Annotated in this window: 104 protein-coding genes and 2 pseudogenes (1 of these 106 cut by a window edge); 58 read left to right on the forward strand and 48 right to left on the reverse strand. The window is 65.0% G+C overall.

Annotation, left to right across the window (positions count from 1 at the left end; all coding sequences use genetic code 11):
* Both AC6CHP_RS04465 and AC6CHP_RS04470 read left to right on the forward strand, forming a co-directional pair.
* Positions 1 to 1,292: DUF3732 domain-containing protein (locus AC6CHP_RS04465; protein ID WP_498228300.1), on the forward strand; the 1,292-nt coding region annotated here is incomplete at its 5' end.
* A gap of 59 nt (positions 1,293 to 1,351) precedes the next feature.
* Positions 1,352 to 3,037, forward strand: coding sequence for a hypothetical protein (locus tag AC6CHP_RS04470; RefSeq protein WP_498228301.1), 1,686 nt, complete (start codon positions 1,352 to 1,354; stop codon positions 3,035 to 3,037).
* Positions 3,038 to 4,726: 1,689 nt separating this feature from the next.
* Here AC6CHP_RS04470 and AC6CHP_RS04475 read toward each other — a convergent pair.
* The 4 genes from AC6CHP_RS04475 to AC6CHP_RS04490 all read right to left on the reverse strand — a co-directional run bounded on the left by AC6CHP_RS04475 (position 4,727) and on the right by AC6CHP_RS04490 (position 6,748).
* Complete coding sequence (locus tag AC6CHP_RS04475; protein ID WP_498228302.1) at positions 4,727 to 4,984, reverse strand: hypothetical protein; 258 nt, start codon at positions 4,982 to 4,984, stop codon at positions 4,727 to 4,729.
* A gap of 153 nt (positions 4,985 to 5,137) precedes the next feature.
* Positions 5,138 to 5,584, reverse strand: a complete 447-nt coding sequence (locus AC6CHP_RS04480) for a hypothetical protein (RefSeq protein WP_498228303.1) — start codon at positions 5,582 to 5,584, stop codon at positions 5,138 to 5,140.
* 195 nt (positions 5,585 to 5,779) lie between these two features.
* Complete coding sequence (locus AC6CHP_RS04485) at positions 5,780 to 6,202, reverse strand: hypothetical protein (protein WP_498228304.1); 423 nt, start codon at positions 6,200 to 6,202, stop codon at positions 5,780 to 5,782.
* Positions 6,203 to 6,325: 123 nt separating this feature from the next.
* A complete protein-coding gene (locus AC6CHP_RS04490) occupies positions 6,326 to 6,748 on the reverse strand; it encodes a PRC-barrel domain-containing protein (RefSeq protein WP_498228305.1) in 423 nt (140 codons plus the stop codon).
* A 569-nt stretch (positions 6,749 to 7,317) separates the two neighbouring features.
* Between AC6CHP_RS04490 and AC6CHP_RS04495 the strand changes: the two genes are divergently transcribed.
* The 7 genes from AC6CHP_RS04495 (at position 7,318) to AC6CHP_RS04525 (ending at position 12,920) form a co-directional block, all read left to right on the forward strand.
* Positions 7,318 to 8,229 carry a DUF2254 domain-containing protein gene (locus AC6CHP_RS04495; protein ID WP_498228819.1) on the forward strand — a complete coding sequence of 304 codons (912 nt, stop codon included), beginning with the start codon at positions 7,318 to 7,320 and terminating at the stop codon, positions 8,227 to 8,229.
* 688 nt (positions 8,230 to 8,917) lie between these two features.
* Positions 8,918 to 9,304 (forward strand): four-helix bundle copper-binding protein, encoded by a 387-nt coding sequence (locus AC6CHP_RS04500; RefSeq protein WP_498228306.1) that lies wholly within the window; start codon positions 8,918 to 8,920, stop codon positions 9,302 to 9,304.
* A 414-nt stretch (positions 9,305 to 9,718) separates the two neighbouring features.
* A complete protein-coding gene (locus tag AC6CHP_RS04505; RefSeq protein WP_498228307.1) occupies positions 9,719 to 10,024 on the forward strand; it encodes a DUF3040 domain-containing protein in 306 nt (101 codons plus the stop codon).
* Positions 10,025 to 10,040: 16 nt separating this feature from the next.
* Positions 10,041 to 10,460 carry a LapA family protein gene (locus AC6CHP_RS04510; protein WP_498228308.1) on the forward strand — a complete coding sequence of 140 codons (420 nt, stop codon included), beginning with the start codon at positions 10,041 to 10,043 and terminating at the stop codon, positions 10,458 to 10,460.
* A 116-nt stretch (positions 10,461 to 10,576) separates the two neighbouring features.
* Complete coding sequence (locus tag AC6CHP_RS04515) at positions 10,577 to 11,500, forward strand: GAF and ANTAR domain-containing protein (RefSeq protein ID WP_498228309.1); 924 nt, start codon at positions 10,577 to 10,579, stop codon at positions 11,498 to 11,500.
* A 139-nt stretch (positions 11,501 to 11,639) separates the two neighbouring features.
* Entirely contained in the window at positions 11,640 to 12,188 is a 549-nt protein-coding gene (locus AC6CHP_RS04520; RefSeq protein WP_498228310.1) for an SSI family serine proteinase inhibitor, read from the forward strand.
* A gap of 132 nt (positions 12,189 to 12,320) precedes the next feature.
* Entirely contained in the window at positions 12,321 to 12,920 is a 600-nt protein-coding gene (locus AC6CHP_RS04525) for a DUF305 domain-containing protein (protein ID WP_498228311.1), read from the forward strand.
* 240 nt (positions 12,921 to 13,160) lie between these two features.
* On the opposite strand, the gene AC6CHP_RS04530 is transcribed toward AC6CHP_RS04525, so the two are convergent.
* Positions 13,161 to 13,685, reverse strand: a complete 525-nt coding sequence (locus AC6CHP_RS04530) for a TetR/AcrR family transcriptional regulator (RefSeq protein ID WP_498228312.1) — start codon at positions 13,683 to 13,685, stop codon at positions 13,161 to 13,163.
* A 152-nt stretch (positions 13,686 to 13,837) separates the two neighbouring features.
* Here AC6CHP_RS04530 and AC6CHP_RS04535 point away from each other — a divergent pair, with 152 nt between their 5' ends.
* From AC6CHP_RS04535 to AC6CHP_RS04545, 3 genes are all read left to right on the forward strand, one after another.
* Positions 13,838 to 14,986, forward strand: a complete 1,149-nt coding sequence (locus AC6CHP_RS04535; RefSeq protein ID WP_498228821.1) for an MFS transporter — start codon at positions 13,838 to 13,840, stop codon at positions 14,984 to 14,986.
* A gap of 646 nt (positions 14,987 to 15,632) precedes the next feature.
* Positions 15,633 to 15,773, forward strand: a complete 141-nt coding sequence (locus AC6CHP_RS04540) for a hypothetical protein (protein WP_174174747.1) — start codon at positions 15,633 to 15,635, stop codon at positions 15,771 to 15,773.
* 24 nt (positions 15,774 to 15,797) lie between these two features.
* Positions 15,798 to 16,004, forward strand: coding sequence for a hypothetical protein (locus AC6CHP_RS04545; RefSeq protein ID WP_498228313.1), 207 nt, complete (start codon positions 15,798 to 15,800; stop codon positions 16,002 to 16,004).
* Between the two features lie 120 nt (positions 16,005 to 16,124).
* On the opposite strand, the gene AC6CHP_RS04550 is transcribed toward AC6CHP_RS04545, so the two are convergent.
* From AC6CHP_RS04550 to AC6CHP_RS04570, 5 genes are read right to left on the reverse strand one after another with little or no spacing between them, the layout of a single operon-like run.
* The gene (locus AC6CHP_RS04550; protein ID WP_498228314.1) at positions 16,125 to 16,559 is read right to left on the reverse strand and encodes a hypothetical protein; all 435 of its coding nucleotides are present in this window, start codon (positions 16,557 to 16,559) and stop codon (positions 16,125 to 16,127) included.
* A gap of 14 nt (positions 16,560 to 16,573) precedes the next feature.
* Positions 16,574 to 16,759: a hypothetical protein gene (locus AC6CHP_RS04555; RefSeq protein ID WP_498228315.1), complete on the reverse strand. Its 186-nt coding sequence runs from the start codon at positions 16,757 to 16,759 to the stop codon at positions 16,574 to 16,576.
* Positions 16,756 to 16,920 carry a hypothetical protein gene (locus tag AC6CHP_RS04560; RefSeq protein WP_174174739.1) on the reverse strand — a complete coding sequence of 55 codons (165 nt, stop codon included), beginning with the start codon at positions 16,918 to 16,920 and terminating at the stop codon, positions 16,756 to 16,758. The genes AC6CHP_RS04555 and AC6CHP_RS04560 overlap by 4 nt, the downstream gene beginning before the upstream one ends.
* Positions 16,917 to 17,096, reverse strand: coding sequence for a hypothetical protein (locus AC6CHP_RS04565; RefSeq protein ID WP_498228316.1), 180 nt, complete (start codon positions 17,094 to 17,096; stop codon positions 16,917 to 16,919). Before AC6CHP_RS04565 ends, AC6CHP_RS04560 begins: the two co-directional genes overlap by 4 nt.
* A 1-nt stretch (position 17,097) precedes the next feature.
* Positions 17,098 to 17,562: a hypothetical protein gene (locus AC6CHP_RS04570; protein ID WP_498228317.1), complete on the reverse strand. Its 465-nt coding sequence runs from the start codon at positions 17,560 to 17,562 to the stop codon at positions 17,098 to 17,100.
* 169 nt (positions 17,563 to 17,731) lie between these two features.
* Here AC6CHP_RS04570 and AC6CHP_RS04575 point away from each other — a divergent pair, with 169 nt between their 5' ends.
* Positions 17,732 to 18,016, forward strand: a complete 285-nt coding sequence (locus AC6CHP_RS04575) for a hypothetical protein (RefSeq protein WP_498228318.1) — start codon at positions 17,732 to 17,734, stop codon at positions 18,014 to 18,016.
* 625 nt (positions 18,017 to 18,641) lie between these two features.
* Here AC6CHP_RS04575 and AC6CHP_RS04580 read toward each other — a convergent pair.
* The 4 genes and pseudogenes from AC6CHP_RS04580 to AC6CHP_RS04595 all read right to left on the reverse strand — a co-directional run bounded on the left by AC6CHP_RS04580 (position 18,642) and on the right by AC6CHP_RS04595 (position 21,460).
* Positions 18,642 to 19,817 carry a serine hydrolase domain-containing protein gene (locus AC6CHP_RS04580; protein ID WP_498228319.1) on the reverse strand — a complete coding sequence of 392 codons (1,176 nt, stop codon included), beginning with the start codon at positions 19,815 to 19,817 and terminating at the stop codon, positions 18,642 to 18,644.
* Between the two features lie 162 nt (positions 19,818 to 19,979).
* Positions 19,980 to 20,099 (reverse strand): annotated as a pseudogene (locus AC6CHP_RS04585) (AMIN-like domain-containing (lipo)protein); the annotation flags it as partial.
* 89 nt (positions 20,100 to 20,188) lie between these two features.
* Complete coding sequence (locus AC6CHP_RS04590; protein WP_498228320.1) at positions 20,189 to 20,359, reverse strand: hypothetical protein; 171 nt, start codon at positions 20,357 to 20,359, stop codon at positions 20,189 to 20,191.
* A 651-nt stretch (positions 20,360 to 21,010) separates the two neighbouring features.
* Positions 21,011 to 21,460: a peptidase inhibitor family I36 protein gene (locus AC6CHP_RS04595; protein ID WP_498228321.1), complete on the reverse strand. Its 450-nt coding sequence runs from the start codon at positions 21,458 to 21,460 to the stop codon at positions 21,011 to 21,013.
* A 390-nt stretch (positions 21,461 to 21,850) separates the two neighbouring features.
* On the opposite strand from AC6CHP_RS04595, the gene AC6CHP_RS04600 reads away from it, so the two are divergent.
* A complete protein-coding gene (locus tag AC6CHP_RS04600; protein ID WP_377090138.1) occupies positions 21,851 to 22,282 on the forward strand; it encodes a DUF6308 family protein in 432 nt (143 codons plus the stop codon).
* 301 nt (positions 22,283 to 22,583) lie between these two features.
* Positions 22,584 to 22,886: a hypothetical protein gene (locus AC6CHP_RS04605; protein WP_188729965.1), complete on the forward strand. Its 303-nt coding sequence runs from the start codon at positions 22,584 to 22,586 to the stop codon at positions 22,884 to 22,886.
* A gap of 562 nt (positions 22,887 to 23,448) precedes the next feature.
* Here AC6CHP_RS04605 and AC6CHP_RS04610 read toward each other — a convergent pair.
* Together AC6CHP_RS04610 and AC6CHP_RS04615 are read right to left on the reverse strand one after the other, a co-directional pair.
* A complete protein-coding gene (locus AC6CHP_RS04610; protein WP_498228322.1) occupies positions 23,449 to 24,720 on the reverse strand; it encodes an SLC13 family permease in 1,272 nt (423 codons plus the stop codon).
* Positions 24,721 to 24,723: 3 nt separating this feature from the next.
* Entirely contained in the window at positions 24,724 to 25,470 is a 747-nt protein-coding gene (locus AC6CHP_RS04615) for a GntR family transcriptional regulator (RefSeq protein ID WP_498228323.1), read from the reverse strand.
* Between the two features lie 75 nt (positions 25,471 to 25,545).
* Here AC6CHP_RS04615 and AC6CHP_RS04620 point away from each other — a divergent pair, with 75 nt between their 5' ends.
* The 12 genes and pseudogenes from AC6CHP_RS04620 (at position 25,546) to AC6CHP_RS04675 (ending at position 35,446) form a co-directional block, all read left to right on the forward strand.
* Positions 25,546 to 26,394, forward strand: coding sequence for an amidohydrolase family protein (locus AC6CHP_RS04620; RefSeq protein ID WP_498228324.1), 849 nt, complete (start codon positions 25,546 to 25,548; stop codon positions 26,392 to 26,394).
* Positions 26,395 to 26,756: 362 nt separating this feature from the next.
* Positions 26,757 to 27,644 (forward strand): aldo/keto reductase, encoded by an 888-nt coding sequence (locus AC6CHP_RS04625; RefSeq protein ID WP_188729956.1) that lies wholly within the window; start codon positions 26,757 to 26,759, stop codon positions 27,642 to 27,644.
* 1 nt (position 27,645) lies between these two features.
* Entirely contained in the window at positions 27,646 to 28,587 is a 942-nt protein-coding gene (locus AC6CHP_RS04630; RefSeq protein WP_188729955.1) for a helix-turn-helix transcriptional regulator, read from the forward strand.
* Positions 28,584 to 29,489: an aldo/keto reductase gene (locus AC6CHP_RS04635; protein ID WP_188729953.1), complete on the forward strand. Its 906-nt coding sequence runs from the start codon at positions 28,584 to 28,586 to the stop codon at positions 29,487 to 29,489. Before AC6CHP_RS04630 ends, AC6CHP_RS04635 begins: the two co-directional genes overlap by 4 nt.
* 32 nt (positions 29,490 to 29,521) lie before the next feature.
* A complete protein-coding gene (locus tag AC6CHP_RS04640) occupies positions 29,522 to 30,508 on the forward strand; it encodes an aldo/keto reductase (protein WP_498228325.1) in 987 nt (328 codons plus the stop codon).
* A gap of 196 nt (positions 30,509 to 30,704) precedes the next feature.
* Positions 30,705 to 31,601, forward strand: coding sequence for a helix-turn-helix transcriptional regulator (locus AC6CHP_RS04645; RefSeq protein WP_498228326.1), 897 nt, complete (start codon positions 30,705 to 30,707; stop codon positions 31,599 to 31,601).
* A 55-nt stretch (positions 31,602 to 31,656) separates the two neighbouring features.
* On the forward strand, positions 31,657 to 32,322 hold the full coding sequence (locus AC6CHP_RS04650) for an SDR family NAD(P)-dependent oxidoreductase (protein WP_498228327.1): 666 nt from the start codon (positions 31,657 to 31,659) through the stop codon (positions 32,320 to 32,322).
* Positions 32,323 to 32,375: 53 nt separating this feature from the next.
* A complete protein-coding gene (locus AC6CHP_RS04655; protein WP_498228328.1) occupies positions 32,376 to 33,143 on the forward strand; it encodes a glucose 1-dehydrogenase in 768 nt (255 codons plus the stop codon).
* 617 nt (positions 33,144 to 33,760) lie between these two features.
* Positions 33,761 to 33,883 (forward strand): hypothetical protein, encoded by a 123-nt coding sequence (locus AC6CHP_RS04660; RefSeq protein WP_498228329.1) that lies wholly within the window; start codon positions 33,761 to 33,763, stop codon positions 33,881 to 33,883.
* 56 nt (positions 33,884 to 33,939) lie between these two features.
* Positions 33,940 to 34,140: pseudogene (locus tag AC6CHP_RS04665) on the forward strand (cyclophilin-like fold protein); the annotation flags it as partial.
* Complete coding sequence (locus AC6CHP_RS04670) at positions 34,137 to 34,313, forward strand: alpha/beta hydrolase family protein (RefSeq protein ID WP_229675325.1); 177 nt, start codon at positions 34,137 to 34,139, stop codon at positions 34,311 to 34,313. The pseudogene AC6CHP_RS04665 and the gene AC6CHP_RS04670, both read left to right, overlap by 4 nt.
* Positions 34,314 to 34,495: 182 nt before the next feature.
* Complete coding sequence (locus AC6CHP_RS04675) at positions 34,496 to 35,446, forward strand: aldo/keto reductase (RefSeq protein ID WP_498228330.1); 951 nt, start codon at positions 34,496 to 34,498, stop codon at positions 35,444 to 35,446.
* A 161-nt stretch (positions 35,447 to 35,607) separates the two neighbouring features.
* Here the strand turns inward: AC6CHP_RS04675 and AC6CHP_RS04680 are convergent, their stop codons facing one another.
* The 3 genes from AC6CHP_RS04680 to AC6CHP_RS04690 all read right to left on the reverse strand — a co-directional run bounded on the left by AC6CHP_RS04680 (position 35,608) and on the right by AC6CHP_RS04690 (position 37,928).
* Positions 35,608 to 36,102: a DUF6644 family protein gene (locus AC6CHP_RS04680; protein ID WP_188729941.1), complete on the reverse strand. Its 495-nt coding sequence runs from the start codon at positions 36,100 to 36,102 to the stop codon at positions 35,608 to 35,610.
* Complete coding sequence (locus AC6CHP_RS04685; RefSeq protein ID WP_229675324.1) at positions 36,095 to 36,859, reverse strand: hypothetical protein; 765 nt, start codon at positions 36,857 to 36,859, stop codon at positions 36,095 to 36,097. The genes AC6CHP_RS04680 and AC6CHP_RS04685 overlap by 8 nt, the downstream gene beginning before the upstream one ends.
* A 61-nt stretch (positions 36,860 to 36,920) precedes the next feature.
* Positions 36,921 to 37,928, reverse strand: a complete 1,008-nt coding sequence (locus tag AC6CHP_RS04690; RefSeq protein ID WP_498228331.1) for an SDR family NAD(P)-dependent oxidoreductase — start codon at positions 37,926 to 37,928, stop codon at positions 36,921 to 36,923.
* 667 nt (positions 37,929 to 38,595) lie between these two features.
* On the opposite strand from AC6CHP_RS04690, the gene AC6CHP_RS04695 reads away from it, so the two are divergent.
* Entirely contained in the window at positions 38,596 to 45,315 is a 6,720-nt protein-coding gene (locus tag AC6CHP_RS04695; RefSeq protein WP_498228332.1) for a DUF6603 domain-containing protein, read from the forward strand.
* Positions 45,315 to 48,965: a hypothetical protein gene (locus AC6CHP_RS04700; protein WP_498228333.1), complete on the forward strand. Its 3,651-nt coding sequence runs from the start codon at positions 45,315 to 45,317 to the stop codon at positions 48,963 to 48,965. The genes AC6CHP_RS04695 and AC6CHP_RS04700 overlap by 1 nt, the downstream gene beginning before the upstream one ends.
* Before the next feature lie 220 nt (positions 48,966 to 49,185).
* Here the strand turns inward: AC6CHP_RS04700 and AC6CHP_RS04705 are convergent, their stop codons facing one another.
* The gene (locus AC6CHP_RS04705) at positions 49,186 to 50,112 is read right to left on the reverse strand and encodes an AraC family transcriptional regulator (protein WP_188729936.1); all 927 of its coding nucleotides are present in this window, start codon (positions 50,110 to 50,112) and stop codon (positions 49,186 to 49,188) included.
* Between the two features lie 277 nt (positions 50,113 to 50,389).
* Here AC6CHP_RS04705 and AC6CHP_RS04710 point away from each other — a divergent pair, with 277 nt between their 5' ends.
* The 6 genes from AC6CHP_RS04710 to AC6CHP_RS04735 are packed head-to-tail and all read left to right on the forward strand — an operon-like array spanning position 50,390 to position 57,312.
* Positions 50,390 to 51,742, forward strand: coding sequence for an ABC transporter substrate-binding protein (locus AC6CHP_RS04710; RefSeq protein WP_377191875.1), 1,353 nt, complete (start codon positions 50,390 to 50,392; stop codon positions 51,740 to 51,742).
* A gap of 20 nt (positions 51,743 to 51,762) precedes the next feature.
* Entirely contained in the window at positions 51,763 to 52,731 is a 969-nt protein-coding gene (locus AC6CHP_RS04715) for a carbohydrate ABC transporter permease (RefSeq protein WP_377191877.1), read from the forward strand.
* Positions 52,728 to 53,660: a carbohydrate ABC transporter permease gene (locus tag AC6CHP_RS04720; RefSeq protein ID WP_498228334.1), complete on the forward strand. Its 933-nt coding sequence runs from the start codon at positions 52,728 to 52,730 to the stop codon at positions 53,658 to 53,660. Before AC6CHP_RS04715 ends, AC6CHP_RS04720 begins: the two co-directional genes overlap by 4 nt.
* A gap of 42 nt (positions 53,661 to 53,702) precedes the next feature.
* On the forward strand, positions 53,703 to 54,761 hold the full coding sequence (locus tag AC6CHP_RS04725; RefSeq protein ID WP_498228335.1) for an NAD(P)-dependent alcohol dehydrogenase: 1,059 nt from the start codon (positions 53,703 to 53,705) through the stop codon (positions 54,759 to 54,761).
* Positions 54,762 to 54,820: 59 nt separating this feature from the next.
* Entirely contained in the window at positions 54,821 to 55,846 is a 1,026-nt protein-coding gene (locus AC6CHP_RS04730; RefSeq protein ID WP_498228336.1) for a carbohydrate kinase family protein, read from the forward strand.
* Complete coding sequence (locus AC6CHP_RS04735; protein ID WP_498228337.1) at positions 55,834 to 57,312, forward strand: mannitol dehydrogenase family protein; 1,479 nt, start codon at positions 55,834 to 55,836, stop codon at positions 57,310 to 57,312. The genes AC6CHP_RS04730 and AC6CHP_RS04735 overlap by 13 nt, the downstream gene beginning before the upstream one ends.
* Positions 57,313 to 57,446: 134 nt before the next feature.
* Here the strand turns inward: AC6CHP_RS04735 and AC6CHP_RS04740 are convergent, their stop codons facing one another.
* The 3 genes from AC6CHP_RS04740 to AC6CHP_RS04750 all read right to left on the reverse strand — a co-directional run bounded on the left by AC6CHP_RS04740 (position 57,447) and on the right by AC6CHP_RS04750 (position 59,631).
* On the reverse strand, positions 57,447 to 57,893 hold the full coding sequence (locus tag AC6CHP_RS04740; RefSeq protein WP_498228338.1) for a hypothetical protein: 447 nt from the start codon (positions 57,891 to 57,893) through the stop codon (positions 57,447 to 57,449).
* A 527-nt stretch (positions 57,894 to 58,420) separates the two neighbouring features.
* Positions 58,421 to 59,008, reverse strand: a complete 588-nt coding sequence (locus tag AC6CHP_RS04745; protein ID WP_498228339.1) for a hypothetical protein — start codon at positions 59,006 to 59,008, stop codon at positions 58,421 to 58,423.
* A gap of 95 nt (positions 59,009 to 59,103) precedes the next feature.
* Positions 59,104 to 59,631, reverse strand: coding sequence for a DUF421 domain-containing protein (locus AC6CHP_RS04750; protein ID WP_498228340.1), 528 nt, complete (start codon positions 59,629 to 59,631; stop codon positions 59,104 to 59,106).
* Positions 59,632 to 59,916: 285 nt separating this feature from the next.
* Here AC6CHP_RS04750 and AC6CHP_RS04755 point away from each other — a divergent pair, with 285 nt between their 5' ends.
* The 4 genes from AC6CHP_RS04755 to AC6CHP_RS04770 all read left to right on the forward strand — a co-directional run bounded on the left by AC6CHP_RS04755 (position 59,917) and on the right by AC6CHP_RS04770 (position 61,745).
* Complete coding sequence (locus AC6CHP_RS04755) at positions 59,917 to 60,087, forward strand: hypothetical protein (protein ID WP_498228341.1); 171 nt, start codon at positions 59,917 to 59,919, stop codon at positions 60,085 to 60,087.
* Positions 60,088 to 60,095: 8 nt separating this feature from the next.
* Positions 60,096 to 60,545 (forward strand): hypothetical protein, encoded by a 450-nt coding sequence (locus tag AC6CHP_RS04760; RefSeq protein WP_498228342.1) that lies wholly within the window; start codon positions 60,096 to 60,098, stop codon positions 60,543 to 60,545.
* A 112-nt stretch (positions 60,546 to 60,657) separates the two neighbouring features.
* Entirely contained in the window at positions 60,658 to 60,900 is a 243-nt protein-coding gene (locus tag AC6CHP_RS04765) for a hypothetical protein (RefSeq protein WP_188729916.1), read from the forward strand.
* A 116-nt stretch (positions 60,901 to 61,016) separates the two neighbouring features.
* A complete protein-coding gene (locus AC6CHP_RS04770) occupies positions 61,017 to 61,745 on the forward strand; it encodes a PspA/IM30 family protein (RefSeq protein WP_190611916.1) in 729 nt (242 codons plus the stop codon).
* 297 nt (positions 61,746 to 62,042) lie between these two features.
* On the opposite strand, the gene AC6CHP_RS04775 is transcribed toward AC6CHP_RS04770, so the two are convergent.
* Both AC6CHP_RS04775 and AC6CHP_RS04780 read right to left on the reverse strand, forming a co-directional pair.
* Positions 62,043 to 62,213: a hypothetical protein gene (locus AC6CHP_RS04775; RefSeq protein ID WP_498228343.1), complete on the reverse strand. Its 171-nt coding sequence runs from the start codon at positions 62,211 to 62,213 to the stop codon at positions 62,043 to 62,045.
* 281 nt (positions 62,214 to 62,494) lie between these two features.
* Positions 62,495 to 62,983 carry a DUF6326 family protein gene (locus AC6CHP_RS04780; protein ID WP_498228344.1) on the reverse strand — a complete coding sequence of 163 codons (489 nt, stop codon included), beginning with the start codon at positions 62,981 to 62,983 and terminating at the stop codon, positions 62,495 to 62,497.
* Between the two features lie 163 nt (positions 62,984 to 63,146).
* On the opposite strand from AC6CHP_RS04780, the gene AC6CHP_RS04785 reads away from it, so the two are divergent.
* From AC6CHP_RS04785 to AC6CHP_RS04795, 3 genes are all read left to right on the forward strand, one after another.
* Complete coding sequence (locus AC6CHP_RS04785; protein ID WP_427117220.1) at positions 63,147 to 64,295, forward strand: sensor histidine kinase; 1,149 nt, start codon at positions 63,147 to 63,149, stop codon at positions 64,293 to 64,295.
* On the forward strand, positions 64,292 to 64,939 hold the full coding sequence (locus AC6CHP_RS04790) for a response regulator (protein ID WP_498228824.1): 648 nt from the start codon (positions 64,292 to 64,294) through the stop codon (positions 64,937 to 64,939). The genes AC6CHP_RS04785 and AC6CHP_RS04790 overlap by 4 nt, the downstream gene beginning before the upstream one ends.
* Positions 64,940 to 65,559: 620 nt before the next feature.
* Positions 65,560 to 65,907, forward strand: a complete 348-nt coding sequence (locus AC6CHP_RS04795) for a lytic transglycosylase domain-containing protein (RefSeq protein ID WP_498228345.1) — start codon at positions 65,560 to 65,562, stop codon at positions 65,905 to 65,907.
* A gap of 17 nt (positions 65,908 to 65,924) precedes the next feature.
* On the opposite strand, the gene AC6CHP_RS04800 is transcribed toward AC6CHP_RS04795, so the two are convergent.
* The 15 genes from AC6CHP_RS04800 to catA form a co-directional block, all read right to left on the reverse strand.
* Positions 65,925 to 67,481 carry a glycoside hydrolase family 32 protein gene (locus AC6CHP_RS04800; protein WP_498228346.1) on the reverse strand — a complete coding sequence of 519 codons (1,557 nt, stop codon included), beginning with the start codon at positions 67,479 to 67,481 and terminating at the stop codon, positions 65,925 to 65,927.
* Positions 67,478 to 68,572 (reverse strand): ATP-binding cassette domain-containing protein, encoded by a 1,095-nt coding sequence (locus tag AC6CHP_RS04805; RefSeq protein ID WP_498228347.1) that lies wholly within the window; start codon positions 68,570 to 68,572, stop codon positions 67,478 to 67,480. Before AC6CHP_RS04805 ends, AC6CHP_RS04800 begins: the two co-directional genes overlap by 4 nt.
* Entirely contained in the window at positions 68,569 to 69,531 is a 963-nt protein-coding gene (locus tag AC6CHP_RS04810) for an ABC transporter ATP-binding protein (protein WP_498228348.1), read from the reverse strand. The genes AC6CHP_RS04805 and AC6CHP_RS04810 overlap by 4 nt, the downstream gene beginning before the upstream one ends.
* Entirely contained in the window at positions 69,528 to 70,466 is a 939-nt protein-coding gene (locus tag AC6CHP_RS04815) for an ABC transporter permease (protein ID WP_188729899.1), read from the reverse strand. Before AC6CHP_RS04815 ends, AC6CHP_RS04810 begins: the two co-directional genes overlap by 4 nt.
* A gap of 11 nt (positions 70,467 to 70,477) precedes the next feature.
* The gene (locus AC6CHP_RS04820; protein ID WP_377191908.1) at positions 70,478 to 71,455 is read right to left on the reverse strand and encodes an ABC transporter permease; all 978 of its coding nucleotides are present in this window, start codon (positions 71,453 to 71,455) and stop codon (positions 70,478 to 70,480) included.
* Positions 71,456 to 71,596: 141 nt separating this feature from the next.
* Positions 71,597 to 73,273, reverse strand: coding sequence for an ABC transporter substrate-binding protein (locus AC6CHP_RS04825; RefSeq protein WP_498228349.1), 1,677 nt, complete (start codon positions 73,271 to 73,273; stop codon positions 71,597 to 71,599).
* Positions 73,274 to 73,351: 78 nt separating this feature from the next.
* Positions 73,352 to 74,422 carry a LacI family DNA-binding transcriptional regulator gene (locus tag AC6CHP_RS04830; protein WP_498228350.1) on the reverse strand — a complete coding sequence of 357 codons (1,071 nt, stop codon included), beginning with the start codon at positions 74,420 to 74,422 and terminating at the stop codon, positions 73,352 to 73,354.
* Positions 74,423 to 74,575: 153 nt separating this feature from the next.
* Complete coding sequence (locus tag AC6CHP_RS04835) at positions 74,576 to 75,532, reverse strand: carbohydrate kinase family protein (RefSeq protein WP_498228351.1); 957 nt, start codon at positions 75,530 to 75,532, stop codon at positions 74,576 to 74,578.
* A 29-nt stretch (positions 75,533 to 75,561) separates the two neighbouring features.
* Positions 75,562 to 77,079 carry a glycoside hydrolase family 32 protein gene (locus tag AC6CHP_RS04840; protein ID WP_498228352.1) on the reverse strand — a complete coding sequence of 506 codons (1,518 nt, stop codon included), beginning with the start codon at positions 77,077 to 77,079 and terminating at the stop codon, positions 75,562 to 75,564.
* 23 nt (positions 77,080 to 77,102) lie between these two features.
* Positions 77,103 to 78,014 (reverse strand): carbohydrate ABC transporter permease, encoded by a 912-nt coding sequence (locus AC6CHP_RS04845; RefSeq protein WP_104187425.1) that lies wholly within the window; start codon positions 78,012 to 78,014, stop codon positions 77,103 to 77,105.
* Positions 78,015 to 78,022: 8 nt separating this feature from the next.
* The gene (locus tag AC6CHP_RS04850) at positions 78,023 to 78,952 is read right to left on the reverse strand and encodes a carbohydrate ABC transporter permease (RefSeq protein WP_377191920.1); all 930 of its coding nucleotides are present in this window, start codon (positions 78,950 to 78,952) and stop codon (positions 78,023 to 78,025) included.
* Positions 78,949 to 80,346, reverse strand: coding sequence for an extracellular solute-binding protein (locus AC6CHP_RS04855; RefSeq protein ID WP_498228353.1), 1,398 nt, complete (start codon positions 80,344 to 80,346; stop codon positions 78,949 to 78,951). Before AC6CHP_RS04855 ends, AC6CHP_RS04850 begins: the two co-directional genes overlap by 4 nt.
* A 263-nt stretch (positions 80,347 to 80,609) precedes the next feature.
* A complete protein-coding gene (locus AC6CHP_RS04860; protein ID WP_498228354.1) occupies positions 80,610 to 81,653 on the reverse strand; it encodes a LacI family DNA-binding transcriptional regulator in 1,044 nt (347 codons plus the stop codon).
* Positions 81,654 to 81,960: 307 nt separating this feature from the next.
* On the reverse strand, positions 81,961 to 83,241 hold the full coding sequence (locus tag AC6CHP_RS04865; protein ID WP_498228355.1) for a benzoate/H(+) symporter BenE family transporter: 1,281 nt from the start codon (positions 83,239 to 83,241) through the stop codon (positions 81,961 to 81,963).
* 120 nt (positions 83,242 to 83,361) lie between these two features.
* Entirely contained in the window at positions 83,362 to 84,246 is an 885-nt protein-coding gene (gene catA, locus AC6CHP_RS04870; protein WP_498228356.1) for a catechol 1,2-dioxygenase, read from the reverse strand.
* Positions 84,247 to 84,573: 327 nt separating this feature from the next.
* On the opposite strand from catA, the gene benA reads away from it, so the two are divergent.
* The 5 genes from benA to AC6CHP_RS04895 all read left to right on the forward strand — a co-directional run bounded on the left by benA (position 84,574) and on the right by AC6CHP_RS04895 (position 91,884).
* Entirely contained in the window at positions 84,574 to 85,959 is a 1,386-nt protein-coding gene (gene benA, locus AC6CHP_RS04875) for a benzoate 1,2-dioxygenase large subunit (protein WP_498228357.1), read from the forward strand.
* 33 nt (positions 85,960 to 85,992) lie between these two features.
* The gene (gene benB / locus AC6CHP_RS04880) at positions 85,993 to 86,529 is read left to right on the forward strand and encodes a benzoate 1,2-dioxygenase small subunit (RefSeq protein WP_498228358.1); all 537 of its coding nucleotides are present in this window, start codon (positions 85,993 to 85,995) and stop codon (positions 86,527 to 86,529) included.
* 70 nt (positions 86,530 to 86,599) lie between these two features.
* Complete coding sequence (benC, locus tag AC6CHP_RS04885) at positions 86,600 to 88,171, forward strand: benzoate 1,2-dioxygenase electron transfer component BenC (protein WP_498228359.1); 1,572 nt, start codon at positions 86,600 to 86,602, stop codon at positions 88,169 to 88,171.
* Complete coding sequence (locus AC6CHP_RS04890; protein ID WP_498228360.1) at positions 88,171 to 88,998, forward strand: 1,6-dihydroxycyclohexa-2,4-diene-1-carboxylate dehydrogenase; 828 nt, start codon at positions 88,171 to 88,173, stop codon at positions 88,996 to 88,998. The genes benC and AC6CHP_RS04890 overlap by 1 nt, the downstream gene beginning before the upstream one ends.
* Before the next feature lie 54 nt (positions 88,999 to 89,052).
* Positions 89,053 to 91,884 (forward strand): AAA family ATPase, encoded by a 2,832-nt coding sequence (locus AC6CHP_RS04895; RefSeq protein ID WP_498228361.1) that lies wholly within the window; start codon positions 89,053 to 89,055, stop codon positions 91,882 to 91,884.
* A gap of 24 nt (positions 91,885 to 91,908) precedes the next feature.
* On the opposite strand, the gene catC is transcribed toward AC6CHP_RS04895, so the two are convergent.
* The 4 genes from catC to AC6CHP_RS04915 form a co-directional block, all read right to left on the reverse strand.
* The gene (catC, locus tag AC6CHP_RS04900; protein WP_498228362.1) at positions 91,909 to 92,187 is read right to left on the reverse strand and encodes a muconolactone Delta-isomerase; all 279 of its coding nucleotides are present in this window, start codon (positions 92,185 to 92,187) and stop codon (positions 91,909 to 91,911) included.
* Positions 92,188 to 92,213: 26 nt separating this feature from the next.
* Entirely contained in the window at positions 92,214 to 93,317 is a 1,104-nt protein-coding gene (locus AC6CHP_RS04905; RefSeq protein ID WP_363935754.1) for a mandelate racemase/muconate lactonizing enzyme family protein, read from the reverse strand.
* A complete protein-coding gene (locus AC6CHP_RS04910; RefSeq protein WP_310110462.1) occupies positions 93,314 to 94,234 on the reverse strand; it encodes a LysR substrate-binding domain-containing protein in 921 nt (306 codons plus the stop codon). Before AC6CHP_RS04910 ends, AC6CHP_RS04905 begins: the two co-directional genes overlap by 4 nt.
* A 128-nt stretch (positions 94,235 to 94,362) precedes the next feature.
* Positions 94,363 to 95,748, reverse strand: coding sequence for an MFS transporter (locus tag AC6CHP_RS04915; RefSeq protein ID WP_498228363.1), 1,386 nt, complete (start codon positions 95,746 to 95,748; stop codon positions 94,363 to 94,365).
* Between the two features lie 224 nt (positions 95,749 to 95,972).
* Here AC6CHP_RS04915 and AC6CHP_RS04920 point away from each other — a divergent pair, with 224 nt between their 5' ends.
* Both AC6CHP_RS04920 and AC6CHP_RS04925 read left to right on the forward strand, forming a co-directional pair.
* The gene (locus AC6CHP_RS04920; RefSeq protein WP_363935762.1) at positions 95,973 to 96,671 is read left to right on the forward strand and encodes a maleylpyruvate isomerase family mycothiol-dependent enzyme; all 699 of its coding nucleotides are present in this window, start codon (positions 95,973 to 95,975) and stop codon (positions 96,669 to 96,671) included.
* Between the two features lie 386 nt (positions 96,672 to 97,057).
* Positions 97,058 to 97,579 carry an HNH endonuclease family protein gene (locus AC6CHP_RS04925; RefSeq protein WP_498228365.1) on the forward strand — a complete coding sequence of 174 codons (522 nt, stop codon included), beginning with the start codon at positions 97,058 to 97,060 and terminating at the stop codon, positions 97,577 to 97,579.
* A gap of 61 nt (positions 97,580 to 97,640) precedes the next feature.
* Here AC6CHP_RS04925 and AC6CHP_RS04930 read toward each other — a convergent pair whose 3' ends face one another.
* The 3 genes from AC6CHP_RS04930 to AC6CHP_RS04940 form a co-directional block, all read right to left on the reverse strand.
* Positions 97,641 to 98,822, reverse strand: a complete 1,182-nt coding sequence (locus AC6CHP_RS04930) for an FAD-dependent monooxygenase (RefSeq protein WP_498228366.1) — start codon at positions 98,820 to 98,822, stop codon at positions 97,641 to 97,643.
* Positions 98,823 to 98,868: 46 nt separating this feature from the next.
* Complete coding sequence (locus AC6CHP_RS04935) at positions 98,869 to 101,091, reverse strand: DNA/RNA non-specific endonuclease (protein ID WP_498228368.1); 2,223 nt, start codon at positions 101,089 to 101,091, stop codon at positions 98,869 to 98,871.
* Positions 101,092 to 101,156: 65 nt separating this feature from the next.
* Positions 101,157 to 102,386: a S8 family peptidase gene (locus AC6CHP_RS04940; protein WP_498228370.1), complete on the reverse strand. Its 1,230-nt coding sequence runs from the start codon at positions 102,384 to 102,386 to the stop codon at positions 101,157 to 101,159.
* A 255-nt stretch (positions 102,387 to 102,641) separates the two neighbouring features.
* On the opposite strand from AC6CHP_RS04940, the gene AC6CHP_RS04945 reads away from it, so the two are divergent.
* The 5 genes from AC6CHP_RS04945 (at position 102,642) to AC6CHP_RS04965 (ending at position 107,082) form a co-directional block, all read left to right on the forward strand.
* A complete protein-coding gene (locus AC6CHP_RS04945; RefSeq protein WP_427117193.1) occupies positions 102,642 to 103,532 on the forward strand; it encodes an SMP-30/gluconolactonase/LRE family protein in 891 nt (296 codons plus the stop codon).
* Positions 103,533 to 103,548: 16 nt separating this feature from the next.
* Entirely contained in the window at positions 103,549 to 104,580 is a 1,032-nt protein-coding gene (locus AC6CHP_RS04950) for an aldo/keto reductase (protein ID WP_498228372.1), read from the forward strand.
* 108 nt (positions 104,581 to 104,688) lie between these two features.
* A complete protein-coding gene (locus tag AC6CHP_RS04955) occupies positions 104,689 to 105,330 on the forward strand; it encodes a dihydrofolate reductase family protein (RefSeq protein ID WP_498228374.1) in 642 nt (213 codons plus the stop codon).
* 77 nt (positions 105,331 to 105,407) lie between these two features.
* Positions 105,408 to 106,067, forward strand: coding sequence for a cyclodeaminase/cyclohydrolase family protein (locus AC6CHP_RS04960; protein WP_498228376.1), 660 nt, complete (start codon positions 105,408 to 105,410; stop codon positions 106,065 to 106,067).
* A complete protein-coding gene (locus AC6CHP_RS04965; RefSeq protein WP_498228378.1) occupies positions 106,036 to 107,082 on the forward strand; it encodes an alpha/beta hydrolase in 1,047 nt (348 codons plus the stop codon). The genes AC6CHP_RS04960 and AC6CHP_RS04965 overlap by 32 nt, the downstream gene beginning before the upstream one ends.
* Positions 107,083 to 107,239: 157 nt before the next feature.
* On the opposite strand, the gene AC6CHP_RS04970 is transcribed toward AC6CHP_RS04965, so the two are convergent.
* Entirely contained in the window at positions 107,240 to 108,061 is an 822-nt protein-coding gene (locus tag AC6CHP_RS04970; RefSeq protein ID WP_498228379.1) for a glycosyltransferase family 2 protein, read from the reverse strand.
* Between the two features lie 87 nt (positions 108,062 to 108,148).
* On the opposite strand from AC6CHP_RS04970, the gene AC6CHP_RS04975 reads away from it, so the two are divergent.
* The 4 genes from AC6CHP_RS04975 to AC6CHP_RS04990 all read left to right on the forward strand — a co-directional run.
* Complete coding sequence (locus tag AC6CHP_RS04975) at positions 108,149 to 109,537, forward strand: sigma 54-interacting transcriptional regulator (RefSeq protein ID WP_498228380.1); 1,389 nt, start codon at positions 108,149 to 108,151, stop codon at positions 109,535 to 109,537.
* Between the two features lie 53 nt (positions 109,538 to 109,590).
* Entirely contained in the window at positions 109,591 to 111,597 is a 2,007-nt protein-coding gene (locus AC6CHP_RS04980; protein WP_498228381.1) for a vWA domain-containing protein, read from the forward strand.
* Positions 111,598 to 111,665: 68 nt separating this feature from the next.
* Entirely contained in the window at positions 111,666 to 112,604 is a 939-nt protein-coding gene (locus tag AC6CHP_RS04985) for a 5'-3' exonuclease (protein WP_498228382.1), read from the forward strand.
* A gap of 118 nt (positions 112,605 to 112,722) precedes the next feature.
* Positions 112,723 to 112,927, forward strand: the 5' portion of a protein-coding gene (locus AC6CHP_RS04990) for a hypothetical protein (protein WP_188729867.1). Its footprint extends 149 nt past the window's final position; 205 of the gene's 354 nt are visible here — the first part of the coding sequence; its start codon is at positions 112,723 to 112,725; its stop codon lies beyond the right edge, outside the window.

Below are 112,927 nucleotides of genomic sequence, written 5' to 3' on the forward strand. Positions count from 1 at the left end.
ACGAAGCCCGGGAAGCGAGAGAACTCGGTGTGGGCCGCGCAGCTGGGCTCATTGCCGATGCACGAGCTAGTGGTCTCCTCTCCTCAGATGTCGTCCCTAGTGATGCAGGGGAGGCCCTTGAGCTCTTATCGCGAGTTCTCTATCCGGCTTCGTCTATAGCGGATGCCGAGTACGTTGATGATCAGGCGGAAACAGAACGCCTGCTGGCGCGTCGTGTTGCGCTCAGAGATTCTCTGCGCGAGATAAACGACAAGATTCGAGGCTTGGAGGAGTTTGCTCGCGTTGATACTGAATATGGAGCCGAACTAAACGAACACCGCGTTCGGCTTGCTTCGATTGGCCTTATCCCTGACTCAAACGACCCCGACGCGGCGTGCCCCGTATGCCAGCGCACTCTTGTTGAGGACGCTGACGCTCACGGCGCCATCAGAAATAGCCTTGGTCGTGTTGCCCGACGAATTGAGCTCGCCCAGAGGGATCAGCCCAGGATCAGCGAAGCCCGCACGGAGCTGGTCCAGGACCGGAATCGGACGAGGGCGGAGCTCGCAGACGTTGACGGAGCGCTAGATGAACTTGCGCTCACAGATGACGCTCGAGCAGGAGCAGGGAAGTTTTGGGATCAGCAGAGCTTCGTTCGAGGTCGCATTGCCCAGCATCTTGAAACTACCTCACTCGAACGCGACGACACGATGTCGGCGTTACTAGAGCAGGTCGCGACTCTCCACGACCAGGCCGAGCTGCTCACTGAGGAGCTGGATCCTGATGCGCTTCGTTCAGCGGTCGATTCCGTTCTGAACATAGTCAGTCGCAGAATGACGCGACTTGCACAGGCCTTTCCACTTGAGCACTCTGAGCACGGTGTCCGTATCGACCCCTACCGTCTAACGGTGGTTGCCGACACTCTACGCGGGCCGGCGTACATGGACGCCGGAGCCATTGGCATCGGAATGAGCTGGGTCGGGTACCACCTAACGGCCTATCTGGCCCTGCACGGCTACTTCATCGAAGCCACCAGACCGGTTCCACGATTCATCGTGCTGGACCAGCCCAGCCAGGCCTTCTTCCCACGAGACCGCAAGCCTGGAGGTGACTTAGATGAACTGTCAGATAACGACCGTGACAACACCCGCAATCTCTACAAGATGATGTACGACGTCACATCTGAGCTCAATGGAGAGCTGCAGATCATCGCCTTCGACCATGCTGACTTCAGCGACCCATGGTTCCAACGTTCAATCATCGAGACTTGGCGAGATGGAACCGCGTTGATCCCTCGGGAGTGGATTGAATAGCAGGCACCGCTGGGTGTCGCGCCTGCATATCCGGATGAGCTCTGTGAGGCACTTAGGATTTGGAAAGGAACCACGAAGAAGAGAGACAGATGGGGCAGAGGCAGTCGGGACCAGAATGGGCGGCAGAAGAGGAACGGCGACGCTACTGTGAGGAAGAGCGGCGGGCTCTCCCGTCCGCTGTCACCGAGGGAATTGTTGATGTGCTTGCAGGCAAAGCCAGCCCGAAGGAGCGCGAAGCCGTATTAGCCCGAGTGGGCGATTACAGGGACAGGTCACGCCGAAGGGCCGAGTTCCTCCTTGGAATCTTGGACAGTGCCACCGCTTTGGACATGAAGGCTCTTGAGCGAGCGATGGCGAATTCATCTGCAGCAAGGTATGCCAGCAGCGCCGGATTCAACCGGTTTCACTGGATTCTCGCGGTTTCAGGGCGAGGCGCCGATAGGAACCCGGAGAACGTTCAGAGGTTCGCTGCTGCTTGCGGCGCATGGTTGGCCACTTCACGAATAATCTGGCAGGTCGCTGACATCGACAAGGGCCTTGCGCGTGGAGTTCAGGTGAACCCGTGGCAGGAGACACAGAGGCGCATGTGGTCGGTTGATGTGCACTTCCGTTGGGTTTCAGAACTTTTCTGTAGCTCCATGGCTCGTGAGATTGAGAGCAATCGAACCAAGTACGGCGGCTTGGAATTGGTTAGTCAGCGGGCCGTCACGGATCTCTTCAAGTGGGTTGAGGCGTACGTAAATAGGGTGGATCGGCAGGCGGCCGGGGAAGCAGTCGGGGCAGTGCCATCGCCTTCCCCGTTCGCTCGCCCACTGGTGGAGGCCTTGGCGGTGAAGGGCGACGAGTACCGATCCAAATCCTTCGAGGAGATGGTGGATACGCTCGAAATTGAGGCCTATCCGTTCGTCAAGGTCGGAGGCATCCTCGCGCCGGTGGCAGTGCGAGAGGCGACATACAGGGTTGAATTGGCGCTCCTCAATCTGGCCCGCAGTTTCCTCGCCGACAACAAGGACCGCTCCGACCTTTTTGAGAATGCAGTGATACGGTCCCTCCGTCAGGTCCTACCCCCAGGAATCGACCTTCCGCTTGCCCCTGTCTTTATCCCAATCCCCGAGACAAAGAACAAAGGTGAAACGGACTTTATCTTCCGGGACTCGTCAGTTCATACGTTCATCGGTGAATGCAAAGCCATGGCTGCCGTTCAGACGCCTGGTACCGTCATTCACACTTTCACGGACCATGTGAGCAAGGCAGCGACACAGCTCAAGCTACGAATGGATGCGGTCAGACGTGGCGGCGGGGTGACAGTCGACGGGTTGACCTGGGCTGCCCCGACCAGCAATGTGTACGGAATAGCTGTGCCCCTCCATTCCTATGGAGGCGCTGTTTGGAACCACGAATGTCTTCCTCACGGCGATGTAGATCATCCGGATCTTGCAGTTATTCCAGTCCATCAGCTCCTTGTGGTCGGACGAGCGATGGAAGGCGCCGATGATTTCGGTGAGTACATCCGATTTCGGAGCGCGCTGTTCGACCTCAAGCTGGAACTTCGGGATGAGCTCGATATTCTCGCCGCCTATATTTTCAGCGACGCCGCCACGATCAGGGCCATGATAGAAGACGCTCCAGAGCACGGGATGCGGGTCATTCGTGCCTATGGGGTGGAACTTGAGACGGCTGTCAGTGACGTCATGCCGAGTTCCGCTCAGGCATGGCGACGTCGGCTGACACGAACGTTAATCTAATGTCCGCAGCATGTCACTGTCCTTCTAGGCGGCGTCAGATGGCGACTTCCCCCGATGGATTGCGACAGTTGCGGAAGCTCCCCGGTACGTCGTACTCTCGTTGCCCCGCTGACGGTCTTGCTGCTGTGGATCAACGGATATCGCCACGACTTCACCACAGATGAGGGCTTTGACCTCGTGGTCGGCGTCGCTGCCGGCAACACTGAACTGCAGGAATCCGCAGGCCTGATTTCGGGGCATGTAATCCCACGCTAGGCCAGCCTGAACCGTCAGGAAAGGGTGTGGAAGTGTCCACACCCTAGGCTTCGGATTCGATTGTACCGGCGTTGGACTGGGCTGGAGCGGCGAGGTTCGGGGGGAGTGGCGGATGTTAGACCGTCGGGAGAAGACGTTTCAGGCGGTGAAAACGGTCTGTTGACAATGTCAACACCCTTCGCCTCTGACTGCGTCGAACAGCCCTCGGACTGCTTCGGATTCCGCATATTGTCTAGAGTTCTCAGCGTCCGCAAGGCCCAGAATGTAGTTCGAGTCCCACCTCGGGCACAACATCTCCCCTCGTCAGAGGGGTTTTTGCTTTAACGTGTTGACATGGCTTGTGGTGGCGTCCCTCTGACGCTAGGTTTGCGGGCTGTAGCCTGGCTGCCGCGGAGCCTATTCAGGTGTGTGGGGCGGCGGGGTCGTGACCCTGGCTAGTGGTCTTCCGCCTGCTGAGGCTGGGTTATGCGGGTCCTCGTTCCGGTTCTGTCAGGTTGGTCGGGAGTGGCCAACACCAGTTCATGGTCCGGGGGAGCGGGGACGACATGACGTCGCATCATTTGGGCCGGAACTGTTCTTGCGGGGCTCCTCTTCTACGTCATTGGGACCTTAGGAGTTCGATTTGTCCTGCCAAAGGGGGTGTGGACAGTGTCCACACTTACGTCTGCTTTGTTTGATCGTCGGGTGGAAGACTGACGTAGCGAATTTAGGCGTTGCTGGCGGTACCTGGTGTCCTGACAGCGCAGGAAAGCCGCCTAGCAGCCGGCAGAAGGACAGCAGCGAAGCCGGCTTTTGGGATTTAAGAGCGAGGGGGAGGAGCGCTCCATGACGGACGGACAGGAGTGGACCGATAACTTGTCACCCGGGGTGTTTGGACGGAGGGCAGTTACTCTCGGTGCTGCCGTCCTCTAACCTGGCACTTGGCCGTGCCATGCCATGCCGCCGAATGGTCCGCTCTGATACTCGACGACCTGATGTGGATCACATGAAGAAGAGGCTCAACCAGGTGTGTTCCAGTTCTAACGTTCTGGAACATCCCATAAATGGGTCGCAAGCTTGTCTACCTCTGCGGTATCGCGAGCAGGCCGGCCGTGTCGTTGTTCCTAACCGGGCCGTGCAGGGCGACGTATCAGGGTGCGCTGGGGGCATCAAAGGTCACTTTCCCTTTAGTTGAGACAGTACCGAGTGAGCCACGTTATTGAGACGCCATCGTTCTCTGAAACCGCTGCTAAGCAACGGGCCTTCAAACGGCTGTGTGACCTACGGAACTAAATAGCGGTCTTTTCGCGGTGCTATTTGTCACCTGGGCGGCGTTGCCCCGTGCTCTTAGGGGATAGACCGTAGTACGAGCGATGTCAATGGTTCGGCAATCTCGGTGGTGTCCCCGAGAGTGGCCGACTCCATTGGCAAGAGGTGATGCTTTATTCGATTTCTCTAGGCTGGGTTGCATCCGAAGAACCTCAGGTCGTCACTGATGTGCGCCGCGCCTACGCCAGTACCTTTTTCGCGGATGAAATCGAGATCTTCACGGGAGAGGATCATCTGACCGTGCTCATCGACTTCGATCTGGCTATCGGAATTGTCCTGGATCCGGGCAGTGATCGTGTTCGGCACGAGCGCGCATCCTGGGTTGTCGAGAAGCCAGTGGCGTGTTTCTGAATCAAGTCTGTCCCACTCTTCCTTGAGGGTCATCTCCGTCAGCCCATCCTCACTATTGCCGTTGAACCGGAAGCCCTAAGTCGAGGGATTCCGTTTACAGTACGTCCGGCGCCTAAGAAACAACAGTGCTCCCGCGCGGACTGAAAGTCCAAGATTTGCGGGCATGGTGGAGAAAGCACGAGTAACTCACTTGGGAACGTAGGGGGCGTATTGTTCCAATGTCCCGTCGAGCACGGCGACGTCAAAACTTGTGGTGTTGCCCTGAGCTTCGATTGTCAGGTCGGTCCGTGCGCCTGGCCTTGCTTCTGTGCTGTTAAGGACGGTCGGGGAATCCTGAAATTCCACCTTTCCCCCGGCTGGAATGCTCAAGGGCAGCTCGTCGTCGCGGTCCCCTATGACAAGATCGATGTTCTCGTCAGTCTTATTGAAGATCGTGCCCAAGATGCGACCCGGCTCGTTCTCGCCGGAAGTGACAATGAAAATGCTGCGCAGTTCAAGACCGGCAAAGTCCTTGTTTGACCCGACAGCGATCGCGTAGTGGTCCTCGTCGGGCGGCGGTGTGCAGCCCATGAGCAGCATCGTGGCAACACACGGGGCCAGCATTGCCGCCAGAGGGCTTCTTGCGTTGTCCATAAGGGATGTCCTTTCGGAGGAATCTTCTCCGGAGCATGGGGTCTCAAAAAACGTGGAGAAGGAACGGGTGGAGGGCTTTTGGGCTGCCTGTTGTCCGCCTTCGCCGCGTAACCGGCCATTGAGAGGCAGCCAAAGGAGTGAGGATCCTCTGGCTGCCTTTCTTTGGGCGGGTGGCGAATGGTTCCGGAGGTTTGCTTATTCGGGAAGTTCCTGGACCTGGTCGGCTACGACGGCGAGGTCCTGTTCGTATTCGACGACGAAGGAGTCCTCATCGTCATTGAAATCGATTTCATAGTCCCTTTCAACGTCGGCTTTGATGAAGCTGCGGACAGTGCCGGTGACTTGTACTTTGTCACCCTCTTCCAGACCTTCGCTGATTCCTTTGCCCGTGACCAGAGTGCCTTCCTCCAACCCGTCACCGACTGTGAAGGAGTTGGGGCCGACTACGTCCTGGATTTCTGATTGGACGGTAACGGTCTCGCCCAGAATGGCCGCCTCCGCGGTTGGTCCCGCTTCCTGGGCTTCTTCGACCACTGTTTCTTCTCCGCAACCTGTAAGCAGGCCTGCCATCACGGCAGCTCCTGCGATCAGTACGCCTGCTTTGGTTTTCCATGCCATCACAATCACTTCCTTTACCTGGATCCGGCAGGACCTCCCTGCCGGCATCGGATTTCCTGCCTTGTCATTGCTATTGGGCGACCTGGCGGAGGGCAGGTCCTGTCACCGCCGCAGCCCTTGGTTCTAACGGGGCAGGAAAGGGTAGGCCGGGTAGACGTAGCCTGGCGTCCAGTAAGGCGCGTAGCCGTAGTAGCTGTACACGTTCTGGTAAAAATCGCGTTCCTCTACGAGGTCGGGGTCATAAACAGGCGCTTCTGCTAAGTGGTCCCGTTTTTTACCCAGACGGACCTCGTCAGGGGTGATTCGCGATATCGCGTCGACCGGGATGAAGGAGTTCTTCTCCCCGATTCCCAGGAAACCCCCCGAGGCGAGGACAAGGAACCGCACCTTGTTTTCTTGCGGGTCGATGAGGAGGTCATCGACTTTCCCAAGGTCGTTCCCGTCTTGGTCTTTCACATCACGGCCACGGATGTCATCGTCTCTTCCCGATACTTTTTCCGCAGTGTCGCCGAGCCTTCTGAGTTCTGTCATTTTTTCATCGGACATGGTGTTGTTCCTCCCCTGCGGGCGCGTGAGAGCGCACACGCGTATTGGTTGGGCCGTCAACTGCTGCGGCCACTGCCATTGAAGGCAGATGGTTATACGGCTACGGAGCCAGCGGAGGCTGGCCGTCTCGTGGTTGTGTCCCGGATCTCAGGGGTTCCGGTTGGCAGGTTCTGCATGCTGCCGGCATTCGGTTCGGGTGTCGGTTCCGCAATGCCCTTCACTGTTCAGGCTACGTGCCTGATCTCTCACGACAACCCTCCGTTATTTACTCGTGATGGCTTGAGGTGATTCTTGACGCGGCTGTAACGGCCCCACTTTCGGCCCTTAGCACACCACGGCGCAAGGGATTTCCCGGGTCGGGGCTTCAGCGTACGCTGGGTGCCGAGGCGGGTTCGTGAACTCAGAACAGGCCGCGCCGCTCTCCATGCCGGTCACGCCACAAAGAATCGTCAGCGGCTGCCAGAGCTGGCGGACCGCTTCGTCCATGGCACGCTCGCTCTCTTTCTTGCTGCCTTGCGTTCGCGCTCACCGTCCTTCGAAGTGTTCGCGGCGAAGGCAGCGGAAGCAGCCTGTTCGTTCCTGAAATATCCGTCACCGTCGCATTCGCGCTTGCCATAGCCAGTGTCATCGGACTGGTGCTATTCCTGGCACATCTGACCCGTGAAATCCGGGTGGAAACCATGATGCGCCGGGTCAATCTGGAAACCCAGGAAACCATCGACAGGGTCTTTCCGGATCGCAGGCCTGCGCGGTTACCCGGTCCCGTTCCCGTCTCACGTGGCGTTCCCATCAATTCCTCGTCCTCAGGGTTCTTGACCTCAATTGATAAAGACGCCCTCCTCCGCGCCGTGAAGAAATCCGGCGCCGTCGTGCGGCTAGACGTGCCACCGGGCAGTTCCCTGGTGGCCGGAGTCCCCTTCGCCACCGCCTGGGCGGTGGAAAAGGAAGCAATACTTGGAACGGAAACCCGGGAAAACCTAACCCACGAGGTAAATGCGGCCCTGGCAACAGGGTTCGAACGAACCAACGTCCAAGACGTCGGCTTCGGTTTCCGACAGCTCGTGGACGTCGCGGTGCGGGCGCTCTCGCCGGGCATCAACGACCCCACCACCGCAGTCCACGTCATCGGCCACCTCTCTGACCTTCTGTGCCGGCTGACGGGAAGGGACCCCGGGCCGGAGCACGTCGCCGACGATGACGGGCGGATCAGGGTGGTGCTGCCCCTCCCCACGCTGCGGGACTTGCTCGACATGGCCATGGATCAGCCCAGGAAGTACGGAGCCGCAGACCCGGCCGTCGCCGACCGTCTACTGGGGCTCCTCCACGAGCTCGCCTGGTGCGACCGTGAGCGCCAGTACCGTGAGGAGATCCTGGACCATCTGGAGCAGATGCGGATTGCCATCCTCGCTGCCGATTACTCCGACGCGCAGCTGCGTAGCCTGCTGAAAAAAGCGGATACGCAAGGACTCCCGCAGGCATGAACGGCCACTTGTGGATGGGCCTCCTTTAGCCAGCCCGCTACTCAAGTTGAAGCTCAAAAGTGATACACGCGTGACCATCCGAGGAGCGCATCTGGCTAGGCTGTTTAGATGGCACCTACCGGGATCTGGAGATGGCCGCACTGAGATGGTCCTCAGTGGGGATGCTTCGCAGCCGCGTTTCGCTGCGGACCGCATTCGTGTGGCTCCTTCTGACCCTTCTCCTCGCGGGAGCCGCTTCCTATACCCATGGCAGCAGGTACGCCATCGTCCCCGGGCACGGCCCGGTTCAGACACCAGACCATCAGGGTCGCCAGGAAGTGCCATCGCAAGCGGAACCCGCAGCAAGCCCCGCTCATACTTTGCTGTCGACCCCGCAGTCCACGGGCGCCGTACACGGCGCCGGGCCATCACAGGGGACTGAAGACGTCGAAAGGGACTGCTGTCAGCCCCGCCACGCGCCCCGCGGCGAACCAGCCCCGATAAGGACTGGCGACCTGGATCCGCCAACCGTCGCTTACCCGCAGCCCGGCGACGCGCTGCTCAGCGGCGCAGAGCCTCCGGAGTCTGACCTGCCAGCGCTTACCGTGGTCGAGCTTTCCATCAGCAGGACGTAGAACGGTTCGCCCTTCCCCGGCCCCCTGCTGTTTTCACCTGGAAAGACATTGCAGTGACACACGTACAGTCCGCAATGGACACATACCCGAAAGACCTCGGAAGCATCGACAGGACAAAGCTCGCTGAATGTACCCAGGCGTGCTTTGACTGCGCACGAACGTGTGCTGGCTGCGCCGACGTCTGCCTGAGCGAAGAGACGGCCGCCGAACTGACCAACTGCATCCACGCCAACCTCGATTGCTTCGACATCTGCGCGGCCACCGGAAAGATTCTCTCCCGCAATGTGAGCCACAACGGTGACATCACCCGTGCCGTGCTGCAGGCGTGCCGCACCGCGTGCAAGACCTGCGCGGAAGAATGTGGACAACATGCCTCCATGCGCCGCCACTGCGAGCTGTGCGCCGAAGCCTGCCGACGGTGTGAGCACGCGTGCACTGAACTTCTCGCCGCGCTGAGCTAAGCAAGGGGAGTCAAAGATGGACAATCCACAGCTTTCCCGACCAGCCCGTCGTGCACGCGGAAGGAACGACTAAACAGCGCCGGACACGGGAGACCATCCGAGGATCCGCAACTGCGCCGCATGCTGACCTCTCACGTCCACTGTGGTCAGGACATGGAACTGATTATGGTTCATCCGGCCCTGCCGGGTCACCGTAGCACAGCAAAGAACGGCGGCAGCCTGCACACCTACCGGTGCGCATGTGGATTCAGCTTCGATCAACGGGAGCGCCTGGCCGCACGACACACCTAGCGCGTTGTTGCCGGACACCGGAAGAAGCCATGCATCGTGCACTCAAAGAGACCACAGTCCATTCGAGTGCCCGGTGCCCATTTTCCCGCCCAGCCCGACCGTAGAAAAAAGCGAGGATTCCCCGTGGCACTGTCAGAGGAAGAACGCAAACGGCTTCAAATGCTCGAACAGGAGCTGGCGTCCACCGACCCCGATCTGGACCGGACACTGCAGACCGGTACGCCGGGCCAGCACCCTAGGGAAGCCTCCACGATGATCCGTGGAATCCTCACGCTGATAGGTGCCTTCACCCTTGTCATCGTAGGCATCGCAACAGAACTCATCATCATCGGCGCCGTCGGTTTCCTGCTGATGACGGCCGGCGCCCACTGGTTCATCAAGGGCCTCGGACTTCAGGCAGGGCCAGAGGAGGCACGCCATGAAACCTGAAAGGAAAGGTGGCATCATGCCAACGAATCCGCTGAATTCTCGAACTTCCATTCCTCCACGGCCTGCACGGCAACCGGCGATCGGCGGGCACACGTCCTTCAACGGGCACACCGGAGACCCAGCGCACCCCACCCGGGCTGCTCTTCTGTGGTCGGCGACCGTCGCTGTACTTGTGCTTCTGGGACTCCTGATTGTCTTCATCCTCCAGAACCAGGAACAGGTATCCGTACAGTACTTCGGACTCGCGGGTACGGTGCCCGTTGGCATCGCCCTTACCATCGCCGCGGTCGTCGGGGGGCTCCTCGTGGCAGTCACCGGCGCAGCCCGCATCGTACAGCTGCGAACGTCCACCGCTCGCCTACGTCACAAAGCCCCGAGGAGGCTCCCAACAAAGCCGCGGCATCCATTGTTCAGGCACGGACATCCCGCCAGGTGATGGAGACACGGAGGTACCGGGGCGTGAGGCACGTGTAGCCCCGCGCTTACGACATCATAATTTCTACTGCCGGCAGCCCAGGACCCGATCCTGGCCGGCCAAGGAGGATGGCTATCATGGCTGGACATTTCGAACTGTTCACCGATCATCAGGCCCACCTACGTTTCCAACTCCTGACACCGGACGGCAGCGTCTTAGCCGTTTCAGGACCGTTCGACGACAAACGCGCTGCCGCTGCTGCAATCACCGAAGTCCGCGATTGCGCCGGTACCGGCCTGATCAAAGACCGCTCCCAGAAGACCACGACCATGGCCGTACCGAAACCGGACCTGGCTCTGGAACTGGAGGACCTCATGCTGAACACCAAAAAAATAGAGGACTTCGTGGAAAGCCTCACCATCCTGGCGGTAAACACGGTGAACTGCACCAGTCCCGACGCCGCCTGCTGCATAACAGTCAACCGCCCGAAAAAGCTACCAATCAAGTCCTGGAGTGCACCCCTGGCCGAGTCACTGGACCAATTGGAGGACAACGTAAAACAAGGCCCGAACCTGACGGCCATGACCGAACAACGCACGGTCCATTCCTCCGACTTGGCCGGCGATGATCGCTGGCGCCGTCTCGGCAGATCCGCCACGGAACGAGGCATCGGATCCTGCCTGAGCATCCCCCTGGACGTGGAAGGTCCCAGCCGGGCAGTCATGAGCCTAACCGCGGTCACATCAGATGCTTTCTCGTCCGACGACATTACTGCCGCTGAAGTATTCGCCGAGCAGGCCTCGAAGATGCTCCGTTCTGCCCTGCGAATCACCGATCTGACGGAAACCGTCCAGAACCTGCACGCAGCACTTGAGCACAGAACGGTCATTGATACAGCACTGGGAGTGGTGATGGGGCAGAACCACTGCGACCACGACACCGCTTTCAATATCCTCCGCCGTGGTGCCAGTTCCAGAAACATGAAACTACGAGACCTGGCCGCCTCCGTCGTCCAATCGGCTTCCGGCGACACCGACATCGTCGTCCACTTTGACCCATGACACTTCCGTGATGATGAAAAAGTCACAAGCCGCAGCACGAACGCCGCCACACGCGAAAGGTGCGGCAGTTCCTCCGGGCTGCCCGCCCTGCCCGCGGAAACAAACGCAAAAATTCAAGAACCCTCCAAGGAGGCACGTCATGACGCAGACGATGATCCGCTCGTTCGTCGTGGTTCTCATTTTCAGCCTTTGTGCATGCACGCCAGGCGGGGGACCACCACAGCCCACTGCATCCGAGATGCCCTCGGCCAGCCCTGCCCCAACAACGCAGAAGCCGAGGACCGACCCGAAAACAACTGCTCCCGGGCCTTCACCTTCGCAGTCTTCACTTCCGTCGGGGGCCGGGCGCGGCGACGCCGAACTCACCATCACGGTCAAAACATCCGATTCCGGACCTACGATCCAATACACCCTGATGTGCAGGAATGGGGTTCCAACAGATAAAAGCCAGCACCCCTCTGCGGCGAAGGCCTGTGAGGTACTAAAGACCAATCCTGAAGTGCTCACATCGCAACCTCGGGCCAAAGACGTGGTGTGCACCCAGCAATACGGCGGACCGCAAACGGCCACCGTGACGGGTGTCGTAGAAGGCGTGCCAGTGGATATTTCATTCGCCCGCCGCGACGGCTGCGAGATCAGTCGGTGGAATGCTGCCGAAAGCATTCTCGGGCCCGCTACCGACCTCTAGCCGCACAAGCCAACCGACGGCCTAAACGGCCGAGCAGGAGGGAATCCGACAGCCTTCTGTTGATCACATTTCCATATCTGAGAGCCCTCTGCGCCAGCGCGGAACCGGCTTGCTTAACAAAGGAGAAGTCCCATGTCAAGTACGCAAAATAAACAGTCCAACGAGCACGGTGAAGACGAGCGCGAGTCTCACCAGATGAGGAATATGTACCTGCGTTTCGGGGCGATGATCCTGACGGGGATGGTAGTGATGTACTTCGTCATGTTCATCGGCTCCTGGGAATGGAGCCACGTGCGGTGGAGCGAGAGCCGGATGTTCATGGCGCTCACCATGGGCGGCACCAAGGGTCTGATCATGCTCGCCTGGATGCTGAAAATGTATCGGAACACTAAGGCGAACGCGGCCATCGTAGTGATTAGCCTCCTGCTTCTCGGCGGGGGCGCCTTCCTCGACCGAACACAAACCACGGTGCAGGACAGTGCGTTCATGAGCGGGATGATCCCGCACCATTCTCTGGCCATCACCCGGTCCGAGCGCGCCGAACTCGCTGACGTCCGGGTGTGTGAACTCGCCGTTGAAATCAGTGAGGCGCAGCGCCGGGAGATATTCGAGATGGAGTGGTTGATTGAAGATATTGACCGGAACGGGGTAGCAGCAACACCTCAGGAGGCTGAGAACCGGCCGGTCCCCAACTTCGAGGAGTCTGCGGAACGTAGGTGCCCCGGGGAATGAGTTAGATTCTTCACCCGACGCCAATCGGAAAGAGCCGCTGAAGCGGCAGGAGAAGATTCCCTGAAAATCAAACGGTTTTCCAGAAGACAGAACGTCAGCAGGGCTGGCAGTCTTCTTTCACCTCCCGGCGAGTGTCGGAGATCGGGCTTCTCGTGGAGGCTGGACGGTGCAGGCCTGGTCTCTTTGCCTCGCCACGGCCGGGTTGGCAGGAGGTTGGTGTTTGTCCTCGGCTGACGGGCGTCAGTTGGGGCTGTGGGCTTTGGCCGCTGAATGGGCCAATCGGCGGCCGACGTCGATTGGTGAGCGGGGGGAGCCGCGCAGGAACGCGCTGAGCGTGCCGCTGTAGGCCAGGAGTACCTCGTCGGCCAGGTCTTGAGCGCGCGGGCCGGCGAGGGGGCGTGAGAAGTGCAGGAGCCGGGTAACGAGCAGCTCAGTATCGGCGGTGAGGACTGCGCTGATTTCGTCCGCGGCTGCGGGAAGCTCGGTGGCGGCAGCGAGAAAGGCGCACCAGCGTGAGGGATGGTTCTGCTCGCGCCGGTAGGACGCGAGGGCGTCAAATACTGCCAGTAACCGGGCCATATCGTTGCTGGCCGCGACGATGTGTTGGTCCCAGACTCCCTGCCAGTCCGCCAGCCTAACCCTCAACGCTTCAGCGACCAGCGCGTCCTTGCTGCCGAAATGTGTGTACAGAGTGGCGGCAGAGACCTCCGCCTGCTGCAGCAGCGTATCGACGGACGTGGTCCGGATGCCCTGGTCAAACAACACTTGGTCGGCCGCCTTAAGCAAGCGTGCGCGCGCGGGAAGTTGCTGGCCGGTGGTCACCATTCCACTGTAACCGCTCCTATTGCAGAACGATAGTTCTGCTGTACTGTAACGAGCGTTCTGGTTTGGCGATGGAGGAGGATCCAGTGCGGTCGATGGTGGTCAGCGGAATGGCATTGATCGCGGCGACCTATGGTTTGGCGCGCTTCGGTTACGGGCTTTTCCTGCCCCGGTTCACCGAGACCTTCCAGATGGGTTCCGCTGTTGCAGGGTTTATCCAGGCCGGGAGCTTCCTCTCATTCTGTTTCGCGGCAGTTTTCGCTTTAGGCCTTGCTGCCCGTCCGAGGCTCGTCGTGGTGTGCGCAGGAGCGACGGCGGCCCTGGGATCAATGGGTGTGGCGGTTGCGCCCAATGTCGACGTCCTCGCGATGAGTGTCATCCTTGCCGGTGCCGGCGCTGGCTTCGCCACCCCGGGCCTGGTCACGTTCATCGAGCGCAACATCGCCCCGGCACGCCAGGAAAGCGCGCAGACGATTGTCAATGCCGGCACCGGGGCGGGCATCGTCGTCGCGGGCATCCTCATGCTTCTCACCACTGACCAATGGCGTCTGGGCTGGGTGGCAATCGCAGCCTTGGTCGCAGCAGCATCCGTTGCCACCCTCCTTGCTGACCGGCCTGCCGGCCGGAATCGGGCAGGCGGCCGGCCATCTCAGGTGCGGGCCCGCGACCTGGCGCCCCTGGTCTGGCCCATCGCCGCGGCAGTCCTGGCCGGGGCGTCCAGTGCAGCGATCTGGACTTTCGGCCGCACCCTCATGGCCGCTTCCCGCGCCAGTGAAGAGACTTACTCCATCCTTGCGTGGATGGTCCTGGGCGCCTTTGGGGTACTCGGCGCGACCGCCGGAAAGATCGTGCAGGTCTGGAGCCTTCGGACGGCCTGGAACCTGACATCGCTGGCCATGGCAGGGGCGACCATCCTCCTGGGCGCGGCACCGGGCATTGCCCTCACGGCGTATTCCTCTGTGGTGCTGTTCGGCGCCAGCTACACCGCCTTGTGCGGGGTACTTATCATCTGGGCCGTCCGCACTGTTCCCCACCGTGGCGCCGAGGGAACTGCCGTACTGTTTATTGCCCTCGCCATCGGCCAGGCCCTGGGCTCGGCAACACTTGGAGTCCTGTTCGACCACGTCTCACCGGTCGTGGCGTTCACCGTGGCCGGAATCCTCGGAATCCTCGCAGTACTGCCCGCGGTGAAGCGCCAACCCGGCGCGTCCTCCCGCACCACACTAGGACAGCGGACCGCATGAGATTCAGGGGATCCTGTACGCAAATCCTTCCCGGTGAACTGTCAAAGGTCAGTAGCAGCCGTCCCTTCTGGGATACCTCACCGCAAATCGCCAAATGAGACCAACCCGACCGTTGCTCACTTTGTAGCGGAAGGGCATCTCATCGAAGATTCGTGTCAACGGTGGAGGGGCTATCAGGCGAAGATGCCACCAGCACGTGACGTGCTGGTGGTGCAAGAGGAAGAACTGAAGACGTCAACGACGTGAGTGGCCAGGCCTGCTGTTGCCGTCCAACAGTGTCTGCCAAGGGTCGAAATACGGGTGTGGACATTGTCCACACTTTCAGCTTCAGACTGTGCCGTACCGCCCTCGGACTGCTTCGAATTCCGCATGTTTTCGCGGGTTCACAGTGTTTGCAAGGCCCAGAATGTAGTTCGAGTCCCACCTCGGGCACCGTGTTTCCCAGATCAGACGCATTCGAAAGCGCATCAAAACGGACGGGTCGTCGTCCTACATGGTGTTGCGGCGAGACCCGAAGAGCCGCGAGGCCTGACAGCCGCCACGTTTCGTCGAAGCTGAAACTCTGAAGAGGCTTCTGTGCGCGAATGGTCAGTCGTTCGAGATCGCGCAGCATGCCATCCTGTCCAACGAGAAGCTCACGCCAACTGTGGCTGAGGTCATTCAGGAACACATCGACCTGCTGATCCGTCCATCCAGCGGAACCACGAAGACGTACCGGACCATGCTGGACCTGCATATCGGAAACGTCATCGGCTATTTACCGTGGACAAGCTGGATTACCGACTGATGGCGCACTGGGTGAAGTCCAACCATGAATACCGCGAAGATGCTGGGGTACATTCCGTGGAACCTTAGCCGCGGCGTGCAGCTGCCTCGTATCGAAAAGGCGGAGGACGAGGCCATCTTCCTCACCCATGCGGAGTTCAGTCTCGTCGTGGAGGGTATGGGGGAGCGGTTCAAGGCCTTCACGAACTTCCTGGTGATGACAGGCACCGCTTCGGAGAAGCAAGGGCTCTGACCGTGGCTGATGTGGACCTGCTCTCCAAGCCACCCACCGCTCGGATCAACAAGGCATGGAAGCGGGACAGGCAGAACCAGTTCTGTGTTGGCGCGACGAAGACAGGTGCCGGTAGGCGCACTATAGGGTGCGGGCCCTGATGTTTAGGCCGACTTTCTGAGGTTCCCCCGGGCCGGGGCTGGCGACAGAGAGCCAGTAGTTGAATTCGCCGTCCTTTCCCTTAAAAAGGCAGATGGTGCTGTTCCCGATGACGTTGGGCTGTCGCTTGCACGGTCCGTCGGCAGTCATCTCGACACCGACCCCCGAGACTACTGCCGCGACGTCGTTATCAGTGAGCTCTTTTCCGGTCTCCCACCGACGCGACATACTCGGGCACGGGTTCGTGCTGATGCACATGAACCGCTCGGGCCGGACAATCTCGTCGATCAGCTTCCAGTCGACCGGGATGGCGAAACGGTCTGCCTGTGACAGCATTCGGTCGGTCACCTTATCCTCGGCGGAGCGGACCATGAAATGGGCCGTGGCAGCAAGAACCAGGATCACGGCGAAGGTCAACCAGAGTTTGTGCTTCACTGATCGGTACTTTTCGGGGCTCGCCGGCGGGCAAAGACCCAGCTGCCGGGCCACAGTAGGACGACGAGAAGCAGGGTTTCTATGCCGTTGGGGGCCAGGTTGAACACCGCCAGAACGTACGGGAGCACAAAGACAAGGAAGACCGTCCCGACGACGGCTACGAGCCAGCCGCGGGCAGTCACACTCCCTCGCTGCTGCTGTTGATCCCATCCCGCGCCTTCTGCCGCCGCTCATCGGCTTGGATGATGCCGTCACGGACGGCTGCGCGGATGACGCCGTAGAGGACGTAAAAGAAGATCGCCGCAAAGACGACTGCCAGGACCGGGTTTTCGAGTGCGGTCATTCCGGCCCGACCTCCTCCGGCCAGTACTGCTGAACCGCTGCTGCGGCCGCTCGGAGCCGGCTGCCGTCCAGGATGATGGAGGATTCGGGCATGCCCATGCTTGTCCATTGGGCAAGCAGGCGGAGATCCCCGGCTGGCGGCAGCGGCCACAGCCAGAGGGTTCCCATTGCCGACATGTCATCCTCCCCGCCGTTGCCCCCCTCTGGGGGGGAACTCGAACACCGGCCCGCCAGGTTCCTGGTCCCGGGGCACAGATTGCTCATACATCGCGAGGGATGATGTGCTGGCCTTGGTGCCGTCCGGGAACTGCATTCCGAACAGGAGGACGGAAGCGACTGAAATGGCCCCGTCACGCAAGTGCGGCGCAGGCCGGTGGAAGACACCGTTCATCTCGGACCATCGCCGGTCATCCTGGTCAGTGCGGCGCAGCATCCAGGACATTTCAAAGACGCAGCCGGTCGAGTACACCTTGGCGGCTTCAATGGCCACCACAAAGGTGGGGGATTTGTGGATGAACTGGCCCACGGGAACGACGGCGGGCAGTTCGTATCGCGGGGCAGCAAGCCAAGGAGGCGGAGTGAACTGCGGCGTCCTTGGACGGGAAGGCGGTGTAGGGATCGGATAGTCCTGGAAGAATGTCACGGTCATCCTTGATTTGCTGGCGGCGACCGACCAGCGGAGCAGCGGTACGAGCCGCCGTGGATCCCCCAATCCGTCCTTACTCGGCTCAGTCTAACTCCGGCTGGCACCAGCTTGAGGACACGCCCGCGAGCTCCGCGAGACTATCCGTGCCCGGGAGCACCGTGGTCCTATGACGGCTCCAACTGTTGAGGCGGCGATGCACGAACTGATGGATCTTGCCTGGCATGTTGTTTATGACCTGCTCGAGCAACGGGGCCTGCTCGGGGACGGGTTGTTCGTCGAGGAATACACCGGGATCCATTCCTGGGTGGAGGACCTCGCCCGGTACACGGTGGTCCACTCCCGGACGGTTGCGGTCCTGTTCGTGGACACCCGGCCCGTGGACGCCATCGCCTTCCACCACGACCTCTTGGGCGCCGACGACCTGAAGAGCGTCTTCCGGGTTCCGGGGTAGGCGCAGGCTGCTCTAGCCATACTGACTGCCTCTTCTCCGGGTGGTTCCCGAGGGCCATGATTAGCCTTACGGGCACATTGCATGGTCTGCCAAAAGACAGCTGAGTAAGCCCCAGAAGAGACATCGCCATGATCCGAAAACTGCTTTGCAGATGGGGCATCGGCCATCACTGGCTTGCCCAAATGAACGACGGATAGCTTCGTCGCCACTGCATCCACTGTGGGAAGGAAGATCCCCACAGTGCCCGATGGTCGGGGAGGCTCGCTAGCGGTGATCACCCCGAATACCCCACACCCGCGACTACTACTAGGAGCTGGATTGTCATGCTCACGCAAATGCTGTGCAAGCTCAATCTCCATCATCATTGGCACGTCGATCACAACGATGACGGTGGCCTATACAAACGCTGCCTGCATTGCGGCAAGGACAGCGCCGACGGGGACGGGGCCGCCAACGACTGGGCGCTAAGGCGGTGGTGGTAGGTGACCACCATGGGCGGTACATAGCATCGTGATTTGAACCGGACACACCAGTGGTGGGGGCAACTTTGGGGCTTGGGCATGCGGTTGAAACGCGGCAGCGCTTGTTCAAGTCAGAGGCTGCGTCAGCGGGCCGTTGACCACCTTTAGTTGGCCGGCTTGCAGATGCGGTCCAATGTTTCGTTGAGTGTGGACTCGATCCGGTCGTTCAGGTAGTCACGCTTGTCTTGGGTGGAGGGGTCCTCGAGTTCCGTGGGCATTGGTGGTGTTGTGACTGTCATCGCGGCCTGATACCGCCCGTCCGCGCTGCTGACCGCCACGGTCTGGTAGTCCCAGAACCCGCCACGGCCCTCCTGCCGCGAGTCTTCCGAGCAACCGTCCGCATGCTCCCACACGCCCAGCCCGTACGGGTGAAAGCCTGGGCTGGTCTTCATTTCCCGCAGGGACGACGCTGAAACCGCCCGCCCCTGGAAGATTCCAGCCATGAGGAGGTTCAGGTCCGCCATCGTCGATATAGCGCCCCCGGCCGGGTTGCCGACCATGAAGGTGTTGTCGGTGGTGTCTACTAGTTCACCGCGCAGGGTCACGTAGCCGTGCAGAATACCGGTTTCGTGCGGGTCAATACGGTCCAGGCTGGTGTTCTTCAAACCGAGAGGGCCTAAGACCTCCTCCTGCAGAACGTGGACGATGGGCTTGTCCCGCAGCGTCTGGATGAGGAGGCCGAGCGCGAGATAGTTGGTGTTCGAGTACTTGAATGCCCCGACATCATCAGAGCTCCAGGGAAGGGTCCCTGCCAGTTGCAGGCCCCGCTCCATCGTCAACGTTTGGGCGAGCACAGGGCGGAAGTCAACATCCTTCGGCAGGGCATCGGTGACTTCGGGCATTCCGGAGGTATGGCTGAGCAGCTGCCTCACAGTGATTGGGGCTGGTGGCGTGAGTGACGTCGTGAATCCGGGAATGACGTCGTTGACGGGATCGTCGAGGCCGATGAGGTTGTCGTCCACGAGCTTCAGCACGGCCACGGCCGTCACCGTCTTGGTGACGCTGGCGACAGCAGCACGGTCCGTGGGCTGCGCCGGGGTCCTGGTCTCAAGGTCACGCACACCGTAGGCCCTGGACCACTCGCCCTCGGGCCAGCGAATCTGGACGACAGCGGCCACCGCGCCCTCGTCCAGAAACAGCTGGACCTGATGCTCCAAGGAAGCGAAGGGATTCGGCGAGCTTGATGACGGTGCGGGCTCATCGGTGGACGAGGTACAGCCAGATACAAGGAGGACGACTGCGAGGGCCGCCCGCCTCCACACGCGGTTTTTCGTGCTCATTGCCGCATCCACTCGGGACGTCGTTACAGGTTCGGGGCCGCCCGCGGCACCGGATCCGGGCAGACCTGCGGCGGCACCGTCGCCCCAGCCCCTCAATCTTATGACTGGGCTTCGTCGTGGGGAACCCTTTGCCCAGTAGCTGTCTTCCTGGGTGCCAGCCGTACGGGCGCGGACGCCCAGGCCGATGCTGGTGGAGCCTTCGAAGCTTCCGGCGTAAACCACTTGCCGGAAGGTCTGGTAGCCGGCCACGTTGGACAGCTCAGCCTTGGCGGCCGGGTTGTAGTTGACGTTGCAGTTCTGTTTGGTGACGATGCCGTCCAGGATGCGGCTGCACTCATCAGGCGCGTCATCAGCAAGGCACTCAGGCGCGACTAAGCGGCCCTTTCACCGGAGCCCGGCATTTCCGCCTTCTGGGCCGTGCGTCTGACCTGGGATGGTGGCCGGCGCCTGGCTCTGACCACCATAATCAGCATCGTCAGGACGGTGACCGTCCAGGCGATCGCGGCGAGGAACACCAAGACGATCGCCACTAAGGGGTGCATGAAGAAAGTCTAGGACCGTGCCGCCTCGATTCCCGGACGCAACTCCGCAGGATGGGAGCACGAAAAAGGTGCGCCCCTTTAGCTGAGCGCACCCTTCTCGATTCCCCTTCACACCACCGGATCCCCATCCGATTGGATCCATCATAAGCATGCTTAGCAATAGGTGTGCAAGCCCGCGGTCTACACCGCGACAGGTGTTCCAGCCGGCACATGCTCGTGGCTGTCTGTTGGATAGCGTCCTCCATCTCGGGGACGAGCGGAGGCGCGTCTGAGAACGTGGCGGCCGACGGCGTGAGCGACGCAACAGCGAGCTCCTCGGCGGCGTCGGCCTGATCTTGACCGCGGTCTTCACAACGCTTGGCCTCATCCTCATCGTTTCCGGACTGAGGGGGAGACGACGGGACAGAGTCCGCAGTTCGAACGTGGACAGTGGTGCGGCAGAGTCCGGACGGACGAACGTGGAGGTTCCAGCGCACACAGCCATCCGGTTTGTCAGGCCCGCACCATTCGTTCCGGACGTGGCCGACACCCAGCAACGGGTGCCGGCCTTTCTCTGTCCAGCTGACTCGCGTCCTATGAAGTCACTCCGCAGCGCCAGCGTCCCTGGCGCTGCGGAGAAGGCCCGGCGTTACAGCCTCGGCCAGTCAAAGGCTAGGCCCAGGACTGGTCCCGGTCGAGGCAGGCACCGCCGTTGTAAGCTACGTGGATTGAGCTGACCCTGTTTTTCATCGCGCCCAGGTTGAGACGTTCCCCCGGTTGGATGTACCAGGCGTAGCCTTCGCATCCGGGGTTGTCGTAGATGGTGATGTACGCGTACGTGTTGTTGATCAGGGATGCTGCGTTGTTGTTGACCTGGACGCCCCATCCGTTCCGTCCGACGGGGCCGTCGGTGAATAGCTCGTTGCCCATGGTGGCGTCGCTGTTGGCGTAGTCGGCGCGTGCGCCCTGAAGATCGGAGTTGAAGTAGAAGCACACGCGGGCTGACGGACACGCGGTTCCTGTGCCCGACGCATTGGCAGCAGGCGCGCCCGCCAGGAATGTGCTGGCTCCGAGCGCCAGTACAGCCGCAGCAGTAGCCGCTTTATGCGTTGCAAGTTTCATGAAGTTCCCCAGTCATTTTTGTAGTCGGACGAACCAATATCGTCCGGGTCACCCAGCGGAGGCGCCGTCATCATTCTCTGGCATTGACCTCTTGCGGGCCATCGGGACACCTCCCCAAATCCCAGGGGAAGGGACAAGCCCTCCATCCGTCGTCGGCCCCTTAATCCTGTGGCGGCACGGGACTAAGTGTCACAGTCCCGGCAAAAGACTTAGTAGGCCTGGCTGAGCCGGAAACGGCAGCGCGGACCACAGGGCTACCTGAGCAGATCCCCGCCGACGTGCCACTGAGCAGCCTCAGCAGCACCGAAGCAACAGCCCTGCGCACGGACCAAGGTCCCGCCGCCCTGCTCTCTAGAGTCCACCGCAGCACGCAAGACAAACCGCTGGGGCATCGGCGCGACGACCGCGAGCACGATCATGGCCATGAAGCGGCCACATCTGATTCCCATCTGGGATGAAAGGATCGGTGATGTCATTGGAGCGGGCAGTTCTAAAGACCAGCGGATGAACTGGCACCGTCTCCTCACCGACGCAACCGGCCTGCCTGAGCGCCTGGCGGAGATCAACCGGCTCTCGGACGTGGAACAGTCACTCTCCGAGCTGCGCGTCATGGACGTGATCCTGTGGTGCTACGGGAAAGGCCATGGACGCGGTGTCAGCCGCGGGGCTGGCCGAAAGCGAACAAGAGTCCATCCCGGGAAGCTTGGTACAAGGTTTTTCTACCCTGGTCTCATCGCAGTGATGGTAGCGGTGTTTTTGTGGCTTGCCCGCAACGTACTCCTTGAGGCGCTGCCGTTCTTTGGTGCACGCCATAGACACTGATTTCACTGCCGCCCAAAGCCGGAGAAAACCGCCGCGTTATACGAGCTACTGGCACACCGAGCGCACGTCAGCGTGCGGCGACCCCGCCTACGACCTCTGAAGGAAGCGGAGCATTGGGGACCGACGACGAAGCCGGGGTCCGCTGGCATGGGGGGGGCACCAGATGGCTGTCCGACGCCGGCCGCCCCAAGTTTACTCTGCGGTCTCGCGTCACTCGCTGACCCGATCCAAGTATCATCCCGGACGGCATGTGCGAAAGTAAGTGGGCAACCTACCTCGGGGAGACACGAAGAAGTCAGCTGTGCCCGATGACCTGCAAAGAAGGTTCAAGAAATGGGACGCGAACGGTCGACCGTTGACCTTTCGTCAGCTACGCCCCATGAAGGCGCTAGTAGAGCAGCGTTCATTCCAGCTTCGCGTGGCGGAGGCACTGGTAGACGGTCTCTCTGCTGATCTCAAAGTTACGGGCAAGGAGCGCTTGATCAGCTCGGCGGCCCTATCCGGCATCAGCGCGTTTTCCGCCCGTTGTCGGGCTGCGCTGCTTGGCGAGGGCGATGCCTTCCCGCTGGCGTTCTCTATTGAGAATACGGCGAAGGCGCTATGACGGAGAGCAAGAGCTCGGCATGGGGGAATGACCGCGAGTAAAGACCAGGCGCTCTTTGACGAACTCCACACGCACACCCTTGTGTGAGGCGTTGGACCAGGGCGCCCGCAGATCGTCCACGTTGAAGCCGAGTAGTCCATGCTGTGCACAACCACAGTGTCCCCATCCCGGTTTAATCGTAGAAGTTCAGTGAGTTGCGGGCGGGTGTGTTGGATTAGGCTGCATCACTGGCGTACGCGTTTTTGGACGTGGAGTTTGTCGGCGTGGAGGAACAGTCTGCGGGTGTCTGCGCCGTTTGGGGTGACCCAGAATACGCTGCCGTCCAAGGCGAGCATGTCTATGATTCCTGACGTCACGAGTTTGCCGTTCTCGTAGACATCTATCTGGTCGCCACGGTGTAGTCGCGTCCAGTTGGGGATCGGTTCTGTGTGGTGGGCTGGCATGGCCATCCTTCAAGGTGCTGACCGGCGGAGCAGCGAGACTGATGCTCACGTCGTTGGTCAGATTGGGGACAAGTGAGAAGGCGGGCTGAGAGTTCAACCCGCCTTCTCTTGGCAGTGGGTTAGATCACGACGAACAGGAGCCAGGCCAGCAGGGGTGCTGCGACGATCATGGACATTCCCCAGATCATCATGCCGCGGAAGGTCTTTTCTCGTTTTTCTTCTTCAGTGTTGGCGACGACGAGTGCGCCGCCGGTGGAGAAGGGGCTGGAATCGACGGCCGAGGCGGCGATGCAGAGGGCGATCACGAAGCCCAGAACGCCGATGGAGCCGGTAGTGAGCAGCGGTGCTGCCAGTGGGACGAGCACGACGAACATGGCGTTGGTGGAGGCGAAGGCTGATACCACGCCTGCCACGACCAGCATCATGAGTGCGGCGAGGAGGGGTGTGCCGATGCCGGCGACGGAGTTGGCGAGTTCTTTGATGACGCCGGCGGTTTCGAGCATGCTGATGTAGGTGACGATTCCGCCGATGAGGAGGATGACGTTCCAGCCGATGTGGCCGAGGGCTTCCTTTGAGTGCTGCGGGTAGAGGGCCGACAGGGTCACGGCGGCGGCGAGGGCGAGGAACCCAACGTCGAGCTTGAAGCCCAGGGCGCCAACCAGAATGCTGACCATCAGTACCAGGGTGACTATTTTCTGGCCGGTCCAGGTTGCGGTCTTCGTGATGGTCGCGGTCCCGCCCCCCAAGTATGAGGTGGTGGGGTCGGCGGTCTCTTCTTCGCGTCCGCGGCGCATGAGCTCGGGTCCTCCGAGGAGGATGAACGCGACGGCGTTGATGACTACGTTGGCGATGAAGGTCCAGAGGAAGAGTTGGCCGGCATCGACTGAGATGCCGACTTTGTCCAGGACGCCGTCGACGATGTTGTAGTAGACGGCGATGGGGGAGAATCCGCCGGCGTTGGTGCCGTTGATGATGCACAGGCCCACGAGCAGTGGGGTGATCCTGTAGCGCTGGGCGAACGCAAGGCCCACGGGGATGAGGATGGCGTTGGTGGCTGCGGAGAGCGCGCCGGATCCGGTGATGATGGCGGCGAGGATGAAGAATACCCATGGGACCAGGGCAACCCGTCCCCGCACAGCGCCTACCGCGCCTCCAACGATCTGGTCGATGGTGCCGTTGGCCCGGGCCATGCCGAAGAGGTAGGTAACGCCCAAGAGTGTGATGAGGAGACTGCCTGGAAATCCGGAGGCGATTCCGGAGGCTGTCTGGCCGAAGTACAGTACGCCGAGGAGGAAGGCGACAACCAGGGCGACGGCGCCCATGTTGATTTTGCGCCACATTGAGAGGCCGAAGATGAGGACAAGGCCGGAAACGGCCACGAGTTCTTGCATGGCTTAGTTGATCTCCACTTGGTATCGGAATGATGATGCCAGCCCATAGGACTCGCGGTACTCGGCAACGTCGCCGGTGTGGGTGCGTGCGATGCGGTTGATTTTGACGAGGGGGTCCCCGCCTTTGCAGTTCAGAAGTACGGCCCGGCCGTCGGTTGCCCGGGTGACCGAAAGTTCCTCGGTGGCCGAGCCGATGATGAGGCCGATCCGGTTTTCGTATTCCGGATACAGCAGGCTGCCGAGCTCATTGAGGTCAATCTCAGCGATCGGCTGAAACTGCGGCAGCGGGAGCCAGATGTCTTCGACCAGGAAAGGGGTGTCCTGCCACAAACGAAGACGGTGCAGGTGCAATACCGGGGAATGTCCCTGGACGTTCAGCGCGGCAGCAACGTGGGCGGGCGCGTCCAGCGTGTTCCGTTCGAGGATGCGGCTGCCGGGGGTCTGTCCGGTCCCTCCCTGCATCCGGAAGAAACGGAACAGGGAGTGCTGGAATGTAGCCCGACGAACATACGTGCCGCGTCCCTGGTGACGTTCCAGGATCCCGTCGGCGGCGAGTTCGGCAAGGACGCGCCGCAGCGTTCCCACTGAGATGCCGTACTCCGCAGCCAAGGCGGACTCGGGCGGCAGCGGTGTTGTGCTGGCCCATTCGTTCGCCCGGACGCGCCGGATCAGGTCGTCTTTGACCCGGGCGTGAAGCGGCAGTCGCTGATCGGTCTGAGCCAAAGCCGGGGAGCTGGAAGCTTGTGTCATGCCTCACAGCGTAGAACAAATACCTTTATAGGTCTAGTCCTATAAAGGTTTACTTGATTCGGCTAGAGTTGTTGCATGCTTGGACTGCCCCCCGCCGCGATAGACACCCACGCGCATATCTTTATTCCAACTCTTACGCCCGTGGCTGATGCCAGGTACGTGCCGGATTACGCCGCCACCTTGGATCAGTACCTTGACGTGCTGAGCGCCCACGATGTGGACCGGGGCGTTCTGGTTCAACCGAGCTTCCTGGGATCGGATAACAGCTATCTGCTGTCCGCCCTCGCGTCCGCACCGGACCGGCTTCGCGGAGTCATTGTGGTGTCACCCGCACAAATCCGCTCCGAACTCTCCGAAGGGAAAGTGGAAAACCTGCACGGGTCAGGGATCCGCGGTGTCCGGCTAAATCTCATAGGCCAGCCAATTCCGGACCTCTTGAATCCAGCATGGCAATCCGCAGCCGCCGCAATGGCAAAGCATGGATGGCACCTGGAAATCCAGGCTTCCGGGCAGCAGTGGCTCCACCTCGCCCCGGCTCTTCGAGCCTGGCCCGGGAAGCTGGTCATAGACCACTTGGGACTTCCAAAACCTGAACATCCCGACGCCACCAACATGGTGCTTGAACTCGCCCTTCTGGAACATGTCTGGGTCAAAGTTTCCGGCCCGTACCGGTCCTCGCGCCAAGAAACCGAAACAGTATTCGCCGGGCTCGTCGAGCGGGGTTGCGCAGACAGGCTGGTCTTTGGCAGCGACTGGCCATTCACCAGGCACGAAGAACATACATTTACGGAAGTCTTGGCCTGGGCCCAAGCCCTAGCGGGGGAAGATCTCCTCCGGAAAATGATGACAGCAAACCCTGCTTCCCTCCTCGGCTGGCCGGCACCATCCGATGACCAGGCCTCAGAGCCAATGCTCCATTTGTGATCAGCGTCTGTACCTCCAGATCCGGAACCTGAGATGACGCATTTCAGCTGAGTTTCACAAGGCTGACTGATTGTCGGGAAGGAACGTCGTCGCCGTGCACCGGCCACAGGGTGCGGTGCGTGGCCAACCCAAGGAGGCCAGTCGTCCTGACCGGGGGAGGCCGAATGGGTACCCAATAATTTACCCAGCAACAGCCGAGGCGCATAGTATCTGACGGCGTTTCTGCAGAGATCCTTGAGGCCCCGTCAGACGCTCCACCTGCGCGGGTGCTGCCAGGGGTGGTCTGGCAGACCACTGTTTATCCCGCCCTTCCGAGAGGCCGTGGCAGCGGGTTGACTTGAGGGTGGACCGAGAGGATTTACATGACAGCGAAGACGATCTCCCTGAACAACGGTGTGGAGATGCCGGCTATGGGGCTTGGGGTATTGCAGAGTGAGGGCGGCGAGGCGACGTCGGCGGTGTCGACGGCGTTGAAGTCGGGGTACCGGCTGATTGATACTGCGGCAGCTTATTTCAATGAGCGCGAAGTCGGTCAGGGCATTCGTGACTCGGGAGTGGACCGTGGAGATATTTTTCTCACGACGAAGCTGTGGATGACTGATTATGGATTCGAAGGTGCGCTGCGCGCTTTCGATACGAGCATCGCGAAGCTCGGTGTGGACTACCTCGACTTGTACTTGCTGCACTGGCCTTGGCCAGCGAACGTCAGCCAGACCATCGCCGCCTTCAAGGCGGCCGAACGCCTGCTCGCCGAGGGACGGGTTCGCGCGATCGGAGTTGCGAACTTCAAACCCGATCACTTGCGGGCGCTCGTGAGGGAGACGGACGTGGTGCCGGCGGTGAACCAGGTCGAGCTGCACCCGAACTTCCAGCAGCCTGACCAGGTCGCCCTGCACCGGGAGCTAAGCATTGTGACACAGGCGTGGTCGCCGATCGGCGGTGTGTACGGCTGGGCAGGCGAAAACGGTGCTGTTCGCCCGCTGCAGAACGAAACCATCCAGGCCATCGCCGAGGCGCACGGAAAGACCCCCGCCCAGGTGATCCTGCGCTGGCATCTGCAGGAGGGGCGCAGCGCCATCCCCAAGTCCGTGACCCCCGAACGGATCGTCGAGAATGTTGACGTGTTCGACTTCGAGCTGCCTGCCTGGGACATGGCGGCCATCGCAAAGCTCGACACCGGCCGGCGAGGTGCAATCGACCCTGACGATGCAACTCCTGAGGTTATTGACCTCACCATCGATGCGGCCTGAGATGTCCTCTCAAGAGGAGATCAGCAGCTTCCTTACCTCGCGGCGGGCACGGATCAGCCCCGAGCAGGCGGGCGTGCCGGTTTTCGCCGGCAACCGGCGTGTCCCAGGCCTCCGGAGGGAAGAAGTCGCGCACCTGGCGGGCGTTAGCACGGACTACTACTCGAAACTTGAGCGAGGAAATACGCGGGGCGCTTCCCGCGAGGTCCTCGATGCTATCGCCCGCGCCCTGCAGTTGGACGACACCGAGCGCGAGCATCTGATGAATCTCGTAGACATCACAACATCTCCGCATCGACGAAAAGCCCGTCCTCAGAGCCGGACGGTAGTGGCCCCGGGAACGCAGGCGGTGCTTGATGCCATGACCGTTCCCGCCCTGGTGCAGAACTCCCGGTTGGACTTCGTCGCAGTCAACCGCCTTGGGGCCGCTTTATATGGTCTCCACTATCCGGCCAAGAGCGGCCAACTGTTCAACGCCGCGCGGTTCCAATTCCTCGACAGCCAGGCACAGGATTTCTTCGTCGACTTCGAGCGGGCCAAAAGAAATGCAGTCGCGTTGCTGCATCAAGCGGCTGGGCGGGACCCGTTTGACGACGAACTCATCAGGCTCGTCGGCCAGCTTTCCACTCAGAGCCCGGAGTTCCGGGCGCTCTGGGCATCCCACGACGTCATCCGCTACCAGCGCGGCACCAAAAGATACCGGCACCCGGGCGTGGGTGACCTCGAGTTCGGCTACGAGTCATTCGACCTCACTACCGAACCCGGCCTGACCATGCTCGTTTACACCATCGAGCCGCACTCTCCCACGGCCGAACGGATGGCACTTCTTGGCGCCTGGGCCAAAACCCCCGTCACCATCGACAGCCATGAAACAGACACAGACGCCGCGCCACACGCCGCCCCAGACGGCCAATCCCGATCACTTTTCCTACCGGAGGACCCATGAACAATGCAATGACACTGAACAACCCACTGGCACTGAACAACGGCGTGCGCATGCCTGCACTGGGCTACGGCGTCTTCCAGAGCGCACCGGAAGAAACTGCAGTTGCAGTCGAGGCGGCCCTGGCCGCCGGTTACCGGCATATCGATACGGCCGCAGGGTACGGAAATGAACGCGAAGTCGGGGAGGGCATCCGCCGCTCCGGCGTTGACCGGGACGATGTATTCATTGAAACCAAGGTCTGGGTCAGCGACTACGGCTACGACCAGACGCTGCACGCGTTCGAGAAAAGCGCGGCGAAGCTCGGAGTCTCACAGATCGATCTGCTCATCCTGCACCAGCCCATGCCGCAGCACTTCGAGCGCACCCTCGAGGCGTACCGGGCCCTTGAGCAACTTCTCGCGGACGGGCGCGTGCGTTCCATTGGCGTCAGTAACTTCATGCCGCATCACCTGGCGGCGTTGCGCGAGCGAACCACTGTGGTCCCAGCGGTAAACCAGGTGGAACTGCACCCGTATTTCACCCAGCCCGCCGTGCAGCGTGCCAACACTCAGCTCGGAATTGTCACGCAGGCGTGGTCACCGATCGGCGGCATCACCTTCTACCCGGGATGGGGAGAAAACCGCGAGAGCGTTTTGGAGGATCCGACGATTGGCCGTATCGCCGAGGCACACGGCAAGACCCCTGCCCAGGTGATGCTGCGCTGGCACCTGCAACGGGGCCGGTCCGTGATTCCCAAGTCAACAAACGCGGAACGGATCGCGCAGAACATCGATGTGTTCGACTTCGCCCTCACGGACGACCAGCTCAAGAACATCGACGCGCTTGACCGCGGCGTGCGTGGCGGACCCGATCCCGACGACGTCGACCCCTCGACGTGGAACCTCGAGATCCCGGAACTCTGAGCCCGTCACGTTCGACGAAAGGAAAAACTACTATGCACACACGGACTCTGGGCCGCAGCCTCGAAGTGTCCGCAGTCGGTTTGGGCTGTATGGGAATGTCCCAGGGTTACGGACCCAACCCGGGGGACCGCGCCGACATGGTCCGTGTCCTGCGGTCAGCGCTCGATTCTGGGGTCACATTCTTCGATACGGCCGAGGTGTATGGCCCCTATGTTAATGAGGAACTCGTCGGGGAAGCCTTGGAACCCGTGCGTGACCAGGTGGTGATCGCCACGAAGTTCGGATGGCAGATCGAGAGCGGCAAAAGCATCGGCCTCGACAGCCGTCCCGAGCAGATCCGCCGGGTCGCCGAGGAATCGCTCAACCGCCTGCGCACCGACGTCATTGACCTGTTCTACCAGCATCGCGTCGACCCCTCGGTGCCCATCGAGGACGTTGCCGGGACGGTCGGAGAACTCGTTGAGGAAGGAAAGGTCAGGCATTTCGGCCTCTCAGAGGCATCAGCGGCGACCATCCGCCGTGCGCACGCGACGTTTCCGGTCACAGCGCTTCAGAGCGAGTACTCGTTGTGGACGCGGGACCCGGAGCCTGAGGTGCTCCCCACATTGTGGGAGCTTGGAATCGGGTTCGTTCCCTTCAGCCCGCTCGGCAAAGGCTTCCTCACCGGCACGGTCGGCGCGACGACAACGTTTGACCCGGCCGACATCCGCGCCAGCATCCCTCGGTTTGAACAACAGAACCGAACCGCCAACAGGGCTCTCGTCGACTTCATCACTGAGCTTGCCCGCAGCAAAGAATCCACGCCAGGGCAGATCGCCCTCGCGTGGCTGCTAGCCCAGAATCCGTCCATCGTCCCGATCCCCGGAACCCGCCGGACCCCGCGGGTCGAAGAGAATGCCTCCTCGACGACGGTGGCGCTGTCAGCCGACAACCTTCACGATCTCGACTCTCTCGCGCGACGCCTCGGCGTCGCCGGTGACCGATACAACCCCCATCACCTAGCACTCGTGAGTCGTTAGCCCGTCGACACGTTGATGGGATCGTAGATCGCCGGGCGAATTTTCCCCACACCGGGAGCATTGCATTGGTCCCGTGGGACCAGCCTTTTCTGAAGGAGGGGGCAGGCCCGCCCTGAGCTCGCTCTGAAGGGGCTTTCGGGAGGGAGGCCCTGGAAGGGACTCCCTCTTGCCCGGGGGTTGGCCTAGCGTGGAAAGCATGGACAACCGAGCTGAAGTACGCGAATTCCTCGTTTCGCGGCGTGCCCAGGTTTCGCCCCAGCAGGCTGGTTTGCCTGCCGGGGCGAACCGGCGCGTCAAGGGTTTACGGCGAAGCGAAGTGGCAATCCTTGCCGGTTTGAGCGTTGAGTACTACACGCGCCTGGAGCGCGGGGCCATCAGCGGCGCCTCTGGCCAGGTGCTGGAGAGCATCGCCAGGGCTTTGCGCCTGGACGACGCCGAGCGGGCGCACCTGTTCGACCTTGCGCAAGCTGCGGGCCCGGCCGCGCGGCCGCCGCGGCGGCGGAGCTCGAAGTCCTATGTGCCGCACCAGAGCCTGCAGTGGGCCCTTGATGCGGTCACGGCCGGTCCCGCGTTCGTCCGCAACGGCCGGATGGATCTGTTGGCCGGCAACCCCCTGATGCGTGCGTTCTACACGGACTGCTATGACATGCCCGGCCAGCCACCGAACATCGCCCGGTTCACGTTCCTGGATGAACGGGCCCGCCGGTTCTATCCGGATTGGGATGCCTTTGCGGAGGTGACTGTTTCGATCCTGCGGACGGAGGCTGGCCGGGATCCGCGCAACAAAGAACTCCATGACCTCGTCGGTGAGCTGGGAACCCGCAGCGAGGAGTTCCGCAAGCTGTGGGGTGAGCACAACGTCCGCCATCACGGCACCGGGTTCAAGACCTTCAACCATCCCATCGTGGGCGAGATGACCCTGGCGTTCGAGGGATTGGAGATGGCCGCCGAGCCGGGACTGACGCTCACGATCTACACAGCTGAGCCCGGATCGCCGTCGGCTGAGCGCATGCAGCTGCTCGCCTCGTGGGCGGCCAGCGAGTACGGGAATGCCGTCCATGCTGAACCTGGACGGACCCGGACAGAGAGCTGACGCAGAGCCCGGCACTGGGGGCACCGTGCCGAAGGTCCTTCACGAAAGAGAACACATGAAAACCACCATCGCAATTATCGGTGCAGGGCCGGGCCTGGGTCTTGCCTCTGCCCGACGCTTCGGAGCCGAGGGCTTCAACGTTGCCCTCCTGTCCCGTAGCCAGGACCACGTTGACGCCCTTGCCGCTGAACTGGCCGGTGCCGGGGTCATCGCCCGCGGGTACGCCACGGACGTCCGTGACCAGCAGTCCCTGACGTCTGCCCTTACCCACGCCGCCGACGAACTGGGGCTTATCGAAATCCTCCAGTACAGCCCCGTGCCGTCCAAGGAGTATTTACGGCCCGTTCTTGAAACAACGTTCGAAGAGCTGCGCTCGGCGCTTGAATTCTCCGCGCTCGGCGCTGCCGCTGCCATGAACGCGGTCCTTCCCGGCATGCGTGCGCTGGGGCGCGGGACCGCCCTGTTTATCAACGGCTCCAGCGCCGTCCGGCCCAATCACAACTACGCCGGCACCTCCGCCGCCTTCGCCGCAGAATCCGCGTACGCCCAGATGCTCCACGACGCCCTGGCCCCGGAAGGAATCCACGTAGCGCAGCTCATCATCCCGTTGGGCATCGGCGGAGGCAACCCAGCGCACGAACCGGCCGCCCTGTCCGAAACCCTCTGGCGGATCTACAGCGACGGGACCGGCTTCCGAACCTTCGTGACACCACTCGATTGAGCTCCACGAGCCTCAACCACGGGCAACATCTACAGATGGGCAGGAAAAGGACTATGACCATGGTCAGCTATGCCTTCAACGGCAAGGTCGCCTTCGTCACGGGCGGGAGCGCGGGGATGGGCGCAGCAACAGCGCGGGCGTTCGCCGAGGCCGGCGCCGCCGTCGCCATTGCAGATCTCGACGGCGGCGCGGCCGAGCGGTTTGCGGCTGAACTCCATGCCGCAGGGCACCGTGCCCTCGCCATTCAATGTGACGTCTCCGACGAAGCCGCGGTGCAAACGGCCGTTGCCCGCACAGTAGACGCCTTCGGCGGTCTCGATATGGCGTTCAACAACGCGGGGATCATGCTTCCGCCGGTGGACTCTGCCGACGAGACGGCCGAAGCGTTCGACAGGATCGTCGCCGTCAACCTCCGCGGCGTGTGGGCGTCCATGAAGCACGAGCTGGTGCAGATGCGAAAGCAGGGACACGGCGCCATCGTGAACTGTTCGTCGCTCGGAGGGCTCGTTGGAGGCAACGGCCGGGCCACCTACCACGCGACCAAACATGGGGTGATCGGACAGTCCAAGAGCGTCGCGCTGCAGTACGCGCCGCTCGGCGTGCGGGTCAACGCTGTGTGCCCCGGGACGATTGAAACGCCGATGGTTGCCAGGATGACCGCTGGAGGAGAACTGGATCCCGAAACCGCGGTTTCGTCCATCCCGCTGGGCAGGCTCGGACTGCCAGAGGAAGTAGCCGCCGCCGTCCTGTGGCTCTGCAGCGATGCCGCCAGCTACGTCACCGGCGTCGCGCTTCCGGTCGATGGCGGCTACACGGCCTGAAGAAACCCAGCTGCCGGAGGCGCTGAAGATCGGCTACTACGCGCCCGATCAGGCCCTTGTCCTCTATTCCGAGGGCGTCGGGTACTCCCACGGAATTGTGGGATCGGATCGTTCGATGACCTCGAGTCGATCCGGGACCAAACAAATGGTTTTACCGCCAGGCTGGCTCCCGCTGACTGAGCGGGAGGATACGGCTGCTCCGAACAGTCTCCACAAAAGGGGACAGCACCTCCTGCTGGACGCCGGTCCGCGTAGGCGGCGTTCCTGCTGAGGGCGGCCTTCCTGCTTAAGGGGGCCCTCCCGGTACCCCTACCAAGAGAGGCTCCCGCCCGCCGTCGTCAGCTGGTTTGCTGGAATGGACCCGATGCAGAGAGAAGAGGACCATCAGCCATGCGAACAAAGAATTGGACCCTGCTTGCGGTCGTCGCACTGGCATTCCACATCACTGGGTGCAGCGCCCCTTCGCCAGGCCAGGCTCTGGCCGGTACGTCACCGTCCGCCGCTCCGGGAACATTTTCGGATCCGGTTCTGATCGTTGACCTTCCCCGCAAGCCCGGCTCCGACCCCGCTCCGTGCCCCGAAGGCCCGGAGGTTGCTGTGAAAGGCGTGGACGAGGCATGAGCACCGAAGCGCGCGCGGCAGGCACTCCGATCACCATCAGCTTCGACGGTGCCGCCGTCAGTGGACGACTGTTGGGCAACGCGACTGCGCGCTCTTTGATCGACCGGCTTCCCCCCTGAAGCTTTCCTTCAGCGATTTCGGTGGACAGGAAAAGCTCGCATAACTTCCGGCGCCCCTCTCGCTCGACGGCGTTCCGTCCGGTGACGACGCCGATCCACTGACGATCGGGTACTACGCACCGGGCCAGGTCCTGGTCCTCTACTACGAGCACGTCGGTTATTACCCCGGGATCGTCCGGATCGGGACTTTCGATGATCTTGGGGCCATCCGGGACCTCAAAGGCCGCTTTACCGCGACCCTCAGCCTTGGATCGTGATCACCGGCGACCGGGCGCACTCCCGTGAATTCAGCGAGAAAGCCTACCGGCGTGCCATCGGTCCGAAGGAACTTTTCTGGGTTCCGGGTGCCTGGCATGTGGACCTCCACGACCGCACCGGCCTCATACCCTTCGACAGGCTCACGAGCTTCTTCCGCTGGACCCTGGTCTGATAGGGACGAAAAGCCGAACGCAAGAAGACTGCTCCCGGGAGCTGGGCTGGGATCTCAGTTCCGGCTCCCGGGAGCAGTTCTCTTGCCATCATCGACCGGCCTCTGCCTGAAGCGGCTACGACCGCTTGAGCGCGTCCGCGGCCCAGCACCGCCAGATCCCACCACCTACGAAAGGAAAGCCCTTGAAGACCGTCCCCCTCGGAACCACCGAGCTGAAGGTCCCAAACGTCGTGGCAGGCATGATGCGTATCGCCGGCGACTCCAACGAACAGATCCGCTCCCTCTATACGGCATCCCGGGATGCCGGGATCGACTTCTTCGACCACGCCGACCTGTATGGGTTCAACCACCCCGGCGGCGGCTTCCACCTGTGCGAGCGCCGCTTTGCCGAGGCCCTGCGGCTGCGCCCGTCCGAGCGGGAGCAGATCGTCCTTCAGACGAAGACCAGCATCGTCGACGACCCGTGGGGCTACGACCAGTCCTACGAGCACATCGTGTCCTCAGCCGAGGAGTCCCTGAAGGCACTGGGCACGGACTATCTCGATGTGCTGCTGCTGCACCGTCCGGACGCGCTTGTGGAGCCTGAAGAGGTTGCCCGCGCCTTCGACCACCTCCAGTCCAGCGGGAAGGTGCGCGCCTTCGGAGTCTCCAACCACACCCCCCGCCAAATCGAACTGCTGAAGACCGCGGTGAGGCAGCCGATCGTGGCGAACCAGGTGCAGCTGTCGCTTACGCATTCCACGATTATTGCCCAGGGCCTGTCGTCGAACATGACCGGCTTCGACGACTCGATCACCCGCGACGGCGGTGGGCTGGTCGATTACGCGCGGATCAACAAGATCACCCTGCAGGCCTGGTCGCCCTTCCAGAAGGGCTTCCAGGACGGCGTCTTCCTTGGCTCGCCCGATTACCCGGAGCTGAACGCCGGGCTTGACCGCCTCGCCGCGAAGTACCAGGTCACGCCGACGGCGATCGCGGTCGCGTGGATCACCCGTCACCCTGCGGGCATGCAGGTCGTGCTCGGCACCACGAAACCTGAGCGTGTCGCCGACGCTGCGGCAGGCTCCGACATCCCGCTGACCCGGAGCGAGTGGTACGGGCTGATTCAGGCTGCGGGCCACAACGTCCCCTGAGACGTCGCCACAGCGATCGCTCGCTGTCAGCCCTGTACCGGCGACGGACGAAAAGAACCCCGAGTCAGGCTGGACTCGGGGTTCTTCGTGGTCGACGACCGCGACGTTTGCGCCGGTATTGGTTCTGTCCATGCATGCCTTGGTTGCACGGCACGAGCACATCAGATGTAGGCCAGGAATCGTCCCGCGAAGATCACGCCCGTCCATGTCGACATCGATACGATCGCCGAGATGCGGGCCGCGACGGGTGCCGCGTGGGCATCCGCCAACGCATCGAGTCGAGGGTAGACACCACGGTGAAACACGAGGACGTTGAGCCCAGCCAGGAGCAGGAGTCCGAGCTTCCACGGCGCAGCACCTGAGCCGGCAACGCCGACGGCCTGCGCGCTGAACATCAGGATGCCTGTTACGACGGCGATGGCCAGGCCTAGGTGGGACACGGGCAGGAGATAGCGTGCGGCCTTCGTAACGGACACCAGGCGACGCCCGACGCCCAGCAGCCGGAGATCAAACGCGAAAGCCGGACCGACGAGCACAGCGATGCCAAGGATGTGGAGGCTTTCGAGCGTCGGATACATGAAGGGGGTGGAACGCACGGCGTTACCGACTGTGGAGTCCTGCAGCCAGCGCAGGATCGGTTCAAGCCATTCAGGCATCCTGGTCCCGTTCATCCTGGCGGGTACGGTGGCGTACGTAGAAGACGCTGCCCGCGGCCGCCGCGACGACGACAGCAGCGAACACAGCCCACACGACCCACGCCTCTGAGCCGCTGTCAGCGGCGGCATTGGCACCCTGTGCCGGAGGGGCCATCTCCACGGGATCCTCCACCGTGGAGGGCACGTCGGCTGGCTCGTCGCTTGCCTGCGCGGCGCCTGGCAGCGGCGCCCGGACGGGAAGCGTGTTGCCGATCACCTGGTTGACGGGCGCATTGTCGTCTCCGTACCAGAATGCGACCGGACGGAAGAGGCCGTCATCGGTGCTGTTGATGTATCCGACGCCTTGGAAGCGTTCTCCGACCTCCAGCTCGCGGTTCAAACCGTTGCTGCTTGACCACCATGGTGGAGCGATGATGATCTCAAGCTCGTCATGGGGTCCGTCATACGCGAGGGCGGCTTCGACCCGGATGCTGTCCTCTGGGCCTGACAGGTCCTCGGGGATCGGCAGGTCTGGAGTGCTGGCCGGCAGCTGGGCATCCAGTGTCACATCGAAAAGAGAATGCGGATCGCCCCAGATCCCTTCGGACGAGACGGTGCCGGCGATGTAGACAAGGTCGTTGGTTTCGAAGCCGTCCCAGCCGTGGTGCGCGGCTGCCGGTGATGCCGGAACCAGCGCCATTGCGGCCGTGACGAGCAGGGCCGCCGAGGCCAGAAGGCCGCGACTGCGTGGTCGGCCTGAGTGTGTGGAGACGGTCATTGTCGTCGATCCTTCGGTGTTGGGTGTATGGGTTCTCGTCCGGCGGGGATGGGGCCGGAGCTCAGCCTTCTGTGGGGAATGCGACGCCGGTCCGCTCGGCGTAGGCGGCTAGCAGCTGGTCCTGCGCCCGGGTGTCGTACACCAGTTCGTTCACGCGCGTCTCGACCTGCTGGTGGAAGAGGAACTCGCCGGTGACATCGCTGCCGGGCTCCACTCCCTCTGCGAGCCAGACCTGGGTCATGTAGCCGTCGCGCAGGCTGTCGGGCGTGGTGGTGTTGCCGTTGTGGAAGCCCATCAGGGTGGGGATCCAGCCGGGCGCGACGGCGTTCACCTGCCGGTCGGGCCACAGGCGGGCCGCCGCCGTTGCGATCATCGCCATGTGCAGCTTGCTGTCGCCGTAGCCGATACCCTCACCCGACCGCACCTCGTCGAGCCTCAGGCCGCCGCCGAGATGCAGGTCCGAAGAGAGGTAGCTCAACTGCCGCGGCGGGGTCACCAGCGCCGTGAGGAGGTACGGCGCGAGGGAGTTGGAGTTGAGCAGGTCGGAGTCCGGTAGCCCGTACTCGCCGGCATTGTGGATGATGACGTCGAACCTGCCGAGGGCGTTGATCTGCCCGGCCAACGCCCTCGTCTGTTCGAGGTCGAGCAGATCGCCGATCACGACGTCCTCGAGTCCAGGCAGGTCGCGGTGCACGTCCGCGGCGCGCTGCTCGTTCCGGGCGTGCGCGACGACGGTGTGCCCGCGCTTCAGGAGATAGGCGGCGGCGAGCTGCCCGGCGCCGGCGGTGGACCCGGTGATGAGGATGCGCTTCCTGTCGCCGTCGAGCGGTTGGACGTTCTCGTCGATCCACATCAGCTCGTCGGCGACCTGCCGGGTGTTGTACAGGCCGACTCCGTACTGGTCGCCCTGAGCCTGTACCCCGGTCGGGTCGGGCGCAGCGTCCCTGGGCGCGGGCGTCGGAGCGTCCTGCGGTGGAGTGCTGGTGCAGCCTGCCAGAATCCCCGCGCCAAGCGCTGCTCCGGTCAACAGGAGACCGCGTCTTGTCAGAGGCGCCGTAGTGAGCGTCATTTTAGTCGTATCCTTCATTCGGCCAGCGACCGCCATAATGATCTGTTGCGCGTCCAGCAACTTGATCTGGTCGGCGTCCTTGGTCCTGCCGAGATGGCAGTTCCGGTCAGTCGCATCGCGGAGCCCTTACAGATTGGTCCGAGCAGTACTCCATCCATGGAACACGGAGAAGAAGCACAGCGGGAGTCCCTGTCGAGAGGGGTACCAGGAGGGACTCCCACCCCTGAGATCGCCGGGGTTCGCTGGATATGTACGGCCTCCACCAACCCAGAAAGGGCCATCATGACCCCTCGGCAGACTCCCGTGAATGGATGGGCGCGGAGCACACCGGCCGCGGGCTGCAGCGCCGTCGCCCGCTGAAGTGGACTAGGCGAGTTAAGGTGTTGCACTCACCACCTGAACTCGCCGCCGCAGGTCTATGGTCAACGACCCGGGTTTGGACGTAACGCCGCAGTAACGCCCACGCCATTAGGGTCCCACTACCTTTACGTTGCGTTCACGGTGCCCGGGGAGCTGACATGGCCAATCTCAAACCACAGGAACGCTGTCACCAGCAGACCAGGCGTACATTTATCCAGTGTCGAATAAGCGTGCGCTTGCACACGGGCGCAGAGGACGACGGCGGACCGTCGGCCACTGAGGACCGTTCCCGTCGAACGGTTCTGTCATGAGCCTCTGGGACGATCTCCCGTCCGACCTCCGCAACACTGGAGCACTGGATCCGCTGGAGAATGCCCTCAGGGCGATTGACACCGCCGGCCTGACGCCGCGCGAGATCACCGATGTGGATGGCACCTGGAGCGTCCGATCCGTCGCGGCGGACGTGCCGCAGCTCGCTGGGGTCAGCGTCGACCCCGCGACCGGGCGCTGGGGCGGGGCAGGGTCATCCACGCCCATCGAGCTCACCGGAACCCAGGTCACCATCGCGTACGGCCGCCACCTGACCGGCACGGGCGGCACGGAGGACGGCGGCTGGCACCTGGACCTCGACGTGCCCGGGATCCGGCTGCTCGTGCCCTATCTGCGGGGCGCGATGCTGGACACCCGCGGCCAGCTGGTCTTCGACCCGGCCAACCCGCAGGTCCGTTTCATCCTGCTGCGCATCGTCATCCGGACCATGCAGCTGGCCGGGGCCACGGTCGGCACCCGGCTGCGCTCGGCGTCGACCTCGGGCAGCCCCGTCGACGACATCTACTCCTTCATCCGCATGACCCCGGGCCACGCGCTCATCGGCCCGGGCAACACGGTCGGCTTCGCGTTCCGCACCGCCGAGCTCGACCTCTCAGCCCTGGCGGACCCGCCCGGCCTGCCACCCGGGGCGCGAGCCGTCCCCGGCGAGTGGCAGGGACTGCACCTGCCGGAGGTCCGGCTGTTCGTGGCCCCGGACGGGCTCGAGGGCCTGGCCGTGTCGGCGGGCGTCCGGGACCTGTGGATCGGGATCGGAGTGCACGACGGCGTGACGGGCGCCTTTAGTGCCGAGGTCGTCAACCGCGGCGGCTCCCCGACAGTGCTGGCCCGGTTCATCAGCCCGGCCGGGCGGCACATCGCGGCGGTCGCCAACGGGGCGGTCGAGGCAACGGACCAGAGCGTGTTCATCGTCGACGCCTCGGGCGGGCTGGCGCCGCACACCATCAGGATCGAGGTCGTCGGCGGGCCGACGGTCGCGGGGGACCGGCTGCCCGTGACAGTGCCCGCGGCCGGCACTGTCGAGCTGCGGGTCACGGTCACCGACGCCGGCGGGCACTCCCACGGCCCGGTCTCCTTCCGGGCGCTGCGGCCTGCCTCCGGTGAGGGGGCCGCTCCGGCGCTGGCGAACCCGGCAGCGCTGCGGCTGCTGACGCCCGAGCGCGGGCGGATGGTCATCGTCTTCCAGACCGCCACTGACGTGACCGTGCGGCTCGACCCCGAGGTGCCTGCCGACTGGGCGTGGCCCGGCGGCACCTCTACCGGGACCCGGGCCACCGTGGCAGTGGCCGCCGGCAGCACCGCGGCGGTCTCCGGCACCCCGACTCAGCCCGCGGACGCGCGCCCGACCACGCTGGACTGCTACTTCCGGTTCAACCACCCCTTCCCGAGCGAGACCACCGACTCCTGGTGGCGCAACCCGGCCAACACCGGCTCGGCTCCCGCGTCCGGGCGGACCGCCGCCCCCGCTGGGCAAACCTTCACCGACCTGGCGCGCTCACGGCAGGCCGACATCGGCGCCACCCCGCTCGTCGTGGACGGCTACGCCTCTTACGAGGGCAACGACACCCCCACGAAGCGGACCAACAACCTGGAACTCAGCCAGCGCCGCCTCGACGCGGCGGTCGAAATCCTGCGCGATCTGGGCTACGCCGCAACCGCCGGCACCCCGCACGGCCACGCCGACGCCCGCGACCACACCCCACTTGACCCGCCCACGCCGGCGCCGGCCGAGACGTCGGGGGAGTGGTGGCTCGCCCGGGCCCGGGCCGCCGCGGCCCCCGCTCCGGTGGCCGTCCGCGCCGAGCTGTCCCGCGCTCCGGCCAGCCAACCGCCCGGGCAGCGTGACCCCCAGCCCCCGGCGTCCGGCCGGCCGGACTGCTTCCGCCGCCTCGGCGTGGAGGTCGAGCTGATCCGGACGACCTTCGTCCGGCTCGACATCTGGGGCGAGTTCGACGTCCAGACGGCCATCGAGGCCTCGCTCGACGAGGGCGGCCAGCCGCCGCTGGGCGGGCGCGGTCCCAACCCGGGCGACGGCCTGTGCGCGTTCCGGGTCCGGCTCCGGCTGGCCACCGACCGGGAATCCTGGCGGGTGTTCGGGGAGTTCCGCGCCCTCGAGGCCGACCTCGACGGGCTCTGGGAGGGCCGCCACACGGACGCCGGCATCGATGCCGGCAGCCTCAATGTGCTTGGAGCGCTCTCCGTGATGGGTCCCCTCGCCGCCGGCGCAGCCGAACTCTCCCCGGCGGCCGGGACCCTCGTCCAGCTCGGTTCGGTCGCCCTCGGCGCCAGCAGCCTCGTGCGGACCCGCGTCCTGACCCTGCGCGGCGCCGAGTTCATGGTGAGCGACGGAATCATTGCGCCGGACGGCTCGACCACCACCGACCGCGGCACGCAGGTCAGCGTCCTGCTGGACGTGGAGGTGCAGTTCTGGTTCGACCTGGCCGTGATCCGCGTGCCGGAGGACCGGCCGATCCGGACCCGCTACAAGGCGGTCGGCGTCCGGGCGGAGTGGGGCACCGGCACCGAGGCCGAGTACGTGCCGATCCCGGTGTTCGACCCCTCCCGGGGCTACGAGCTCGACATCCAGCCCGGCTCCCTGGTCGCCACGCCTCCGCTGGACGAGATCCTGCGCGTGTTCGGCGTGCGCGTCAGCCGCGACAACCCGACCTACCTCGAGGTCGAGGCAGGCATCGACGTCCCGCTGGGCCCCGTGACTGTCGATACCATCCGGGTCCGGGCGAGGCTCGACGCCGTCGAGCTCCCACAGCTGACCAAGCTCGGCGCTACGCTTGACATCCCCGGCACGGTCCACGGCGCGGGCTCGATCGAGCTTACCGGCGCCGGGTTCAAGGCGGCGTTCGACCTGACCATCGTGCCGCTGGGCATCCGCGCCGCCGCAACCCTCGCGATCGAGACCAAGGCCGGCGTCACCGGCCTCCTGATCGGCGTTGAGGTCGAGTTCCCCGCGCCCCTCCCGCTGGGCAACTCGGGCCTGGCCCTGTACGGGCTGCTCGGCGGGGTCGGCGTCAACTACGGCCGGCTGGAGAACACCGCGGCGCGGGTCCCAGCGCTCGACTGGCTCATGGCGCAGCTCGCCCCGCCGCGCAAGAGCGTGATGCATCCGGACGGCTGGACCCACAGAGCCGGCTCCTTCGCCGTCGCGGCCGGATTGCTGCTCGGGACCACCGAGGGCGGGTTCATCCTGCACCTCAAGGGCATCCTCCTGATCGAGGTCCCCGGGCCCCGGCTCCTGCTCGTGATGAAGGCGGACGTCCTGAGCCTCCCGCCGGCCCTGGGCTCCACCCAGGAGGCCACCTTCCTGGCAGTGCTGGACATCGACTTCGGTGCCGGCACCATCACAGTCGGCGTCGTCGCGGACTACGCCGTCGAACGGATCCTGCGCATCCACGTCCCCGTCACCGCCTTCTTCGACGCGCGGAACCCGGAGAAGTGGCTGGTCGACCTCGGCTCCTACGACGACCGGGTGACCGTGAAGGTCCTCGACGTGTTCACGGGCACCGGCTACCTCATGGTGCACGGCGACGGCATCGCCATCCCGCCCTTGCCCGCCACGACCGGCCTGTCCGTAGCCACCGGCTTCCACATCCAGGCCGTGCTGATGGGCTCCAAGGCGGCGCGGCTGTACGTCGAGGCGGCGGCGGGGTTCGACGCGGTGCTCGGCTTCGACCCGTTCTTCCTGGCCGGCAAGGTCTACGTCCGGGGAGAGCTGCGGCTGTTCATCGTCTCGATCGGCGTGAGCGCCGAGCTCACGCTCATGGTGGGCACCCGGATCGAGGACGGCGTGCCCCGTGACGACCCGTACGTCCACGGCGAGGTCTGCGGCCGGGTCGACTTCTTCTTCTTCAGCGTCAAGGGCTGCGTCGAGCTCACCATCGGCCACGAGCCGGACCCTGACCCGCCCGTGCGCGACCTCGTCGCCGGCCTGTCCCTGGCCGGGCGGACGCCGGCGCTGCTCGAGGGCACCGCCGGCCGGCCCGCCGACTCGACCGTCGGCCACGCTGCGGAGGTGGAAAAGCCCGAGGGGGAGGACCCAGTCGTCCACGGCGAGGTGCCGACCGTGCCGCTCGACGCCGTCCCCGTGCTCAGGTTCCAGGTGGCGCCCGACGCCGAGGGGCTGAGCGTGCTGGGCAATGCTCCGCTCGGCTCGACCGGAGCGGCGGGCGTCGGCGCCTGGCGCCGGATCGGGGAGCGCTGGTGGGCCTACAAGGTCACGGGCGTCACCCTCAGCGGCACCCTCACCGCGGGCACGACGCCGTCGGTCTGGTGGAGCGCATCGGCGCCCGGCTCGTCCACCGCCGAGCCGCCGGCGCTGGCCCTGCTGCACTGGCTGCCGACGCCGTTCACGAGCACCGTCACGTACGGCGAGGTACTGCGCGAGCAGGTCGAGCACCGCTGGGGTACCGTCTGCCGCCCGGCCGCGCCGCCGCAGCCGCAGCTGTGGACCTTCCTGGGCGAACCGCTCGGGCCCAGCGCCACCGGCTGGCGGCTCGGCCCGGTGCTCTGGCCGGACCCCGACGGGCTCCTGCGGACCTCCCCGGCCGGCCGCCGGCTCCGGGTCACCGAACCGTGGCGCACGGGCGACGCCGCGGCGGACCTGCTCGCGAGCGGATCCACGGCCGAGGTGGCCGGCGACGCCGTCGCCTGCCCCACCGACCGTACCCCGCCCGAGGACCCGTTCAGCCGCTGGGTCCAGGACAACGGCCCCCTTGACCCGACCACCTGGGCGGGTGCCGGGGCCGCCACCTACGCCGAGCTGGCCGAGTTGGTCGCCGCCGGCGCCACCGTCAACGACGTGGCCGGGCATTGGCTCGAGCGCAGCCCCGACCCCGAGGCCGGCCGGCTCAAGGGCTGCGAGGGACGCATCCTCGCCTCGCCCTTGCGCACCGACGGCGAGGCGACTTTCGGCAGCAGGGCCGACCGGGAGCTGGTCGAACGGGCCCGGCAGGAGGCCGGGTGGAAACCCGACCCGCTCGCAGACGCGGTCGCGCTCTCGCTCGGGGAGGACCTCGCCGCGTTCGACCTGCTGCTGCTCGTGCCGCGCGAGAAGCACCGGACCCTGCTCATCGAGGTCCGCTCGGGGACGGGTGAGACCCTCGACCGCCGCGAGGTGGACTGGCCGGCGATGGTTGGCCCCGCCAACCCCCTGCCGGACCGCTGGGTCGCCCCCGACGGGCCCTGGGCCGAACCGGTCGAGCTGGCCGGGCGCATGGCGGCGAAGGTCGCCCAGTCCGACCGGGACCGGCCGATGCCTGCCCTTCTCCGCTGGGAGGAGCTGCCGGAGGGTGCGGCCGCCGTCGTCGTCGGCTGGGGAGAGGAGCACGGCCAGCGGATCCGCGCCCAGCGCTACTGGGTGGTGGCGGCCGCCGGCCTCACCCGGGCCGAGGTGCGCCGGTACGAGTACGACGAAACGATCGTCTCCCGCGACCGGGATGCGCTCGAGACCGGCCTGACGCAGGACCCCTCCGACCACGCCCTGCTCGAGCCGGGGCGGACCTACGACGTCACCGTGAGCTGGACGTACGACGTCGAGACCGGGGACGAGGTGCCGACGCGGACGCCGTCCTTCGCCGACGAGCACACGCAAACCTTCCGGTTCGCGACCGCCCCGGCATCCGAGGTCCCCACCGACCTGGGGCCGTGGCTGCTCGACACCAACCCGGGGATGGGCGATGCCGGCGTGTTCTGCCGGGAGCCGCTGCGGGTCACGCTCGCCACCCAGAACGTGCTCCGGCTGTTCGAGGCCTACCACCACCGGCTCGAGGTGACCGTGCTCGCCGCCTCCGGCCACCACCCAGCCCCGCCCGGCGGAGGAGCCCCCGGCCAGGCGCTCGTGCTGCCGGTCGAAGCGGTGCTCGCTGCCGGTTCGGTGCTGCAGCCCAAGGCCAACGCCGTCGTGCTCACGCCATGGGACCGGGCCGTCGGGGAACTCGTGGACGCCCTCGAGTGCATCGGGGCCGGGCACGTCACCCGCGAGGTGGAGGAGATCGTGCTGGCGTACGAGCTCGAGCCGCTGACCGACTACCTGCTCGACATCCACGCGGTGCCGGCTGGCGGCGCCGGGCCACGGAAGCGTGTGCACCGGGCGAACTTCACGACCTCCCGCTTCAACGACTCCGACCATCTGGCCTCGTGGATCGCGCCGGCGCCGATCGATCACCGCGTGGTCCGCGACGCCGCCCCGCTGGCCGGCCTGCCGGACAGGCCGAGCGGGCGGGAGTGGGACGACGCCGTGCAACTGGCGGGGCTGCCCGTCCCGCGGACCCCGTCCGCGCCGGCGGTGCAGGTCTGGTGGTCGGCCGACGCCGTGCCGCAGCCGCTCGCCGTCGTCGTCGAGTGCTCCGAACAGCTCGTGCGGGAGCGCGTCATGCCGGTCCAGCTGAGCGCGCCGCCCGACGGCGTCGACCCCTCGCACGCGTGGTGGGCCGCCCGGCCGGCGACCTGGCTGGACGTGCGGCCCGCCTCGACGCCCCCGGACCCTGCGGCCGCCGCAAGCGTCGGGCGGGTGGTCCGCGGGCCGGGCGGCACCCGGGCGATGGTGCTGCTGGCCGCGGGGCAGCGCGGCCGGCGCCTGACCCTCGAACTGGTGCAGGCCCCCGACCCGCTCGCGTCCGACCCGGGCCGGGCCGTCACGATCGTCGACGTAACTCTGACAGGGGCACCGTGGGAGGTGGAGTTCTGATGCGCATGCACGACGTGAGGAAGTTCCGGGCCGTGGGCGCACGGCTCGACTGGCTGGACATCGCCCGCCGCATGCTGCGGGCCGGGCACGGCGAGGGGATCGACGACGCGCTGCTCGAACGGCTCAAGGAGCGCGGCCCGGACACCCGGCTGGCCTGGGGGTGCTCCGCAGACCTGGGCGTGCCGCGCGATGCGTTCATGGTGTGGGGCCGGCCGGTGCGGGACCGCCGGCTGCGGAACGCCGAGCTAATCGGCGTCCCCGTCGACGAGGGGGAGCTGGTCTGGTGGGGCGGTGAGGAGGCCGCGCACGTGCAGGTCCGGTCCCAGGTGCAGGACCCGGCCCGGCCGGTCGCGCTGTTCCTGCTGCGGACCGGGCTGGACCCCGCCGGCGCCGTCGGCACCGCCACCGTGGCACCTGCCGGCAGCCCCACCGTGACGCTTACCGCCAGCGCGGGTGCGGCCACCCACGCCGTCCTGGTCAACGCGCACGCGCTCGCGGTGCGGATCCAGACCGTGCAGGAGGTGGTCGACGCCGACGACTGGCAGCCGCTCGAGCGCGTCGGCCTGCCGGTCGACGGCCACGAGCTCGGCGAGTACGTTCCCGACGAGCAGGGCCTCGTCGTGGCGCCGGCCGCACCGCCGAAGGCCGCCGCCCAGCGCATCGACCGGGCCGGGGTACCGCTCGGCTGGTACCCCGTGACTGAGACCGGCAGGGCCGCCCCGCCGTGGAAGCCCTCGGACGCCGACGGGCTGGTGGAGGAGACCCGCACGTTCCTCCTGCCCGAGCTGCGCCCGCTCTACGCGTCCGGGACCGCCGAGACGGACCAGCACGCGCTCGAGGACCGGCGCGCCGTCGACCCTCCCTCCCGCGCTGACGGCACCGCCGCCGACCAGCCCGCGACCGCCCGGCTCAAGCCGCTAGCCCTCCTGCTGCTGGCCGCGGGCACCGACCCTGCGGGGAACCTCGCGACGGGCTTCGGCACCGCCTACCGGGCCGCCGACCTGGCCCAGCTTATGCCCGGCCGGCAGGGCGAGCTCGAGTACCTCGTCACCGGGCACTACCGGCGCTCGGTCCTCGGCGACGGAGTCGAGGCGGCCGCGTACATCCCTCCGGTGCAGCGGCACGCGGTGGTGCCGCCGGTCGTGGACCTGCGGGCCGCCCGGGCGGCGTTGCTGCCGCCGGCGCTCCCCGACGGGCCGTTCAGCGAGGCGATTGAGGTCAGCTGGCGGCCGGGCCCGCGCCTGGCGACGATGACCGGGCCGGTCGCGCATGCCTTCGCCGGCTGGCGTCACGGCGCGGGATCTGCCGAGGACCTGATGCCGGAGCGGCTGCTCGGCGGGTCACAGCCGCGGGCCATCCCCCGCCCCGACGCCGACGACACCACCCTGGCCGGCGCGGACAGGCCAAAGGTCGTTCAGGGCGACCAGGAGCTGCCCGTCGACGGGTCGGTCGACCGGGGGTACGCGGTGGCGCAGTGCGACATCTTCGGCGTCTGGTCGCGCTGGGAGGACGTGGAGCTGACCACCTCCTCGCCGGGTGTGGCGCCGCCGCGGCTCACGCATCTCACGCTCCTGGCCACGTATGCGGGCTCCCCGGTTTGTCCGTCGGTGCTGACCGTCGACCTGGCCACAGAGTGGACGCAGCGCACACCCGCGGCGATAGAGTTGCGCGCGGTGTTCTATCCGATGCCCACCGGCTCGACGCCGCCGCCGTTTGGGACGCCGCCGACGCTGCCCCCGCCGGCGCCCAACCTCGGGCAGGCCAGTACCCTCACGTTCACCGGCGACGAGGCCACGGCGTCTGCGGGGACCCTGGTGCCGCTGCGCGAGGACGGCTCGGTAGCGCCGGGCTGGGGCGCCCCGGAGCAGGGCGGCGAGGCGCGCTCCTACCGGCTCACATTGCTTGGGCCCGGCTTGGACTTCGGGGCGGTCTCGCGTTGGGGAGTCCAGGTCTGGGCCCGGCAGACCGCGCCCGGCATCGCCGCCCCCAGCGTCTGGGTGCCCGTGCCCGCACAGCCTGCCACGGCGGTCGCGGGCAGCCCGGTCCCCGCCGTGCCGACGCCGCCGCCGCTGCCGCCGGGGGTGCCGCTGGGCAGCACTCCGGACGCGCAGGGCGTGTCCCACGTGAAGGTGGGCTGGTCGGGCCTGGCCGGCCCGCACGTGGACCGGGTCGTCGTCTGGGAGGCCTCGGAGACCACGCTGCGCCAGCGGCTCGCGCCCGGCAGCCCGCCGGACCGGACGCTTCCGCTCGGCGTCCGGCTCCAGCAGTTGTGGGACCTGTACGACGCCGCGCCCGCCGCCCAGCGCCCCCTCGGCTTCCGCCGGGCCGCTGAGGTGCCGGCCGTCCCGGCCGCCGCCGATCTGACCCTGGCCCGGGGGAGCGAGGACATCCACGTTTTCCTCGTCACGGCCGTCACGACCACAGGGGTCGAATCGCCCTGGCCGGCCGGGGGCGGCGGCCTGCCCGCGCACGCCCACCTGCAGGCGGTGGCCGCGCCGCGGCTGCGGCGGCCCGCCACGCCGCTCGTCCGGCCCGCCGTCCAGACCGACGGCAGCCTCACCGTGGCCATCGAGGCGGCCTCGCCGATCCCAGTCACCGCCTTCGAGGTGTTCGCGACGCGGTCCGAGCTCGCGGCCCGCGACCACCTGACGATGGGACCGCCCCTGGCCCAGGTTCCGGCGGGCGCCGCGTTCGATCCGGTGACGGCGGATCCGCGGCTGGACCCGATCACCCGCCAGCGGGTCTGGACCGCGGACTGGTCGGGCGCCCTGCCGCCCTCGTGGGAGCCGTGGCACCTGCGGGCCGTCGCCGTGCCGGAGCGCACAGTACCCGTCTCCGCCGAGCGCGGCGTGGTGTCACCGGCCTCGGACGTGGTCACCGCCGTCGTCCTGCCGCCGGCGGCGCCGCAGCTCGACGAACTCGTCGCGGAGGTGGTCGGGGCAGACAACACGGGGCTTCTGGTCCGGACGGCGACCACCGCCGCGGACCGGGTGGTACCCGCGGGGTCGCATACGGTCCAGGTGACGCTGGGCGCGGTCACCGGTCCGGTCCAGCCGCTCGAGGCGACCGCACGGGTGGCGGATGAGTCCACCCCGCCCGACACCACCGCAGGTCCGGTCGTGCAGCGGCTGCCGCGTACGGCCGGGCGCACGCCGCTGCTGGTCTGGGGACGCCGCGACGACCCGTCCGTGCCGGTTAAGGCGACCGTGCGGGTGGCAGACCCACTTGGACGGGTCGCGGAGCAGACCCTGCTCGTGCCAGGCTGGGTCGAGCCGCGGCCCGAGCTGACCCTGAAGATCATCGACGTGCTCCGGATCGCCGGGCGCGGCTACGTGGCCAGCCTGCTGACCAGCGCCGATCCAGAGACCGAACCGCCCCATGTCCTCACGGTCGTCGCTACACTGCCCGGCACCTTTCCGCCGGGCCCCATCAGGCGCCGTCCCTTGCGCCGCTCCTGGGAGCTCCCGGACATCCCGACACGGCGGTCCCCGGTGCCACCGCGGGGCGCAGAGATCATGGCCGTGCGGTCGACGAGCTCGCAGGGGACAGAGATCGGCCTGTGGATACCTGCCCAACGGATCATCGGGCTGACCGCGGCTATCACCCACCCGATCGAAGGTGAGGTGAACGACGGCTGGCGCCCGGCCTGAGCTAACTTCTTTCGCGGCATCGGCTCGGTCCTCATGATCAATGGGTATGTCCTGGATGATCTTTCAGGCAGGGTCACGACTGTCAGCGCTGCGCCCCAGACCAGGTCGGCTTTGTTCGCGAAATGGCGGACCTTCTGCTGGAGGCCTGCGCACAGCGCACAGGGGCTACGCTCAGCTAACGGGACGCGAATGCCGCCACGAGCACGGACGCCTGCGCTGACTAGGATTTCTGGACGCGCCGGCGGTAGGTCCGCGGTGTTTCCCCGGCGTCGTTCATGAAATGTCGGTTGAAGTTGGAGAGGTTGGTAAAGCCGACTTCGTAGCAGATTTCGGAAATTGGTTTATCGCTGCGTTCCAGCAGGCTCCGGGCGTGGGCCAGGCGGAGCTTCCTTACGAGATCGCTGAAATTCTGGCCGGTGGCGCGCTTGAAGTACTTGGAAAAAGTGGGTTCGGGCATGCCCACCAGTGCCGCTGCCTCGGACATCTTGACGCTGCCGGCGTGGTTGCTGAACACATACTCCAGGACAAGGTCGACGACGGCGGCGGCCTGTCCGTCGAGCTGCGGCCTGAACCATTCCTCGGCAAGGTAGCGCCGCTCCTCCTGGGGGGCCCGGGTCAGGATTCCGAAGAGGGAGAACAGATGCTGGAGCCGCTCCAGTCCGGTAGAAGTGCCCATCGCCTCGATGGCCGCGGCCGCCTCCTCAGCTGAAACGCCCAGGAACTCAATCCCCCGCTGGGACTGCTCCAGCAGCGGCCTCACCTCGGCCAGTTCGGGAACCAGGGCCGCCGCCTGCTCAACCCATCTGCCGTCGAACTGGATCACGGCATCCCGGTTCTCAAGTACCTCACCGGGCTCAAGGTCACTGACCCAGTCGTGCGGCAGGCCGGACCCCACCAAGGCAACGTGGCCAGCCTCGAACGTGCCGATATGGTCTCCAACAATGAACTTTCCCGTGCCCTTGCGGATTAAGTGGATCTCGTACTCGGGATGGTAGTTCCACCGTGCCAGCGGGCTGGGATAGCTGTGCTGGTGCCACCGGACCGAATGGTTGGGGTCAGGCGGGATGACCTCGCGGTTTGCCCGCATCCCCAGCAAGCGTTCGGCGAGCCTTGCCGTGGCTCCGTCAGCAGTATTCACGGCGGTCATCGTGGTGCTCCGTTGGCGATGGGCGGTTATGAACTCCGGACAGGCGTTGGTGGTCCTGGTCCCAGAGTAGCGCCTTCCCCGGGGTGGCGGCGGGAAAATAAGTATCAGAAATCGGCAACCAGGGCGCTAGTTGTGACCTGCACCTCCCACCTAATCTGGAAGAACATCAGCGAGGCACAACGGAAACTCCGGTCAAAGTCCTCGCCCCGGTCCTGTACCCCGACACGGCAGTCGAGGTGCGGTGACTGTGCACCCCTGAAGAACAAAGGAGTCCTTAATGCGCCCAAAAATGCGTGCTGCGACCCTGGCCGCCGGCGCTTTGTGTGTTGCGCTGAGTGCCTCGGCCTGTGCAGGTGCCGGCGGCGGCAATTCCGCCGGAGACCCGAACAGCATCAGTGTCCTGATGGTCAACAACCCCCAGATGGAGGACCTGCAACGACTCACGGCAGATAACTTCACCAAGGAAACAGGGATCAGGGTCAATTACACGATCCTGCCGGAGAACGACGTCCGGGCCAAGATCAGCCAGGAGTTCTCCAGCCAGGCCGGTCAGTACGACGTCGCCTCCCTGTCCAACTATGAGATTCCGTTCTACTCCGCCAACGGCTGGCTGGCGCCGCTGGACGACGTGGCGGAGGACCCGGCATTCGACCAGGACGACATCCTGCCCGCCTACACAGCGTCCCTCACCGGTGAGGACGGCAAACTGTACGGCGAACCGTTCTACGGGGAGTCCTCCTTCCTGATGTACCGCAAGGACATCCTGGAGGCCGAGGGCCTGACCATGCCGGCCAAGCCCACCTGGGATGAGGTGGCTGACATAGCGGCAAAGGTGGACGGCGCGGAACCGGGCATGAAGGGCATCTGCCTCCGAGGGCAGCCGGGCTGGGGCCAGGTTTTCGCACCCCTGACCACCGTGGTGAACACCTTCGGCGGGACCTGGTTCGACAAAGACTGGAATGCCCAGGTCAACTCCCCGGAGTTCACCGAAGCTGTGGAGTTCTACACCAAGCTGGTCCGCGAGCACGGTCAAGCAGGCGCCGCACAGGCAGGGTTCACCGAGTGCCTGAACAACATGAGCCAGGGCAATGTGGCCATGTGGTACGACGCGACGTCCGCCGCAGGCGCCCTGGAAGCTGACGACTCCCCGGTCAAGGGCAAGATCGGCTACGCGCAGGCGCCGGTCAAGGAAACCGCCTCTTCCGGCTGGTTGTGGACCTGGTCCTGGGCTATGCAGGCCGCGTCCAAGAAGCAGGACGCTGCCGAGCGGTTCATTGCCTGGGCCAGCTCCAAGGACTACGAGGAACTCGTCGCCTCCGAGCTCGGCTGGGCGAAGGTCCCGTCCGGCAAGCGCATCTCCACCTACGAAAACGCGGAGTTCCAGAAGGCCGCCCCGTTCTTCGAGGCAGAACGCTTCGCCATCGAAAACGCAGACCCGAAGAACCCCGGTGCGCAGGAACGTCCCGCCGTCGGGATCCAGTTCGTGGGCATCCCCGAATTCGCAGCCCTCGGCACAAACGTGTCCCAAGGCGTCAGTTCCGCCATCGCCGGCCAGGGCAGCGTGGCAGACGCGCTGGCCAAGGGCCAGGAAGCCGCCCAAAAGGTCGGCGACAAGTACAAACAGCCTTAACCGAACCGCAGGAGAACATCATGACTACCGCAACGGCGCGCATCTCCCGTCCGGGACGCAATGCAGCCACACCTTCACAAAATGCCCGGCAACGGGAACGCGCCCTGGCCTGGGCACGGCGTGCACCGCTGCTGCCGGCCCTGATCTTCCTGATCCTGGTCACCCAGCTTCCATTCGTGGCCACCCTGATCATCTCGTTCATGAACTGGAACAGCCTCAGCCCGGACAAGACCGCCTTTGCAGGGCTGGAGAACTACGCCACGGTCCTGACCGACCCTGATCTGCGCCAGGCAATCTTCACCACCATCCTCCTCACCGTCTCCGTAGTGCTGATCAGCCTGCTGATCGGCCTGGGACTGGCCCTGCTGCTGGACAAGAAGTTCATTGGCCGCGGCCTGGCCCGGACCCTGCTGATCGCCCCGTTCCTGGTGGTGCCGGTGGCAGCGGCCCTGATCTGGAAGCACGCCCTGCTCAATCCCACCTACGGGCTGATCAACGGAATCTTGACCTGGATTTGGTCGCTGTTCGGCAGCGCTGCGGCGCCGCAACTGGACCTGCTCTCGCAGGCACCCATGATGGCTGTGATCCTCTCCCTGGTGTGGCAGTGGACGCCCTTCATGATGCTCATCCTGCTGGCCGGCCTGCAGTCCCGTCCCATGGACACCGTGGAAGCTGCCCAGATGGACGGCGCCACACCCTGGGGGATCTTCCGGCACCTGACCCTGCCGCACCTGCGCCAGTACCTGGAGCTCGGCGGACTCTTGGGCGCAATCTACATCGTGCAGAACTTCGACGCGGTCTTCACCCTCACCGCCGGCGGACTGGGCACTGCCAACCTGCCCTACGCCATCTACCAGACGTTCTACTTCGCCAACGAATACGGCCTGGCATCCGCCGCCGGCGTCGTGGTGGTCATCGGCACCATCATCGTGGCCACCTTCGCACTCCGCACCGTCTTTTCACTCTTCAAGAAGGAGGCAGCACGATGAGCACCCTCACCCCCGCTGCACCGCAGAACTTCGGCCCTGCCCGTTCCACACCGCCCACCGCACTGAACTCCGGCCGCGCTCCACGCCGCGGCAAGGCACGCATGGACCCCACCCGCAACAACACCGCCGCCGGCATTGCAGCCTGGTTGCTGGCGCTTCTCTTCGCAGTCCCGGTCCTGTGGATGATCCTCACCTCGTTCCACTCCGAGACCGACGCCGCAACAAACCCGCCGTCCATCGCCGCAAACCTCACCCTGGACGCGTACCGGGAATTCTTCGGCGAAACGTCCGGCGTCAGCCCGTGGCCATCGCTGATCAACTCCGCCACCGCCTCGATCCTGTCCACGGTCCTCGTGCTGCTCCTGGCCTTCCCGGCAGCGTACGCGCTCTCCATCCGGCCGGTGAAGAAGTGGACCGACGTCATGTTCTTCTTCCTTTCGACCAAAATGATGCCCGTGGTCGCGGCCATCCTCCCGCTCTACCTTTTCGCGCGGACCGTGGGGGCCCTGGACAACATCTGGTTCCTGATCCTGATGTACACCTCCATGAACCTGCCCATCGCCGTCTGGATGATGCGGTCCTTCCTGGCCGAGGTGCCTGAAGAAATGCTGGAGGCAGCACAGATCGACGGCGCCAACCTCCTGCTCATCCTCCGCAAAATCATCGCCCCCGTGGCCATGCCCGGCATCGCCGCCACCGCCCTGATCTGCTTCATCTTCAGCTGGAACGAACTGCTCCTGGCCCGGGTCCTCACCGGCGTGGTGGCAGGCACGGCGCCCGTGTTCCTCACCGGCTTCGTTTCCGGCCAGGGCCTCTTCCTCGCCCAGGTCTGCGCGGCCGCCGTCGTGATCTCCCTTCCGGTGCTGTTCGCAGGCTTCGCCGCCCAGGACAAACTCGTCCAGGGCCTCTCCCTCGGCGCCGTGAAATAGCCCTCACCAAAACCTCATCAAACTCTTTCAAGGATTACTTCAATGACAACAACAACCGCCCAGTCACCCGCCACGGGTCCCGTACTGCCCGCCACCATGCGCGCCAACATCCTCAAAAGCCAGGGCGAGATGACCATGGAGACCCTGCCCCTCCCGGAACTCGACGCCGACCAGGTCCTGGTGCAGGTGGCCGCCGTCGGCGTCTGCGGCAGCGACGTCCACTACTACGAGCACGGCCGGATCGGCCCCTACGTGGTGGACCACCCGCTCATCCTCGGCCACGAACTCTCCGGGCGGATCGCCGCCGTCGGAAGCGCCGTGGACCAGGCCCGCATCGGCCGGCGCGTCGCCGTCGAACCCCAGCGCCCGTGCCGGACCTGCAAGCAATGCAAGGCTGGCCGGTACAACCTCTGCCCGGACATCGAGTTCTACGCCACCCCGCCGGTGGACGGCGCGTTCGCCGAGTATGTGACCATCCAGTCCGACTTCGCCTACGACATCCCGGACAGTGTCAGCGACGAGGCAGCCGCCCTCATCGAACCGCTCTCCGTCGGTCTCTGGGCCTGTGAACGGGCAGGGATCAAGCCCGGCAGCCGGGTGCTGATCGCCGGAGCCGGGCCCATCGGCATCATCGCCGCCCAGGCCGCGCGCGCCTTCGGCGCCACCGAGATCTACATCAGCGACATCGCCGAAGACCGGCTCTCGTTCGCCCTGGAACACGGCGCAACGCACGCGCTCAATGCCAGGACGGACAGCGTGGAAGGGCTCGACGTCGACGCGTTCATTGACGCGTCCGGCGCACCTCAGGCGGTCCGTTCCGGAATCAAGGCCGTAGCCCCGGCCGGCAGGGTCATCCTCGTCGGCCTGGGCGCGGACGACGTCGAACTCCCCGTCTCCTACCTCCAGAACCGGGAGATCTGGCTCTCCGGGGTGTTCCGCTATACCAACACCTGGCCCCTGGCTATCCAGCTGATCGCCGACGGGAAAGTGGACCTCGACATCCTGGTCACCGGCAAGTTCGCCCTCGCCGAGTCCGAAGAGGCGCTCACGGCAGGCAAACAGCCCGGTCAACTCAAGGCCGTGGTCTACCCGGGCCGCTGAACCCGGTAGCCCGGAAGCATCAGCAGCCACATCCAGCACCGACCTGCAAGGAAGCAGCCATGTCATCACAGGGGATCGGCCCGGAACCGAATCATTCCGACAGCAAAGCCCTGGTCACTGTCATCGGGGAAGCACTCGTGGACATTATCGAAGGTCCCCGCCAGGGGAATGCAGCACCCGAGACGCACCCGGGCGGGAGCCCCCTGAACGTGGCCGTCGGCTGCGCCCGGTTGGGCCTTCACACCAAACTCGTCACCCACTTCGCCGAGGACGCGTACGGCCAGTTGATCGCTAAGCACCTGGCCAACAATGGTGTCGAACCAATCGTCGGCGGATCCCAGCCCACCTCAACAGCTCTGGCGACTCTGGACGACACTGGAGCCGCCCGCTACACCTTCGCCATCAGTTGGGACATCAACGGGGCCTCCATCCCGGCTCTTGCAGCGGCGGAAAGCTCCCGGCACGTCCACACCGGATCCATCGCCACGGTTCTGCCCCCGGGCAGCAAATCAGTGATGGGCCTGCTCGAAGGAGCCCGCCGTCACGCCACCATCAGCTTCGACCCCAACTGCAGGCCGGCAATCAGTCCGGACAAAGCAGCCGCCCGGAAACAGGCAGAGGACTTCGTTGCTGCCAGCGACATCGTCAAAGCCAGCGATGAGGACCTGCTCTGGCTCTACCCCGACAGGACCCTGGAAGAATCAATGAACGCATGGCTGGCCCTGGGGCCGGCCCTGGTGGCATTGACCCGCGGCGTCAACGGGCCCGTCCTCCTCAGCCGCTCCGGAAGGGTGGACATCACTGGCGAAAGGGTCGAGGTAGCAGACACCGTCGGAGCGGGGGACTCCTTCATGTCCGCACTGATCTCCGGGCTCCGGCAGTTAGACGCACTCGGTGCCGCAGGCCGGGCACGCCTCCAAGAAATCACGCAGGACCAGCTTCATGTCCTGGCCCGCTACGCGAACAAAGCAGCCGGCATCACCTGCTCCCGGCCGGGCGCCAACCCACCGGGACTGGCCGATCTGGGTCCGCTGGCAAACCCATCGTTCCCCCCTCGAAGGATAGGCACACCATGGCAACCCTGAGCAATTACACCCTGTCCAGCATTCCCGGTCCGGTCAGCAAGCCTGCATACAACAGGTCAAGGCTGACAGAGGGCATCGTCCATTTCGGAGTCGGCGGCTTTCACCGAGCGCACCAGGCGATGTACCTGGATCGGCTCATGAATGCCGGAAAAGCCCATGACTGGGCCATCTGCGGCGTCGGGGTCCTGCCCGGCGATGCCCGCATGAAGAAAGTCATGGACAGCCAGGACTGCCTTTACACCCTTACTGTGAAGCATGCCGACGGCACCAGGCAGGCCGGAGTCATTGGCTCGATCACCAGCTACCTCTTCGCCCCCGACAATCCTGAAGCAGTGATTGAGAAGATGGCTTCGCCTGCCATCCGAATCGTCTCACTCACCGTCACCGAAGGTGGATACAACTTCCACCACGTCACGGGAAAGTTCAACGCGGACAACCCCGACGTCGTCCACGACCTTCAACCGGAAACCGCCCCTCGAACAACCTTCGGCCTCATTACCGCCGCCTTGGCCCGCCGGAGGCAGCGCGGACTCGCCCCGTTCACCGTCATGTCCTGCGACAACATCCAGGGAAACGGTGACGTTGCCCGTGAGATGTTTACGGCCTTCGCTGACCTCAAGGATCCAAAATTTGGCGAATGGGTCCGAGGCAATGTCCCCTTCCCCAACAGCATGGTCGACCGCATCACTCCCGTGACCACCGACGAGGACCGCCTGACCGCAGTGCGGGAATATGGTGTCGAGGACGCCTGGCCGGTGGTCTGCGAACCATTCGAGCAATGGGTCCTCGAAGACCATTTCAGCCTTGGGCGCCCCCCATTGGAGGATGTCGGAGTCCAACTCGTCGCCGACGTAGAACCATATGAGCTCATGAAACTCCGCCTGCTCAACGCCAGCCATCAAGGCATGTGCTATTTTGGCCACCTCGCCGGCTACACCTACGCTCATGAAGCCGCGCAGGACCCATTGTTTGCCCGGTTCCTGTTGGACTACATGAACAAAGAAGCAACCCCGACCCTGGAGCCTGTGCCGGGAATAGACCTCGACAGCTACAAGCAAACCCTTATTGACCGTTTCTCCAATGAGCACATTCGGGACACTCTCGCCCGCCTGTGCGCCGAAAGTTCCGACCGCATCCCGAAATGGCTGTTGCCTGTCATCCGGACGAACCTCGAACGGGGCGGGGAAATACACCGCTCTGCCGCGATAGTGGCCAGCTGGGCCCGTTACGCAGAGGGTACGGATGAGCAGGGAAACACCATTGACGTCGTTGACCGGATCAAAGAGCCCCTGATGGCAGCTGCGGCCCGCCAACGCCAGGAGCCCTTGGCGTTCCTCTCCAACCGCCAGGTCTTCGGAGACCTGGCAGACAACGAGCTGTTCATCCGTGCCTACTCCGAAGCGCTGAACAAGCTCCACGAGGGCGGGGCCAGGGCCACCCTTGGATCTCTTGCCTCTCAGCCTTAACCTGAGGACGCCAAAGGTTCAGTTACTTTCGTATGACGGGCAGGGCCGAAAAATGTACGGCGACTGGGAAAGCGTGTGCCTTACTCCGTCGCCGCGTGAGCATGGTCGCGACTCGTGTCAGGTGACTGAGTAACCTATTTTGGAACAAAGGGGGCGTATTGCTCCAATGTTCCGTCGAGTACGGCCACGTCAAAAGTCATCGTGTCGCCCTGAGCTTTGACGGTCAGGTCGGTGCGCGCGCCCGGCCTTGCTTCTGTGCTGCCGAGGACGGCCGGGGAGTCCTGAAATTCCACCTTCCCCCCAGCCGGAATGCTCAAGGGCAGCTCGTCGTCTCGGTCCCCTATGACAAGATCGATGTTCTTGTCAGTCTTATTGAAGATCGTGCCCAGGATACGGCCCGGCTCGCTTTCCGCAGAGCTGACAATGAATATGCTGCGCAGTTCAAGACCGGCAAAGTCGTCGTCTGACCCCACCGCTATCGCGTATAGGTCCTCTTCAGGCGGGGGCGTGCACCCCGTTAGAAGTAGGGCCGCAATACCTGGTGCCAGCATTGCGCCGAGAAAACGTTTTGCGTGTTTCATGTAGCGTCCTTCCGGGTTGCCCGTCGGTCTGATGGCCGTACGGGGTTTTATGTCAATCGGGACTTCGGCGAATCGCACCAGGGAGGCTGCTAGCCTGCGTGTCTTCGCAACAGCTGTAACCTCAGGCTTCTAGGGGCAGCCGAATGGTGTTCCTTCCCGGCGGGCGCATAAGAGCATACTCGCGTGTTGGTTGATGCCGGCGACTGCTGCGCCGGGGGGGCATATTGCCTTGGGAAGTGTCCCGGATTTTCCGGGCCCCGGGATGGTAGGTCCCCATCCCTGCCCGCATACGGGTCCGGTGCCGGCTCCGCAATGCCCTCCACTATTCAGGCTACGTGCCTGACCTGTTTGGACAACCCGGTGTTATGCACACGTGATGGGGCTGGGTCATTCTTGACGCGCCTGTAACTCTGCTTGAAGTCCATCCCCACCGGCTGCGGGCATGCAAATGAGACATCCGTTCCCGGGCTACGGGCCACGCTGATTGGCGGGCAGCAGGGGGATATGGACCGTGAACTTCGGTTTCCTCATTCCTTTTGTCGGAGGAAGAAGGCTCCGAGGGTACCTGCAAGCGTGGCGAAGACGGCCACCGAGTAGATGGCCAGCAGGACCTGGATGATGCGTGAGAAGGTGCTTGTGCCGGTGATGCCGTCAGCGGTGATCGCAGCCATGGCCGACTCGTACAGGGACTGGGCGTAGGAGCTGTGCTCTCCTGTTACGTAGAGGAGTTGGCTGGAGGCGAGGATGACCACCGCGGTGACCGCGCTAAGCCAGCCGATCCTGCTGGTCAAAAGGCGTCCTGCCGAGCGGGAACCGCGGATGCCGGCTGAAAGGATGGAGCCGTAGCGGGCGACTCTCGCGACACGCAGCAGCCGAAGTGCCTGCAGTGCCCGGAAGAACCGCAGGAACGGTAGCAGCAGGAAGATGACCTGCCACCAGCTTTTCCGCCAAAAGTCCTTACTGAAACCTGCAATGTAGGCGCGTAACAGGAATTCAGCGACGAACACAGCCCAGAACAACCAACCCGCGACCGTGAAGGCGTTGACCATGGCGGGATCTTTGGCCACCAGCTGGCCGAGTACTACGAAGAGGAAGATCACGCCGAGGATCCCCATCGGTTTATCCAACCGTCGGGCCAGTATTTCAGCGCGGCGAAGCCGGCCGCTTCCTAAACGCGCGCCCTTGCCGCCAGACGGGTGTTCGTGGTCCGTCATGGATGTCCGGGCCGGGGAGCGTCCTGGACACCATCAAGAGCAGACCCGTTACCGAGTTTGCTGTTGGGAATGACGCTGATGGTCCCGTTGGTTTCAAGAACCACCGCTGCAATGTCAGATAGGTCACCGGAACCGGTGGCACGGACCGCCTGCAGCACCTCGGATTCGCTGAGACGGTTGCTGCGCAGCTGGGCATGCTGAAGTTTCCCCGTCACCACCAGCGCCACCGGCCGTGACGTCACAGCTGACCTGGCTCCAGGCACATGTGCTGATACCCACGCCACGAGAAACTGAAGGCCTGCCAGCAGCGCGAGTGCCGTCAATCCCTCAAGGAAGGCGACATCTGAATTGAGCAGGATGGTCGCCAGCGTGGATCCGAAGGCGACTGTCACGATGAAGTCGAACGCGTTCAGCTGCCCCAATGTCCTTTTGCCCGTGACCCGTAGGAGCACTACCAACGCGGCATACGACACCGAACCGATAATCAGGACACGGAGAATTTCCGGCCACGTATCAAACCACATACGCTTCATGCTCCTTCGATAGAAAAGTCGCCAATATCTAGGACAGGGACGCCGCTACTGACAGTACGCTGAGTATTTCCCCTTCGGATAGCCGTTTCCAACGTGCCATGGGGCGGCGCTATCACACCGGGGGTGCCGTGGCAGGAAGCAGGAGCTCATGTTTGAAGCCCTCTCACAAAGGATGGAGTGCTGCTGATGTACTCGGACGATGGGTCCGGCTACCTGTCCGTTCCTCACTCACGCCGACAGGCAAGCCCCAGTCCGGGCGACAGATAGGCTGGCAGCATGACGTTGGGGGACGCGGCCGCGGAGCCGCTTGTGCACATTCGAAACTTGCGGACGGACTTCCTGGTCCTGCGCCTGGCCGTACACCTCTTCCAATGCTGGTCCACCGGGTACGGCAGGAAGCTCTCTATCGCGGGGACCTTCCGCCGCAAAGAACTCGCCGCAAAATGAGCTGGGGGATGAGCGGACAGCAGCGGGTCGTCCTCGACGCCTCCTCGTTCATCAAGGGCTGGCTGATCGCCACCACGCTCTGGGTGGGCGCCATGCTCACCGTTGCCCTCTTCGTGCTTGGTGTGCCGACGGTGCGGGACGGCGAAGATGCCGGGTACCTCTGGGGCGCCGGACTCTCCCTGGCCTTCTACGGGTACGGGATAGCCCTGGTGTTCGCCGCGCCCCTGGCGTGGGTACTGGCTTACCTGCTGCGCCCGGTACTTGAACAGTGGATCCATATTGCGGCGTTCTTTGTGGTGCCGACACTGGCTTTCTGGGCCGTGGCCGGGCTGCTCGGCTTCGGATGGCACCCCGGGTGGCTGGGGCTCTGGGCGACCGTCGGTGCGGCCTCAGCGATCGGGCGCTGGTCCATCGGCAGAGACGCGCGCGTATCCGAGGCAGAAGACTCGCATACATGACATATGGGTGGTAAGCCCGACCCCAGGGAACGCCCCAATGGGGCCCATCTTGCTGGCAGTACCCGCACGGCTAGGATCTAAACGACGGGGGAGGCCCCGGATTGGGGGAGTCATGAAGTTGATCATCGTTGCAATTGCAGCCTGGGTTCTTACCGGATTGATTGCAGTTTTGGGCGTTAGCGCCGGTGCCACGATCTGGTTCTACATGGAACCGGTAGTCGATTCCGTACCTGATCCGGCAAGCTACTTTGTTGCCGTCGCGGTCGGGTTCCTGGCTTTGTTCCTTAGCTTCATGATCAGCATCGCCATTACTGTCCACGCTGCTCAGTGCAACTCCAGACAAAACGTCCTCTGACCGGCATCAGGACGCCCGGCAGGCAGCGGGAGTAACCGGGCCGGTGGGTCCGGGGAGTGGTCCCGGCGGCGCCGTACACATAAAATTCGAATTCCACCCCCTATAGAAAGACCCCCGTGAAGCAGAGTATTTTCGCCCGCGTTGCCCAGCTCGCCAAGGCCAATATCAACGCCCTCCTGGACTCCGCGGAAGACCCGCAGAAGATGCTGGACCAGATGGTCCGGGACTACTCGGCCAACATCCGCGAAGCCGAAGCCGCCGTCGCGCAGACCATCGGCAACGTCCGCATGGCCGAAGAGGACTACAGGCGGGCCGTGAACGACGCCAACACCTGGGGCAACAAGGCCATCGCCGCATCCCGCAAAGCTGATGAGTTCCGGGCCGCCGGGAACGGTGTGGACGCCGACAAATTTGATGCCCTTGCCAAGCTCGCTCTTCAGCGGCAGATGACCGCCGAGTCGACGGCCAAGGGGCAGGAGCCCGGCCTGGCCGCGCAGAATGAGATCGTCGACAAGCTCAAGGGCGGGCTCGACCAGATGAAGGGCAAGCTGCACGAGCTGACCGCCAAACGCAACGAACTGGTGGCCCGGTCCCGGACGGCAGCCGCCCAGTCCCAGGTCCACGATGCGCTCAAGTCCCTGGACGCTGGCGACCCGACGTCGGCCATCGGCCGGTATGAGGAGCGCATCCGCCGCCAGGAAGCCACGGTCCGCGGCCAGCAGGAACTCGCCTCCTCATCCCTGGATGCCCAGTTCGCCTCCCTGGAAGACCTCGGTGAGCAGACCGAAGTGGAAGCACGGCTCGCCGCCCTCAAGTCCATCGACCGGAAAGCCATCGACGACTAGGAACGGCTCCCTCAAGGGCCCTGGATCTGAACGGCCGGGCCCTTGGTGTTGCTGCGGCGCGGGCAACCGAGTGGGCGCCTATAAAACTGCATAAAGCGGTATCCGCCGGTGCGCGGCCGAGAGGATTGCTGCCGGCGATCTCGAAGATGGAGCCAGGACCGAGGCCCAGGAGTAGCCAGTCCGGCACCTATTGCGGACTGTGGCCCTATTCTCGGCGGACCGCATTACGAAGAACGCAGCAGCCTAGCCGTGCGAGCCAAAGCGGAGGACACGCCCGCCGGTGGCACCCAGCCTCGGCTAAGCCGCTCTTTCATCGGAGCTTTGGATCTCCGCATCCTGGACTGCTCGCCTGACGTGGGCTGACGGCCGGCGCCGGGCTTTGACCAGAACAATCAGCATGGTCACGATGGTGACCGACCAGGCAATCGCGGCGAGGAACACCAAGCCGGTTCCCACTAAGGGGTGCATACCGAAAGTCTAGGACTGTGCCGCTTTCATTCTCGGACGCAACTCCGCAGCATCAGGGCCGGAATTTGCCCACGTAGGGACCAGAAGTCAGCGGACAAGCCTCCGGGCACGAAAAAGGTGCGCCCCGTTCGCTGAGCGCACCCTTCTCGATTCCCCTCACAGTCGCATCCCCATCCGACTGTAACCATCATAAGCATGCTTAGGATTAAGTTCGCAAGCCCAAGGTCCTCACCGCGGCACCGGGGCAGAGGGCTCCGAACAAGACGGGGACTGCTCGTGGTTCACGCTTTCTGCTGGGCGTGATCGGCCTCATGCCTGGTCGGCGTGGTCGCCGACGGTGCGGTGCGGGGCCAGGTCCAGGCGGAGCGCAGGATGAAGGCCAGGAGCAGCACCTCAATTGTGATGTGGAAGCCGTAGTAAAGTGCCCAGTCCGAGGACGCACCTGCAGCGTTGAACACCGTGACGGGGATGTAGAGCGTTGCCACGATGAAATTGATAGGGCGGTTCACCCGGGCGGGCAGCGTCATGGAGAGCATCACCATCAGGGCCGGGATTCCTATGACCGCGACGAAAATGGTCATCAACGTCGGGGTGATGTCGAATTCAAAGATGCCGCCACCCCGGATTTGGTCGATAGCGCCGGGCTGGTAAAGGTGGAAGTAGTCGACGTAGATGTAGAAGAACATCAAGCTGGTCCAGGCGGCGGCGAGCTTGGCTTGCACCGGGATCCGCTGGTCTTCCAGTGCGGTGGTGGGTTGACGTGTTCTCATCATGGGCTCCGTTGTTGTGGTCAGGATCGGTAGTTCCACGATGGCTGAGCCCGGCGGCGGGGCACATCGGCCCGGAGGCTGGAGTTTGCCTGGCCGATGGCACGGTCTCCCTCTCGTGCTTTCGGCTGATCCGCCGCTGCCACTCTGGTTCTAAGCTGGACAGATGGTGACGAAGGCGCTGCGCTCGTTATGGGCTGAGCCTCGGCCGGCGAATCCGCCGCGGCGGGTGTGGCGGGATGGGGCGCTCGTCGCGGTGCTCCTGGTGTGGTCGGTGGTGGAGGCGGTGCTCCGCGAGGACATCATGTGGCGCCCGCTGGTGCTCGCCGCCGTGTTGGTGGTCCTGGCTCCCTTGTGGTGGCGCCGCACTCACCCTCTGGCGGCGGTTACGGTCTCCTTTGGCACGCTGACGGCTGTCGACGTCGCGAGGATCCTCGCGGGCGAGGATGCTGGTCTCTTGACGAGCATCGGGGGCGTGCTCGTCTTGGCCTACGCGCTGTTCCGGTGGGGATCCGGACGGGAGGCCGCGATCGGCCTGGTGGTCATCCTGGTCTGGCTGGTCATCACCCACATCGCCGACCCGACCAGCCAGGCAGATGTGGTGGGTGCATTCGCCTTCTTCCTGTTCGCCGCAGCCCTGGGCGCCGCAATCCGTTACCACGCGTACGCGCGCACCCGCGACATCGACGAGGCCAGAGCACGGGAGCGAGAGCAGCTGGCGCGTGACCTTCACGACACGATTGCCCACCACGTTTCCGGCATCGCCATTCAGGCGCAGGCCGGACGTGCCGTCGCAACGTCGCACCCCGAGCGTGCCACTGAGGCCCTTGTTGTCATCGAGGACGCGGCCTCAAGAACGCTGACCGAGTTGCGCTCCATGGTTGGTGTCCTGCGCGCCTCCGAGGGGGTGGACTTCGCGCCGGGCCCGGGCGTTGCTGACCTCCCTCGGCTTGCCGGTCAAGCCGAGGGAGGGCCACGGGTCGACGTGGAGCTGTCCGGTGAGCTCGACGATCTCAGCCCCGTGGTCGGGGCCGCGCTCTACCGCCTGGCCCAGGAGTCGGTCACGAATGCGCGACGGCACGCCCGCTGCGCGACGCGGGTAGCCGTCCGAGTCGTGGGTGACGCCGAGCAGGTGCGGTTGACGGTCGATGATGATGGTGCCGCCAGCACGGCCGGCGGGGGCCCGTCGGGCTACGGCCTGGTCGGAATGCGGGAACGCGCCAGGCTGCTGGGCGGCACGTTCCACGCCGGCCCGTCCGCGGGTGGTGGGTGGCGGGTCGAGGCGATGCTGCCCCGAGCGGGCGCTCCCCGATGACCATCCGGGTGCTCATCGCCGACGACCAGGACATCGTGCGCACCGGCCTGACGATGCTGCTGAACGCCCAGCCCGACATCGAGGTCGTGGGCGCCGCTGCCGATGGGCGCCAGGCGGTGGGCCTGGCGCGTCAGCTGCACCCGGACGTGTGCCTGTTCGACATCCGCATGCCGCTGATGGACGGCATCGAAGCCACCCGCCAGCTCGCCGGACCCGACGTCACGGACCCCCTGCCGATCGTGGTGATCACCACTTTTGACCTCGACGAGTACGTCCATGGGGCGTTGAAGGCCGGTGCCCGGGGCTTCCTGCTCAAGGACGCCGGACCTGCGCTGCTGACCCAGGCGATCCACGCTGCAGCCGACGGTGATGCTCTGATCGCTCCTAGCGTGACCGTCCGCCTACTTGCAACGTTTGCCAGGTCGCAGAAGGGACCATCCGCGCAGCCAATAGAACCGCTCACCTCCCGTGAGGAGCAAGTGCTCCTCCGCGTGGCGCAGGGCCGAACCAGCAGTGAGATTGCCACCGATCTCCACATCAGTCCCAGCACCGTCAAGACCCATCTGGCCAGCCTGATGCGCAAGCTCGGCGCGCGTAATCGGGTGGAGCTCGCCATGTGGGCTCATGAGACAGGCCGCACCTGAGGTTGGGGCGGGGGCCGTAGAGGCCAGCGTCGCGGGGATCAAGAACCGAGATCCAGGAAGGCCAGGGGCTCGAGCAGGGCACCGGGCAGCAGGAAAGCCACGGTATGCCGCAACGTTGGGAGGGTTTCCGGCCGGGCAGGAGATACAGGCCCCGATCAGTGCCGCCGGTTGAGCCCGTTGTCAATGGTGGGGGCTTTGGATGGTTTGATTAGTCGGTGCTTCGTCTCAGACGCCTCCTGGTCCTTGTCCTGTTCGCGGTTTGCGCCATCACCGCGTCCTTTGTCTGGGCGCTTGGGCAACCTGCCGCGAACGCTCGTGGTGCCTTTTCTCCACCGCCGAGGGCCGAGGCTGAGCTCGAGGTGCTGTCCTCCGGTATGACCACCGCTGTGAACGTGACCAGAAACCCGAATGCCGCTTGGGTATTCTGGGCTGCAGGGCAGACCGGAATCCCTGAACGCGCGCTGCGGGCGTATGTTGCCGCCGCCGTGAGCGTGAATGCTTCTGCTCCGGCGTGCGGGATCGGTTGGAACACTCTGGCGGCAGTGGGTTTCGTTGAAACAGCCCACGGGACGTACGGCGGCGGTAGCCTCACCGCTTCGGGGCAAGGGAGCCGTCCGGTTATGGGCCCGGTTCTCAACGGTGCCGGGTTCGCCGCCATCGCCGACACGGACGCAGGTCTCCTGGATGGGGATGCCCGCTGGGACCGTGCCGTGGGGCCGATGCAGTTCATTCCTTCCACGTGGCAGCTCGTAGGGCGGGACGGGAACGCGGACGGAACGGCGGATCCCTTCAATATCGACGACGCCGCCCTTGGTGCGGCGATTTATCTGTGTGCCGGCGGCCGGGACCTCACAACCGCGGAAGGGTGGACCGAAGCGATCTACGCCTACAACCAGTCCGATGCCTACATCCGGAAAGTGCATGATGAGGCCAGGGCGTACGCCGCGAAGGCAGGCGCCGCGGGATGAGCCCCAATGCTCCCGGTTCAGGGAAAGAGGCTCCGGGCTCCGTCAAAAATGTCGGCCATGGTCCATGCGTCGAGGGAGAGTACCTGCGCCGTGCCTTCGGCGGCAAGGCTGACGTATTCCCCGCCCAGGGTGGGGTAGACGCGGGCGGTGAGCGCTATCCCGTTGGCAAAAATTTCGACGGCGGACCGGTCCAGGATGACGCGCAGGTGCACCCGTCCTCCGGGCATGGGGACAGGTCCTGACTTGTCTTCCGCATCAACGGCTGGATCAAGGCTGCTTCGAGTGCGGTCCAGACGGAGCGTGCCATTGCCGGCGCCGTCAGCCGTCCTTCGCACCTCGATGACCGTTTCCTCGGCGGGGCTGCCGGAGGCGGCTCCGCCAGTGGAACCCAGTACACCGAGCCGCACCAGAGCGCCCGGTGCCAGCTGGAGGTCCAGTTCGAGGTCGAGTTGCTTGCCGGACAAGCCGGTTTTCAGGGGTTCCAACAAAGCGCCCAGCACGTGTCCGGGCAGGCTGACGTGGTCACGGCGCAGCTTTTCTAGCTCCGGTACGGGTGCGAAGCGGAGGGTCCCGTCCTCCGCCGCCGTGACGGTTCGCGGCAGGCTCATCACCCCTGACCAGCCGGCCTCCACCATCGCGGCATCGCTTCGGCCCTCCTGCATCCAGCCGAACATGACGCGCCGGCCGGACTCATCCTGGAATGATTGCGGTGCGTAGAAGAAGCGGCCTCCGTAGTCGAGCCGGTGCAGGGCCGCGGGCTCGAAGCTGTCCCCGGCGTATCGGCCGGTCCAGTACAGCGGGTGGCGGGTGTCGCCGTCGTTCCAGGCGGAGAAGACCAGCACATCCGGCGAGCCGTCGGCAGGTGCAGACCCCAGCGAACCGTGGCCCGCCCGGAAAAGGTCCACGCATTCCCACATGGTCCCCGTCCAGTCAGTGTCCGCAGGGTCGCCCTGCGAGGCATCGCCGATGAACAACGGCCCGATGTAGTCCCACCTCCGCAGGTCCGCTGACTCGTACAAGAACGCTGTACCGCCGCGCTGGCGGATCCCCGAACCCACCAGTTGCCGCCACTTCGTTCCTTCACGCCAGACGCAGTGATCACGGTACGCCGTGACGTCTACTCCAGCCGGCGGCGCTGCGATCACGGGATTTGCGGGGTCCTTGGTCCAGTTCAGAAGGTCCGGGGATCCTACGGCGACGCAGGGTAGCTCCCTGTCCTCGAAGCGCCCCGAATACACCAAGGTGGGCGTACCGCCGTCGTTCACCAGGACCCCCGACCAGCAGCCCTCGGCGTCCGGTCCTGCAGACGGTTCCAAGGCAACGGGCTGGTCCGTCCAGGTGACGAGGTCCGTGCTGGTGGCGTGACCCCACTGGATGCGGTGGTGGAACGCGCCCTCCGGGTTGTACTGGTAGAAGAGGTGGTACGTGCCGTTCCATTGGCTGACGCCATTGGGATCGTTCAGCCACCCGGCCGGTGACACGAAATGGAAGCGTGGCCGGAGCGGGTCGGCTTCGGCCCGGGCAACCAACTCGTCCTGTGGAACGGTTGCGAGCGGGTGGGTCAGTTCAGTCATGCGGAAGCCTCTTCTTGAGCGGACGACGCCGGGCGGTTGGATTGGGTTGGTTCGCCCGCCAGGGCATGGCCGGCGGCGCCGGCCCACGGCCGGTAAAGGTGGCAGCGCACCCAGTGGCGGTTTTCGGGGTCTCCAACCTGGTGGCGCACGGGTTCTTCGGCCGAACAGGCCTGGTTCGGGTCGCCGTCGAAGGCGCACGTGGTCGAAGCCATGACGGCCTGCCGCAGTTCGGCCCGGCGGACGGGATCGTACGAGCCTGCCCGTGCGGGGTCCGGGACAGCGGAAACCAGGAGTTGCGTATAGGGGTGTGCGGGATTGGCCAGCAGGTCCAGGGACTCGCCTTCCTCAACGAGTTCACCGGCGAACATGACTGCCGTGCGGTCCGCCAGGTAGCGTGCGGACGCGAGGTCGTGGGTGATGTAGAGCATGGAGATGCCCTGCTCGTCCCGGAGCTTGCGCATCAGGTTCAGCACACCGATCCGGACCGAAACATCAAGCATGGAAGTGGGCTCGTCGGCCAGGATAACCTGTGGTTCAACGGCGAGGGCCCGGGCAATCGCAACGCGCTGGCGTTGACCTCCGGAAAGCTCGTGCGGATACGAGTTCAGCATGTCAGCCTGCAGGCCAACAGTGGTCATCAGCTCTTCGAGCCGCCGCACGGTCTCCTCCGCAGAACCGCCGCCCTTGCCGTGGATCGCCAGCGAACGCCGCAGGAAATGCTCGATCCTGTGGGCCGGGTTCAGCGAACCGAAGGGGTCCTGGAAGACCATCTGCAGCTGGGACCGGAACGCACGCGACGCCTGGAACCGATCGCGCTTGAGGATGTCGACGCCGTCGATCAGGATCGCGCCGCAGGTCGGCTTCTCGAGCCGGGCAACGCAGCGGGCCAAGGTGCTCTTGCCGGAACCGGACTCTCCCACGAGCGCGACGATTTCGCCGCGGTTGATTGTCAGGTCCACACCGTGCAGGGCGCGGACCGACTCCCGGGAGAACAGCCCTCCAATGGGGAACGACTTGCCCAGGCCACGAATTTCAAGGGCCGGAGTGCGTGTGGCGGACGCAGCCACCGTGGATGTCAGGGAGTGGCTCATCGTGCGGCTCCTGCCAGGTCTTCGGAATCAATCACTGCAGCGTTGGCACCAAGCGGAGCCACGAAGTGGCCCGGTGCCGCCTCGGTGAGGTCCGGGATGTTCCGGAACTTCACGCCGTCGGGCAGTCCCGTCAGCGGAACCCGCGGGCCGGTGAGCGGCGGGAACGCGCCCATCAGCGCCTGGGTGTAGGGGTGGCGGGGGTTGGTGTAGACGTCCTGGGCCCTCGCGGTCTCCACGATCCGGCCGCCGTACATCACGGCCATGCGGTGGGAAAGTTCCACCATGAGCGACATGTCGTGCGTGATGAACAGGACGGAGAAGCCGAGCTCGCGCTGGAGTTCCTTGATCTGGGCCATGATCTCCTGCTGCACCACCACGTCAAGGGCGGTGGTGGGTTCGTCGAGGATCAACAGGGACGGCTTGAGGGCCACGGCCATGGCAATCACGGCCCGCTGCCGCATGCCGCCCGAGAGCTGGTGCGGGTAGGACTTGAGGCGTGCGGGGTCGATCCTCACGAGTTCCAGCAGTTCAGCCGCGCGCCGCAGGGATTCCTTGCGGGAGTAGCCGGCGTGGGTGGTGAAGATGTCCACGATCTGTTCGCCGATGGTCAGCACCGGGTTGAGCGAGTTCATGGCTGACTGGAAGACCATGGCCACGTCCTGCCAGCGGAAGCGCCGCAGCTCCTCCGGGCTCATGGCCAGGACGTCCTTGCCGCCGAAGGAAATGCTGCCGCCTGCGATCTTCGCGGGATCCTTGAGCAGCCGCATGATCGAATTGGCAATGGTCGATTTTCCGCAGCCGGATTCCCCTGCGAGACCGAACACCTCACCGGTGCCGATGCTGAAGGAAACGCGGTCCACGGCGGTGGTGTAGCGGGTGTCGCCGATGTACTTGACGATGAGGTCCTTGACGTCCAGGACGGGTTCGTGGGAGCCGAAGGACACTTGGGAGATGGTCATTTGGAGGCGCTCCTTTCGGTTTCTTTCGGGGTTTTGATCTTCCGCAGCCGCGGGTTGGTGACCTCGTCCACTGCATAGTTGATGAGGGCCAGGGCGAAGGCGACCAGCGCGATGCAGACGCCCGAGGGCACGAACACCCACCAGCTGCCAGTCAGCAGGGCGCCTTCGTTGCCTGCCCAGAAGAGGTTGTTGCCCCACGAGACGGTGCTGGCATCGCCCAGACCCAGGAACTCCAGGCCCGCTTGGGCGCCGATGCCGTAGATGACACAGGCCAGCAGGGTGCCCATGACGATCGAGGCCATGTTGGGCAGGATTTCGCGGAACATGATCCGGCCGGCCCGTTCGCCGGACACCACGGCCGCGGCCACAAAGTCCTTGGAGCGGATGGACAGGGCCTGTGAACGGAGGACGCGTGCCGAGCCTGCCCAGCCGGTGACCACAAGGACAAGAATCACTGTGCCCAGTCCCGGGGGGAGGAACGCGGCCAGGATGACCAGCAGCGGCAGGCCGGGAAGGAGCAGGAAGACGTTGGTTACCAGGGACAGCGCTTCGTCGATGAACTTGCCGAAGTACGCCGAGGCAAGTCCCACCAGGATGCCGATGAAAGTGGACGCGAAGCCCACGGTGAGCCCCACGAAGAGGGAACTCCGGGAGCCGTGGACGGTCAGTGCGAGTACGTCCTGTCCCTTGGCGGTGGTTCCCAGCCAGTGCTCGGCTGATGGTTCCAGGGAGGCCATGGCGGTGATCCGTGATGGGTCGCCGGGAAAAAGTACCGGTGCCAGCAGGGCAAGTGCGAGGAAGACGAGCATCACGGCCATGCCTGCCAGGGCTTTTTTGTTGGTGAGGAGGCCGTGGACGAAGCTGCGGTTCGGCTTGCGGGCAGCTGGGGTTTTGTCGGCCGTTGTGCCGGGTTGCTGCAGGATTGCGGTTGTCATGATCGCTTCCTCTAGTTGCTGCGCACGCGCGGGTCGAGGCGGACGTAGAGGATGTCCACCAGGAAGTTGGCCAGCAGCACGGCGGCGGTGATGGTCAGGAACAGGCCCTGCATGAGCGGGTAGTCGAGGCCCTGGACGGCGTTGAGGAGTTGGTATCCGACGCCGGGGTAGGCGAACACCACCTCGGTGAGCAGCGCACCGCCCACCACGAACCCCAGTCCCATGCCGAAGCTTGTGACCGAGGGGAGCATGGCGTTGCGTGCTGCGTAGCGGAGCATGATGCGGCCCGGGCGGAGTCCCTTGGCTTCGGCCATGGTGATGTAGTCCTCGGAGTTGGTGGCGATCATGGTGTTCCGCATGCCCAGCATCCAGCCGCCGATGGAGACCAGCACGATGGTCAGGGCCGGAAGCACCAGGTGCGCGCCGACGTCGCCGATGAACTCCCAGGTGAACCCGGGCTCCAGGCCGGCGGTGAAGGCGTGGCGGATGGGGAACCAGTTCAGTACGACGCCGAAAAGGTACAAAGCGCCCATCGCGAGCCAGAAGTACGGGAACGAGCCGATGAACACGAGCAGCGGCGGAAGCGCGGAGTCGATCGCGCCCCCGCGCCGCCAGGCGGCGAGGACACCCAGCAGGTTACCCACGACGGCGGCAATCACCAGTGCAGTCCCGCCGAGCAGGAGGGTCCAGCCGATCTGGGACGCAATGACCTCGGTGACCGGGGTGGGGAAACGGGAGATGGAAACGCCCATTTGCCCGGTGAAGATGTTGGTCATGTAGCCGATGTACTGCTCCCAGAGGGGCCGGTCATCGACACCGAGCAGCTTGCGCAGGGCCTCGATCTGTTCCGGCTGCATTCTGTCCTGGGTGCGGGCGAACATACGCGAGACGGGGTCCCCGGGCATGAAGCGGGGGAGCAGGAAATTCAGGGTGATGGATGCCCAGAAGGCGATCAGGTAGAAACCCAGGCGGCGCAGGATAAAGCGCACGGTTTCCCTCCATTTCGGGAATTGCGGAAAGTTTGGGGGCTGGCCGCCGGATGATCCGGCGGCCAGCAGTGGTGCGTGATGGGCCCACGCCGCCGAGGGTTCCCTGGCCGAAGCGGAGCGAGGCTGGGGCGGCGGTGGGGACTACTTGCGCGGTTCCAGCGTGGTCAGGACGAGCACCGTAGAAGGTGAGCGGACCGAAAGGGTTGCGTAGGGGTTGTCCTCGGTGGGCCAGCCGGTGAAGCGGGTGTCGTTGAAGGCGCCCCACTCCGGACCGGAGAACAGCGGCACCAGCGGTGCTGCGTCGTCGTATTCTTCCTGCAGCTTGTTGGCGATGTCCTTCTGCTTGGACTCGTCCGACTCCGCCGCGAACTCGGCCAGCAGGGCGTCAGCCTCGGCGTCGCCGAAGCGGTGGTAGTTGTCGAATGTCTTGGTGCCCACGGGCTTGACCGTGGCCGTGCCCATGGAGGAGTTGAAGTACTTGTACGGGTTGGGGTCGTTGGCGCTCCAGACGATGCCGGAGTCGAAGTCGCCCGTTTCGTAGCCGGCAACCACGGCAGCCCAGTCCGGGGACTCCACCTTTGCCGTGACGCCGACTTCTGCCAGGTTCTGCGCGATCACGTTGGCCACGGACAGCCAGTCGGAAGAGGATGCGCCCACGGAGATCTTGAATTCGAACGGCTTGCCGTCCTTGAGCGTGCGTTTGCCGTCGGCACCCTTCGGGTAGCCCGCCTTGTCCAGCAGCTCATTGGCCTTCTGGACGTCCAGCTTGGTCCAGGTGCAGTTCTCCTTGACCTCGTTGTTCTTCCAGGTCTCGTAGTTGCCGGAGAGCCCGGTGCAGTCCGCAGGCTCGGCGTAGCCGCTCATGCCGATCGTGGTGACCTGCTCCCGGTCAACGGCCATGCTCAGGGCCTTGCGGACGTCAACATCGTTGAAGGGCGCCTTGGTGGTGTTGAGCTGCCAGTTGATCATGGCGCCCGTGGCCGGGAACCAGTAGTGGCGGTGTTCCTTGTCCTTGGAAACGAACGTCTTTTCGATGTTCGGGATGTACTGCGGGGCCCAGTCCACATCGCCGTTCGCGGCGGCGAGGTTGGCGCCGTCGTTTCCTGCGAAGGCAAGCATCTTGATACCGGCGATCTTTTGCTTTTCCGGCTGCCAGTAGTTGGGGTTTTTCTTCAGCACAAACGACTGGGCCTGGAAACTGTCAACCTCGGTGTAAGGGCCTGTGCCGACGGGCTTGGCATTGGCCTCCTTCTCCGGATCGGCGAGGGCGGACCAGATGTGCTTGGGCAGGATGGTGAGGTGCCCGACGTCGTACAGGGCCGGCGACCACGGCTTGTTGAAGGTGAAGGTCACTTTGTTGGTGCCTTCGGCGCTCACGGTGTCCAGGTACTCGAAGCCACCCTTGATCTTCTTCTGGAGCTCGAAGGTGTAGGCGACGTCCTCGGCCACGAAGGGCTGGCCGTCGGACCACTTAACGCCGTCGCGCAGGGTGAAGGTGATGGACTTGCCGTCGTCGGCGGCCTTCCATTCAGTGGCCAGCCACGGCACGGTGTCACCCTTGGCCGGGTTGAAGATCAGCAGCGACTCGTAGATGGATTGCTGGACCATCGGGTTGACGGTGGGGGCGAACGGGTTGAAGTTCTGCACGAACGTGCCCATGTCCTCACGCGGAATGGTGAGGAAGGCGCTGGCGTTGGCTGCGGCGTCGGTGCCGGCAGCCTTGTTGCCGTTGGCCGCACAGCCGGTCAGCAGCAGTGCGCCTACCGCCAGCCCGGCCGCCGTGGTGCGGGCAGCCCTCAGGAATCGGGGTTGTGTCATGATGGTTATCTCTTTCCTATCTTCATCAGCAAGGTGAAGGGGTGGGGGAGGGGTTGCTCTTCGAAAGTGATTTCGCGGTCAGACCGAAGAGCGTTCTAGCAGCGGACAGCCGACCAATTGCTGGTCGGCAATAATCGGCTGTCCTGCTGTCAGAGCTGCGAGCGTCTGGACTCCCAGGGCGCCCATTTTTTCAAACGGCAACGCAACCGTGGTCAGTTTGGGCCTGAGGTAGGCCGCAATCAGTTCCTGGTTGTCGAAGCCAATCACGGCGATGTCTCCGGGGATGGTCAGGCCCCGTTCCTTAATGGCGTCGTAAGCGCCCATCGCCATGCGGTCGTTAAGGCAGAACAGCGCTGTTGGCCTGTCCTCCTGCGGGTAGCGGTCCAGGATGCGGCACGCGGCCTCATACCCGCCGTCGGCCGTTGCATATCCGGGCACCACGAGCTCCGGGTCCAGCTCAAGTCCGGCGTCGGCGAGTGCTTCGCGTGCACCCTCCAAGCGCCCGATTGCTGCCGGAATGGCCGGGTCCAGGTTGATGACTCCGATCCTGCGGTGGCCGGCCCGGAGCAAGCGTTCGACGGCGGTGCGGCCGCCGGCGCGTTCGTCCGGGACGATCGAGGGCAGCTTCCCGTCGGCGTCGAAGCAGTTGATCAGGACGGTGGGTACTTCCTTGGCGCTTTCGGGCACGTGCACGCCACGGTGGAATGTGGCTGCGTACAGAAGTCCTTCCACGCGCTGCTCCAGCAGCTTTTCCGTTGCGGCGTCTTCCAGGCCCTGGTTGGGTCCTACGGCATCGGCCTGGTCAGAGGGGGCGATAAGCAGGAACTTGCGGTCGAGCCAGGCCTGGTCTTGTGCACCTTTGATGATGTCGACGGCGAACGGTGCCGTGACGATCTCGGTGACAATTCCGTACCAGTCACTGCGCTGGGATGCCAGTGCACGTGCTCCGGCATTCGGGCGGTAGCCCAAGGCCTGGACAGCTTCGTTGATCCGGGTGCGGGTTTCCTCGGAGATACTGGCATTTTCGCGGTTGCTCAGCACGAACGAGACTGCGGTCCGGGAAACCCCCGCGTGCTTGGCAACATCATTCATGGTGACACCCCGCTGCCGCGCAGCCCCGGCATGGTTCGAGGTGGTGGTTTTCGCCATTGAATGCTCCGGTGATAGTCGGTGGTGCTGCCACATAGGTAACGCGCGTTACTTGCGCATATAGAAGAGGTTACGCGCGTTACTAGATCTGTGTCAAGGGTTACATTTCCCGGCGTGAAGTCCCGTGCGCAGGGCGCCGCACGGAGGTACGTGCTACGCGTGCGAATGCAGCTGGGGCTGATGCTGAAGCTGTGTGCGGAGTTCGTCTTCGGTTGGGGGCCGGGCGCCGGCCCGGGATACGGTGATCGCGGCCGCAGCGGCCGCCGTGCACCCCAGCTGGTGGAGGACGGAAGGCGCCAGGCCGCAGGTTCCGCGGGTGAGGAGTCCCAGGATCAGGGCCGACATGTAGGAGTCGCCGGCGCCGATGGTGTCAACCACGGAGGTCTTTTCTGCAGGAATGCTGAGGGTGGTGGTGGATGTGGCAAGCAATGAGCCCGATGAGCCCCTGGTAATGACTGCCAGCTCCGCCCCCAGACCCAGGATGTGCGTGGCGGTTTCCTCCAAGGCGTTCCTCGGGTAAAGCCATGCGGCGTCCTCGTCACTGAGTTTGACGACGCTGGTGAGGTGCACCAGTTCCTCGAAAGTGTGCCGTGCCTCGGCTTGTGTTCCGAGCAGGGCTGGCCTGATGTTGGGATCGTAGGTGATGATGCACTCGCTGCGGAGTTCCTCAAGCATGGCTTTGACGCCGACGGCGCCCGGTGACAGGAAACTCGCGATCGAACCGGTGTGGACGAGCTTGGGCGGAGTCTGGGTAAGATCCAGCGGTTCCACATCCCAGGTGATGTCGAAGGAGTAGCTCGCCGAGCCATCGCGGGCGATGGTGGCGGTCGCCGTCGACGTTCTCTCCAGCGACCGGGAGCCGGGCAAGAGCATCACCCCGGCACCGGTGAGGTGCTCCTCGAGTGCATCACTACGGCCGTCAGTGCCCATGGACGTGAGCAGTCCGGTGCTCACCCCCAGGCGGGCCAGGCCGTAGGCGACATTGGCCGGTGACCCGCCGGGATGTTCATTGGTCCCCTCAGGCGTGGCGACGACGTCCATCAGGGCTTCCCCGATAACGACGACGTCCAACGCCTGCCCGGGAGCGTTCGGGTTCCCGTTGTTGTGCATGTCTGTTGTTCCCTTGCTTTGGTGCTGCCCTACCCGAGCTGCGTGGCCTGGAGGCTGTTCATGGTCGCCGTGCCGCCGACGGCGTATACGGCGACGTCGGTGCTGTTCTCCGCCGGGAAGATCAGTTCGGTCATGGTGACCTGGCCGTCCTGGGCAAAGACTTCAACGGAACAGCGGTCCACGTAGATGGTGAGGTCGTAGGTGCCCTGCTTGGCCAGGATGGGAGCGGTGTCAATGGAGCTGAAGGACGTGTGGAAGTCTGTCCTGCCGGATTCGCGCCGGTCCACGAAGAGTGTGGCCTGCCCGGGCCGGATACCCACGCGGGTTCCCTTCGCACCGTCTCCACGCAGGATGAGGCCGAATTCCTCTGCGCTTCCGGGGGTGAAGCTGACGTCGATGCGCTGGACGGCGCCGGACGCGCCCGCCAGGACCTGCGCGCCGTCGTCGATGGTGGTTCCGGAAAGGTGGAACGGCTCCGTGCCAGCCAGGTCATTCCAATCGCCCGCGGGCTGCTGGACCAGGCACAGTCCTCCGTCGCGGGCCTGGAGTGTAATTTCGCGGGCGAGGCTCATGGGGCTGCGCCAGGGCGTGGTGGGGATGTGGTTGGCGTATTCCCAGTTGTTCATCCAGCCGATCATGAGGCGGCGGTTGTCCGGAGCGTCGCTGAAGGAGACGGCGGCATAATAGTCGCGGCCCCAGTCCAGCCACTGGTATTCGCCGAGCCGGGCAGGGTCCTGGATGCCCTCGGTGACGGTGCTGGCGGAGGTGAATGTGGTTCCGTCGAAGTCACCGATGAAGTATTGGCCGGCTGAGCCGTTGTTGGGACCGCCGGGGTTGAGGTTGACGGTGAGGACCCACTTAACGTTGTCCTGGTCGCCGTCCACGGGCAGGGGAAACAGGTCCGGGCATTCCCAGACCCCGCCGGTGGCGTTTGCCGGCCCGAAGGTGCTCAGCAGTTCCCAGGACTGCAGGTCGCGGGATTTGTAGAGCACCACCTGGAAGTCTGTGGCTTCGACGGCGACCATCACCCAGTAACTGTCCGCGCCGCCGTCGTACCAGATGACTTTGGGGTCCCGGAACTCGGCGGACCCGCGGTTAAGGACGGGGTTGCCCCCGTGTTTTGTCCAGCTGTAGCCCCCGTCCAGGCTGTAGGCCAGGGACTGGGCTTGGACGCCCTCGTGCAAGGAGCCCGGTTTGAAGGCGCTGGTATAGATCGCCACGAGGGGTCCAATAAATCCGTTGCCGAATCCGCTGGTGTTGTGACGGTCATGGACGATGCTGCCGGAGAAGATGTCTTCGTTTTCGTCGCAGGCGATGGCGACGGGGTGTTCGGTCCAGGTCAGCAGGTCGGTGGAGGTGGCGTGGCCCCAGGACATGTTTCCCCAGACGTTTCCCAGTGGATTGTTCTGGTAGTAGAGGTGGTAGACGCCGTCGTGAAAGATCAGGCCGTTGGGGTCGTTGAGCCAGGTGTCCTTGGCGGTGTAGTGCAGGACCGGGCGGTAGCTGTCTGTTGTGGCTGCCGTGCTGGTCGAGGTGAGTGTATCCATGGGGTTCCTTTTAGAAGTATGTGTTATTTGCTCGCGCCGGCTGTGAGGCCTTCGCGCAGGGTGCGTTGGCCGAAGATAAACACGACCAGTGCGGGCAGCATGGACAGGATTACGCCGGCGAGGACCACCGATATGCTCCCGGTGCCGAGGTTGCCTTGGAGCGTGACCAGGCCGAGGGGGAGGGTGAAGTTCTGTTCGCTGATAGTGAGGATCAGCGGCCGGAAGAACTCGTTCCAGTGGAAGTTGAAGGCAAGGATCCCAACGATGGCCATGCCCGGGACCGCCAAGGGTGCGTAGACGGAACGGAAGATCCGCCATGGTCCGGCACCGTCCAGGGCGGCCGCTTCCGCAAAGTCATTTGGCAGGCCCAGGAAGTATTGGCGCATCAGGAAGGTGCCGAAGGCGGTGGGAATGGCCGGCAGGATCAGGGCCAGCAGGGTATCGGACAGGCCCATCCCACGGATGAGCATGAACACCGGAACGATGGTGACCTGCACCGGAACCATCATCGTGGCCAGCACCAGCGAGAAGATGGCCTTCCTGCCGCGGAAGTCCAGGCGGGCGAAGGCGTAGCCGGCAAGCGTGGCGGAAGCCATCTGGCCAAGCGCGATCAGCCCGGTCACCAAGGCGCTGTTCAGGACCAGGAGGCCGACGTTGATCTGCTTGAACACCTCCTGGTAGGCGGTGAAGTCAGGGTTGATGGGCAGGAAGGACGGTGGCAGGTTGAAGGATTCCGACGGCGTCCGCAGCGAAGTGGACAGGGTCCACAGGACAGGGCCGAGGGTCAGCGCCGCAGCCACCGCTAACGCGGCATACCTGCCGACGGTTCCTGCCGCGGGCAGGCGGCGGTTGCGGTAGGGCTTGCGGGTGGCCGGTGTGCCGGAGCTGGAACCCGAATGCGCGTCGGTCCCGGTGTGAAGGGTCTGGCTGGACATAAGGGACCTCACTGGTAGAAGACGAAGCGGCGGCTGAGGCGGAATTGCAGGGCGGTGACGGCAAGGATGAGCACGGTCAGGACCAGGCCGATGGCCGAGGCTTCGCCGAATTCCAGTTGCTGGAAGGCGGATTCAAAGATCACCATGACGGCGGTGCGGGTGGAATCCCCTGGACCGCCGTTGGTCAGGACGTACGGCTGGTCGAAGACCTGCAGAGCACTGATGATCGCCATGACGGAGGCGACCAGCACGGTGGGGCTGATCAGCGGAAGGGTGACGTTGCTGAACTGTTTCCAGCCCGTGGCGCCGTCCAGGTTTGCTGCCTCGTGCAGTTCTTTCGGAATGTTGCTCAGGGCGCCGAGGAAGAGGAGGAAGGAGAACCCGAAGTTCTGCCAGACGTACACCAGGACGACGACGGCGGCGGAGGCCACGGGACTGGTCAGCCACGGGACGGCGGGAATGCCGATGAGCGACAGGAGCCAGTTCACCACGCCGAACTGTTCGTTGAACATGTACCGCATGAAGATGGACACCGACGCGGCGGACAGCACCAGGGGAAAGAAGAAGGTGGAACGGAGGAAGACCCTGAGCCAGGACGGCATCCTGGCCTGGAGCATGGAAGCCAGGCTGAGTGCGATGCCGAGTTGAAGGATTACTGCGACGACGACGAACACGATGGTGTTCACGAAGGACACGCGGACGGTGGGGTCCTGGGCCAGGGAGGCGAAGTTGGCGAAACCGACGAACTGGGGTGCTGAGATGATGTCCCAGCGGAAGAAGGCCAGGACCAGCGAGCCGATGATCGGCAGGAAGGTGAACAGGGCCATCCCCAGCAGCGTGGGTGCCAGGAAAATCATCGCCAGCCATCGCTCGACGAACGAGCGGCGCGCGGCCGGTGGCTGTACGGTGTGGCGCGTGGCGGCGGAAGTGGTGGTCATGTGTTCCTCCTGAGGGCCAGTTCGAGATCACGCTGCAGGGTGCCCATCGCTGTCCGTACGCCGGCGGAGCTGCCGCTGACAGCGGTGGAAACATTTTTCATCAGGGCAGTTTCCACGGCGGCCTGCTGCGGCGGCGCGGGGATCGGACCGGAGGTGGGGAACCTGTCCAGGGTGTCGTAGAAGACCTTCCAGTGCCGGGGCCCGGTGGCGGCATAAAAGGACTCGTTCACCATCGAGCGGCGGGTGGGAGTGGTGTTCGGCTTGGGAATGGCCAACTGCATCGCTTCGCGGCTGGAGCAGAACTTTACCCATTCCCAGGCTGCGTCCTTATCCTTCGCCGTGCGCATGATCGCATAGCCGGCAGCGCCGAACTGGTGCCGCTGGGTCCGCCAGCGGGGGAAGAACTGTACATCGAACTGATCAGCCGTCATGCCCGCATCATGCAGGCCCTGAGCCCAGTAGCCACCCGCCGGCGTGGTGCCGATGCGGTTGTTCCCGAACAAGCCAACCAGGGCGTTGCCGCCCCCGGATTCAGGCCGCACGCCCAGTCCTTCGGCAACAAGTTCGCGCAGGTAGTCGAAGGTCTCGACAACCCGCGCGTCCTCGGCGTTGGGGGCCAGCCACTGGTACCCGCCGCCGCGGGTGGCCCGGGCAGGGTCCTTGGGGTAAAAGCGGTCCCACAGCCAGTCACCGCCGGAAGCCTTGCTTTCGGTGAGGAAGCTGGTGTCGTTGGCGTACAGCCACGGCACTACTCCGCCAAAAAGACGGTTGGTCCAGTAGTACGGGGTGAAGTCCGCCGGCCGTGCTTTCCGCAGGGCGCGCAGGGTGGCGCTGAAGTCATCCTGCGTCCAGTCGTCCTTCGGCCGGTCAAGGCCGGCCTGGGCGAAGGTGGTGGTATTCAAATACATGTTCGCCGCGTTCCAGTCCAGCGGAAGCTGGTACAGGCTTCCCTGGTACATGAAGGCTTCCAGGAGGCTCGGATGAACGTCATCGAAGTAGTCGCCCATATCGGCAGCATCCCGGCGGACATAATCATCCAGCGGCTCGGCGAGCTTGTCGGCGAAAAGCTGGGCGCCCTCCGTGGCCACGTAGACGACGTCCGGCGGCGTGCCGGCCGCCACCATGGTGAGGATTTTGGAAAAGAAATCCTTCCAGTCCGCGCCCTGGATGGCCTGCACCTGCACCGGGATATCCGGATTGGCGGCGGTAAAGGCCTGGACCAGGCCCTGGCGGGCCGCGGCGTCCGCTGCAGTTCCAAGGATGGCGATGTTCAGGGCCTTGCTGCCACGGCCCGGTATGTCAGTCCCGGTAAGTCGGGGCCAGGCTCCTACGGTAGCTCCCGCCACGGCCAGTCCGGTAAGGCCGAGCATGGAACGCCGCGTGAGTTGTGACATTCCGCTGCCGGGCCGCGGTGCATATGAGGGGGCTGGTTGCCCCGGTGTCTTCTCAGACGTCATTGTCGGTTCCTCCTAACACGTGTTAAGTAGGGTAAATACCTGACCTAACACGTGTCAAGTGATTTTCGATGCTGCTTGTGCTGCGTCATTCGGAACGTGCAGGAAGGACTGGCCGTGTGGGGAAAGTACACAGGCGGGCGCTGGCGGTGGCTGTCCCTTAGGGGTTCAGCAGTGCAGCAGCTGCGGAAGCACCCGGCTGCTTAGCCGGCCGGGACGGCGGCGGTGGAGGCCCTCGGAATAATCCGGCAGGGCACGTGGATCGTTCCCTCTTCCGTTTCCTCCGTGGCCGTAGTTTTTCCCTCCACCGAATCCAGCAGCATGGACATGGCCGCCGCTCCAATTTCGGCGTGCGGAAGCGCCACCGTGGTCAGCGCGGGAACAAGGTTCGCGGCCAGGTTCTGCTGGTCGTCGTAGCCGACCACGGACAGATCCTGCGGTACGCGCAGTCCCGCGGCGGCCGCGTACAGCAGTACTCCGGTGGCTACCCTGTCGTTCGAGCAGACGATCGCCGTCGGCCGGTTGCTGCCGCCCAGCACGGAGGAAGCGGCCCGGTAGCCCTCATCAATGTCCCATCCGGTCGCGTGGACGTGCTGTTGTTCACGACCCAGCCCTGCTGCTTCCATCGCCTCGCGGTAACCCCGTTCGCGCTGCGGGGCGGCAGGGGAGCTAAGGGTTCCGGTCAGCAGCGCGATGCGGCGGTGGCCCAGGTCAATCAGAAGCTGTGCCGCGGCGCGCCCACCTTCGACCTCTGCCGGTATGACCGACTGGAGCCCGGAGGCCGCATCGGTGCAATTGGCCAGAATGGCCGGCAAGGTCAGCATCGACGGCGGGGCGGTAATTTCGCGCAGGCTGCCGGCGGCATACATGATTCCGTCCACCTGCCGGTGGACGAGCTGCTGCGCCGCGGAGCTCTCGCGGGCCTTGTCATGTTCCGTGTCCACCACCAGGACCATGTACCCGCGGGCCAAGGCCGTGCGGGACGCGCCGCTGATCAGCCGGCCTGCGAAGGGGCTGGTGACGATGTCATCCGTAATGATGCCGATCGTTGACGTTTGCTGGTTGCGCAGGCTGACGGCAACCGAGTTGGGCGTGTAGTCCAGCTCTGCCGCGGCGCGGAGCACGCGCTCCTGGCGTTCTGCGGTGACATTGCCGGTTGCCCTGCCGTTGAGCACCAGTGATACCGCACTGCGGGACACGCCCGCCCGCCGTGCCACGTCCAACGCCGTGGCTTTACGTTTGACCATGCCGGGCCCCCTTGCTGTTGGGCTTAGCATACCTAACTCGTGTGAGGCCGGCAGGTGCCTGGCTTGGATGCATTTTCTGACGAACACGTTAGGGATGGAGGTCTTGACGGGGCACTGCCGATATGAGGGAAGGTAATAATGCACTCAAAGGGTTTCTCAGATTCCGGATGTTTCCCGGACTTCCAAGCATTGACAAGGCATGAAGGCGGCTCGGGGGTTGTCCGGCGTCCGCTACCGGGTTGTGGCGGGAACGGCCAGCCGCACGCCGGAGCAATCACGTGGCTCGGCATACCCGCCGGTCCGAAGTTTACGATCCTGCATAGTCCGGACGCTCCAGCAGCCGTGAGGCGGCGCATCCGATGACAAGGCCCCAGAAGGCTGCGTGGATGTTGAAGAGATTCAGCCCGGAGACGGTCACGACGAATGTCACCAGGGAGCCCATGGTGAAGGTGCCGGCAAAGGCAGTGACAAAGGCCTGCTGAAGGGCGCGCAGCATTGCGATGCCGCCGAGGACCAGGACGAATTCGGTGGGCGTTGCGAGCATCAGCCGGGTCAGGGTAGGAGCCAGAAGTGCGCAGACCACGGCGAGGCTGCCGTAGACCACGGCTGCTGTGTACTGGCGCTCCCTCGTTCCCGAGGACGTCAACAATGCATTGGTGGGCCCGGTCACGCAGGCCGAAACTGCGCCGAATCCTGCATTGAGTACGGAAAAAGCGCCCGACACGACAGCAAACACGTTGATGGGCGGACGGTGGCCGGCGGCCCGGAGAACAGCGATGCCCTGGCCGTTCTGGACGAAGAGGACCGTCAGCGCCAACGGAACCACAAGTTCCAGCTGCGCCGCCCACGAGAATGCGGGAGGAGTGAAGACCGGGACGGCCAGAAGCGGCCCGGGTACACCGGCGACGAACTGCCCGCTGACGGCCACCGCCACGCCCCCGGCCAGCAACGTCCCGAGGACCGGCGGGAGGAATCTTCCAAGGGCCGGCACCGCAGTCAGGAACAGGAAGGCACCCACCATCGGGCCGGCAATCGCCGGATTGGCCTGGCTCGAGGACACGATGTCAGTGCCGAAGCGGAGGAAGACGGCGGCGACCATGGCCATGACCAGCGGCATGGGAATCATCGCCATGATGCGCCGGACCATACCTGTTGCCCCAAGGGCCAAAATGAGCAGGCCGGCCGTGAAGAATGTGCCCACCACCTCCGGGAAGGAAAGATGCTGCAGCGATGGCCCCAGCAGCACCGTGCCCGGAATGGACCAGGCAAACCCCAGCGGCTGCCGGTACAGCAGCGACATGATCAGTGTCGCGGCCCCGCCGGAGAACAGGATGCCGAAAACCCATGAGGCGAGCTGGTCCTGGTTCAACCCGCCCGCTGTCCCGACCGCCAGGGTGACCGCGACGGGTCCGGAAGCGGTAAAGACCAGCCCGATGGCACCGTTGGACACATAGGGCGGGGCAATATCGCGGAGAAACCTGCGCGGACCGGCCGGGCGGGTTTCGGGCCGTTCCAGCAGCGGCTGCGGCACGTCGGCGGGGACAGGATGCGGGGTGGTGGCGGGCGGGTCCTGGCGGGAGAGTGGCATGCTGGCTCCTGGCGGCCGGATCGGCAGCGGTCTGTGAAGGGACAGGCGCCCCGGGGACGGTCCCGGGGCGCCTGCGTAGCCGGTTTGCGGCGCCCGGCCTCAGACGATATGGGCACAGACCTATTTGGTCTGGCCTTCCTTGGCGAGGATGTAGTTGTAGACAACTTCCTCGCCCTCCCCGCCGTCCGTGCGGGGTTTGGGGTCCAGCATCAGTTCGGGCTTGACGGCCGAGGCGATGTCGTCGGCGTTGTGCGGGTCGCCGGGGAAGTAGAGCTGCTGGGTGACCGGCTGGTAGCCGGGAGCCGACACCTTGATGTGGATGTGGGCAGGACGCCACGCGTGCCAGCCAGCTGCCTCGATGAGCTGCCCGCAGGCGCCGTCCGTGGGGATCTGGTAGGGCGCGGGACGCATGGTGTTGATCTCGAAGCGGCCTTCGTCGTCGGCCTTTACTGTGGCGCGGAAAAGCCACTCGGGCAGACCTGGTGCGTACTGGGAGTAGAAGCCGGCGGCATCCGCGTGCCAGATCTCCACCTGGGCGTTCCGGAGGGCATTGCCGTTGGTGTCCGTGAACTGGCCGGTGAAGCGCAGGGGTGTGCCCTCTTCGCCGTCGCGCATGAGGACAGTGGCCGGAGTGGCGAGCTCCGGCGAGCCGGGCACGTAATACGGGCCCTCGATGGTGCCCTTGGTGCCGGGGCGCTCCTGGGAGTTGACGTCCTCAACCGTGTGCTCCAGCCACACATCCAGGAACAGCGGCCACTCGCCGTCGTTACCCACCTTGATCAGCCATGCCTTGAGCGCGTTGTACTCCTCATAGGTGACCTGGTGCTCAACGACGATGTCGTTGGCGGCCTTGATAAGTGCGCCGGCCAACGTGCTTACGCGCTCCTTGGGCACGTTCAGCTCCGAAAGCTTGCCGGAGGCGGCGAAGCGTTCGGTGGCCTTCGAGCCTGCTTCAACGGCAGTGCCCTCGTTCTCTGTCCGGGAATCCATTTGGGTCTCAGTCATGGCGGTCTCCACCTTCGTCTTTGAAATGGGGCCAGGAAGGTCTCCTGCACCCGCCGCGGGACGGTGGCGCAGGAAACCTGCTGCCACGCGGCATCGCGTGATGTCGGTCTCATCCTAGGCCTGGACATAAGGACGCTACAAATATTGATAATGCCTGTTTTAGGTCATTATCGAAACATAAACACCCCCTTGGTCGACCCTAGGTGTTTGCCTGATGTGAGTGCAGTCACGGGCGTGAAGAATTGCCTCTAACGTCCACCGCCGGCATCGACGCCGGCCCGGGCATCCCGCCCGTCCGTCCAGCAATCTCCAATGAGGGAGCACGCCATGACCGAGAACCTGACCCATGCCCGCGAGGTCCTTGCCGACGCCGTGATCGACGACCGTGAGAACGGAATCATCCGGGCCAAGCGCGAAATTTTCACCGACCAGGAGATCTTCGAGCTCGAGATGAAGCACATCTTCGAAGGCAACTGGGTATACCTGGCCCACGAGTCCCAGATCCCCAACGTGGGCGACTACTTCACCACCTACATCGGCCGCACCCCGGTGATGATCACCCGGGACAAGGACGAGAACCTTAACTGCATCGTCAACGCCTGTTCGCACCGCGGCGCCATGCTGTGCCGGCGCAAGACGGACAACCGCACAACCTTCACCTGCCCGTTCCACGGCTGGACGTTCAAGAACTCCGGTGAACTGTTGAAGGTCAAGGACTCCCGGAACGCCGGCTACCCCGAGACCTTCAACAAGGAAGGATCGCACGACCTCACCAAGGTGGCCCGCTTCGAGTCCTACCGCGGCTTCCTGTTCGGCTCGCTGAAGGCCGACGTGCTGCCGCTCGAACAGCACCTGGGGGATGCCACCAAGGTGATCGACTCGATCGTGGACCAGTCACCCGAAGGCCTGGAAGTGCTGCGCGGCTCCTCGACGTACACCTATGACGGCAACTGGAAGGTCCAGGCCGAGAACGGCGCGGACGGCTACCACGTCACCGCCGTGCACTGGAACTACGCCGCCACCACGGCCCGCCGCACCGCAGGTGACTCCGCCAACAAGACCAAGGCCATGGACGCCGGCAAGTGGGGCAAGGTCAAGGGCGGCTTCTACTCCTACGACCACGGGCACCTGCTGCTGTGGCAGGAGTGGACCAACCCCGAGGACCGTCCGCTCTGGGACCGCCGCGATGAGCTGGTGCAGAAGTACGGCGAGGAGATGGCCAACTTCATGATCAACATTTCGCGCAACCTCTGCCTGTACCCGAACGTGTACATCATGGACCAGTTCTCCTCCCAGATCCGCCACTTCCGGCCGATTTCCGCGGACCAGACCGAGGTGACCATCTACTGCATCGCCCCCAAGGGGGAGTCCCAGGAGAACCGCTCCAAGCGCATCCGCCAGTACGAGGACTTCTTCAACGCCACCGGCATGGCCACCCCGGACGACCTAGAGGAATTCCGCTCCTGCAACAAGACCTACTGGGCCACCAGCGCCCCGTGGAACGACATGACCCGCGGCTCCACCCACGAGATCGCCGGCCCGGACGACCAGGCCAAGGCCTTGGGCATGACGCGCGTCATCGCCTCCGGCGTGCGCACCGAAGACGAAGGGCTCTACCCGATCCAGCACGGGTACTGGAAGGAAGTCATGGACCGGGCCCTGGCGGAGGAAGAGGAGCCCTCCGTGCTCGAAGCCGTCCCTGCCACCGCCTGACAGAGCCCGCCGGAACCACAGAGAGCTGACACCATGACCAACCTGACCCACACCGCCCCGGTCCTGAAGACCGCTGAGGAGATTGCAACCCTCGAAACCGTCCGGGCGTTCCTCTACCGGGAAGCCCGCCTGCTGGACGACCGCCAGTTCGATGAATGGCTCGAGTGCTACCACCCGGATTCCGAATTCTGGATGCCGGCCTGGGACGTGGATGACCAGCTGACCCAGGATCCCCAGAACGAGATCTCCCTGATCTACTACGACAACCGCGGCGGCATCGAGGACCGGGTGTTCCGGATCAAGACCGACCGGTCGTCGGCCACCTCCCTGCCCGAGCCGCGCACGGGCCACAACATCACGGACGTTGAAGTCCTGGCGAACGACGGCGGCCGGGTCGAGGTGCGCTTCAACTGGTACACCCTGTACTTCCGCTACAACACGACGGACACGTACTTCGGCACCAGCTTCTACACGATCGACCTTTCGGGCCCGGAACCGGTGATCCTGAAGAAGAAGGTGGTCCTGAAGAACGACTACATCCACCACGTGGTGGACGTCTACATGATCTGACCGGCCCGCAGGGCATGCCACAACCTTTCCCCGGGACGCGACGACGCGCCCGCCCAGCCAGGAGGACACCATGGGCCATAAAGTAGCCCTCAGCTTCGAAGACGGCGTCACCAAAGTCATCAAGGTCGGCGACTATGAGACCGTCATGGATGCCGCCTACAAGGCGCGCATCAACATCCCGTCGGACTGCCGTGACGGCGCCTGCGGCACGTGCAAGGCATTCTGCGACTCCGGATCCTTCGACCCCGGAGACTTCATCGACGACGCCATGACCGAAGACGAGCTCGAAAAGGGCTACCTGCTGACCTGCCAGGCCGTGCCGGAATCCGACCTCGCCATCCAGATCCCTGCAACGTCGGAATCCGCCAAGACGGCCGCAGCCACTTTCAGCTCCACCATCAAGGAACTCAACCGCCACACGGACACCACGGTGTCCTTCACCCTCGAGGTGGACAACCGGGATGCGCTGGCCTTCCTGCCCGGGCAATACGTCAACCTCAAGGTCCCCGGCACCGACGCCGAGCGTTCCTACTCCTTCAGCAGCGGTCCCGAGGTGCAGGACGCATCCTTCATGGTCCGCGTCACCCCGCAGGGCGCGATGTCCGAGTACCTACGCGACCGGGCCGCGGTGGGCGACTCCATCGAATTCACCGGCCCCTACGGATCGTTCTTCCTGCGCGAGCCCAAGCGGCCCCTGCTGCTCCTGGCCGGCGGCACCGGCCTGGCCCCGCTCCTGTCCATCCTGGAAAAGCTCGCCGAAAATCCGCCGTCCACCGCGGTCCACCTTATTTACGGGCTCACCCGCGAGGCGGACATCGTAGGCCTGGACTGGCTCCGCGCCTACGAAGCGAAGCTCCCCGGCTTCACCTGGGACTACATCGCGTCCGAGCCTGGCACTTCCGCCCCGCACACCGGCTACGTCACCCAGATCATCGAACCGAAGCACCTCAACGACGGTGACGTGGACATCTACCTGTGCGGCCCGCCGCCCATGGTCAACGCTGTCTCCAAGTGGCTCGACACCGAAGGCATCCAGCCCGCCAACTTCTACTTCGAGCGGTTCGCGCCGAAGGAGGCCACTGGGGGCGACGCCGAAACGGGAGCTCCGGCACCGGCTGAGAAGATTGAGGCCGAAGGCGACACCATGAGCCGCGGCGAGGCCGTGTCCTCGTTGGAAACCGGCCGGCTGGACTTCCGCAAGGAGGACAGCTTCGCCCAGCTGGACGCCCGGATGGGCCTGGAGTTGGCGGTCAGCGAACTGCTGCTGGGCAGGCTCAGCGGGGAGCAGCTGCGCCAGTTCCGCCGGCTCGCCGAGGCCACCACCGCGTCGGTGGCCGGGGGAAGCATCATCGACCCCGAGGAGTTTGCCCGTACCAACGAGGAATTCCACGAGTACCTCTTCATGGTCTGCGACAACCCCATGCTGCTGGAGTCCTACCGCCGCCTGGACGTGCACGCCCAGATGGCCGCCGCCTTCGAACCGGGAACGCCGATCTTTGAGCGGGTCACCCAGGACCACCTGGACATCGTGGACGCCTTCGAGCGCGGCGACAAGGACCGCCTCCGCGCCGTGATAGCCGAGCACGCCCACGATGCGAAGCACACCATGGCCGGCGCCATCGACGCGAAGACCGCCCTCTGATGGCTGCACCGTACGCCGGGCAGTTCGTGACCCCCGGCAGGTTCGGCGGCAAGGTCGCCGTCGTCACCGGTGCGGCCCAGGGGATCGGCCGGAAAGTGGCCGAACGCATCGGCGCCGAAGGCGGCGCAGTGGTCCTGGTGGACCGCGCCGACCTGGTCCACGACGTGGCGGCGGACATCGAAGCGGCCGCCCGGGCCTCCGGCTGCGGCGGGTCGGCTACGTCCGTCACCGCTGATTTGGAGACCTTCTCCGGCGCCAGCCAGGCAGTCAAGGCGGCGCTCGCAGCCCACGGACGCGTGGATGTCCTGGTCAACAACGTCGGCGGCACCATCTGGGCCCGTCCCTACGAGGAATACGACGAGGACAAGATCGAGAAGGAGATCCGCCGCTCGCTCTTTCCTACGCTCTGGAGCTGCCGGGCGGTCCTGCCTGCGATGCTCGAACAGGAATCGGGGACCATCGTCAACGTGTCCTCGGTGGCCACCCGCGGGATGCACCGCGTCCCGTACGCCGCGGCGAAGGGCGGCGTCAACGCCTTGACCCAGGCCCTCGCCATGGAGGTGGCCGGCCGCGGCATCCGCGTGGTCGCCACTGCGCCCGGCGGCACGGAGGCGCCGCCGCGGAAGGTCAAGCGCGGCCCTGAAGCCGAGTCCGCCACCGAGAAGGCCTGGTACCAGGTGATCGTCGACCAGACTTTGGAGTCGTCCTTCATGAAGCGCTACGGGACCCTGGACGAGCAGGCCGCGCCCATCGTGTTCCTCGCCTCCGACGAAGCGTCCTATCTCACCGGAAGCATCCTTCCGGTGGCCGGCGGGGACCTGGGCTAGCGCGTGGACCCCCGCCGGAACGGGCGGGCAGGACGCTCCGGTAGACTTGCGGCCATGACTGCGGGGTCCGTCCAGGGCGATATCGGCGCGGATTCTGCCCTGGTAGGCCGCGATGGGGTGTTCGCGCAGCTCGCGGAAATCCTCCGCACAGTCCGTAAGGGCAAGGTGGCTGCCGTGGTCCTCACCGGTCCAGCCGGCTCCGGAAAAACCGCGGTGCTGGAGTCCTTCCTGAAACACTGCCGCACGGGGGCCCGCGGCGTCCGCGTCCTTTCCGCCATGGGCGACGCGTGGGAAGCGCAGTTTGCGCTCGCGGGCTATTCGCAGCTGATGCTCACCCCGCCGCTGCGTTCGGCGAAAGCGTACGACGGCGGCCCGCACCTTCCTGCGGGTCCCCTCGCCTCCCTGGGTACGGACCAGGTGGTCAACTACGCCTCGACGCTGGGTACCCACCTCGAAGGGCTGCAGTCGCACGGAAGCGTGGTGGTCGCCGTCGACGACGTCCACAAACTCGATGTGGAAAGCCTGCGCATCCTCACGTTCGTCATGCGCCGGCTGCACGGCAAGAAGATCCTGTTCCTGCTCACCCTGGACCCCGCCGACGCGCAGCGCATCCCCGCCGGCGTCCTGGACTACCTCACCGGGCACCAGGTGGTCCGCATTCCCATGGAGCCGCTGACCCCGCAACAGGTCCAGGAAGTGGCCCGGCGCCTGCACGGCATCGACCTCAGCGTCACTGCGGCCCACGGACTGGTCCGGCACACCGGGGGCCTGCCGCAGACGGTGACGGAGCTGCTGCGCGAACTGCCAGCCGAGACCTGGCTGAGCTGGTTCCCCTCGCTGCCTCCCTCGTCACGGCTGCGCGCCCGCGTGCACAGCGTCCTGGACTCCGCCTCGCCCGCCCTGGTTGCCGTGGCCGAAGCCGCCTCCGTGCTGGGCCGCAGCGCCGGACTGCATGAAGTCGCAGCCGTCAGCGGCGTGGAGTCCGTCCTCGAGGCCCTGGACGAAGGCCACCGCGCCGGCCTCCTGCGGCTGTCCGTGGACCAGGCGCGCTCCGCCGTCGTGTTCGTCGAACCCGGAACGGCGGAGGCGATCTATGAGCAGATTGTTCCAAGCCGCCGGATCGCGCTGCACCGGCTGGCCGCGGAGGCCGTGCAGCCGGAGGGCGAAAAACTCGGGCACCGGGTCTCAGCGACGCCGGAAGGGGACCAGGCCCTCGCCGAGGAACTTGAGCATTTCGCGGGCCGCCAGGCCGCGGTGGGGGCATGGCAGGACGTTGCGACGGCCCTGTTTTCCGCGTCGCGGCTGTCCCTGGACATCCGGGCCCGCAACGACCGGCTCCTGCGCGCCGTGGACGCGCTGGTGGGGGCCGGGAATATTGCCGAGGCGCAAACCTGGTCCGCCGCCGTGGACGCGCTGCCGCCCTCTCCGCTGCGCTCTTCGGTGCTGGGCTACCTCTCCACGGTGTCCGGCCAGAACGACAGCGCCCAAAGCCAGCTGGAAATGGCCTGGCGCACCAGCAACCCGGAGCGAGACCCCAAGGCCGCTGCCCGGGTGGCGCAGCGGTTCGTGCTGCACGGGGTGGCGTCCTGGGACGGCCCGATGATCACCGGCTGGGCGGAACGCGCCATGTCGCTGACCGAACCCGGGACGCCGGCGCACGTCGAATCGGAAGCCATTTACGGCCTGGGCCTGTACGCCCGCGGCCGGCTGGGCGAGGCGGAGGCGTCCTACCAGCGGGCTTTCGGCCACGCTGCCGAGAATGCGCAGAAGCAGCGGGTTCAGATGGGGGCCGGGTGGTTGGCACTGCGCCTGGACAACGTGGAATCGGCGCTGGTGAACTTCGAGTCCGCGGCCCCCACCGAGTACCGCGGCGGATCCCTGCGGATCTCCCTCTGGGCCGAGGCGTGGCTGGCCCGCACGCACCTGGTGCTGGGGAACTGGGATGCCGCGGCGGCCACCATCGCCCGCTCCAGCGTCCGCCTGGAAACGTCCCGAATGCCGCTGATACGGCCGCTGCTCTACTGGACCGCCGCGGAACTTTGGTCCATGCGCGGCGACTGGGACCGTGCCCGGTATTACGTCTCGCAGGCCGCTGTCCAACCGGGGACGTACCGGGCCATGCAGGTGCCGGCCAGCCTGGCGCGGGCCCGGTTCCACGAGGCGCGGGCAGACTATGAGAGCGCATTGGCCGTGCTCCAGCCGCTGACCGAGCTGGACCCCTGGACCGAGGACCGGGTGTCCTTCTGGCCCTGGCAGGATACCTATATTAACGCGCTGGTGATGACCGACCAGCTGGACACGGCGGAGGCCTTCCTGACGTCCTTCGAGGGGCTGCGGCGGGAGCGCGAAGTTCCCTCGGACATGGCCAGGATGGCGTGGGCGCGGGGCCGGCTGCTCGCGGCCCAGGGAGACCCGGACGCGGCCAGGGAGCACTTCGAGGCGGCCCTGGGCCACCTCCGCGGGCTCAACCGGCCCTACCTGCGGGCACGGATCAGTTTCGCCTTCGGGCAGAGCATGCGCCGGGCCGGGAAGCGGCGGCTGGCGTCGTCGGTGCTGCGTGCGGCGCGGGACCTGTACGACTCGCTGGGCGCGGCCACCTATGTGGAGCGCTGCGACAGGGAGCTCAAGGCGACCGGTCTCGACGTCGGAAATCTCCCCGATCCTGCCGACGCGGTGCTCACCGCCGTCCGGGACCACCACCTCCAGCTCACTGCGCAGGAGCAGGCGGTGGCCGAGCTGGTGGCCGGGGGCGCCACCAACAAGGAAGCGGCCCGGGCGCTGTTCCTGGCGGAGAAGACCGTGCAGTACCACCTCACGCGGCTTTACCGGAAAATGGGCATCCGCTCCCGCAGTGAGCTCGCCGCCGCGTTCCGGGCAGGGGAGTGACCCGGAACGCGGCACTGCCGGTTCCTACTTGATGTCGGAGGGGTGCTTGGCCAGCGGGACCACCGAGATTTCCATATAGGGGAACAGCGGCAGGTTCTGCAGGATGTCGTGGAGTTCGTCGTTGGAATCCACGTCAAAGATCGAATAGTTGGCGTACTCACCCACTACGCGCCAGATTTCCGGCCACTTGCCGGAGCGCTGCAGCTCCTGCGAGTATGCCTTCTCCTTCGCCTTGATCTCGGCTGCTTCCTGTGCGGGCAGGTCTGCGGGCAGTTTCACGTCCATATGGACCAGGTACTTCACGGTTTTCCTTTCGTGGATGGGGTGGCTTAGCGGTCGGTGCGGTAGCGCTCGAGTTTTTCCGCGTTGACTCCGGTGCCCGCGCCAGGGCCCTCGGGAACGCGGATGCGCCCGTCGATGATCTGCAGCGGCTCGGCCAGGAGGTCGTCCGTCATGTCCAGGTAGTTGGACAGTTCCGCGGCCCGCCTGGCGGTGTGGGCGAAGGCGGCGCCGAACACCACGGACGCCACGGTGCCCACCTGGGTGTCGATCTGGTTGCCTATGTAGACGTCGATGCCCAGGCCTTCGGCCATCCCCACGATCTTGGCGGCCTCGGTGAACCCGGAACGGGCCGTTTTGACCGCCAGCAGGTTGGCGCCGCCGTTGAGGATTTCCTTGGCGGCCTCGCCCAGGTTGGGTGCGGATTCGTCCGCGGCGATCGGGATCGGTGAATTGGCTACGAGCCGGCGGCGGCCCAGGATTTCGCGGGCGTCGTCCGGCTCCTCGAGGAACTGCAGGCCCAGGTCTGCGGTTCGGCGGAGCACTTCGGCGGCCTCGTTAGCGGACCAGCCCCTGTTGGCGTCCATGTAAAGTTCGGCATCGTCGCCGAGGCCCTCACGGAGCACCCGGGCCGCTTCGATGTCCAGGTGCAGGGGGCGGCGGCCGGTCTTGAGCTTGAACGTATTGATGCCGTAGGTTTCGCGGAACTCCAGGGCCAGGGCGAGCAGTTCCGGGGCGGGCTTGAAGCCGAGCATGTGGGAGACCCGCAGCGAGTCGGTGTAGCCGCCGAGCAGCTTGGTGACGGGCTGCCCGAGCGTCTTGCCGATGACGTCCCATACGGCGATGTCGACGGCGCCCTTGGCGGTCTGGTTGTGGATGGTCCGGTAGAGGATCTCCTGGATCTTCTCCCGGTCGAAGATGTCGACGCCGACCAGTTGAGGAGCGAATACGTCCTGCACCACCGCGACGATGGACTTTTGCGTCTCACCGTACGTGTATGGACGCGGCGGGGTATCCGCAATGCCAACCACGCCGTCGTCCGTCCGGAGTCGCACCAGCACATGGTCGGCCTCGTGGACGGATCCGGAGGCGAAATGCAGCGGATGGCGGTAGGGGATGGAATAGGGAATCGCCTCAATGGCTGCGATTTTCATGACAGGGAAAGCCTTTCGTCTTTGGGAAGCGGGTCATGGCCGGGCGCGGTGGCGGCCACGACGACGTCCAGGAAGTTGTGCAGCAGGGCCGAGCGGTGGCCGCGGAGCCACGCGACGGCGAGCTCTACGGGAGGTGCGTTGTCGATCTCCCGGTACGCGACGCCGTCGAGCTGGAAGGCGCGGACCCGGGACGGCATCACTGCCACCCCGCCCCCGGCGGCCACGAAGGCGAGCATCGTGGAGGTTTCGCCCACCACCTGGGTGATGCGCGGCTGGAACCCGGCCTGGCGGCACAGGTCCGAAGTGATGCGGTAGAGGACGGATTCGGGCGCGTAGGAGATGAAATCCTGGTCCTGCAGTTCGTGCATTGCCACCGGTTTGTCTTCGGCCAGTGCGCTGAATGAGGGGACCGCGACGACGAGGGGTTCCTGGTCCACGACGCGGTAGTCGATCTCCTGGGAGGCCACAGGCGGGCGGAGGAGGGCGGCGTCCAGCGTCCCGTCGCGGAGCCCGGCTTCCATGGAGGGAGTGAGCATCTCGCCGTTCAGTGCCAGTGACAGCCCCGGCAGCATCTGCTTGGCCAGGCGGGCGATCTGCGGCATCACGCCGTAGGTGGCCGATCCCGAGAAGCCCACCCGGAGTACGCCCGTGGCACCCTTGCCTACCTGGTACACGTCCGCTTTCAGTGTTTCCATATCGTTGACGATCTGCCGTCCGCGGTCCAGCAGGAGCTCGCCTGCCGTGGTCAGGTCTACGCGGCGGGTGGTGCGGTTGAGCAGCCGTACCCCCAGCTGTTCCTCGAGCTGGCGGATCTGCTGGGACAGGGGCGGCTGGGCCATGTGGAGGCGTTTGGCCGCCCTGCCGAAGTGCCGCTCTTCCGCCACCGCAATGAAATAGTTCAGCTGCCGGATGTCCACTGTGGTGCCCTCCCATGCGCGATGCCAAGGGGTCTGCCCCGGACGTCTATTGATTCAAAGAATAACCGCAAATCATCTAATTGGTGCATTCTTTCGACTCAATGACGTCCAGGGATGGGCGCTGTTAGCTACTGCGGCTGCTTGACTGCCGCGCTTGGTTCAGTGCGGTGCCCGGCGATTTCCTCGACCTGGTGCTCTGCCTCTTCCAGTTTTCGCTGCTGCGGGACCATGACGGTGACGAGGGCGCCCAGCAGGGCCACGCCGCCGTAAATGTAGAAGGCCGTGGAACCGCCGATGCCCGCCGCTGCCAGCCAGCCGCCGATGATCGGACCGAGAACACCACCCAGGCGGCCCACGCTGGCGCACCAGGCGACGCCGGCCGCACGGGCATTGGTGGTGAAGTAGTTGGACTGGAAACCGTAGATCAGTACCTGCGTGCCCAGCGTTCCCACGCCCGCGACGGCGATAAAGGTAAAGAGCATGGGCAGCGGGAAGTTGAACGTCATGAGGACCAGCGAGACGGTGGCCAGGGCAAAGGTGGAGGCGATGACCCGCTGAGGGCCACTCCTGTCCGCCAATCGGGAGGCAATTAGGCCGCCGGCCACTGCGCCGAGGTTCAGCGCGAGCGGGAAGAACAGGGAGTATGTCCGGCCGTAGCCATAGCCCTCCATGATCTTGGGCAGCCAGGTGTTGAGGCCGTAGGTAAGGAGCAGGCCGCAGAAGGACATCAGCCCCAGCAGGACCGAAGCCACTGCGAACTGCCGGGAGAAGACCGCGGCGAATCCGGACTTCTGCGGTGCTGCACCGGTGTCCAGGATGACGCGCTCTTCAAGCAGCGGTACGCCGGTACGCTCGGCGGCTGCCATGGCTTCCTCTTCCCGGCCCCGGGAGAGAAGCCAGCGTGGGGACTCGGGGAGCTTGCGCCATGCGATGGGAAGCAGGATCACCAGCGGCAGTGCTCCAATGATGAACAGGCCGCGCCAGCCCAGGCTGTCCTGGAACAGGATGCCCATGACGGAGGCAACCACACCTCCGGCCGGGACGCCGGAGTACACAATGGCGTTGTAGAACTGCCGGCGTCCGGCGGGCGCGAACTCGGCCATGGTGGCGCCGGCACTGGCGATCACTATGCCGAGGCCAAGGCCGGTGATGAAGCGCATTGCGCCAAAAGTCATCACAGTGGTGGTCAGCGCGGTGACGAACATACCCACCGAGAACCACGCAATGCCCAGAAGCATGAGGCGGCGGCGGCCGAAGAAATCGCCCACGGCGCCGCAGATGAGGGAACCCACCAGCACGCCGATGAGGGCCCAGGAGCCCAAAAGGCCTGCAGTGGCCACGTCGAACTTACCGATCTGGCCAGGGTCCGCCAGCAGGCCCGGCAGTACGGTGCCATAGATGACCAGGTCGTAGCCGTCAAAGAGCAGGGCTGTGCAGATGACGAAGGCCACCCAGTTGGCGGTGCGGGCCTCCTTTTGTGGATTTTCAGCGATAACCGCATGCGGTTGTGTCATGTCCGGGGTCCTCTCGAAGGTGGTTTCATGCGCTGGCACGACGTTGGGCCAGGGGCCGTTTCCGGGTTCCCTTCAGCCTGACAGGTGTGTGACCCGGGACATATGAGGTAAATGCCCGGGGTTCCGCCCGGGGGATTCTATGTATCTATTTTGAATAAATGAGCACGTTAAAAGGATGAGTAAATATAGATGACACCTGCCCGGCCTGCCGCTAGGCTGACGCAATGACCACTCCCTCGCGCCTGCACTCCGACCTGTCCCGCCTGGGCCGGGAAACAGACATGTTCCTCGCCACCGCCGCGTCCCTGTCGGACGATGAGATGGCTGCCGCCTCGCTGTGCGACGGATGGTCCAGGTCTGACGTTATTGCGCACATCGCCGCCAACGGCCGTGCGCTCGTCCGGCTCATCGACTGGGCCGCCACGGGGGAGGAGCGCCGGCTCTACGCCTCGGCGGAGGCCCGCGCCGAGGCGGTCGCCGCACTTGCGGCACTGCCCCGGGAGGAACTCCTGGCTGAGTTGAGGGCCTCCGCCGAGCACTTCGCTGAGCAGGCGCAGCGGCTGTCCGGGCCGCTCGCTGCCCCGGAAATCAGCCCGAACAGCGGTCCGCTGCCAGCCACATCCATCGTGGCCCTACGGACGGCGGAAATAGTGGTGCACCACCAGGACCTCGACACGGCCTGGACCATCGAGGAAGCCGACCCGGACTCCCTGCTGGATGCGCTCGAAGCCGCGGTGCGCTCGCTGCGCGCCAAGGACGCCCCGGGGATGACCCTGGTGACAGAGGAACGCGACCAGTGGATCATCGGTGACGGCGCCCTCCGGGTGGAATCGGACCGTGAGGGCCTGCTCCAGTGGCTGGCGCGCGGTGATGCCACACATATCGAGGCGGGGGGCCCAGTGCCGGCACTGCCGCGCTGGTGAGCCGGGCCGGCAGGAACGGCTTCTGCGGATCCCATCAAGGGGACCGCCTGGCGGGAAGGGGACCGGTGGGCGTCATGCTGGCCTCGCACGGCACCGTGTGGCTGGCACCACGGACCCGCCTCCCGGCCGCAGGCGGCAGTCGACGCTAGCGTGGAACAGCCCGCTGCAACAGAAGGACCGTTCACATCATCCGCTCCGCCGCCCAGACCCTGACCCTCGCAGCCTCCCTCCTGCTGGCCGGCTCCCTCGCCAGTTGTGACGCCGCAGCCAGCGCCCTTGAGGTTCTTGAATCCGCTCAAGGCACCGCAGCCGAGGCCCCAGCCCCTGCCGACCCGTCCCTTGCCGTTGATGTTGCCCAGGCCCTTGAGCTGCTGCAGGGCATCCCGGTGAAGGGCCGCGCCCCTAAGACGGGCTACAGCCGGGACGAGTTCGGACCAGCCTGGGCTGACGTCGACCGCAACGGCTGCGACACCCGCAATGACATCCTCGCCCGGGACCTGACCGGCGAAACGTTCAAGGCCGGCACCAACAACTGCGTTGTCACCGCCGGCACCCTGGCCGATCAGTACACCGGCGCGACCATCAGTTTTACCCGCGGTCAGGACACCAGCTCCGACGTGCAGATCGATCACATCGTGCCACTCAGCGACGCCTGGCAGAAGGGCGCGCAGCAGCTCAGCGCCAACCAGCGCAAGGAACTCGCCAACGACCCGCTGAACCTCATGGCTGCAGACGGGCCAACCAACAGCGCCAAGGGCGACAGGGACGCCGCCACGTGGCTGCCTCCGAACAAGGCCTTCCGATGCGAATACGTGGCACGCCAAACGGCCGTCAAGGCCACGTACAAACTCTGGGTCACACAAGCCGAACACGACGCGGTTGCCAGCATTCTTGAAGGCTGCAGGTAGATCCCTTGGTGTTGGCTGCCTTCCAATGGGATGAGCTCACTGCGGGCTGACCCTCGGCAGGTCAGTGGGTGCCAACGATTCTTCGTGCCACAGCCCGGTCTATTCCCGGCACGCGGGAGGCCCGTATGATCCACCGACGCAGCAGGCGCTGGGCTTTGTTTCGGGGCAGGAAGGACGAGGCAGCGCGCCGCCCGGCTGCCTGCGACTCTTCAACTACAGGTTTCCATCGCTCCTCGAACCCGGCGAGCGCGGGACTGATGCCGTCAGCGGAAGCCACTGGTCCGAGGAGATCACCCAAAAGCGCTGCCCCGGCGATCGCCAACGAGGCGCCTTGGCCTGCCAGGAGCGATACGGCTCCGGAAGCGTCCCCCAGGAGGATGGTGCGCTCCTTCTGCCAGCCCGCCAAGATGATTTGGGCAACGACATCGTCGTACACGTGCTCAGGGCAGGCTTCCAGCACCCTGTCGACGGCGGAGCTGAGTCCGGCGAACTCCCCGCGCAGCCGCTCCCGCGCATCCCCGGACCCCCGGCCTCCCGCCGCGGCCGTAGAATCCCGATAGGCCAACGAGGCCGCCACTCCGCCCGTGCGGAGGTTGTAGAGCCCGGCCATCCTGTCGATGCTGTCCGTGAGGACGAATCGGTTCCTGAACCGTTCATCCAGGAGCGGCCCCGGCAATGTGAACGCGGCCGCACGCATGCCCAAAGGGCGCAGGTACTCGTCTTCGTGGCCGAAGAGCTGCGCACGCACCGTTGAGTGGATTCCATCGGCGCCCACCAGGACGTCCGCGGCGAGGGGCGCGTCCCGCAGACCCTCGAGGGTGACCCGCACGCCCTCGTGATCACTCCAGACCCGGGAGACCTGCGCACCGTAGCTGATTCGCACCCGGCCCGGGGCGACGTCGTCGAGAGCGGCGAGCGCGGCGCGCTCCATGTCGGGACGCAGCAGGCTCAGGATTTTCCCGCCTGCAAGCCGTGCAAACTGGGTGTAATCGAGGCTGCACGTGCGGCGTCCCTTTCCATCCACATAGTCGACTGCCTCGACCTGGTACGCCACCGCTGCGAGGCGCGGGTAAAGGCCGATCCGCTCCGCCGCTTCGAGTCCCGGCCCAAAGAAGTCCATCATGTAGCCGTCGGGCCGTGGACCCGGTGATTTCTCGACGAGCTCCACATCCCAGCCCGCCAAACCCAGCTGGCGGGCCGCCACCAGGTCCGCAATGCCTGCGCCCAACACGATTGCCTTCATATCCCTCTCCTTCATCAGAGGAACCGCGATCAGAGCAGCCGTGCCGCTACAGCTGCAGCTCCTCGTAGGTACGGAGTTCACGGGCGGGAGTTGGTGTGGCCAGCGCTTCCTGGGCCCGGGGGAGCGGTTCGAATTCGTCGTTCATCGGGTCCCAGCCGAAGAGGTGGCCGAAGTCCAGTCCGGTGAGTTCGCTGATCCTGCGGATGGGTACCTGGAAGGTGACCGGTGTGAAGGCCTCCCTGAGAATGCCCTCCACCAGTTCATGCTGGCTGATCATGTAGGCGCTGGCGGAATGGCTGCCGTCCGGACGCTGGAAGACGGGGATCTTCCAGAACGACAGCGGGATGCGGGTGCTTTGGAACTCCGGATCGCTGGCTGTGAAGACAGGGCCAGTAAACACACTGAGCCGCAGCTTTTCGGCCTTCGCGGTGTCCAGCACGTAGTCTTCCAGGCCGGCCCACAAAGACGCACCCTGGTTGAACTTCTTGTGCTGCGGGGAGCAGTTGGTGAAATGGAACGTGTCGTCGTTCGCGGCCTTTGCCACAGAGTCCGGACCCCAGGCCGAATCCAGGCGGCGGACGAGGTGACCGCGGTCAAAGTCGTTGCCGGTATAGAGGTCTCCGCCGGTCTGCTCCGACCGGTCCAGCCGGGGGTCGAAGTACCACTTGTCGCGGTCCCGCTTGGGGGACTGGCTGAGCCGGCCATCGACGTTCACGGCTGTGTAGAGGGCCAGCCGCCTGCTGCGGTTCATGACGAGGCTGAAGTGATGGTAGGTCAGCACTGTCGGGTCCTGCCCCTGGGCCGGGCGGCGGTTCTGCGCCGCCTCCGCACGTTGTTCCGCCGTGAGCACCGGCAGCGGAACAGGCACATCCAGGAAGTCGGGGTCGTAGCCCTTTCTTCCTTCGTAATCGGGGTCTATCGCCACGGCTTCCTCGGCTACAGCGCCAGCCGTGCCAACCGCGTCCCCGCTCCCCGGAACCGCGTCTCCGGTCCGGCCTGCGGACGAGGGGGCCGGTTCGTGTGCCGCCTGCACCGCACCGAGCCGGACTGTGATGTGCAGGGGGATGGTGAGGGACACGGCCTCCTCCGCCGTGGCGACTGGCTGCTTTACCGATTGAGGCAGTTGGACCTCCACCGGGCCCTGCCGTTCCACCACCGGGTCCAGTTTTACCGGGTCCAGAAGTTCCACCGGGTGGGGCGGGTCGGCCGGGAAGGCAGGCGGGTTCAGTGCTTCCTCCAGAAGGGCCCGTTCTTCGTTGGTCATGCCGTCGGCGTTCGCTCCCAGCCAGGCCAGGATGCTGCTGATCCGGATACCTTCATTTGCCACCCACTGGATGCGCAGCTCATCCTGCGTCCTGTCCCACACGGTGCCGTCCACGGTCAGGATGTCTCCTGCCGCATTGCGGGCAGGGACGCCGGAATGGTGCAGGCCCAGGACTTCCCACTGGTTGTTGAAGAGCGGTGACCCGGACGAGCCTGGAGAGGTGTCCGTGTGGTAGTGCAGGAACTGGTCAAAGCGGTCGATGAGTTCGTTCTGCTGCAGCGCGAGCTGCTTCTCCTGGCCTTCCGGGTGCTGGATGATGTTGATGGACTCGCCCAGCAGGATCTTGCCCTGCTCCTTTGACGTCCGGTTGAAGCCGAAGCCGGCCAGCGGAACCGAGGCACCCGCCCCGTCGGGACGTGATGTCGCGGCCACCGCCACCACGGTGACATCCAGTCCGGCGTCCGTCCGGAAGAAGGTGTCCGGCTCCAGGTCGAACTGCGATGCAGCCAGGGGAAGGCCGCTGACGCCGTTCTGGAAGTTGAATTCCAGCCGGGAGAAGCGGGCGGACTGTGCGTCTGCCAGCACGTGGTTGTTCGTCAGGGCCAGGCGCGGCGAGATCATAAACCCCGTGCCGAAGGATCGGATCTGGAACCGGTCACGGACAATAACCCTGCCCACACTGCGTGCCACCGCCGTGCCTAACTCCAGGAAAGCGATGCCCAGCAGGTTGTTCCCGCCGATAATCCGCTCCAGCACCAGCTCGTCCCGAACCTGGCCCCGCACTGCCGGCGAGGTGTCCGCTGTCGCCTTGAGCGCGTCCATCACCATCGGCTGGCGCATGACCCGCCGGCTGCGCAGTTCCACCCGTTCCGGAGCGTCCACGTTGAGGATGCTTCCCTGCGGGGTATGTGCCTCCGCGATCTTCTCCTCCGTTCCCCGGCGTGGACCCTTGCGGGCCTGGAACCGCGCCTGGGTGGCGGTGAGCACGTCGTCCGGGATGACCATGTGTCCGCTCCTGGGGGGGATTTCAAGCCGGTCAATGACCGGCTCGGCCAAAGCTCCGGGCTGACCTAGTTTGCATTGGTGGGTGCCTGGACGAGGCCCGCCCCAACGTCCACGGGGTCCGTGCCGGGCTTGAGGGGCTTGAACGTTCCGGAAGCGATGAGTTTGGCCTGGAGGAGCACGGGGCTGAGGGGGCCCTGCGCCAGGAGCCGTTCAGCCCACAGGGCCGCCACGCCGGCCACGTGCGGGGTGGCCATGCTGGTGCCGCTGATCGTTTTCGTTCCGCCGTTGAGCCAGGCGCTGAAGACCCCGACGCCGGGACCGGCCACAGTCGCCATGGTGTTTGAGAAGGGGGCCACAGTGAGTCCGCCTCCGCCGTCGGCCAGGGCAGCCACTGACGTGATCCCGAACGCGGCAGCTGGAGGCGCCACGTTGATCTCGTATGCGGGGTTGCCGTTGCGTTCACTCTCATTGCCGGCGGCTGCGACCACGATCGTCGTCTGGGCGACGGAGGCCCGCGCATTGAGAAGGTTGGCGAGCTGTTCGAAAAGCCGGACGTTGGCGCGGTAGCCTTCGAGCGCTATGGACGTGGCGGCGGGGATGGTCAGGCCGTGCACGTTCACCAGCTCGTCCACCCATCCGGGGAAGTCAATGCCCAGCGACATGGAGATGACGTGGGCGCCGTTGTCGGTGGCCCACAGCATTGCGGAGGCAAGAATATCGCTGCTGCCGCCGTTGGGGCCTCCGAGGACTTTGCCGATGACCGCTTTCTGGACGCCGAGTGCGACGCCGATCCGCTGGCCTGAGAGGTCGCGGCCAAAGATCGTGCCTGCGCAGTGGGTGCCATGGCCGTTGTCGTCTTCTGCGCTGCCCGCGTCGGTGAAGTCTTTTGTGACCAGGTTGACGCCGGCGAAGGCCGGGTGGGCGGCCGCGATGCCGGTGTCCAGGACCGCGACTGTCACCCCGGCGCCGGAGAAGGGAGAGGTGTCTGCGCCCACAGCCTTGACGCCCCACGTTGCCGCAGCGGACGGTGCAGCATCGGCATCGAAGGGTTCGATGAGTTTCATGGGCATGGCGGGAGCAAAGCCAAGGACCGTGGGGTCGTTCCGCAGGGCGTTGAGGGTTGAAGCGGAGGGGTTCTCATCGCTCTCCACCGTCATGCTGACAGCGCGTTCGGCGATGTTCTGGGCGGTGCTTTCGAGCCCCGGGGACGCCCCCGGTCCATCGAACGGATCACGGGTGGCGCCGAGGGAAGGCGCACGCAGAATCATGATTTTCTGGGTGAACAGCTTGGACATCCTGGGCTCCTTGGCCTCTACACCTAACGGTCTGCGCCATTGGCGCAGCTGCGGCAGTGAACGTATCAGCGGCGTGGTGGTCCCACACGTCGCCAGTTCTACGCCCGGAAGCGTTACATCAGCGTTACTGCGTGCACGGCATGGACCGAAAATCGTCCACTCCGCGCTATCGTTTTCCGTAATGCGCGGGCCGGGCGGCGCGCCAAGCATTGGGCACTGCAACGGCTCCACAACCTGAATCGTGAAGGGACTCTGGTGGGCGTACTGACGGAAGGCCGGCTGGAGTGCCTGTCCACGGGCTCAGTGTGGGCGGAGGGGCCCGTATGGGTTCCTGACACGCAGACCGTGCGGTGGAGCGATATTCCCAACAACCGCATCCTTGAGTTCGAGGCGGCCACGGGTACCACCCGTGAATACGCCACCGGAGCCGGGTTCACCAACGGCCGGACCCTCGACGCCGACGGCAGCGTTGTGCAGTGCAGCCACGGGCGCCGCCGCGTCGAGCGGGACCTCGAGGGGACTGTGACGGGACTGGTTGATTCCTTCCAGGGCAGGCGGCTGAACTCACCCAACGACGTCGTGGTTGCCCGCGACTCCAGCATCTGGTTCACAGACCCGCCCTACGGGATCCTTCCGGGAACACGGGAAGGGCACGAGGGGGAGCAGGAGTACGGGGGCTGCTCCGTGTTCCGGTTCGAGCCTGGCTCCGGGTCCCTCACGGCTGTGGTCACGGACCTCGTGTATCCGAACGGGCTGGCGTTTTCGCCTGATGAGGCGGTCCTTTACGTGACGGACACGGCCGGTCCGGACCATGGAGTGCCGCTGCGGATCGCCTCCTATGACGTGCGGGGCGGCGCGTGCACACGCCGTGCACCCGCCGTCGAACTTGACGAAGACCATGCTGCCGACGGTTTGCGCGTGGACGTCCAGGGCCGGATCTGGACCTCAGCCGGGCCGGAAGTGCGTGTCTATTCACCGTCATTCGAACTCCTGGACACTGTAGAAGTGCCTGAAAAGGTATCCAACGTGTGCTTCGGAGGCCCGGACGGCCAGGACCTCTACATCACCGCAACCACCAGCCTCTACCGGATCCGCACCACCACCCGGGATGCAGCCGCCCGGGCCACCACTCCCGCCGCCAACTGACCAAAAGAGGCCAACCATGCACTACAGAACCCTGGGAAACAGCGGCACCGTCGTGTCCACCCTCGCGCTCGGAACCATGACGTTCGGGGCGGAGGCCACCGAGGAATCGTCACACGCCATCCTGGACAGCTATTTCGACGCCGGCGGCAACTTCATCGACACCGCTGACGTCTACAGCACGGGAGTTTCGGAAGAGATCATCGGACGCTGGCTGGTCAGGCGTCCGCACCTCAGGGATACGGCGGTGATAGCTACCAAAGGCCGCTTTCCGATGGGGACGGGACCGAACGACGTCGGCACGTCCCGCCGGAGGTTGACCCGCGCCTTGGACGATTCGCTCCAGCGCCTGGGCGTGGAACAGATCGACCTGTACCAGCTGCATGCCTGGGACCCGATCACCCCGCTCGAGGAGACGTTGCGCTTACTTGACGACTCTGTCAGCCGTGGAAAAATCGCCTATTACGGCTTCTCCAACTTCCTGGGGTGGCAGCTGACCAAGGCCGTCCACCTTGCCCGCGCCCACGGGTGGACTCCGGCGGTGACCCTGCAGCCCCAGTACAGCCTGCTGGTGCGGGACATTGAAGCCGAAATCGTCCCCGCCGCGCTCGACGCCGGAATCGGGCTGCTGCCATGGTCACCATTGGGAGGCGGCTGGTTGTCCGGCAAGTACAAGCGGGACCAGGCCCCCAAGGGTGCAACGCGGCTCGGCGAGAACCCCGAACGCGGCATGGAGGCCTGGAAGGCACGCAACAGCAATCCCGGCACCTGGGAGGTCATCGGTGCCGTGGAAGACATTGCGGCCGCCCGCGGAGTGAGTCCTTCCCAAGTGGCGCTGGCGTGGCTGCTGGACAGGCCCGCGGTGACCTCGGTGATCCTGGGCGCCCGCACCACGGAGCAGCTCGCCGACAACCTTGCCGCAGCCGGTCTGCAGCTCAGCCCGGAAGAGGCCGGCCATTTAACCCGGGTCAGCCAGCCCCGGACAGGGGTCTATCCGTACGGCCCGATGGCCGACGAGCAGCGCAGCCGCAGGATCGAGGGTGGACGGTAGCGCCCGGCGGACCGTCTTATAGCGCACGTGTGTCACCAACCGCGTGCCTTGAAGGTCCTGCCGGCACGGGGCTACGATTGCCGGCACCTGCCACCAAAGGAGACGGCCATGGGCGTGGCATCTGAACGGGAACCATCCCCGGTTGAGCTGATGGTTGACCTCATCATTTCCCTTGACGGCTGTGCCTCAGCCGAGGGATGGCCGGGCTGGTGGGGCCTGGAAGGGCAGGAGTACCTGGCCTGGCTCGAGCAGGAGGGCCACAAGGAATGCACGTACCTTCTTGGCGCGAACACCTACCGGCTGATGTCCGGCATGTCGGAGGAAGCCGCTGCAGAAGGCGCGGGGTTTTCCGAAGAAGAAGGGGCGAGCCTTACCGGCCTCGCAGCGGTGCCCAAGGTCGTCTTTTCCTCCACGCTGCAGGGGCCGCTGGGCTGGCCGAACTCGACGCTGGTCAGCGGGGACGCCGTGGAGGCCGTGAAGGACATGAAACGGAAAGGCACCGGTCGCCTGAGCACCCTCGGCAGCCTGAGCCTGTGCCGGTCGCTGCTGAACGCCGGCCTGGTGGACAGGTTCCGGTTGGTGGTCTTCCCCGTCATCACAGGCCGCACCGGCAGGGAACGGATCTTCGACGGCTATCCGGACGTTGCGCTCGAGATGGTGGACAGCCGGACCTTCGACGGGAGGCTGCAGCTGCTCGACTACGTCCCCACCGTCCTTGATGGGCCTGGACGGTCCGGGGGCAGCGCCTGACCCGCGGAGTACCCCGGAGGCGGATGCCCCGCCAAATGAACCATGATGACGGGCCGGCACCGGGCACACTTGATGGCATGACTGATACCGATGCCGTGACCACCCAGCGCTCAACTGTTGAGGAGTGGACGCGTGCCCTGGCGGAGTCCAAAGGTTCACCGGGCGGAGGCGCCGGGACGGGCGTGATGCTTGCCATTGCCGCTTCACTGGCATCAATGGTTGCCGGCTACACGGAACCGCAGGAAGGCCAGGGGGCAGAACTCGCCTCCCTTCATGCGCGTGCCCGTGCGCTTCGGGAGGCCGCCCTTAGATTGGCCGACGACGACGCTGCCGCCTCCGAAGCGTTCGGCGCCGCCTTTCGGCTCGAAAAGGGCCCGGAACGGGATCAGGCGATCCACCGCGCCTCCGTCGATGCAGCCAAGGCATCGGCCGTCCTGGGGGAGCGGGCTGTCGCTGCCATTGACGACCTTGGTTGGCTCGCCGGTAACGGCAACCCGGCCCTCATCGCCGATGTCGTCGTCGGATTCGGCGCCCTGAGGGCGGCAGTGGCGGGGGCGCGCACAAATGTCAGCTTCGACCTTGCCACCCTCAGGTCTGCCGGGGTCACGCTGGAGCAGATCAGGGAACAGCACCCTGGCCTGTGGTCGGCCGTTGAGCAGTTGACCGCAGCCCTCGAGCGCATTGACCACCTCACCGCAGCCGTGGATGACCGGGCAGCGCCCACCGACCTGGACTGACTTCCCGCACCACTGCCAGGCCGCTTGTGAAGGGTCCCGCCCGGTACCGGTGTGGAGCTGGCGGCTCCACGGCGGAGGGTGGACATCCGGGGATAAATCGGCCGTCACCAAGTACTGCGCCAACCAGGCGTCGGGCGGAATGGTGGTGGTCAACGTCAACTACCGCAGGCCGCCCCGCTTCCACATGGGCCATGTGCTCCATGACGCCAACGCCGCGGTAGCGTGGGTCCGCAGCAACATCGGGCGTTACGGCGGTGATCCCGAATGCGTGGTCCTGGGTGGCGACTCCGCCGGGGGACAGATCGCGGCTTTGCTCACGGCTGCCACGGTGCGGCCCGAGCTCGCAGCACACTACTCCCTCCGCCCTGCTGTGGCCGGGCATCACCTGAAGGGCCTTGTGCAGCACTGCAGCGTGGTTGATTTTTCCGTGTTCTTCAAGAGCGGCTTTATCATGAGCCTGAACTTTGTCCGCATGCTGCTGCCCCCGGCAGGCACGTCACGGAGCCGGATCCGAAGCCCCTTCACCACGCCGGAAGCCATCGAACTGCTGAAGGCCCAGGCCGGCTTCATGTCCCCCATCGAGTGGCTCGACGGCCGGTTCCCGCCGGTATTCGTCACTACCTCGGAACGTGACTTCCTGTACGAGGCCAACGTCAATTTCATCAGCAGGCTCAAGTTCCAGGGCGTTCCGGTGGACACCCTGATCTACCAGTGGTTCAACGCCAACACCGAGCACACGTGGCAGCAGGACTACCGCTATCCGGAATCCCAGGAGGTGTACCTCCAGCTGCACGCCTTCGTCCGGAAGGTCTCGCAGCGCCCCGCGGCGCACGCCTCTCACGAAACGCGGGCCTCGGGGCTATCTTGGGACGATGGGAGCCCAGGACCAGCCGCCGTTGGGGGGTCAGCCCTGACGAGTTCGGTTCGGCCATGGGCGACCCCCTTGACCCCTGGATCTTCATGGTTCCGGGCGCCACGGGCTCCAAAGAGGACTTTTCGACGCTCACGCTCCTGAGCTGCCGGCCGTTGCAGCTGCACCGGCTGTTCGCGCAGGCCATTGGTGCCAGATCGCCGTTTACCGGGGCGGGCACAGTCCGTGCGAGACGTCGCCGCACCAGTTCAGCCGCGATCTTCTTGCCCTGTACGCGAAGGACAGCGGGCCTGCGTGAGTGCTATCCGCCGTCGCCTGTTCCTGCCCGCCTGCGCCGGGCCTCCCGGCTGCGCCGCGCCCGTGCCCGCTTCAGGCGGCGCCGCAGCGGCGGCTCTTCCTTGAACTCCACGCGGAAGGTAACCAGCGACATGCGGATATGGCGGCGGAAGGACGGCCAGCTGGTGAGTGGCCGGGCAGAGACGCCCATCGGCAGGGTGGGGTCGTAGATGACCGTCATCTCCGGGCGGAGGTGGTACGAGATGTCAAGGTCGTCGTGCACATCGGCGTTGTTCCTCACCACGCTGCCGCCGATCTCCTGCCACACTGCCCGCCGCAGCGCGAAGTTCGACCCGTAAACGGGCGTATGGCCCAGGAGGAATCCGAGCACCCTAAAGTAACCGCCCAGGAAGACATGCCTTCCGGCCCACCGGACCCAGCGGCGCCCGCCATAGAACTCGCCGGGTCCAGTCACCAGGGACAGCGGGCCCGCGGCGCCAAGGACGGCTTCCACCCGTTCCAGCCAATCTGCCGGGGGCCTGGAGTCCGTATCCAGCCGGGCGATGATGTCCCCCGCCGCCGCATCGAAGCCGGCAGCGGTGGTGGCCGGAATGCCTGGCACGTCCACAGGAATCCGCCGTACGCCGGCTGCGCTGCAAACGGCGGGGGTATCGTCGCTGCTGGCATTGTCCACCACGATGATCTCGTCCGCGGGCCGGGTTTGCCGGGACAGCAGGTGCAGGCACACCCTGAGCATTGCGGCGTCATTGCGGGTGGGAATCACCACCGAGACCGTTAACGCGCCCCCTGCGGGTTCCCCGGACACGCCATCACCTCCATGTTCCATGCGCCTTCCACTGGACCAATGCTGGTGGACGGAAGCACGGAACGGCAGGGGCTTTTGTCACCCATGGTGCGGGGCTACGGTGGAGGGGTGACTGATCGTCCCGATATCTTCACCGTTGGTGAATTGCGTGCCTCCGGCCACGTCCTCAAGGACCTGCGCCAGGAAATCCGCGGAAACCTGCTCGCCGCGCTCGCGGCCGGTAAGGATCCGTGGCCGGGGATATATGGCTTCGGCCGGACGGTACTTCCCCAGCTTGAGCGTGCCCTGATCGCCGGGCATGACGTGGTCCTGCTCGGCGAACGCGGGCAGGGCAAAACGCGGCTCCTGCGCACCCTGGCCGGGCTCCTGGACGAATGGTCGCCCATCATCGAGGGGTCCGAACTGAACGAACACCCGTTCGATCCGATTACTGAGCATTCCCGCGCCCTTGCCCTGACCGAGGGCGACCGGCTGCGGGTAGCCTGGCGCCACCGGTCGGAACGCTACGTGGAGAAACTCGCGACGCCGGACACCTCCGTTGCGGACCTCATTGGCGACGTCGACCCGATGCGGGTGGCCGAGGGGCGGCGCCTCGGGGACCCGGAAACCATCCACTACGGCCTTGTCCCGCGCTCCAACCGCGGCATCATCGCCATCAACGAACTGCCGGACCTTGCCGAACGGATCCAGGTCTCCATGCTCAACGTGATGGAGGAGCGGGACATCCAGATCCGTGGCTACGTGCTCCGGCTTCCGCTGGATGTGCTGGTGGTCGCGTCCGCCAACCCGGAGGACTACACCAACCGCGGCAGGATCATCACGCCGTTGAAGGACCGCTTCGGCGCGGAGATCAGGACGCATTACCCCCTAGAGCTCGACGACGAGGTGTCCGTGATCCGGCAGGAGGGGCAGCTAGTGGCCGACGTCCCGCCGGTGATCCTCGAAATCCTGGCCCGCTACACCCGTGCGCTGAGGCAGTCCCCGGCGATCAACCAGACCTCCGGGGTCTCGGCACGGTTCGCCATTGCCGGCGCCGAAACAGTGGCCGCCGCGGCCCTCCGCCGAGCCAGCATGCGCGGCGAAGCCGAGGCCGTCGCGCGGATCGTGGACCTGGACACCGCCGTTGAAGTCCTCAGCGGCAAGATCGAATTCGAATCCGGTGAGGAAGGGCGTGAACAGGCCGTCCTTGACCACCTCCTGCGCACGGCCACGGCCGAAGCCGTGCGGGCGCATTTCCAGGGCCTTGACCTGGGCCCGCTGGTGGCAGCGCTGGACGGGCACACCACCGTGACCACCGGGGAGCACGTGACAGCACGTGAGTTCCTCGGGAACCTGCCGTCCTTGAACGGGTCCGGGCTCTACGACGAGATCGGCAGCCGGCTCGGCGCCGGGAACGAGGGCCAGCGGGCCGCCGCCATCGAACTGGCGCTGGAAGGCCTCTACCTGGCCCGGCGGATCTCCAAGGAGTCCGACGACGAAGAAACGGTGTACGGCTAGGGCGCCACCGTGCGTGGCCGGGCAAATGGCTGAAGCGAGGGACGGGCGGCACCATGAACATCCATAACCATTCCGCGAGGTACGGCCGGTACACGGGCGGTCCGGATCCGCTTGCCCCGCCGGTTGACCTCTCCGAGGCGCTGGACGCCGTCGCCGAGGACGTCATGGCCGGGTACTCGCCCCGCCACGCCCTGCAGGAGTTCCTCCGGCGCGGCGGGCGGAACCGGGAAGGCCTGGACGACCTCGCCAGGCGCGTCCAGCAGCACCGCAATGACCTGCTGGCCCGCCACAACCTGGACGGCACCCTCAACGAGGTGAAGAAACTCCTGGACACTGCCGTCCTGGAGGAACGCAAGCAGCTGGCCCGCGATGCCATGATGGACAACACGGAGCGCTCCTTCCGGGAGCTGCAGCTGCAGAACCTGCCCACATCCACAGCTGCGGCGGTCAACGACCTGGCATCTTACGATTGGCAGTCCGGCACGGCACGGGAAGCCTACGAACGGATCAAGGACCTGCTGGGCCGCGAGGCCCTGGACCAGCGGTTCGCGGGCATGAAGCAGGCGCTGGAGGGTGCCACGGAGCAGGACCGGGAAGCCGTCAGCGCCATGCTGCGCGACCTGAACACGCTGCTGGACAAACACCGGCGCGGCGAGGATACCGATGACGACTTCCAGGAGTTCATGGCCCGCCACGGCGGCTTCTTCCCTGAAAACCCACAGTCGGTCGAGGAACTGATTGACGCCCTCGCCAAGCGGGCCGCTGCTGCCCAGCGGCTCCTGCAGTCCATGTCCCCCGAGCAGCGGGAAGAGCTGATGCGGCTATCGGCCCAGTCCTTCGGATCGCCGGAACTCATGTCCCAGCTTGACCAACTCGACGATAACCTGCGCGCACTGCGCCCCGGTGAAGACTGGACAGGCTCGGAACGCTTCGAGGGCCAGGAAGGGCTGGGCCTCGGCGACGGCACCGGCGTGCTCCAGGACATCGCCGAACTGGACGGGCTGGCCGAACAGCTTTCCCAGTCCTACAACGGCTCCACCCTCGGCGACCTGGACCTGGATGCCCTGGCGCGCCAGCTGGGACAGGACGCCGCCGTCACGGCCCGCACACTGGCCGACATCGAACGGGCCATGCAGGACGGCGGGTACCTGAGGCGGGGCGCGGACGGGGACCTGCGGCTCTCACCGCAGGCCATGCGGCGGCTGGGGAAGTCCCTGCTGCGGGACACTGCCAAGCAGCTGTCAGGGCGGCAGGGACGCCGGGATACCCGGGTCGCCGGCGCGGCAGGGGAGCAGACCGGATCCAGCCGCCAGTGGGAGTTCGGGGACGCCGAGCCCTGGGACGTCACGCGCACGCTGACCAACGCGATCAGCCGCACCGCAGCCGGCGGCGGAACCCCGGGCAGCAGCCTGCGCCTCACCCCGGCGGACATCGAAGTGAGCGAAACGGAAGCGCGCACGCAGGCCGCCGTCGTCCTTCTTGTTGACGTCTCGTTTTCGATGGCTGCCGAGGGGAGGTGGGTGCCGATGAAACGCACTGCCCTGGCGCTGCACCATCTGGTTTCCACCCGTTTCCGCGGCGACAGGCTGGAACTGATCACGTTCGGCCGCCATGCCCAGGCAATGGACATCGAGGGACTAACCGCCCTCCCGCCGCTGCGGGAGCAGGGCACCAACCTGCATCACGGATTGCTGCTTGCCGGCCGTTTCTTCCGCAGGCACCCGTCCATGCAGCCTGTCCTCCTGGTGGTGACCGACGGCGAACCTACAGCCCATCTGCTGCCGGAGGGCGAGGCGTGGTTCTGCTGGCCCTCCGACCCGGAAACCATCCGAGTGACGGTCGCGGAGCTCGACCGGCTGGGCAGGGCCGGCACGCAGGCCACATTCTTCCGGCTGGGGGCCGACCCCAGCCTGGAACGGTTCGTCCAGCGCATGGTGCGCAGGGTGGGCGGCCGGGTTGTCGCTCCCGAGGCAGGGAATCTTGGCGCCGCGGTGGTGGGGGAGTACCTGCGGGCACACTTCCGGGGACAGGCCTTCGGGGACTCCGACTGGGCCTCCTAGCCGGGGCAGCCGGCAAAGTGCCGGAGCCGTTGCCCCGTTACCGGGCTGATTCATGTGAGGATCGAAGCATGCCTGACCGCCTCATGCTGCTGGACACCGCATCGCTGTACTTCCGCGCCTTCTACGGACTGCCGGACACGATCCGCCGCGCGGACGGCACGCCGGTCAACGCCGTCCGCGGACTGCTGGACATGATCGCCCGGCTCACCACGGACTATGGGGCAACGCACCTCATTGCCTGCTGGGACGACGACTGGCGGCCGCAGTGGCGGGTGGATCTCCTGCCCACCTACAAGGCCCACCGGGTGGCGGAGGCCGTGGCGGGTGCCCCGGACGTCGAAGTTGTCCCGGACGCGCTGGAGGCGCAGCTTCCCATGATCCGCCGGGTTCTTGAGCTCGCCGGCATCGCCATTGTGGGCGCCCCCAACCATGAGGCCGACGACGTCGTGGGCACCTATGCGAGCCACGCGGACCTTCCCGTCGACGTGGTCACCGGCGACCGCGATCTCTTCCAGGTCTGCGACGACGAACGCCAGGTCCGCGTGATCTACACAGCCCGCGGCATGAAGAACCTGGAGGTCATTACCGAAGAAGTGGTGGTGGGCAAGTACCGGGTACTGCCGCAGCAGTACGCCGACTACGCAACATTGCGGGGTGACGCCTCCGATGGCCTGCCCGGGGTTGCAGGAATCGGCGAAAAAACCGCGGCCTCGCTGCTGCTGAAGTACGGCACCCTGGAGGGCCTGCTGGAAGCGGCCGGGCATCCCGGCAGCGGCATGGCTGCCCCCGTGAGGGCCAAGCTGGCCGCCGCCGCGGACTACCTTTCTGTGGCGCCCGCCGTGGTAAGGCTGGTGCGGGACCTGGACCTGCCCAGTCTCGAACAGGCGGGTGCGGAACTGAATCCCGTGCCGGATGAACCACGGGCCGAACTAGAACGGCTCGCCACCGAGTGGAACCTGGGCGGCTCGGTGAGGCGGCTCCTGACGGCCCTCGACCTGCGGCAGTAGGCCCGGCGGGTTACTGTTTTCCCGCCGCGCCACGCTTGCAACATCCAATTCAAGTAGTAAGCTTGCTGACCATTAGTACTAAGCTTGCTGATTAATTGGAGTGGCGGGAGCGGGTCGAATGAGTGCAGTTGTTGTTGCCATCTGGTCCCTGGTGGCCGCAGCCGGAGCGGCCCTGGCCGCCAGCGCCCCGTACGGCGCCGTGGGCCACGGGGGCCAGTACCTTGCCGGCCATGTGCTTCTGGGCTTGGGGCTTGGCCAGTTGCTGGCGGCTGTAGTCCGGTATGCCGTTCGGCGGATGGTTGCCGGAGCAGCCTGGACGACAC

This window comes from Pseudarthrobacter sp. GQ63 (assembly GCF_059758765.1).

Excerpts from the sequence above, each read along its gene's own strand:
- AC6CHP_RS04475 (WP_498228302.1), bottom strand. The coding sequence starts at position 4,984 with ATGACCCTCAAGGAAGAGTGGGACAGACTTGATTCAGAAACACGCCAC.
- AC6CHP_RS04480 (WP_498228303.1), bottom strand. The coding sequence starts at position 5,584 with ATGGACAACGCAAGAAGCCCTCTGGCGGCAATGCTGGCCCCGTGTGTT.
- AC6CHP_RS04485 (WP_498228304.1), bottom strand. The coding sequence starts at position 6,202 with ATGGCATGGAAAACCAAAGCAGGCGTACTGATCGCAGGAGCTGCCGTG.
- AC6CHP_RS04490 (WP_498228305.1), bottom strand. The coding sequence starts at position 6,748 with ATGTCCGATGAAAAAATGACAGAACTCAGAAGGCTCGGCGACACTGCG.
- AC6CHP_RS04500 (WP_498228306.1), top strand. The coding sequence starts at position 8,918 with ATGGACACATACCCGAAAGACCTCGGAAGCATCGACAGGACAAAGCTC.
- AC6CHP_RS04510 (WP_498228308.1), top strand. The coding sequence starts at position 10,041 with ATGCCAACGAATCCGCTGAATTCTCGAACTTCCATTCCTCCACGGCCT.
- AC6CHP_RS04515 (WP_498228309.1), top strand. The coding sequence starts at position 10,577 with ATGGCTGGACATTTCGAACTGTTCACCGATCATCAGGCCCACCTACGT.
- AC6CHP_RS04520 (WP_498228310.1), top strand. The coding sequence starts at position 11,640 with ATGACGCAGACGATGATCCGCTCGTTCGTCGTGGTTCTCATTTTCAGC.
- AC6CHP_RS04525 (WP_498228311.1), top strand. The coding sequence starts at position 12,321 with ATGTCAAGTACGCAAAATAAACAGTCCAACGAGCACGGTGAAGACGAG.
- AC6CHP_RS04535 (WP_498228821.1), top strand. The coding sequence starts at position 13,838 with ATGGTGGTCAGCGGAATGGCATTGATCGCGGCGACCTATGGTTTGGCG.
- AC6CHP_RS04545 (WP_498228313.1), top strand. The coding sequence starts at position 15,798 with ATGAATACCGCGAAGATGCTGGGGTACATTCCGTGGAACCTTAGCCGC.
- AC6CHP_RS04560 (WP_174174739.1), bottom strand. The coding sequence starts at position 16,920 with ATGACCGCACTCGAAAACCCGGTCCTGGCAGTCGTCTTTGCGGCGATC.
- AC6CHP_RS04565 (WP_498228316.1), bottom strand. The coding sequence starts at position 17,096 with ATGTCGGCAATGGGAACCCTCTGGCTGTGGCCGCTGCCGCCAGCCGGG.
- AC6CHP_RS04575 (WP_498228318.1), top strand. The coding sequence starts at position 17,732 with ATGACGGCTCCAACTGTTGAGGCGGCGATGCACGAACTGATGGATCTT.
- AC6CHP_RS04580 (WP_498228319.1), bottom strand. The coding sequence starts at position 19,817 with ATGAGCACGAAAAACCGCGTGTGGAGGCGGGCGGCCCTCGCAGTCGTC.
- AC6CHP_RS04590 (WP_498228320.1), bottom strand. The coding sequence starts at position 20,359 with ATGCACCCCTTAGTGGCGATCGTCTTGGTGTTCCTCGCCGCGATCGCC.
- AC6CHP_RS04595 (WP_498228321.1), bottom strand. The coding sequence starts at position 21,460 with ATGAAACTTGCAACGCATAAAGCGGCTACTGCTGCGGCTGTACTGGCG.
- AC6CHP_RS04610 (WP_498228322.1), bottom strand. The coding sequence starts at position 24,720 with ATGCAAGAACTCGTGGCCGTTTCCGGCCTTGTCCTCATCTTCGGCCTC.
- AC6CHP_RS04615 (WP_498228323.1), bottom strand. The coding sequence starts at position 25,470 with ATGACACAAGCTTCCAGCTCCCCGGCTTTGGCTCAGACCGATCAGCGA.
- AC6CHP_RS04620 (WP_498228324.1), top strand. The coding sequence starts at position 25,546 with ATGCTTGGACTGCCCCCCGCCGCGATAGACACCCACGCGCATATCTTT.
- AC6CHP_RS04625 (WP_188729956.1), top strand. The coding sequence starts at position 26,757 with ATGACAGCGAAGACGATCTCCCTGAACAACGGTGTGGAGATGCCGGCT.
- AC6CHP_RS04630 (WP_188729955.1), top strand. The coding sequence starts at position 27,646 with ATGTCCTCTCAAGAGGAGATCAGCAGCTTCCTTACCTCGCGGCGGGCA.
- AC6CHP_RS04635 (WP_188729953.1), top strand. The coding sequence starts at position 28,584 with ATGAACAATGCAATGACACTGAACAACCCACTGGCACTGAACAACGGC.
- AC6CHP_RS04640 (WP_498228325.1), top strand. The coding sequence starts at position 29,522 with ATGCACACACGGACTCTGGGCCGCAGCCTCGAAGTGTCCGCAGTCGGT.
- AC6CHP_RS04645 (WP_498228326.1), top strand. The coding sequence starts at position 30,705 with ATGGACAACCGAGCTGAAGTACGCGAATTCCTCGTTTCGCGGCGTGCC.
- AC6CHP_RS04650 (WP_498228327.1), top strand. The coding sequence starts at position 31,657 with ATGAAAACCACCATCGCAATTATCGGTGCAGGGCCGGGCCTGGGTCTT.
- AC6CHP_RS04655 (WP_498228328.1), top strand. The coding sequence starts at position 32,376 with ATGACCATGGTCAGCTATGCCTTCAACGGCAAGGTCGCCTTCGTCACG.
- AC6CHP_RS04660 (WP_498228329.1), top strand. The coding sequence starts at position 33,761 with ATGAGCACCGAAGCGCGCGCGGCAGGCACTCCGATCACCATCAGCTTC.
- AC6CHP_RS04680 (WP_188729941.1), bottom strand. The coding sequence starts at position 36,102 with ATGCCTGAATGGCTTGAACCGATCCTGCGCTGGCTGCAGGACTCCACA.
- AC6CHP_RS04685 (WP_229675324.1), bottom strand. The coding sequence starts at position 36,859 with ATGACCGTCTCCACACACTCAGGCCGACCACGCAGTCGCGGCCTTCTG.
- AC6CHP_RS04690 (WP_498228331.1), bottom strand. The coding sequence starts at position 37,928 with ATGACGCTCACTACGGCGCCTCTGACAAGACGCGGTCTCCTGTTGACC.
- AC6CHP_RS04695 (WP_498228332.1), top strand. The coding sequence starts at position 38,596 with ATGAGCCTCTGGGACGATCTCCCGTCCGACCTCCGCAACACTGGAGCA.
- AC6CHP_RS04700 (WP_498228333.1), top strand. The coding sequence starts at position 45,315 with ATGCGCATGCACGACGTGAGGAAGTTCCGGGCCGTGGGCGCACGGCTC.
- AC6CHP_RS04705 (WP_188729936.1), bottom strand. The coding sequence starts at position 50,112 with ATGACCGCCGTGAATACTGCTGACGGAGCCACGGCAAGGCTCGCCGAA.
- AC6CHP_RS04710 (WP_377191875.1), top strand. The coding sequence starts at position 50,390 with ATGCGCCCAAAAATGCGTGCTGCGACCCTGGCCGCCGGCGCTTTGTGT.
- AC6CHP_RS04715 (WP_377191877.1), top strand. The coding sequence starts at position 51,763 with ATGACTACCGCAACGGCGCGCATCTCCCGTCCGGGACGCAATGCAGCC.
- AC6CHP_RS04720 (WP_498228334.1), top strand. The coding sequence starts at position 52,728 with ATGAGCACCCTCACCCCCGCTGCACCGCAGAACTTCGGCCCTGCCCGT.
- AC6CHP_RS04725 (WP_498228335.1), top strand. The coding sequence starts at position 53,703 with ATGACAACAACAACCGCCCAGTCACCCGCCACGGGTCCCGTACTGCCC.
- AC6CHP_RS04730 (WP_498228336.1), top strand. The coding sequence starts at position 54,821 with ATGTCATCACAGGGGATCGGCCCGGAACCGAATCATTCCGACAGCAAA.
- AC6CHP_RS04735 (WP_498228337.1), top strand. The coding sequence starts at position 55,834 with ATGGCAACCCTGAGCAATTACACCCTGTCCAGCATTCCCGGTCCGGTC.
- AC6CHP_RS04740 (WP_498228338.1), bottom strand. The coding sequence starts at position 57,893 with ATGAAACACGCAAAACGTTTTCTCGGCGCAATGCTGGCACCAGGTATT.
- AC6CHP_RS04745 (WP_498228339.1), bottom strand. The coding sequence starts at position 59,008 with ATGGGGATCCTCGGCGTGATCTTCCTCTTCGTAGTACTCGGCCAGCTG.
- AC6CHP_RS04750 (WP_498228340.1), bottom strand. The coding sequence starts at position 59,631 with ATGTGGTTTGATACGTGGCCGGAAATTCTCCGTGTCCTGATTATCGGT.
- AC6CHP_RS04755 (WP_498228341.1), top strand. The coding sequence starts at position 59,917 with ATGACGTTGGGGGACGCGGCCGCGGAGCCGCTTGTGCACATTCGAAAC.
- AC6CHP_RS04760 (WP_498228342.1), top strand. The coding sequence starts at position 60,096 with ATGAGCGGACAGCAGCGGGTCGTCCTCGACGCCTCCTCGTTCATCAAG.
- AC6CHP_RS04765 (WP_188729916.1), top strand. The coding sequence starts at position 60,658 with ATGAAGTTGATCATCGTTGCAATTGCAGCCTGGGTTCTTACCGGATTG.
- AC6CHP_RS04775 (WP_498228343.1), bottom strand. The coding sequence starts at position 62,213 with ATGCACCCCTTAGTGGGAACCGGCTTGGTGTTCCTCGCCGCGATTGCC.
- AC6CHP_RS04780 (WP_498228344.1), bottom strand. The coding sequence starts at position 62,983 with ATGAGAACACGTCAACCCACCACCGCACTGGAAGACCAGCGGATCCCG.
- AC6CHP_RS04785 (WP_427117220.1), top strand. The coding sequence starts at position 63,147 with ATGGTGACGAAGGCGCTGCGCTCGTTATGGGCTGAGCCTCGGCCGGCG.
- AC6CHP_RS04790 (WP_498228824.1), top strand. The coding sequence starts at position 64,292 with ATGACCATCCGGGTGCTCATCGCCGACGACCAGGACATCGTGCGCACC.
- AC6CHP_RS04795 (WP_498228345.1), top strand. The coding sequence starts at position 65,560 with ATGGGCCCGGTTCTCAACGGTGCCGGGTTCGCCGCCATCGCCGACACG.
- AC6CHP_RS04800 (WP_498228346.1), bottom strand. The coding sequence starts at position 67,481 with ATGACTGAACTGACCCACCCGCTCGCAACCGTTCCACAGGACGAGTTG.
- AC6CHP_RS04805 (WP_498228347.1), bottom strand. The coding sequence starts at position 68,572 with ATGAGCCACTCCCTGACATCCACGGTGGCTGCGTCCGCCACACGCACT.
- AC6CHP_RS04810 (WP_498228348.1), bottom strand. The coding sequence starts at position 69,531 with ATGACCATCTCCCAAGTGTCCTTCGGCTCCCACGAACCCGTCCTGGAC.
- AC6CHP_RS04815 (WP_188729899.1), bottom strand. The coding sequence starts at position 70,466 with ATGACAACCGCAATCCTGCAGCAACCCGGCACAACGGCCGACAAAACC.
- AC6CHP_RS04825 (WP_498228349.1), bottom strand. The coding sequence starts at position 73,273 with ATGACACAACCCCGATTCCTGAGGGCTGCCCGCACCACGGCGGCCGGG.
- AC6CHP_RS04830 (WP_498228350.1), bottom strand. The coding sequence starts at position 74,422 with ATGGCGAAAACCACCACCTCGAACCATGCCGGGGCTGCGCGGCAGCGG.
- AC6CHP_RS04835 (WP_498228351.1), bottom strand. The coding sequence starts at position 75,532 with ATGCACAACAACGGGAACCCGAACGCTCCCGGGCAGGCGTTGGACGTC.
- AC6CHP_RS04840 (WP_498228352.1), bottom strand. The coding sequence starts at position 77,079 with ATGGATACACTCACCTCGACCAGCACGGCAGCCACAACAGACAGCTAC.
- AC6CHP_RS04845 (WP_104187425.1), bottom strand. The coding sequence starts at position 78,014 with ATGTCCAGCCAGACCCTTCACACCGGGACCGACGCGCATTCGGGTTCC.
- AC6CHP_RS04850 (WP_377191920.1), bottom strand. The coding sequence starts at position 78,952 with ATGACCACCACTTCCGCCGCCACGCGCCACACCGTACAGCCACCGGCC.
- AC6CHP_RS04855 (WP_498228353.1), bottom strand. The coding sequence starts at position 80,346 with ATGTCACAACTCACGCGGCGTTCCATGCTCGGCCTTACCGGACTGGCC.
- AC6CHP_RS04860 (WP_498228354.1), bottom strand. The coding sequence starts at position 81,653 with ATGGTCAAACGTAAAGCCACGGCGTTGGACGTGGCACGGCGGGCGGGC.
- AC6CHP_RS04865 (WP_498228355.1), bottom strand. The coding sequence starts at position 83,241 with ATGCCACTCTCCCGCCAGGACCCGCCCGCCACCACCCCGCATCCTGTC.
- catA (WP_498228356.1), bottom strand. The coding sequence starts at position 84,246 with ATGACTGAGACCCAAATGGATTCCCGGACAGAGAACGAGGGCACTGCC.
- benA (WP_498228357.1), top strand. The coding sequence starts at position 84,574 with ATGACCGAGAACCTGACCCATGCCCGCGAGGTCCTTGCCGACGCCGTG.
- benB (WP_498228358.1), top strand. The coding sequence starts at position 85,993 with ATGACCAACCTGACCCACACCGCCCCGGTCCTGAAGACCGCTGAGGAG.
- benC (WP_498228359.1), top strand. The coding sequence starts at position 86,600 with ATGGGCCATAAAGTAGCCCTCAGCTTCGAAGACGGCGTCACCAAAGTC.
- AC6CHP_RS04890 (WP_498228360.1), top strand. The coding sequence starts at position 88,171 with ATGGCTGCACCGTACGCCGGGCAGTTCGTGACCCCCGGCAGGTTCGGC.
- AC6CHP_RS04895 (WP_498228361.1), top strand. The coding sequence starts at position 89,053 with ATGACTGCGGGGTCCGTCCAGGGCGATATCGGCGCGGATTCTGCCCTG.
- AC6CHP_RS04905 (WP_363935754.1), bottom strand. The coding sequence starts at position 93,317 with ATGAAAATCGCAGCCATTGAGGCGATTCCCTATTCCATCCCCTACCGC.
- AC6CHP_RS04915 (WP_498228363.1), bottom strand. The coding sequence starts at position 95,748 with ATGACACAACCGCATGCGGTTATCGCTGAAAATCCACAAAAGGAGGCC.
- AC6CHP_RS04920 (WP_363935762.1), top strand. The coding sequence starts at position 95,973 with ATGACCACTCCCTCGCGCCTGCACTCCGACCTGTCCCGCCTGGGCCGG.
- AC6CHP_RS04930 (WP_498228366.1), bottom strand. The coding sequence starts at position 98,822 with ATGAAGGCAATCGTGTTGGGCGCAGGCATTGCGGACCTGGTGGCGGCC.
- AC6CHP_RS04935 (WP_498228368.1), bottom strand. The coding sequence starts at position 101,091 with ATGGTCATCCCGGACGACGTGCTCACCGCCACCCAGGCGCGGTTCCAG.
- AC6CHP_RS04940 (WP_498228370.1), bottom strand. The coding sequence starts at position 102,386 with ATGTCCAAGCTGTTCACCCAGAAAATCATGATTCTGCGTGCGCCTTCC.
- AC6CHP_RS04950 (WP_498228372.1), top strand. The coding sequence starts at position 103,549 with ATGCACTACAGAACCCTGGGAAACAGCGGCACCGTCGTGTCCACCCTC.
- AC6CHP_RS04955 (WP_498228374.1), top strand. The coding sequence starts at position 104,689 with ATGGGCGTGGCATCTGAACGGGAACCATCCCCGGTTGAGCTGATGGTT.
- AC6CHP_RS04960 (WP_498228376.1), top strand. The coding sequence starts at position 105,408 with ATGACTGATACCGATGCCGTGACCACCCAGCGCTCAACTGTTGAGGAG.
- AC6CHP_RS04965 (WP_498228378.1), top strand. The coding sequence starts at position 106,036 with ATGACCGGGCAGCGCCCACCGACCTGGACTGACTTCCCGCACCACTGC.
- AC6CHP_RS04970 (WP_498228379.1), bottom strand. The coding sequence starts at position 108,061 with ATGGAACATGGAGGTGATGGCGTGTCCGGGGAACCCGCAGGGGGCGCG.
- AC6CHP_RS04980 (WP_498228381.1), top strand. The coding sequence starts at position 109,591 with ATGAACATCCATAACCATTCCGCGAGGTACGGCCGGTACACGGGCGGT.
- AC6CHP_RS04985 (WP_498228382.1), top strand. The coding sequence starts at position 111,666 with ATGCCTGACCGCCTCATGCTGCTGGACACCGCATCGCTGTACTTCCGC.